The organism is Candidatus Acidiferrales bacterium, from assembly GCA_035934015.1.
In the GTDB taxonomy this organism is placed as follows: domain Bacteria; phylum Acidobacteriota; class Terriglobia; order Acidiferrales; family UBA7541; genus DAHUXN01.
In genome coordinates this window covers 1-115,343 of record DASYYH010000016.1, presented here as the reverse complement: position 1 = coordinate 115,343, position 115,343 = coordinate 1, and the positions used below count along the sequence as shown (strand labels likewise).

The 115,343-nt window shown below is 57.3% G+C and carries 100 protein-coding genes and 2 tRNA genes (1 of these 102 running past the window's edge); 56 read left to right on the top strand and 46 right to left on the bottom strand.

The annotated features are described in order from the left end of the window. Nucleotides 1-29: the beginning of an ABC transporter permease gene (locus VGR81_07775; protein HEV2288834.1), read on the bottom strand. 2,665 nt of this gene lie to the left of the window's left edge; only the first 29 of its 2,694 coding nucleotides appear in the window; it begins with the start codon at nt 27-29; its stop codon lies beyond the left edge, outside the window. 62 nt (nt 30-91) lie between these two features. After that, nucleotides 92-424 carry a PadR family transcriptional regulator gene (locus VGR81_07770; protein ID HEV2288833.1) on the bottom strand — a complete coding sequence of 111 codons (333 nt, stop codon included), beginning with the start codon at nt 422-424 and terminating at the stop codon, nt 92-94. 241 nt (nt 425-665) lie between these two features. Between VGR81_07770 and pyrH the strand changes: the two genes are divergently transcribed. Together pyrH and frr are read left to right on the top strand one after the other, a co-directional pair. Further along, on the top strand, nt 666-1,430 hold the full coding sequence (gene pyrH, locus VGR81_07765; protein ID HEV2288832.1) for a UMP kinase: 765 nt from the start codon (nt 666-668) through the stop codon (nt 1,428-1,430). A 32-nt stretch (nt 1,431-1,462) separates the two neighbouring features. Beyond that, complete coding sequence (frr, locus tag VGR81_07760; protein ID HEV2288831.1) at nt 1,463-2,038, top strand: ribosome recycling factor; 576 nt, start codon at nt 1,463-1,465, stop codon at nt 2,036-2,038. A 19-nt stretch (nt 2,039-2,057) separates the two neighbouring features. Here frr and VGR81_07755 read toward each other — a convergent pair whose 3' ends face one another. Both VGR81_07755 and mutY read right to left on the bottom strand, forming a co-directional pair. Further along, entirely contained in the window at nt 2,058-4,307 is a 2,250-nt protein-coding gene (locus VGR81_07755; GenBank protein HEV2288830.1) for a DUF3488 and transglutaminase-like domain-containing protein, read from the bottom strand. A 64-nt stretch (nt 4,308-4,371) separates the two neighbouring features. After that, nucleotides 4,372-5,460, bottom strand: a complete 1,089-nt coding sequence (mutY, locus tag VGR81_07750; GenBank protein ID HEV2288829.1) for an A/G-specific adenine glycosylase — start codon at nt 5,458-5,460, stop codon at nt 4,372-4,374. 155 nt (nt 5,461-5,615) lie between these two features. Between mutY and VGR81_07745 the strand changes: the two genes are divergently transcribed. Continuing rightward, a complete protein-coding gene (locus tag VGR81_07745) occupies nt 5,616-6,644 on the top strand; it encodes a methyltransferase (GenBank protein HEV2288828.1) in 1,029 nt (342 codons plus the stop codon). Between the two features lie 22 nt (nt 6,645-6,666). After that, nucleotides 6,667-7,461 (top strand): dienelactone hydrolase family protein, encoded by a 795-nt coding sequence (locus VGR81_07740; protein HEV2288827.1) that lies wholly within the window; start codon nt 6,667-6,669, stop codon nt 7,459-7,461. 128 nt (nt 7,462-7,589) lie between these two features. On the opposite strand, the gene VGR81_07735 is transcribed toward VGR81_07740, so the two are convergent. Further along, nucleotides 7,590-8,942 (bottom strand): DUF58 domain-containing protein, encoded by a 1,353-nt coding sequence (locus tag VGR81_07735; GenBank protein HEV2288826.1) that lies wholly within the window; start codon nt 8,940-8,942, stop codon nt 7,590-7,592. Then, on the bottom strand, nt 8,942-9,889 hold the full coding sequence (locus VGR81_07730) for a MoxR family ATPase (protein HEV2288825.1): 948 nt from the start codon (nt 9,887-9,889) through the stop codon (nt 8,942-8,944). The genes VGR81_07735 and VGR81_07730 overlap by 1 nt, the downstream gene beginning before the upstream one ends. A gap of 43 nt (nt 9,890-9,932) precedes the next feature. On the opposite strand from VGR81_07730, the gene VGR81_07725 reads away from it, so the two are divergent. The 3 genes from VGR81_07725 (at nt 9,933) to VGR81_07715 (ending at nt 12,350) form a co-directional block, all read left to right on the top strand. Continuing rightward, a tRNA-Val gene (locus VGR81_07725) sits at nt 9,933-10,009 on the top strand. Between the two features lie 83 nt (nt 10,010-10,092). Next, on the top strand, nt 10,093-10,620 hold the full coding sequence (locus VGR81_07720; protein HEV2288824.1) for a DUF4149 domain-containing protein: 528 nt from the start codon (nt 10,093-10,095) through the stop codon (nt 10,618-10,620). 89 nt (nt 10,621-10,709) lie between these two features. Further along, the gene (locus tag VGR81_07715) at nt 10,710-12,350 is read left to right on the top strand and encodes an ATP-binding cassette domain-containing protein (GenBank protein ID HEV2288823.1); all 1,641 of its coding nucleotides are present in this window, start codon (nt 10,710-10,712) and stop codon (nt 12,348-12,350) included. On the opposite strand, the gene VGR81_07710 is transcribed toward VGR81_07715, so the two are convergent. Continuing rightward, a complete protein-coding gene (locus VGR81_07710; protein ID HEV2288822.1) occupies nt 12,286-13,128 on the bottom strand; it encodes a DNA-3-methyladenine glycosylase in 843 nt (280 codons plus the stop codon). The genes VGR81_07715 and VGR81_07710 overlap by 65 nt on opposite strands. Nucleotides 13,129-13,708: 580 nt before the next feature. Between VGR81_07710 and VGR81_07705 the strand changes: the two genes are divergently transcribed. From VGR81_07705 to ftsZ, 20 genes are all read left to right on the top strand, one after another. Next, entirely contained in the window at nt 13,709-14,239 is a 531-nt protein-coding gene (locus VGR81_07705; protein HEV2288821.1) for a hypothetical protein, read from the top strand. A gap of 389 nt (nt 14,240-14,628) precedes the next feature. Beyond that, nucleotides 14,629-15,705: a redox-regulated ATPase YchF gene (gene ychF, locus VGR81_07700; GenBank protein HEV2288820.1), complete on the top strand. Its 1,077-nt coding sequence runs from the start codon at nt 14,629-14,631 to the stop codon at nt 15,703-15,705. A 55-nt stretch (nt 15,706-15,760) separates the two neighbouring features. After that, nucleotides 15,761-16,504: a ZIP family metal transporter gene (locus tag VGR81_07695; GenBank protein ID HEV2288819.1), complete on the top strand. Its 744-nt coding sequence runs from the start codon at nt 15,761-15,763 to the stop codon at nt 16,502-16,504. Between the two features lie 129 nt (nt 16,505-16,633). Further along, nucleotides 16,634-17,236 (top strand): RNA polymerase sigma factor, encoded by a 603-nt coding sequence (locus VGR81_07690; GenBank protein ID HEV2288818.1) that lies wholly within the window; start codon nt 16,634-16,636, stop codon nt 17,234-17,236. Nucleotides 17,237-17,238: 2 nt separating this feature from the next. Next, on the top strand, nt 17,239-17,754 hold the full coding sequence (locus VGR81_07685; GenBank protein ID HEV2288817.1) for a zf-HC2 domain-containing protein: 516 nt from the start codon (nt 17,239-17,241) through the stop codon (nt 17,752-17,754). 17 nt (nt 17,755-17,771) lie between these two features. Beyond that, a complete protein-coding gene (locus VGR81_07680) occupies nt 17,772-18,446 on the top strand; it encodes a DUF3106 domain-containing protein (protein HEV2288816.1) in 675 nt (224 codons plus the stop codon). 321 nt (nt 18,447-18,767) lie between these two features. Continuing rightward, nucleotides 18,768-19,205, top strand: a complete 438-nt coding sequence (locus VGR81_07675; protein HEV2288815.1) for a hypothetical protein — start codon at nt 18,768-18,770, stop codon at nt 19,203-19,205. Between the two features lie 9 nt (nt 19,206-19,214). Then, nucleotides 19,215-20,120, top strand: a complete 906-nt coding sequence (gene rsmH, locus VGR81_07670) for a 16S rRNA (cytosine(1402)-N(4))-methyltransferase RsmH (GenBank protein HEV2288814.1) — start codon at nt 19,215-19,217, stop codon at nt 20,118-20,120. Continuing rightward, a complete protein-coding gene (locus VGR81_07665; GenBank protein HEV2288813.1) occupies nt 20,117-20,506 on the top strand; it encodes a hypothetical protein in 390 nt (129 codons plus the stop codon). The genes rsmH and VGR81_07665 overlap by 4 nt, the downstream gene beginning before the upstream one ends. Nucleotides 20,507-20,626: 120 nt before the next feature. After that, nucleotides 20,627-22,675 carry a penicillin-binding protein gene (locus tag VGR81_07660; GenBank protein HEV2288812.1) on the top strand — a complete coding sequence of 683 codons (2,049 nt, stop codon included), beginning with the start codon at nt 20,627-20,629 and terminating at the stop codon, nt 22,673-22,675. 34 nt (nt 22,676-22,709) lie between these two features. Continuing rightward, nucleotides 22,710-24,278 carry a UDP-N-acetylmuramoyl-L-alanyl-D-glutamate--2,6-diaminopimelate ligase gene (locus VGR81_07655; protein ID HEV2288811.1) on the top strand — a complete coding sequence of 523 codons (1,569 nt, stop codon included), beginning with the start codon at nt 22,710-22,712 and terminating at the stop codon, nt 24,276-24,278. A 125-nt stretch (nt 24,279-24,403) separates the two neighbouring features. Next, nucleotides 24,404-25,873 (top strand): UDP-N-acetylmuramoyl-tripeptide--D-alanyl-D-alanine ligase, encoded by a 1,470-nt coding sequence (murF, locus tag VGR81_07650; protein HEV2288810.1) that lies wholly within the window; start codon nt 24,404-24,406, stop codon nt 25,871-25,873. Nucleotide 25,874: 1 nt separating this feature from the next. Beyond that, nucleotides 25,875-27,008, top strand: coding sequence for a phospho-N-acetylmuramoyl-pentapeptide-transferase (gene mraY, locus VGR81_07645; protein HEV2288809.1), 1,134 nt, complete (start codon nt 25,875-25,877; stop codon nt 27,006-27,008). A gap of 4 nt (nt 27,009-27,012) precedes the next feature. Then, nucleotides 27,013-28,407, top strand: coding sequence for a UDP-N-acetylmuramoyl-L-alanine--D-glutamate ligase (gene murD / locus VGR81_07640; GenBank protein HEV2288808.1), 1,395 nt, complete (start codon nt 27,013-27,015; stop codon nt 28,405-28,407). A gap of 3 nt (nt 28,408-28,410) precedes the next feature. Further along, nucleotides 28,411-29,520: a putative lipid II flippase FtsW gene (gene ftsW, locus VGR81_07635; protein HEV2288807.1), complete on the top strand. Its 1,110-nt coding sequence runs from the start codon at nt 28,411-28,413 to the stop codon at nt 29,518-29,520. Next, a complete protein-coding gene (gene murG / locus VGR81_07630) occupies nt 29,517-30,635 on the top strand; it encodes an undecaprenyldiphospho-muramoylpentapeptide beta-N-acetylglucosaminyltransferase (protein ID HEV2288806.1) in 1,119 nt (372 codons plus the stop codon). The genes ftsW and murG overlap by 4 nt, the downstream gene beginning before the upstream one ends. Next, a complete protein-coding gene (murC, locus tag VGR81_07625) occupies nt 30,632-32,041 on the top strand; it encodes a UDP-N-acetylmuramate--L-alanine ligase (protein ID HEV2288805.1) in 1,410 nt (469 codons plus the stop codon). The genes murG and murC overlap by 4 nt, the downstream gene beginning before the upstream one ends. A gap of 42 nt (nt 32,042-32,083) precedes the next feature. Further along, nucleotides 32,084-33,139 (top strand): FtsQ-type POTRA domain-containing protein, encoded by a 1,056-nt coding sequence (locus tag VGR81_07620; GenBank protein HEV2288804.1) that lies wholly within the window; start codon nt 32,084-32,086, stop codon nt 33,137-33,139. Between the two features lie 43 nt (nt 33,140-33,182). Next, nucleotides 33,183-34,397, top strand: coding sequence for a cell division protein FtsA (gene ftsA, locus VGR81_07615; GenBank protein HEV2288803.1), 1,215 nt, complete (start codon nt 33,183-33,185; stop codon nt 34,395-34,397). 39 nt (nt 34,398-34,436) lie between these two features. Further along, on the top strand, nt 34,437-35,600 hold the full coding sequence (gene ftsZ, locus VGR81_07610) for a cell division protein FtsZ (GenBank protein ID HEV2288802.1): 1,164 nt from the start codon (nt 34,437-34,439) through the stop codon (nt 35,598-35,600). A 15-nt stretch (nt 35,601-35,615) separates the two neighbouring features. On the opposite strand, the gene VGR81_07605 is transcribed toward ftsZ, so the two are convergent. Continuing rightward, nucleotides 35,616-36,767: a glycosyltransferase family 1 protein gene (locus tag VGR81_07605; protein HEV2288801.1), complete on the bottom strand. Its 1,152-nt coding sequence runs from the start codon at nt 36,765-36,767 to the stop codon at nt 35,616-35,618. A 24-nt stretch (nt 36,768-36,791) separates the two neighbouring features. Next, nucleotides 36,792-38,177, bottom strand: coding sequence for a serine hydroxymethyltransferase (gene glyA, locus VGR81_07600; protein HEV2288800.1), 1,386 nt, complete (start codon nt 38,175-38,177; stop codon nt 36,792-36,794). Nucleotides 38,178-38,966: 789 nt separating this feature from the next. On the opposite strand from glyA, the gene VGR81_07595 reads away from it, so the two are divergent. Together VGR81_07595 and VGR81_07590 are read left to right on the top strand one after the other, a co-directional pair. Continuing rightward, complete coding sequence (locus tag VGR81_07595) at nt 38,967-39,938, top strand: hypothetical protein (GenBank protein HEV2288799.1); 972 nt, start codon at nt 38,967-38,969, stop codon at nt 39,936-39,938. 159 nt (nt 39,939-40,097) lie between these two features. Then, nucleotides 40,098-40,173: transfer RNA gene (locus tag VGR81_07590), tRNA-Lys, on the top strand. An 83-nt stretch (nt 40,174-40,256) separates the two neighbouring features. Here VGR81_07590 and VGR81_07585 read toward each other — a convergent pair. After that, on the bottom strand, nt 40,257-40,778 hold the full coding sequence (locus VGR81_07585; GenBank protein ID HEV2288798.1) for an aminotransferase class V-fold PLP-dependent enzyme: 522 nt from the start codon (nt 40,776-40,778) through the stop codon (nt 40,257-40,259). Between the two features lie 186 nt (nt 40,779-40,964). Further along, nucleotides 40,965-41,423 (bottom strand): hypothetical protein, encoded by a 459-nt coding sequence (locus VGR81_07580; protein ID HEV2288797.1) that lies wholly within the window; start codon nt 41,421-41,423, stop codon nt 40,965-40,967. Between the two features lie 293 nt (nt 41,424-41,716). On the opposite strand from VGR81_07580, the gene VGR81_07575 reads away from it, so the two are divergent. Together VGR81_07575 and VGR81_07570 are read left to right on the top strand one after the other, a co-directional pair. Next, nucleotides 41,717-42,346 (top strand): hypothetical protein, encoded by a 630-nt coding sequence (locus tag VGR81_07575; GenBank protein HEV2288796.1) that lies wholly within the window; start codon nt 41,717-41,719, stop codon nt 42,344-42,346. After that, a complete protein-coding gene (locus tag VGR81_07570; protein ID HEV2288795.1) occupies nt 42,343-42,903 on the top strand; it encodes a hypothetical protein in 561 nt (186 codons plus the stop codon). The genes VGR81_07575 and VGR81_07570 overlap by 4 nt, the downstream gene beginning before the upstream one ends. A gap of 397 nt (nt 42,904-43,300) precedes the next feature. On the opposite strand, the gene VGR81_07565 is transcribed toward VGR81_07570, so the two are convergent. From VGR81_07565 to VGR81_07505, 13 genes are all read right to left on the bottom strand, one after another. After that, on the bottom strand, nt 43,301-44,107 hold the full coding sequence (locus tag VGR81_07565; protein HEV2288794.1) for a helix-turn-helix transcriptional regulator: 807 nt from the start codon (nt 44,105-44,107) through the stop codon (nt 43,301-43,303). Nucleotides 44,108-44,498: 391 nt separating this feature from the next. Beyond that, a complete protein-coding gene (locus VGR81_07560; protein ID HEV2288793.1) occupies nt 44,499-45,008 on the bottom strand; it encodes a hypothetical protein in 510 nt (169 codons plus the stop codon). 9 nt (nt 45,009-45,017) lie between these two features. Then, nucleotides 45,018-45,767, bottom strand: a complete 750-nt coding sequence (locus tag VGR81_07555) for a succinate dehydrogenase/fumarate reductase iron-sulfur subunit (GenBank protein HEV2288792.1) — start codon at nt 45,765-45,767, stop codon at nt 45,018-45,020. A 22-nt stretch (nt 45,768-45,789) separates the two neighbouring features. Continuing rightward, nucleotides 45,790-47,508, bottom strand: coding sequence for an FAD-binding protein (locus VGR81_07550; GenBank protein HEV2288791.1), 1,719 nt, complete (start codon nt 47,506-47,508; stop codon nt 45,790-45,792). Next, nucleotides 47,505-48,200 (bottom strand): hypothetical protein, encoded by a 696-nt coding sequence (locus VGR81_07545; GenBank protein HEV2288790.1) that lies wholly within the window; start codon nt 48,198-48,200, stop codon nt 47,505-47,507. The genes VGR81_07550 and VGR81_07545 overlap by 4 nt, the downstream gene beginning before the upstream one ends. Before the next feature lie 139 nt (nt 48,201-48,339). Continuing rightward, on the bottom strand, nt 48,340-49,710 hold the full coding sequence (locus VGR81_07540) for an APC family permease (GenBank protein ID HEV2288789.1): 1,371 nt from the start codon (nt 49,708-49,710) through the stop codon (nt 48,340-48,342). Then, a complete protein-coding gene (locus tag VGR81_07535) occupies nt 49,710-52,211 on the bottom strand; it encodes a glycoside hydrolase family 2 protein (protein HEV2288788.1) in 2,502 nt (833 codons plus the stop codon). Before VGR81_07535 ends, VGR81_07540 begins: the two co-directional genes overlap by 1 nt. Before the next feature lie 394 nt (nt 52,212-52,605). Then, nucleotides 52,606-53,556 carry a hypothetical protein gene (locus tag VGR81_07530; protein HEV2288787.1) on the bottom strand — a complete coding sequence of 317 codons (951 nt, stop codon included), beginning with the start codon at nt 53,554-53,556 and terminating at the stop codon, nt 52,606-52,608. A gap of 17 nt (nt 53,557-53,573) precedes the next feature. Then, nucleotides 53,574-54,560 (bottom strand): hypothetical protein, encoded by a 987-nt coding sequence (locus VGR81_07525; GenBank protein ID HEV2288786.1) that lies wholly within the window; start codon nt 54,558-54,560, stop codon nt 53,574-53,576. 63 nt (nt 54,561-54,623) lie between these two features. After that, nucleotides 54,624-57,314 carry an ABC transporter permease gene (locus VGR81_07520; GenBank protein HEV2288785.1) on the bottom strand — a complete coding sequence of 897 codons (2,691 nt, stop codon included), beginning with the start codon at nt 57,312-57,314 and terminating at the stop codon, nt 54,624-54,626. Further along, on the bottom strand, nt 57,311-57,661 hold the full coding sequence (locus VGR81_07515) for a PadR family transcriptional regulator (GenBank protein HEV2288784.1): 351 nt from the start codon (nt 57,659-57,661) through the stop codon (nt 57,311-57,313). Before VGR81_07515 ends, VGR81_07520 begins: the two co-directional genes overlap by 4 nt. Before the next feature lie 137 nt (nt 57,662-57,798). Then, nucleotides 57,799-60,315 carry an ABC transporter permease gene (locus tag VGR81_07510; protein HEV2288783.1) on the bottom strand — a complete coding sequence of 839 codons (2,517 nt, stop codon included), beginning with the start codon at nt 60,313-60,315 and terminating at the stop codon, nt 57,799-57,801. Between the two features lie 159 nt (nt 60,316-60,474). Then, nucleotides 60,475-61,080 carry a CGNR zinc finger domain-containing protein gene (locus VGR81_07505; GenBank protein ID HEV2288782.1) on the bottom strand — a complete coding sequence of 202 codons (606 nt, stop codon included), beginning with the start codon at nt 61,078-61,080 and terminating at the stop codon, nt 60,475-60,477. 110 nt (nt 61,081-61,190) lie between these two features. Here VGR81_07505 and VGR81_07500 point away from each other — a divergent pair, with 110 nt between their 5' ends. From VGR81_07500 to VGR81_07490, 3 genes are all read left to right on the top strand, one after another. Continuing rightward, entirely contained in the window at nt 61,191-62,621 is a 1,431-nt protein-coding gene (locus VGR81_07500; GenBank protein ID HEV2288781.1) for an aminotransferase class V-fold PLP-dependent enzyme, read from the top strand. A 343-nt stretch (nt 62,622-62,964) separates the two neighbouring features. Beyond that, nucleotides 62,965-64,401: an amidohydrolase family protein gene (locus VGR81_07495; protein ID HEV2288780.1), complete on the top strand. Its 1,437-nt coding sequence runs from the start codon at nt 62,965-62,967 to the stop codon at nt 64,399-64,401. 39 nt (nt 64,402-64,440) lie between these two features. Further along, the gene (locus VGR81_07490) at nt 64,441-65,319 is read left to right on the top strand and encodes a polyphosphate kinase 2 family protein (GenBank protein ID HEV2288779.1); all 879 of its coding nucleotides are present in this window, start codon (nt 64,441-64,443) and stop codon (nt 65,317-65,319) included. 56 nt (nt 65,320-65,375) lie between these two features. Here the strand turns inward: VGR81_07490 and VGR81_07485 are convergent, their stop codons facing one another. The 5 genes from VGR81_07485 to VGR81_07465 form a co-directional block, all read right to left on the bottom strand. Further along, nucleotides 65,376-65,867: a MaoC family dehydratase gene (locus VGR81_07485; GenBank protein HEV2288778.1), complete on the bottom strand. Its 492-nt coding sequence runs from the start codon at nt 65,865-65,867 to the stop codon at nt 65,376-65,378. Nucleotides 65,868-65,897: 30 nt separating this feature from the next. After that, on the bottom strand, nt 65,898-67,061 hold the full coding sequence (locus tag VGR81_07480) for a CaiB/BaiF CoA-transferase family protein (protein ID HEV2288777.1): 1,164 nt from the start codon (nt 67,059-67,061) through the stop codon (nt 65,898-65,900). Nucleotides 67,062-67,098: 37 nt separating this feature from the next. Next, on the bottom strand, nt 67,099-68,268 hold the full coding sequence (locus tag VGR81_07475; protein ID HEV2288776.1) for an acyl-CoA dehydrogenase family protein: 1,170 nt from the start codon (nt 68,266-68,268) through the stop codon (nt 67,099-67,101). Between the two features lie 88 nt (nt 68,269-68,356). Next, nucleotides 68,357-69,700, bottom strand: a complete 1,344-nt coding sequence (locus tag VGR81_07470; protein HEV2288775.1) for an aldolase/citrate lyase family protein — start codon at nt 69,698-69,700, stop codon at nt 68,357-68,359. Nucleotides 69,701-69,730: 30 nt separating this feature from the next. Beyond that, nucleotides 69,731-70,090, bottom strand: coding sequence for a hypothetical protein (locus VGR81_07465; protein HEV2288774.1), 360 nt, complete (start codon nt 70,088-70,090; stop codon nt 69,731-69,733). A 147-nt stretch (nt 70,091-70,237) separates the two neighbouring features. Between VGR81_07465 and VGR81_07460 the strand changes: the two genes are divergently transcribed. Beyond that, nucleotides 70,238-71,536, top strand: coding sequence for an aminotransferase class V-fold PLP-dependent enzyme (locus VGR81_07460; protein HEV2288773.1), 1,299 nt, complete (start codon nt 70,238-70,240; stop codon nt 71,534-71,536). A gap of 72 nt (nt 71,537-71,608) precedes the next feature. Here VGR81_07460 and VGR81_07455 read toward each other — a convergent pair whose 3' ends face one another. After that, entirely contained in the window at nt 71,609-72,880 is a 1,272-nt protein-coding gene (locus VGR81_07455; GenBank protein ID HEV2288772.1) for a cupin domain-containing protein, read from the bottom strand. Nucleotides 72,881-73,234: 354 nt separating this feature from the next. On the opposite strand from VGR81_07455, the gene VGR81_07450 reads away from it, so the two are divergent. From VGR81_07450 to lysA, 10 genes are all read left to right on the top strand, one after another. After that, nucleotides 73,235-74,584: an MdtA/MuxA family multidrug efflux RND transporter periplasmic adaptor subunit gene (locus VGR81_07450; protein ID HEV2288771.1), complete on the top strand. Its 1,350-nt coding sequence runs from the start codon at nt 73,235-73,237 to the stop codon at nt 74,582-74,584. Then, the gene (locus VGR81_07445; GenBank protein ID HEV2288770.1) at nt 74,581-77,688 is read left to right on the top strand and encodes a multidrug efflux RND transporter permease subunit; all 3,108 of its coding nucleotides are present in this window, start codon (nt 74,581-74,583) and stop codon (nt 77,686-77,688) included. Before VGR81_07450 ends, VGR81_07445 begins: the two co-directional genes overlap by 4 nt. A 3-nt stretch (nt 77,689-77,691) precedes the next feature. Next, complete coding sequence (locus tag VGR81_07440; protein HEV2288769.1) at nt 77,692-80,793, top strand: multidrug efflux RND transporter permease subunit; 3,102 nt, start codon at nt 77,692-77,694, stop codon at nt 80,791-80,793. 252 nt (nt 80,794-81,045) lie between these two features. Further along, nucleotides 81,046-81,411 carry an Hpt domain-containing protein gene (locus VGR81_07435; GenBank protein HEV2288768.1) on the top strand — a complete coding sequence of 122 codons (366 nt, stop codon included), beginning with the start codon at nt 81,046-81,048 and terminating at the stop codon, nt 81,409-81,411. Further along, nucleotides 81,408-82,370 carry a diguanylate cyclase gene (locus tag VGR81_07430; GenBank protein HEV2288767.1) on the top strand — a complete coding sequence of 321 codons (963 nt, stop codon included), beginning with the start codon at nt 81,408-81,410 and terminating at the stop codon, nt 82,368-82,370. The genes VGR81_07435 and VGR81_07430 overlap by 4 nt, the downstream gene beginning before the upstream one ends. Nucleotides 82,371-82,659: 289 nt before the next feature. After that, a complete protein-coding gene (typA, locus tag VGR81_07425) occupies nt 82,660-84,498 on the top strand; it encodes a translational GTPase TypA (GenBank protein ID HEV2288766.1) in 1,839 nt (612 codons plus the stop codon). A gap of 102 nt (nt 84,499-84,600) precedes the next feature. Then, a complete protein-coding gene (hpt, locus tag VGR81_07420; protein HEV2288765.1) occupies nt 84,601-85,167 on the top strand; it encodes a hypoxanthine phosphoribosyltransferase in 567 nt (188 codons plus the stop codon). Then, nucleotides 85,167-85,856 (top strand): deoxyribose-phosphate aldolase, encoded by a 690-nt coding sequence (gene deoC / locus VGR81_07415; GenBank protein ID HEV2288764.1) that lies wholly within the window; start codon nt 85,167-85,169, stop codon nt 85,854-85,856. Before hpt ends, deoC begins: the two co-directional genes overlap by 1 nt. A gap of 169 nt (nt 85,857-86,025) precedes the next feature. Beyond that, nucleotides 86,026-87,777, top strand: a complete 1,752-nt coding sequence (locus VGR81_07410) for a SpoIIE family protein phosphatase (protein HEV2288763.1) — start codon at nt 86,026-86,028, stop codon at nt 87,775-87,777. A gap of 8 nt (nt 87,778-87,785) precedes the next feature. After that, complete coding sequence (gene lysA, locus VGR81_07405; protein HEV2288762.1) at nt 87,786-89,159, top strand: diaminopimelate decarboxylase; 1,374 nt, start codon at nt 87,786-87,788, stop codon at nt 89,157-89,159. Here lysA and VGR81_07400 read toward each other — a convergent pair. From VGR81_07400 to VGR81_07375, 6 genes are all read right to left on the bottom strand, one after another. Beyond that, entirely contained in the window at nt 89,116-90,144 is a 1,029-nt protein-coding gene (locus tag VGR81_07400) for a proline iminopeptidase-family hydrolase (GenBank protein ID HEV2288761.1), read from the bottom strand. The genes lysA and VGR81_07400 overlap by 44 nt on opposite strands. Nucleotides 90,145-90,192: 48 nt before the next feature. Further along, nucleotides 90,193-91,083, bottom strand: coding sequence for an NAD(+)/NADH kinase (locus VGR81_07395; protein HEV2288760.1), 891 nt, complete (start codon nt 91,081-91,083; stop codon nt 90,193-90,195). 149 nt (nt 91,084-91,232) lie between these two features. Next, nucleotides 91,233-91,982 (bottom strand): TlyA family RNA methyltransferase, encoded by a 750-nt coding sequence (locus tag VGR81_07390; protein ID HEV2288759.1) that lies wholly within the window; start codon nt 91,980-91,982, stop codon nt 91,233-91,235. A 31-nt stretch (nt 91,983-92,013) separates the two neighbouring features. After that, nucleotides 92,014-92,769: a hypothetical protein gene (locus VGR81_07385; GenBank protein ID HEV2288758.1), complete on the bottom strand. Its 756-nt coding sequence runs from the start codon at nt 92,767-92,769 to the stop codon at nt 92,014-92,016. 90 nt (nt 92,770-92,859) lie between these two features. Then, nucleotides 92,860-93,741, bottom strand: a complete 882-nt coding sequence (locus VGR81_07380) for a farnesyl diphosphate synthase (GenBank protein HEV2288757.1) — start codon at nt 93,739-93,741, stop codon at nt 92,860-92,862. 42 nt (nt 93,742-93,783) lie between these two features. Next, complete coding sequence (locus VGR81_07375) at nt 93,784-94,065, bottom strand: exodeoxyribonuclease VII small subunit (protein ID HEV2288756.1); 282 nt, start codon at nt 94,063-94,065, stop codon at nt 93,784-93,786. Nucleotides 94,066-94,317: 252 nt separating this feature from the next. Between VGR81_07375 and VGR81_07370 the strand changes: the two genes are divergently transcribed. From VGR81_07370 to VGR81_07360, 3 genes are read left to right on the top strand one after another with little or no spacing between them, the layout of a single operon-like run. Beyond that, a complete protein-coding gene (locus VGR81_07370; GenBank protein HEV2288755.1) occupies nt 94,318-95,787 on the top strand; it encodes a hemolysin family protein in 1,470 nt (489 codons plus the stop codon). Nucleotides 95,788-95,791: 4 nt separating this feature from the next. Further along, entirely contained in the window at nt 95,792-96,712 is a 921-nt protein-coding gene (gene nikB, locus VGR81_07365) for a nickel ABC transporter permease (protein ID HEV2288754.1), read from the top strand. Then, entirely contained in the window at nt 96,709-97,569 is an 861-nt protein-coding gene (locus VGR81_07360) for an ABC transporter permease (protein ID HEV2288753.1), read from the top strand. The genes nikB and VGR81_07360 overlap by 4 nt, the downstream gene beginning before the upstream one ends. Before the next feature lie 7 nt (nt 97,570-97,576). Here the strand turns inward: VGR81_07360 and VGR81_07355 are convergent, their stop codons facing one another. Together VGR81_07355 and VGR81_07350 are read right to left on the bottom strand one after the other, a co-directional pair. After that, complete coding sequence (locus VGR81_07355) at nt 97,577-98,368, bottom strand: SAM-dependent chlorinase/fluorinase (protein ID HEV2288752.1); 792 nt, start codon at nt 98,366-98,368, stop codon at nt 97,577-97,579. A gap of 221 nt (nt 98,369-98,589) precedes the next feature. Continuing rightward, nucleotides 98,590-99,432, bottom strand: coding sequence for a hypothetical protein (locus tag VGR81_07350; GenBank protein ID HEV2288751.1), 843 nt, complete (start codon nt 99,430-99,432; stop codon nt 98,590-98,592). A gap of 124 nt (nt 99,433-99,556) precedes the next feature. Between VGR81_07350 and VGR81_07345 the strand changes: the two genes are divergently transcribed. The 4 genes from VGR81_07345 to mnmA all read left to right on the top strand — a co-directional run bounded on the left by VGR81_07345 (nt 99,557) and on the right by mnmA (nt 102,733). After that, nucleotides 99,557-99,970 (top strand): hypothetical protein, encoded by a 414-nt coding sequence (locus tag VGR81_07345; GenBank protein HEV2288750.1) that lies wholly within the window; start codon nt 99,557-99,559, stop codon nt 99,968-99,970. A 102-nt stretch (nt 99,971-100,072) separates the two neighbouring features. Next, entirely contained in the window at nt 100,073-100,321 is a 249-nt protein-coding gene (locus tag VGR81_07340; GenBank protein ID HEV2288749.1) for a hypothetical protein, read from the top strand. A 53-nt stretch (nt 100,322-100,374) separates the two neighbouring features. Continuing rightward, nucleotides 100,375-101,553 carry a cysteine desulfurase family protein gene (locus tag VGR81_07335; protein ID HEV2288748.1) on the top strand — a complete coding sequence of 393 codons (1,179 nt, stop codon included), beginning with the start codon at nt 100,375-100,377 and terminating at the stop codon, nt 101,551-101,553. 43 nt (nt 101,554-101,596) lie between these two features. Further along, nucleotides 101,597-102,733 (top strand): tRNA 2-thiouridine(34) synthase MnmA, encoded by a 1,137-nt coding sequence (gene mnmA, locus VGR81_07330; protein HEV2288747.1) that lies wholly within the window; start codon nt 101,597-101,599, stop codon nt 102,731-102,733. An 81-nt stretch (nt 102,734-102,814) separates the two neighbouring features. On the opposite strand, the gene VGR81_07325 is transcribed toward mnmA, so the two are convergent. The 3 genes from VGR81_07325 to uvrC all read right to left on the bottom strand — a co-directional run bounded on the left by VGR81_07325 (nt 102,815) and on the right by uvrC (nt 105,679). Further along, a complete protein-coding gene (locus VGR81_07325; protein ID HEV2288746.1) occupies nt 102,815-103,318 on the bottom strand; it encodes a DUF948 domain-containing protein in 504 nt (167 codons plus the stop codon). Between the two features lie 31 nt (nt 103,319-103,349). Further along, nucleotides 103,350-103,643, bottom strand: coding sequence for a YtxH domain-containing protein (locus VGR81_07320; protein HEV2288745.1), 294 nt, complete (start codon nt 103,641-103,643; stop codon nt 103,350-103,352). 149 nt (nt 103,644-103,792) lie between these two features. Continuing rightward, nucleotides 103,793-105,679 carry an excinuclease ABC subunit UvrC gene (gene uvrC, locus VGR81_07315; protein ID HEV2288744.1) on the bottom strand — a complete coding sequence of 629 codons (1,887 nt, stop codon included), beginning with the start codon at nt 105,677-105,679 and terminating at the stop codon, nt 103,793-103,795. Nucleotides 105,680-105,804: 125 nt separating this feature from the next. Between uvrC and VGR81_07310 the strand changes: the two genes are divergently transcribed. Next, nucleotides 105,805-106,233: a tetratricopeptide repeat protein gene (locus tag VGR81_07310; protein ID HEV2288743.1), complete on the top strand. Its 429-nt coding sequence runs from the start codon at nt 105,805-105,807 to the stop codon at nt 106,231-106,233. On the opposite strand, the gene VGR81_07305 is transcribed toward VGR81_07310, so the two are convergent. The 5 genes from VGR81_07305 to uvrA are packed head-to-tail and all read right to left on the bottom strand — an operon-like array spanning nt 106,216 to nt 112,385. Next, nucleotides 106,216-106,911: a hypothetical protein gene (locus tag VGR81_07305; GenBank protein ID HEV2288742.1), complete on the bottom strand. Its 696-nt coding sequence runs from the start codon at nt 106,909-106,911 to the stop codon at nt 106,216-106,218. The genes VGR81_07310 and VGR81_07305 overlap by 18 nt on opposite strands. A gap of 20 nt (nt 106,912-106,931) precedes the next feature. Then, nucleotides 106,932-107,477, bottom strand: coding sequence for a hypothetical protein (locus VGR81_07300; protein ID HEV2288741.1), 546 nt, complete (start codon nt 107,475-107,477; stop codon nt 106,932-106,934). Between the two features lie 3 nt (nt 107,478-107,480). Further along, nucleotides 107,481-107,984: a hypothetical protein gene (locus VGR81_07295; protein ID HEV2288740.1), complete on the bottom strand. Its 504-nt coding sequence runs from the start codon at nt 107,982-107,984 to the stop codon at nt 107,481-107,483. 1 nt (nt 107,985) lies between these two features. After that, nucleotides 107,986-109,305, bottom strand: a complete 1,320-nt coding sequence (locus VGR81_07290) for a tetratricopeptide repeat protein (GenBank protein HEV2288739.1) — start codon at nt 109,303-109,305, stop codon at nt 107,986-107,988. Continuing rightward, on the bottom strand, nt 109,302-112,385 hold the full coding sequence (gene uvrA / locus VGR81_07285) for an excinuclease ABC subunit UvrA (protein HEV2288738.1): 3,084 nt from the start codon (nt 112,383-112,385) through the stop codon (nt 109,302-109,304). Before uvrA ends, VGR81_07290 begins: the two co-directional genes overlap by 4 nt. A gap of 71 nt (nt 112,386-112,456) precedes the next feature. Between uvrA and VGR81_07280 the strand changes: the two genes are divergently transcribed. The 3 genes from VGR81_07280 (at nt 112,457) to VGR81_07270 (ending at nt 114,794) form a co-directional block, all read left to right on the top strand. Further along, nucleotides 112,457-112,678, top strand: a complete 222-nt coding sequence (locus VGR81_07280) for a hypothetical protein (GenBank protein ID HEV2288737.1) — start codon at nt 112,457-112,459, stop codon at nt 112,676-112,678. Nucleotides 112,679-112,689: 11 nt separating this feature from the next. Beyond that, nucleotides 112,690-114,015: a phosphopentomutase gene (locus VGR81_07275; protein ID HEV2288736.1), complete on the top strand. Its 1,326-nt coding sequence runs from the start codon at nt 112,690-112,692 to the stop codon at nt 114,013-114,015. A 431-nt stretch (nt 114,016-114,446) separates the two neighbouring features. Beyond that, nucleotides 114,447-114,794 carry a PadR family transcriptional regulator gene (locus tag VGR81_07270; GenBank protein HEV2288735.1) on the top strand — a complete coding sequence of 116 codons (348 nt, stop codon included), beginning with the start codon at nt 114,447-114,449 and terminating at the stop codon, nt 114,792-114,794. Nucleotides 114,795-115,343: the final 549 nt, after the last annotated feature.

Genomic DNA, 115,343 nt, shown 5'->3' with positions numbered 1-115,343 from the left:
CGCACACGCAATCGCAAATCTTCCAACATAACTCCTCCTGCAAAAGCAAATCGCAGCGCTACAATTCCTGTTTGGGTCAGGAAGGCTGCGTCTACGCCGATTCCAAAACTTGTGCGACGGCCGCCGTCAGCTTCTCCCATTCTGTTTTTTCGGCTTCGAGTTGCTTGCGGCCGCTGAACGTCAATTCGTAATATTTCGCGCGCCGGTTGTTTTCTGACGCGCCCCAGCGAGATTTGATCCAGCCGCGGCGTTCCAGGCGATGCAGGGCCGGATAGAGCGACCCCTGCTGCACTTGCAAGACCTTGCTCGAAATCTGATGAATACGCTCAGAGATCGCCCAGCCGTGCTGCGGCTCCAGAGCGACCGTGCGCAGAATCAAAAGATCCAGCGTCCCTTGCGGAAGATCAATTCGCTTGCCGGTCATAAAGCGTTCCCCTTACGCTTCGACAGGAAGCATATTCTATCTCCTGTAGAAGCGCAAGAGGAAAATGCGCGTCACTCCGGAAAGGGAATCGCCGGGAAAACAAAGGAACAAAAGCAGGAAAAAATTGACGTGAAGTAGCGCTACAGATGTACGCGAGACAAAAATGTCTGCTAGAATGCCGAGCGAACGAAAGGCGCGAGAAGCGTCACAAAAAGCCGCGCGAAAACGAAAGACGCACAAAATGCCGACGACCAAGATGGCTAAGACGGCAGCAAAAAAATCAGCATCCACGCCGATTTACAAGCGCATCGTCTTGAAGCTTTCCGGCGAATCGTTGCAAGGGCCGCTGAGCGCAGGGATTCATCCGGAGACGATTGCCGCTCTCGCGCTGGAGTTAAAGGAAGTCAGCAACCAGGGCGTGCAAGTCGCAATTATGGTCGGCGGCGGAAATATTTTTCGCGGCGGGCGGCAGAAGGCCATGTCTATCGACCGTGCGACGGGCGACTACATGGGCATGCTCGCCACGGTGATCAACGGACTCGCCTTGCAGGACGCGCTCGAAAAGATCGGATGCCACACGCGCCTGATGAGCGCAATCGAGATGCATCAAATCGCCGAGCCTTTCATTCGCCGGCGCGCCGCGCGCCATTTGGAAAAGCACCGCATCGTGATTTTCGCCGCGGGGACGGGCAATCCGTATTTTTCGACGGACACGGCCGCGGCGCTGCGTGCCATGGAAATCAAGGCGGATGTGATTATCAAAGCGACGCGCGTGGACGGCGTTTATGACGCCGATCCCGAAAAAGTCCCGGGAGCAAAGCGGTTCGAGCGCATCACATATTTGGACGTTCTCCAGAAGGGCCTTTCGGTGATGGACTCGACGGCGATTTCGCTGTGTATGGACAACAAGATGCCAATCCTGGTCTTCAATATGAACGTGCCCGGAAATCTGCAGCGCGTCGTCATGGGCGAAAAAGTCGGCTCAATCGTAACTGCCGGAAATTAAAGCAAAGAAAAAAAACGGACGGGGCAAGTTCAATGACAACGATCGCGAACACGAAAGATGCATTGGCGCAGGCAAAAGTGCGCATGGAAAAAGCCGTCGAGGATTTTCGCAAAAACCTGGCCGGCGTGCGCACGGGGCGCGCGAACACCGCGCTGCTCGACAACATCCGCGTCGATTATCACGGAACGCCGATGCCCATCAATCAGCTTGGCACGCTATCGGTTCCGGATCCCGCGATGATCCTGATTTCGCCGTGGGATCCGACGGCCGTCCCGCTTATCGACAAGGCCATTCGCACATCTGATCTCGGACTGAATCCGACATCGGACGGAAAAGTGCTGCGTGTGCCGATTCCTTCGCTCACCGAAGAGCGCCGCAAGGATTTGGTCAAAGTCATTCACAAGGTTCTCGAAGATCATCGTACCGCCGTACGCAACATTCGCCGCGACATCAAGGAACATGTCGAGAAGCTCGAGAAAGAAAAGAAAATCAGCGAGGACGACAAGAAGCGAGCGCTCGACGAGCTGGAAAAACTAACCCACGCGGAGACCAAGAAAGTCGAAGATCTATCCGCCGCAAAAGAAAAAGAAGTTCTCGAGATTAAGTAGAAGCGACGTCCGCCTGCCACTATTTGCGTCGCAGAGATTTTAGGGCTGCGAGTAGGAAACTAACCCGCTTCGCATCTGCCGGATGTTCGCCGAATCGTGCCGACTGATAAATTTCAGTCAGCTCTGCGACCGGGCCCGCGAATTCCGGCGCCGGAATCGAGGCGGCAAACTCCAGTGGAGTAAGCGATGCTGCTTTGCGCCACCCGCGCCGCTCGAGCAGGTGAAGCATCTGGCGATATTCGAAGGCGGCGAGCTCCGCGGGCAATTTGCCTTCGCGCTGTGCGCGCAATTTCCAGCGAATGGCGACGAATCCTCCCATTGCGCGCCCGCGAAAATAAATCAGGAGAATAACGAGGAAAACAAGCGCGCCCGGAAGCGAATAAGGCGAATTCGAGAGGCGCGCCTGCCACAGCTTCAGGAAATCGAGAATGGCGCGCCGTTTCGCGCGGTAATACTGCGAAATGCGATCCGACCACGCGCGCGACGACTGATGAATATTGCGGCCCAGCGTGAGCTGATGCGAAAAATCGTAGTTGATCACCCACTCATTCCAGTTGAACTGAAACCAATCCCAGTACATTCCCAGGCGCGCGAACATCCCATTGCCGTTGCCGCTGCCCGGTGGCGTGGGATCGAACGTAATCCAGCCATATCCGGGAAAATAAACCTCCACCCAGCTGTGCGCGTCGCTCGCGCGAATAATGTAGTCTTGCGCCAGATCGTTGTATTCGCCGGGCAGAAAACCTGTCGCGTAGCGCGCCGGAATTCCCAGCGTCCGCAGCATCACAACCATCGCCGAGGCAAAATATTCGCAGTGGCCTGCGCGTTTGATGAAAAGAAAATAGGCGAGCGGATCGGGCTGATTCATGTCCGAAAGGTCGAGTGTGTAGCCGTAGCGCGTGCGAAGATAGCGCGCAATCTCCGAGGCTTTGTCATAAACGGTTGAATCGTGCGCGGTGATTTGTGTTGCCAGCTCCTTAATGCGTGGATCGAGCTGCGGCAACTGAAGATACGTGTCGCGGATTCCCTGTGGATAATCGTGAGTCGCGGCGCGCAAGAGCGCCGGCGCAACATCGGGAATCTCTGAAACGGCGTCGTAATGCATGTTGAGGGAGTTGTGAAATGGATTGAGGACCGCGCCTGTGCGGCTCACCGTCAGGTATCCGCGCATCCCGGGCCGTGCAGGATTGAAGTCCGGGCCGAATCGTCCCCAGACCGCTGCCGGATGGGCGGCGAGAAAAATCGCGTCCGTGGCCAGAGGCTCCATCAGGACGGTATAGCGCAGCATGTAGGAAGTATTGGGCGGCATGGGCGCGGCGTTCAGGTTATAGCTGCCGGACGCGTCAGGCGTAACGACCACCGAAGTGCGATCGGGCGTGAACCAGCGTTTGCCGTCGAAATTCGTGAGGATCATTCCGCGCCAGTGAACATCCTGCGCCCGTGACGCATCGCCCGCCACGCGAATGCGCATCACCACCGCGCTACTTTCCTTCAGTTTGCCGATTTCCCCCAGCGTGACATTGTCCGTGAATCCGGTCATCAGCGTAGGCTGCAGGTTCAGCGCGCTCATGTAACCGGCTGTGAACCGCGGGATGATGAAGAAAATCAGGCCGCCAAGAACGAAGGCGCTCGCCGCCACGAGGACGCTCGTAACGCCAAGCGCGCGATGCAAACTGCGCGCCGCGTCGCTCGCGCGCTCCAGCGAAGGGTATACGGCTCCCTCGGAACTCCGCTGGATTTCGAGCGCCACGAAGCTCGAAACCGCCAGCAGCAGAAAGAACGCCAGCGCCACGAGGAAAATCGTGTTCACGGTCAGGATGGCTGAAGCAAGCATCGACGCAAAAGCAAGAAGCGCCAGAAAAACTTGATCGCGCAATGTCCGTGCCGAATACAGCCGCAAAAGGGCCGCGAAAATCAGCAGGTGAATCGCAGCCAGCAATCCTGCGTAGAGCATCGGATTGGGTGCATCCGAGGCGATCAGCCGCGAAACCACCCAAAGATCCACGGGGAAAAAAAGAAAGTAACCGAGGACGAGAGCCGTCGCTGCGTGCTGTGGAATCTCCGGCCCGCGGCCTCGCCACAATCGGATGCCTTTATAAGCGAGCACAACCGGTGTGACAATCGAAGCCACGAGATCGAGTTTCCCTGTAGCCACCAGCGCGAGCAGGCCCGTTGTGGCCATCAGGTAAAGCGAAACTTCGAAGTAGCGCTGAATGATAGGCAGCGGTTCAGACGCAAACGGACGAGCGGTTGTGGCGGCGCTGGCCATTTCGCAATTTTAACATTGGCGCTCAGCGGGGAAGCGAAGAGCGCTGGCAGAAGGCGCGAACCCGTTACGTCTCGAGCGCCGCGATGGCCGCGTGCGCGATTTTGCGCGTCGCATTGGAGACCGGCAACTGTGCGAGATTCCGAAGAGGCAGGATTCGGCACGCGGGAGCTTCGGGCAGATCCTGCACGCGCGCGAGGAACGGAAGCAGCGCGATTTTGCGATACGTAACCGTGTGGGCAGCAGCAGGCAATTCGACAAAGGCTTGCTTCCCTAGGCCGAGCGACGCGCGCAAATGGCGCGCCAATTCGCGCATCGCATCATCCGAGCCGTTGACTTCAGCGGCGGGGAATTGCCACAAGCGTGAAAAAAAAACCGAATCGTGCGCGCCGGGAGTTTTCGTCAGCAAAGTGCGCCCGCGGGGATCGACCAGAACGGCAGCGGCAATTCGCACATTTGCCGCGCCACGCTTCTGCCGCACAGCGGGAATCTCGCCGGTAATGCCGAGCGCGTGCGCTTCGCAGTAGCGCGCCATCGGACAAGCCGCGCAATTGGGTGAGCGAGGCGTGCAAACGGTTTCGCCCAGCTCCATCATGGCTTGATTCCAATCGCCGGCTGATTCTGGTGCCAGAAGATTTTGCGCGGCGGTCGCAAGATTTCGCCATGTCGCCGGCTCTCGCAAATCTCCGCGCACAGCCAAAAGACGCGCAAGAACGCGAGCAACGTTGCCATCGAGCGCGGCGAGCGGAGTGTCGAACGCGATGCTGAGAATTGCGGCCGCCGTATACCCGCCGATGCCAGGGAGGGCGAGAGCGTCTTCCGGCGCCGTGGGAAATTTCCCTTTGTGGTCGCTGGCGATTTTCTTCGCGGCGCGATGCAAATTCCGCGCGCGGCTGTAATAGCCGAGTCCCGCCCAGTATTTGAGGACCTCGCTTTCGCGCGCTTGCACCAGCGCGCGAACATCGGGAAATCGCTCCAGAAACCGTTCGTAATAGGGCAGCACGGCCGCGATGCGCGTCTGCTGCAGCATAATTTCTGCCAGCCAGATGCGATACGGATCGCGCCCGCGCCGCCACGGCAAATCGCGCCGATTCGCGCGATACCACGCGAGAAGATTGCGGCGAAGCGAAGCAATCTGGCGCCGATGCAGCTTCATGCTGGCGGTTTCCATTCCGTCGCATTGTCGCACGGAAAGCACAAACGACAACCGTGGTGCGGAACCCTAATTCTTGCAAAAGTGGACCTCTGGCGTTGACGACAGACATTCGCCGCGCCTACTATGAAATCCACCCTTCATAAGGGGGAGGCCTCATGGCGACACATGGATCAGTGACAGAACTGAACCCGGATCACATCATGCAAGTTGGATTGGGATTTTGGGCGTCCAAGGCGCTCTTGAGCGCCGTAGAACTGGGACTGTTCACCGACCTTGCGCAAGAGCATCTGAATCTGGATTCGCTCACGAAGAAGTTAGCCCTGCACCCGCGTGCGGCACGTGATTTTCTCGATGCTCTCGTGGCGCTTGGATTTCTCGAGAGAAAAAACGGCGTCTACAGCAACACGCCTTCTGCGGATTTTTTCTTGGATCGCAGGAAGCCCTCGTATGTCGGCGGAATCTTGGAGATGGCGAGTCTCCGACTGTATCCATTTTGGAGCGGCTTGACTACCGCTCTGCGAACTGGCGAGCAGCAGAACGAAGCGAAAGGCGGAGGGGCCAGTCTGTTTGTCGCGCTTTATGCGGATCCGGAAAGGCTCAAGGGATTTTTGAAGGCCATGACCGGCATCAGTTCAGGCGCCAATCGAGCGATCGCCCGAAAATTTCCTTGGCAGAATTACAAAACGGCCGCGGACATCGGCACGGCGCAAGGCGACCTAATCGTTCAGGTCGCGCTTGCAAACCCGCACATCTCCGGCGTGGGCTTCGATCTCCCCGAAGTGAAGCCGGTATTCGAGGAATATGTAGCTGCGCAAGGGTTGAAGCAGCGCGTCGCCTTTCAAGCCGGGAGTTTCTTTGAGCATGCGTTGCCCAAGGCTGATGTGCTGATGATGGGCCATATCCTGCACGACTGGAATTTGCAGGAAAAGAGAACGCTGATTCGGAAAGCCTGCGATGTGCTTCCGTCGGGCGGCGCACTGATCGTGTATGACTGCATCATTGACGACGACCGCTGCAAAAATGCCTTCGGTTTGCTGATGAGCTTGAACATGCTCGTCGAGACGCCCGGCGGCTTCGACTACACTGGCGCGGACTGTTGCGCTTGGATGAAGGAAGCCGGGTTCCGCGAGACCCGCGTCGAGCATCTCGTCGGGCCGGATTCGATGGTTGTGGGAATTAAGTGACGAAACCATTCGGGGGACGCCAATGAAACGCCTGTCCATGATTCTTGCCGTAGTTTTCTTATTCGCTCCGCTCGCCGTCGCGCAGGACTGGGCGCAAGCCAAGCTCGAAAAATCGCCGCGCCATCGTGAATGGGTCACGGTCAAGCATGGCGACCGCGCCGTCGAGACGTTCGTCGCTTATCCGCAATCCGCCGCAAAAGCTCCCGTCGTGCTCATTATCCACGAAATTTTTGGCATGACCGACTGGGTGCAGGATCTCGCCGATCAAGTCGCCGCCGCAGGCTACATCGCTGTCGCGCCCGATTTGCTTTCTGGCATGGGCCCAAATGGCGGCCGCAGCACATCTTTCACGCAGAGCCAGGCGATTGAAGCGGTCAGCCATCTGAATCCGGATCAAATCACCGCTGACCTCAACGCTGCCGCCGACTACGCGCTGAAGATTCCTTCGTCGAACGGCAAGCTTTTCGTCGCCGGATTTTGCTGGGGCGGCGGCCAAAGTTTTCGTTTCGCGACGAATCGCTCCGACCTCGCCGCGGCGTTCGTTTTTTATGGTCCTCCGCCCGCGCCGGACGCCATGGCTCGCATTACCTCGCCCGTTTACGGCTTTTATGCTGGCAACGATGCGCGCATCGGCGCGACGATTCCTGGTGCGACCTCCGATATGAAGGCAGCCGGAAAAACGTACGAGCCTGTCACCTACGATGGCGCAGGCCACGGCTTCATGCGCGCCGGCGAAGCGCCCGACGCAACACCCGCGAACGCGAAAGCCCGCGACGACGCCTGGACGCGCTGGAAAAAACTCCTTGCCGAGCACTAAATCTCGGCAAAATGCAATCGGTGTGATTTTGAAGAGTCGTCAGGCATTGAATCGCGACGAGGAGGGTTCTTCTTTTCTCAGTCCCACAGCAAAAGAAGAAAATTAATTGAAGTCGCGTTTGGTGTCAGTCACAACGAATCCACAAAAATAAAATACGACGACGACCACAGTGCCGTCGGTATCGACCCTTGCGGCTGGCTGGTGATGACGATCTTGAATCTGTCTGTTTCCGCCGCGAGCGATTCGAGAAAGGCTGCGCCGGAGCCGCTCGTATTCGGCTTGACGTACGCGAGTGTGCGCAGCACTTGATAGATGATCTCGCCCGCCGACGTCATGGACGTGGCCATCTCCGGCGTGCGGAACTGCATGACCGCGCGCGCTTCGTGGAAATGCCACGCGATGCATGCGGCGAGCGAGACGGCGCGCTCGAAGTGTGAATTTTCCACTGGCGATAATTCTCCCCGCTGTTCGCTGTTTTTCGGTGGCGTAGCCGCCGCAGCGCTGACGCAATTATCCAGCGCAAGCACCAGCCGGCGCTCATCTTCACGCGCGAATTCACGCACTTTCAGCGCGCCGGATTTCGCCGATGCTTTCCAATCCACGAAGCGCACACTGTCCGTCGTCGTGTAATCGCGAATCGAATAAAGATCGTTGCCACGCCCGCGGTGCAGGCTCTCGATTTCACCGCTCAGCAGCGGAAGAATTTCGTAAAACTCGTCGGTTGGCTCGACGCGCGGGTAAACCACCAGCTCCATCGGCGAGTCCACGCGCCGCGTCTTCTCCAGAAAACCGAAAGGAAATTTCGTGCGAATGCCGAAAGAGCTTTGCCGGTAGATGCCGCGCTGTGGAAAAAGCAGTTCTACTTTTTGCGATGCAAATTTTTCGTGAGGAATATAGGGAAAATAAACCGGGCGCTTCAAGATGCCGGCCTGTGCGTCATTGCCCGTGCCAACGACGCGCAGCGAAAGCGAAGGCATCATGGCCTTTTCGTTCGCCACGCTCACCGTGGCAAGGATCGGCTGCTCGGCGAAAACGTGCTCTGGCAAATCGATATCCAGTTCCAGGCCGGTCAGCACAATGCGCGAAAGAATTCCCGAAATCAAAATCCCGGCAAGCAGACACGAAAGAATCATGAAAAGCAGATTATTGCCGGTGTTCACAGCAGCAAGGGCAATGACAAACACCGCAGCCAGATAAATGATCCCCTCGCGCGTCAGCCGATAATCGACTTGATAGAGAAGCCAGCGCAGCCCCGTGCGCCGCGCCATCTTTGGCACGATCGCGATGCCCACCCACGCCGCCAGCGCCAGCGCCAGCACAGCCGACAGTCCCGCGAAAACGCTATGCCCGCTTTCGGCCATCGCCGCGGAATAAAGCGCAAGAAAAAGCGCCAGCGTCAGCGTGCTGATCGCGATGCCGAAGTTGCGCCAGCCGGGCTTATCGCGCTCGCGCCACCAGGTCAGGATTCGTGAAGCAGCCATCAGAGTGGAACGCGTGTGGTTTCGAGAATCTCGGAGAGAATCGCTTCCGTCTGTTCGGATTTTTTGCGTGTCGATGTATAGCGCGAGCTGACCACAACGCGATGCGCGAAAACAGGCAGGATAAGCTTCTTGAAGTCATCTGGGAGGCAATAATCGCGGCCTTCCAGAAATGCGCGCGCCTGCGCCGCGCGATGCAGCAGGATGGCGCCGCGCGGGCTGACGCCCAGGCTCAGCTGTTCAGAGCGCCGCGTGCGCTCGACAATTTCCAGAGCGTAGTCCAGCAAGCTGTCGTCCACGCGAACGCGGTTGACAGCTTCCTGCATGGCGCAGACTTCCGCGGCATCCATGACCGCATGTATATCCTCCAGGGAAGCCGCGCCGCCTCCGTTGCGCAAAATCTCCTTTTCGCTCTCGCGATCAGGATAGCCCATCCGAATGCGCATCAGGAAGCGATCGAGCTGCGATTCCGGCAGCGGATATGTGCCATGATGCTCGATCGGATTCTGCGTCGCGATGACGAGAAACGGCTGCGGCAGAGGATGCGTGTGATTGTCCACGGTCACTTGCGCTTCGTTCATCGCTTCCAGCAGCGCCGATTGCGTTTTCGGCGTCGTGCGGTTGATTTCGTCGGCCAAAACGAAATTCGCGAAGAGCGGTCCCGGCTTGAATTCGAATTCTTCGCGCGCCGGATTGAAAACGCTGATCCCGATGACGTCGCTCGGCAGCATATCCGAAGTGAACTGGACGCGTTGGAAAGAGCAGTGAAACGCGCGCGCCAGTGTGTGCGCCAGCGTGGTCTTGCCCGTGCCAGGAACATCTTCGATGAGCAGATGTCCGCGCGCGAGGAGCGCAATGAGCGCCAGTTGGATGACTTCCTCTTTGCCTTTGATGACCCGCGCGATCGTCTGCCGGAGCTGGCTGATTTGTGAGTTTGTGGTCGTGACCATGGATTGCATTTTTCCCGCGCTTCTGTGCGATAATTATCCCGCCGGGCGATTAGCTCAGTTGGTTAGAGCGTTCCCCTCACACGGGAGAGGTCCAAGGTTCAAGTCCTTGATCGCCCACCATTTCGATCCCAAGATTCTTCGCGGCTCGCGTCGCCTTGGGCGTATGATGACGAGCCGAACTGCCATTTTATCGAAAATTGACGATGACCACGATCTGGCGTTTCCTTAAGGTTTTCACACTAGGCACCTGGCTCGGCGGCATGATCTTCTTCGGATTCGTCGCCGGCGTGCTGTTTTCGCAGCTGAAAAGCCCGGATGAAGCCGGAAACATCGTTGGGATCCTTTTGTGGGGCCTGCACATTTTCGGGATTGTTGCAGCGATCGTCTTCCTGATCGTGTCGCTGGTCGCGGCGCGCTCCTGGCGCGGCCTCGTGCAACCCGCTTCGATACTCGTCGAGTTGATGCTGCTTGTAACGCTCGTTTCGCAAGTGTGGATCATGCCCACGATGGATCATCTCCGCACGCAGATGGGCTCGTACATGAACACGCCCGCGACAAATCCTTTGCGTCAGCAGTTCGATCATTTGCATGTACTTTCGGTGCGTCTCGAAACCGGCGTGCTGATATTGGGAATCATCGCGCTGATTTTCGCCGTCGCTCAGAAGGCTCCTCGTCTGCCGTCCGCAGGCGCCAGCGGCGCGATGTCGATGGAGTCTCCAATCATCAAATAAATCCTCAGGGAGATCTGCGAAATCCTGCCATTTCCGGTTTCGCTGCCGGATATGCGCGCTTCGCAAGAACACGGTAGAATTGAATTGCGATGATTTTTGTAAACAGCATTTCGATGCGCTTCGGCGAGCGAATTCTTTTCGACGAAGTCAGTTGCACCTTCAGCGCGGGCCGCCGTTACGCCGTCACAGGCCCGAACGGCGCTGGCAAATCCACGTTCATGAAAATTCTCACGGGCGAAATCGAGCCGACCGCAGGCTCCGTTTCGCGGCCGAAAAAACTCGGCGTCTTGCGTCAGGATCAATTTGCGTTCGACGAATTTCGCGTCATCGATACGGTCATCATGGGCAACGCGGCGCTCTGGAATGCGCTCCAGGAACGCGATGCGCTCTATGCGAAACCGCATGAGGAAATGACCCACGATGACGGCATGCGTCTCGGCGAGCTCGAAGGAATTATCGGCGAAGAGGGCGGCTACACAGCCGAAGCCGATGCTGCAATTCTGCTCGACGGCCTGGACGTAGAAGCATCGCTGCACGAACGCAAAATGGGCGAGCTGCAAGGCGGGCAAAAGGTCCGCGTGTTGCTCGCGCAGGCGCTCTTCGGCAATCCGCGCGCGCTATTGCTCGATGAGCCCACGAACCATTTGGACCTCGATTCCGTTCATTGGCTGCAGGAATATCTCTGCAACTACGATGGCGTGGTCATTGTCATCTCGCACGACCGTCACTTCCTCAATAGCGTCTGCACGCATACCGCCGATATCGACTACGAAACGATCATCATGTACACCGGCGCGTACGACGACATGGTTCTCGCCAAGACGCAAATTCGCGCGCGCATCGAAGCCGAAAACGCGGTGCGCGAAAAGAAAATCGCACAGCTGAACGAATTCATCGCGCGATTCGCCGCCGGAACGCGTTCCTCGCAAGTGATGTCGCGCAAAAAAGAAGTCGAGCGCCTGCAAGTATCCGAACTCGCCAAATCGAATATTGCGCGTCCCTATATTCGCTTCGACATGAACAAACCATCGGGCCGCCATCCGCTGGAATTCAAGGCCATCCGAAAAACCTATGGCGAGCGAAAAGTAATCCAGAATTTCGGTGCGAGCGTTGCGCGCGGCGAGCGCATCGCGCTCGTCGGCCGCAATGGCGCGGGCAAAACGACATTACTGAAATCTTTGCTTCGCAACGCCCCGGGATTCATCGAGGATTCCGATCGTCATTTCGCGATCGACTACGGCAATGTCACGTGGGGCTACGAAGTCGCCGCCGGTTATTTTGCGCAAGACCACAGCGATTCGATCGTCAAGGGCATGACCGTCATCGAATGGCTGCATCAATTCAATCCTGCGGCGACGCAGACGGAATTGCGCGGCCTGCTCGGGCAAATGCTTTTCAGCGGCGACGACGCGCTGAAAATGACGCAAACGCTTTCCGGCGGCGAATCCGCGCGGCTGATTTTCTGCCGCCTGATGCTGCAGAAGCCGAATTTTCTCGTCCTCGACGAGCCGACCAACCACCTCGACCTCGAATCCATCAACGCGCTGAATATCGCGCTGCAGCGCTACGACGGCACCGTGCTGATGGTCACGCACGATTACGACGTGATCGACGAAGTGGCCACGCGCATCTGGCATTGCGAAGGCAACGGCCACATCGAAGATTTCAAGGGGCCCTACGCCGACTACCTCGCTTACGCCGAGCAGAAGATGTCGCAGGTGCGCGGCTAGACGCGCGCTTGCCGGGCTTGCGCGGAGTTTTCGCCGGCGCTTTCTTGATCTCTCGCGCTTTTTTTCCCGCCAGGTCGACCGCTCGCCACATGTACCACGAAGCCACGGTGCGAAAGGGACGCCAGCGTTCGCCGAATTCAGCGAGTTCGCGCGGTTTGGGAATTTCTTTTTTCCCGTAGGTGAGCGCAAATCCTTTTTGCACGCCGTAATCGTGAATGGGCAGCACGTCGGGCCGGCCGAGGCGAAAAATCAAAAACATTTCCACGGTCCACGCGCCGATGCCGCGCACGGAAACCAGTCGCTCGACGAGTTCCTGATCGGACAATTTTTTCGCGTCTTCGAGCGTGGGCACCACGCCTTCGATGGTTTTCTGCGCCAGATCTTTCACCGCGGCGATCTTCGCGCCGGAAAGTCCCGCCTTGCGCAGCGCCAGCTTGCGCACGCGCAGGATTTCCTCCGGCGTGGGGCAGCGGCCATTCGCGCCGGGCGCTCCTGAGCCTAGAGATTTGACGCGCGCGAAAATCGTCGCGGCGGCTTTGCCGGAGATGCTCTGATACGTGATGGCGCGGAGTAGCGCTTCGTAAGGGCTCTGCGCCTCTTCGATACGCAGCTCGAATTCGACGCTCTTCTCGATGACGCGCGCCAGCCGCCGGTCAGCTTTCGAAAGATGCGCGATGGCTTGTCGGTGATCGAATGGCCACGGGTATGCTGTCGGCCGCGCGGCCGCCGGCGTGGCCGTCTCTGGCGTCGTTGCAGGTATCGGTAGTGTCGTCGTCATGCCATTTTCCTGGTCGTCATTGCCATCGTCTTGGTTGGAGGCTTGGAATCATAGCGCAAATTTGCGCTCGCCGCGGCAGCGACGATTGGCGAGTGGCCAGCGGCGAGTGATCAGTTCCGACCAGCGCCGCAACGCAGCGCCTAACCTTGTCATCCCGCGTGTCCTCAGGAACGAAGGGAACTCGGTCGCGCTCTTCACGAACGGCGGTGAGGGACCCGCTGTTGCCTCTTTGTAGTTCGACGCTGCGGGTGGCCCATCCTTCGCCGCTGTTGTGGGATGCCGGTGAGGCCTTCCCGCTGTGGCGTAGAATTATGGGCTGAAAGTCGCCACTAAGGTATTGCATTTTGTTTGAGTTGCCGTATCCGCTCGTCGCTGCACGACTTGCCTCCACCTGTGCTAAATCTGCTCGCCTGTACAGTAGTTTTCAAGCACCCCGTGAACTACCCTTGCGGCAATGGCTTCCATCGCACCGGCGCTGGTAAGAGACCTGTTCTGCGACCACTGCGGGCAGGAATTCGAGCCTAAGCACCGGGTGTGCGCAAGCTGCGGGAAGGCGCCCACGCGCCAGTGGTTCCAGCTGATGAGCTTGGTGACGCTCTTCGCCGCAGTGGCGTGCAATTCCGCGGTGGGGTGGTTCGTGCTGCCGAAGCTCGAGTCCGCGCGCCATGCCCGGAGGATCTTCCACGCGTGGCTGTGGGTGGACCACAAAGCGGCCATCTACGGATGGATTCCGATCATCGGCGGGTTGCTCGCGTGGGATTACTTCATTTGGCGGCGCGCCAAGCTCAGAGGGACTCGCCCGAAAATCAAGCGCTGGATGACACGAAAGCTGCTGATGTTTGTGTTCGCGGCGGCGGCGACTCCGCTCATTCCGTGGTGGGTGCCCGCAGGGCAGGCGCCGGACCAGTTGCTGTCGCTGATCGGCAGATACCCGGGCCTGCCACCAACGCTGGCGTGGGCGGCTGCCGTGGTCGTTCTGATATCGCTCTGCGGAAACCGTCACACGCGCGATTCACTGCTGGGGAATGGGAAAGTACTGAGCCTCGTCAGCCTGGGCGCGCTCGTGGCCGTGCTGTCGGTCACGGTGGTGGGCTGGTCGCTGACCTACTGAACGCGAACGATCGCGCAACGGTCGAGAATTTTTCGCGCGCCTTTTGCGAAGACGGCGAAGGATGGACCACCCGCGCGAGGTTTTCCGCTTGACAATCGGTTAACTCTATGGTACACAGCGTATAGCAGTCTGGATGGTCTAGGCTGCGAGAAATTTGTTAGAAAGGGTGCAAGGCCACGGCGACGTGGCCTTTTCGCTTTTTATGCGCTTTCAGAAATCTAATCGAGTTTCTATGGGAAATTAGAACACGATGCAACTCAAACAAAACAAAGCATCGGAGGCATTTCTAATCGAGTTTTTTCGCCATTATTTTTCGACTTCTGTCCGTTTTCAGACGCTCGCTTCGAAGCGCCAGGCAACGGCGGCGACTATGCTATTCTCGTTCGCCTATGCAGACAGGGATCATTGGGCTGCCGGAGACGGGAAAGACGAGTTTGTTCCGCATTTTGACCGGCGCGCACGTGGAGACGAAGGCGCAGCCGGGCCAGACGCACGTGGGAATCGCGCGCGTCCCGGACCCGCGGCTGATTCGGCTCGCGGAGCTTTTCAAGCCGAAGAAAATCACGTATGCGACGGTGGAATACGTCGACATCGGCGGATTGCAAAAGGATCGCGCGAAAGATTCGGCGTCGCTGGTGCCGTTGCGCGAGGCCGATGCGCTGATGAACGTCGTGCGGCTGTTCGAAAATGCCTCGATGCCGCATCCGGCGGGCTCGCTCGACGCGGTGCGCGATATCGAAAGCGTCGAAATCGAGCTGATGCTGAACGATCTCGAGCAGGCCAGCAAGCGGCTCGAGCGCGTCGAAAAGGATTTGAAGAAAAAACGCGACCCCCAGGCGGAAGCGGAAAAAAGCGTGCTGGAGCGCTGCGTGAAAGCACTCGAAGCGGAAACGCCGCTGCGCGAATTGGACTTCAAGCCCGACGAGCAGAAGTTGATGAACGGATTTATGTTCGTATCGCGCAAACCGATGCTGTTTGCGTTGAACCTCGGAGACGAAGAAGCTGGCGACATGCAGGCAGCAGTCGCGCGGCATAATCTTTCGAAGCTCGCGGGGAAGGCGCGGACGGCGGTGGTTCCGTTCTGCGGCAAAGTGGAATCTGAACTGGTGGATTTGAATGAAGCTGAACAAAAAGAACTGATGAGCGCCTACGGATTGGCCGAGCCGGGGCGCGACAGGATTTTGCGCGCGACGTATGAGTTGCTGGGCTTGATTTCGTTTCTCACCGCTGGCGAGCCAGAATGCCGCGCGTGGACGATTCCGCGCGGGACAAGCGCGGCGAAAGCCGCCGGCGCGATTCATAGCGACATCGAACAGCATTTTATCAAGGCGGAAGTTGTGCGCTGGGAGCATTTGGTCGCTGCGGGAAGCTGGGCAGCGGCGAAAGAAAAAGCGCAGGTGCGGCTCGAAGGAAAAGATTACGTGGTGGAGGACGGCGACGTTATCCTTTTCCGCCATTCCGGCTGACGCGCCGCTTGCCGCAACGGCAGGCGGGATTGCGCTGGCGCTCGGCCTCGGAATTTTGGCCGGACTCGCGGACCTTGCCGGCGGATTTTTCATCATTCACCGCGAATGGTCGCGCGAGTACTTGAAATATTTCATCGCGCTCGGCGCTGGATTCATGCTGGCGGTCGCGCTGCTCGATATGATTCCCGAATCGCTGCGGCTGGCGTCGGTGCAGCCTTTTTCGATTGCGCCGCGAGCGGTGGGCGTTTCGACGGAGTGGGGCGAAGTTCTGCTGCTGGTTCTCGCGGGATATCTGCTCGTGCATTTTTTCGAGCACACGCTCGCGCCGCATTTTCATTTCGGCGAAGAAACGCACGTCGAAAAAATGGCCGCTTCACACGTTGGGTACACGGCCGTGCTGGGGCTGGCGATTCACACGTTTTTCGACGGCGTGGCGATTTCTTCGGGATTGCTTGTTTCGCGGTCGCTGGGCATTCTGATTTTTTTCGCGATTTTTCTGCACAAGCTGCCGGAGGGATTCACGGTCGCGTCGGTGATGATGGCGAGCGGGCAAGGGAAGCGCGCGGCGTTTCTTTCGTCGGCGGTTTTGGGCGCGGCGACGATCGTGGGAGTTGGGCTGATGTTGCTGTGGCGGTCGCATGAGGGAATCGCGCTGCCGCTTTCCGCGGGCGTGGCGCTTTATGTGGCCGCGTCGGATTTGATGCCGGAGGTGAATCACGAACCGGGGCCGCGATGGGCGCTACTGGTATTCCTAGGAGTGGCGGTGATGCTGGGGCTTGAGTTCCTCTTCCGCGCGTGAAGCCATTGCCGTAAGTTGCTTGTTTTAAATCTTTTACGGTGCGTTTGGCGAGGCATGGCTGCCTCTCTGAGCACGGGCGCCGTCCTGCAACTTTATGGCATAGCTGGTGTTAGATAGAATGTGGAGGCTATGGCCAGGTCCGACGTCCAACTGATGCTGGACGTTAAAGCCGGGGACGAAATGTCCTTCGAGCTGTTGTTGCACAAGTATCGGACGCCGCTGGTCAATTTCCTCTGCCGCATGGTGAAAGATCAGGCCGCGGCGGAAGACCTTGCGCAAGAAGTTTTCCTCCGCGTCTATCGCGCGCGCAAGGAATATTCACCGAGCGCGAAATTCACCACATGGCTTTTCCGTATTGCGACGAATCTGGCATTGAACGCGATTCGCGACGGGCGGTACCGGCAGATGACGATCTCGATTGACGCTGCGGCCGACGAAGATGATGCGCCGATGGAAGTGGCGGCGAAGGAGATACGCGCCGACGACAAGCTCATCGAGCGCGAGCGCAACCAAATGATCCGTGGCGCGATTCTTTCACTGCCGGAAAAGCAACGAGTGGCTGTTGTGCTGCATAAGTATCACGATATGGATTACGCAGAGATTGGAAAAGTTTTGGGATGCTCGGAAAGCGCTTTGAAGTCGCTGCTTTTCCGGGCTTACGAAACCTTGCGAATACAATTGGCATTGCTTGTGGCAAGGCCGGCGACCCAGCCAGCCGGGGAGGGAAAGTAGATATGAGTTGCGAAAAAATTTCGAATGCATTGGTTGCTTATCTGGATGACCGCGCCAGCGCGCAGGAGCGCACCGCCGTAGAGGCGCATTTGAAGATGTGCACCGCGTGCCGCGAGCGTACGGAGGAATTCCGGCGGCTGTGGAATGTGATGGCGGAAGTGCCTGCGGTCGAGCCATCGCTGGGATTTGATGCGCGGTTGAGAGAAAAAATCGCTGCGGAGCCGCGGCCGAGACTATGGGCATGGCTATCGCCATCGCCGAGGTTTGCCGCAGCGATGGTTTTGCTCGTGGCATTGTCCATTTGGATTTCCAGGCGGCCGATGCCAGTCACAAATCCTTCGAATGCCGCGAATAGCGAAGAACAATTCCGGATGATCAAGGATCTGGGCGTGCTGGAAAATTACGACGTCATCAGCAATTTCGATGCGCTTTCGGATCTGCCGACTCTTCAGCAGACGAGCGAGCCCGAGCAGCCGAAGCAAGATAACGATCCAGGTTCGAGCAACGGAGCAAGCTGAAATTGAAGCGGGCATAGATGCGTAGATTGTTCCAATTCGGGGCAGCTTTTGCGATGTTCTGCATCGCCGCGTCGCTGGCTCTGGCTTTGCCCGCGCAAAGGCGATTTGCCGCGCCTCGCGCTCAGAATCCGCGGCCGCGCGTGATGGCACAGCGCCGCGCGATGCATCAGCAACAACAAAAGGCGCAGAAACAGCAGAAGCAGATTCAGAAGCAGGAAAACAAACCCGGCGTCCGTGGCGCGCTCGGATTGCCCACGAAATGGGATGAGAGGCTGCGGCAAATGTCGCCGGAAGAGCAAGAGCGTTTCATGCGTAATAATGCGAAATTCCAGAGCCTGCCACCGCAGCAGCAGGAGCGAATCCGGCACCGGATGCAGGCCTGGAATCAGTTGACGCCGCAACAGCAGGATGCGATGCGCAACCGGGCGCAAATCTTCAACCGCCTCTCACCCGAAGAGCGCCAGGAAGTGGTGAGTGATTTGGCGCCGCGCTGGAAAAATCTGCCGCCCGGCCGCAAGGAGCTTCTGAGCGGACGGCTTCGCGTGCTGCGCGGGATGACGCCGCAACAACGCGAGCAGGCCTTGCAGGACCCGCAATTCATGCGCGGGCTGGATGCCAACGAGCAGGATCTGCTGCGAAAAGTCAGCAATCTGCGGCTGGGACCCGGGCCCGGACCGGGGGCAGGGCAATAGTCATTCCATTTGTGCGCCAGCCTATCCCCTCTGGCTCATTTCATTAATCGTTAGAACACATTTCTGCGTTTGCAAGGAAGAGCGCGTCTAGGACTTGGGACCGCTCTTCGGACTGCACACTATATGTAGTGCTTTTGCCGAGCGCCATCCGTCGAAATTTTTGGCGCCGCGGCGAAACTATTTTTGTTTTACCGCGCGATTCCGCTTGACAAGGAAAGGCGCGTGACTACAATGTGCGCACTGAGTGGGAGAAAGTGGTAGGAAGTGGTTGGAGCGGAATGGGGACGGAGCTCACAGCGGTCGCGCTCAACAAGGTCTGGAATGCTGCGGGGAAGCCATCTAGCGACAGTCGACGAGAAGGGACGGGTGAAGGTGCCCGCCGATTTTCTCGGCGAACTGCGCCGCTACGGCAAGCAGTTCTACGTGACCAGCGAGAACGGCGACTACGCGCGCATCTATCCCATGAAAGTGTGGAACGAGATCGAAAAGAAGCTGGCGAAACTTTCGTCGCACAATCCGACCAAGCAAAAATTTCTGGCGCGAACAAACTACTATGGACAAGTGGTCGAGCTTGACGGGCAGGATCGCGTATTGATCCCGCCAGTGCTCCGGGAATCGGCGCAGATGAAGGGCGAAGTCAGCGTGAGCGGACAATTAACGTATCTGGAAGTTTGGAACCATGCCCGTTACCAGGAGCAGATGAAGAACAACCCGATCACGGCCGAAGACGCCAAGGTGCTGGACGAGCTGGGCATCTAGGTTTTGAGTGTGCTGCACACGCCGGTGATGACCGAGGCCATCGTGAGGTGGCTGCGGATCAAGCCGGAGGGGACTTACGTCGATGCGACGCTTGGGACGGGCGGACACGCATTGGCGATTGTAAGAGGGCTGACGTCGGGGCGGCTAGTGGGCTTGGATCGCGACCCGCAGGCCATCGAAATTGCGCGGGAACGGCTCCGGGAATTTGGGCAGCGGGTGATTCTGGTGCAAACGGATTTTTCGAAGATCGGCGAAGTCGCGCGGGACTTGCGGCTGCCTGCGCTCGATGGCGTTGTCGCCGATCTGGGCGTTTCAAGTCTGGAGCTGGATACTCCGGAGCGCGGCTTTTCTTTCCGCTGGGGCGGGCCGCTGGATATGCGCATGAATCCGGAGCATCCGCTGGTAGCCGACGAAATTGTGAACCATTGGCCGGAAGAGGATCTGGCCAACGTGCTCTATCGCTTCGGGGAAGAGCACGACTCACGCAAGATCGCCAGGGCCATTTTGAGAGCGCGGCCGATCCGCGACACGGAACACCTGGCAACGGTTGTGGCAGGGGCCCGAAAAGCAAGGGGAAGGCAGAGACTGCATCCCGCGACAAAAACGTTTCTGGCGCTGCGGATAGCGGTGAATCGAGAGTTGGAGGAACTCGGGCAGTTTCTTTCTAGGACCCCTGCCACATTAGCTCCCGGAGCGAGATGGGCGATATTGAGTTACCACTCGCTCGAAGACCGCATGGTCAAGCGCGGCTTTCAAGAGCTCGCGCGGGCCGGCGGTTATGCGATTCTGACGAAGAAGGTCATCCAGCCGGACGAAGCCGAAATCAGAAAAAATCCCAGGGCGCGGAGCGCGAAGCTGCGAGTAATCGAAAAGCAAGAGGCCCCGCTGGATGAAGACGAGAGGCGAGCATCATGACGGAATTCTATACTTCCAAGCGCATCGACAATTCACGCCTGTCGCGGCAGGCGGCGCCGCGCCGCTGGCGGGAATACGCAAAGCGAATGACGTGGGGCGCGGTGCTGGCGTCGTGCGCTCTGCTCTATACCTGGCAGCACTTCCAGGACATTCAGTTGCGCTATCAACTCGAAGATTTGCAGGCGCGCCACGCACAGGCCGTGGAGCTGAATCAGCAGCTTCATCTGCAGGCCGCGTTGCTGACGTCGCCGATGCGCATCGATACGATTGCCCGGCAGCAACTGGGCATGACCGTTTCCGTCCCGGCGCAGTACGTTCCGGCCGACGCCACGCGCGACGGCTATTTCGCGCAAGCGCGCGTGCCTTCGCAGTCCGCGCAACCGTGAGCTGCGGCGGCAGCGCCTTGCGCTGTTATTCGAGGCTTCGAGCAACCCGCGCGGAATTGGCTAGGGTAGCGGATAGCCGCGTTGCGGGATGAACAGCTCTCAAGAATCAGGCCGGAGCCCATGGCACAAAGCAGTTCCCGTCTCCGCTTACTCATAGTTTTCGGCATCGGTGTGGTCTGGATGGCGGCGATTCTCGCCCGCGTCAGCTACCTTCAATTATTCCGTTATCGCGAATATCTCGAGCGCGCCAATCGCCAGCAGGAGCGCATCATCGAGATCAGTCCGATGCGCGGCGCGCTCTACGACCGCAACGGCCGCGAGCTGGCCATGAGCATTCCGGTGGATTCGTGCTTCGCGGATCCGGCGGAAATCTCCGATCCAGACATGGTTGCACACCTGCTCTCGCACATTCTGGGGACGCCGGCGTCGGAGATTCAGGAAAAGCTGGCGGAATCCCGCTCGTTCGTCTGGATTGCGCGGAAAATTCCGCCGGAGCAAACGGCGCGAATCGAAGCGCTGAATCTTCGCGGGATATATTTTCAGAAAGAAAACAAGCGCTTTTATCCCGAGCGAACGCTGGCGGCATCTTTGCTGGGCTATGTGGACGTGGACGAGCACGGCCTTGGCGGAATCGAGTATTCGCTCGACAAGGAAATTCGCGGAAGACCGAGCCGCATGCTCGTCTTGGCCGATGCGCGCCAGCGATGGTTCGACAATAGCGAAGCGCCGCCGGACAAGGGCGATAACGTCATCCTGACGTTTGACCAAACGATTCAATTTATCGCCGAAAAAGCGCTGGCCGAAGGGATCGCGCGAACGCATGCCAAGGGCGGGTCTGTGGTCATTCAGGATCCGAACACCGGGCAAATTTTGGCGGCGGCGAGCTGGCCGACGTTTGATCCCAACGATGCCGGTTCCTATCCCGCGGCGGACCGCGTCGATCGCGTGGTTTCCGATGCGTATGAGCCTGGCTCGATTTTCAAAACGATTTTATTTTCGGCCGCGATTCAAGAGGGCGTCGTGCAGCCGACGGAATTGGTGGATTGCCAGATGGGCTCGATCGTGATCGCGGGAACGACGATTCACGATCACAAGCCGTATGGCTTGCTGAGCGTCGAACAGGTGCTGATGAATTCGAGCGACGTCGGCTCGATTAAAATCGCCATGCGGCTCGGCGCGCCGAAGTATTATCAATACATTCGGAGCTTTGGCTTTGGTCAGCTCACCGGAATCAATCTCCCCGGAGAAAACCACGGCTTGCTCCGTCCGCTGAACGAGTGGACCACGACATCGGTCGGCTACATCGCCATCGGCCAGGAAATCAGCGTTACGCCGATTCAGATGGTGTCTGCGGAATCGGCCATCGCCAATGGCGGCATTCTTCGCCGGCCGCAGATCGTGCAGCGAGTCTATCGCGGCGACCAGACCATCATGGAAGGCGACCCCGATCCCCGGCGCATAATCAGCGAAAGAACCGCAGCGACTTTGCGCGCGATGATGGAGCAGGTGATTCTAGGGGGGACGGGCAAGGGTTTTGCGCAGCCGCTGGGCTATACGGCCGCGGGAAAAACGGGAACCGCGCAGAAAATCGATCCGGCGACAGGGCGGTATTCGCGGACGGAGTACAACGCCTCTTTCATCGGCTATGCGCCGGTGAATAATCCGGTGGCAACGATTCTTGTGAACCTCGATTCGCCATCTGGCGGACACGAAGGCGGACCGACAGCGGGGCCGATCTTCAAGGAAATCGCCGAACAGGTGCTCGCGTACTTGAACGTGCCGCACGACATGGCGGAGCCGCCGGCGCTGGAAAAAGCGTCATTGCGCGAGGCGGAGCGCGGCTCCTCGATGAACCTCGACTTTACGCCGAAAAAACCGCGCGAGGCAGCGCAAGAGCCCGTTGAGGAAGCCGTCAGCGTGCCGGAATCTTCGACCGTCGCGATTGCCGAAGGGCAGACGATCACGATTCCACGCCTGACGGGCAAAGATGTCCGCAGCGTCATCGAGATGTGTTCCAAGATCGGGCTCATGCCAGTTCTGGTTGGCGATGGGATTGCAGTGGATCAAAGTCCGGACGCGGGGACGAAAGTCTTGCCGGGCGCGAAGGTGACCGTGCATTTCGGACGCAACGGTGACGCAACAGCGAATTCTCCCGGACGCGGCAACTGAGAAGTTTATTGCCGCTCCGAGCCAGACACGAGGAATGGAGCGAATTTTGGGGCCAAGAACGGATGGGGCAATCATCGAACTTGCGACTGGGGCTGAATCGGGGATGAAGCTAGCGGAATTGCTTTCTGGTGCGGAAATCGCGCGGGCAGATGACGCGCCGGGTGTCGAAATTCGTTCGCTGGCGTACGACAGCCGGAAGGTGACGCCTGGAGCGCTTTTTTTTGCCCTGCGCGGCGAAAAAGAGGACGGCAACAAATACATTCCCGATGCGCTCAAGTGCCGCGCCGTGGCCATTGCCAGCGAAAGCGTTCGCGTCGCAGGCGTCGCGAAAAATATTCCCTGGGTGCAAATTTTGCCCGGCGCGCAGCGCCGCGTGCTGGCGACAGCCGGTGCGAATTTCTACGGCCATCCGGCAAAGGAGCTGCAACTTGTGGGCGTGACGGGCACGAATGGCAAGACCACGACCACGTATCTGATTGATTCGATCCTGCGCGCCTCCGGGAAAAAGACCGGCCTCATCGGCACGATTGGTTACCGCACGCCGCGCGGCAGCCGCGAAGCGATCAATACGACGCCGGAATCGCTCGACGTGCAGCAAACGTTTGCCGAGGTGCGCGACGCCGGCGGTTCAGCCATTGTGATGGAGACGAGTTCGCATGCTCTGGCAATGGACCGATTGTGGGGATGCCACTTTGCGGCGGGCGTCTTCACGAATCTGACGCGCGATCATTTGGATTATCACAAGAGCTTCGAAGAATATTTCGCGGCCAAGCGCCGCCTTTTTGCGGGAACGGGCGCGGGACGCGCTGATGTCGCCGTTCTCAACACGGATGATCCTTACGGCCATCCGCTTGAGGGGTTGGCCGGGCGAACATTCACCTATGGGTTGAAAAACGGCGCGCAAATCACGACAAAGAAATACGCGCTCGCATTTTCCGGCCTGGAATTCACGGCGCAGACGCCCGTGGGCAAAATCGAAGTGCAATCCAAGCTTGTCGGCAAAATCAACGTCTACAACATTCTCGCCGCAATCGGCGCAGGTATTGCGCTCGACGTGATGAGTCCGGCGATTGAGCGCGGCATTCACGAACTAGAAAGTGTTCCTGGCCGTTTCGAGCGTATCGCCGAAGGGCAGCCGTTCCTCGTCATTGTCGATTACGCACACACGGACGACGCACTGCGCAATTTGATTTTGACCGCGCGTGAGCTCGCCGCCGGAGGACGCATCATCACCGTTTTCGGCGCAGGAGGCGACCGCGATCGCACCAAGCGTCCGCTGATGGGGGAAGCCTCGGGAACGCTGAGCGATGTGACCGTGCTGACGAGCGACAATCCTCGGAGCGAAGATCCGCTGCGTATCGTCAACGATGTCGCCGTCGGGTTGCAGAAAGCCGGCGGAAAATATCGCATCGAGCCGGACCGCGAACGCGCCATCGAATTGGCGCTCGACGAAGCGCGCGCCGGAGATATCGTCTTGCTCGCGGGCAAAGGGCACGAGACATATCAAGTGCTGAAGGATGGCCCGATCGATTTTGACGATCGCGAAGTGGCGCGTCGGAAATTGCGCGAGCGCGGGTACAGCCAGGCAAAGGGCAAAGGCTAGTGTTACCAGCACACGCAATCAGCGTGATTTGGCGCGCGGTTTGCTTGGGTACACGATGAGTTTGGAAGTAGCGGTTCAATTTCAGAGTGGCTTGGAAGAGTGACGCCCAGCCCTGTGGAGAAACGATGCGGTGGACGTTGGCAGAAGTGGCGGACGCTCTTGGTGTCGCAGCGCCCTCCGGCGCCGATTCCGTGGCCCGGCTGGCCGGCGTGTCGATTGATTCCCGCACTGTCAAGCCTGGAGAATTGTTTGTCGCCATACGCGGACCGCGTCACGACGGACACAGTTTCGTGGCTGCGGCGCTGGCCCAGGGAGCTATTGCCGGCGTTGTGGCGCGCAACCGGCTGGGCGAATTCTCCGAAGAAATTCGCGCCAGGCTCCTCACTGTCGATGACACACTGCGCGCATTGCAGGAATTGGCCCGGCGATACTGCGACGCCTGGCGCGCGGCGAAACCGGGGCGGCGCATGGCTGCGATTACCGGCTCCGCGGGCAAGACGACAACCAAAGAAATTCTTGCGGCACTTCTGGCCGCGCGGTGGCGCGTTTTGAAATCGGAAGGGAATCTCAACAACGAATACGGCTTGCCGCTCACGCTTTTCCGATTGGGGGATGAGCACGATGCCGCTGTCGTTGAGCTCGGCATGTCGCATCGTGGCGAGTTGGCGCGGCTGGCAGAAATCGCCCAGCCGGAAGTTGGCGTGGTGACGAACGTCGCGCCCGTGCATCTGGAATTTTTTTCTTCCGTGGACGAAATCGCGCTCGCGAAGCGCGAGCTCATCGAAGGTCTCGGCGGCGCGGAGCCTGTGGCTGTGCTCAATGCCGACGACCCGCGCGTTTCACGATTCGCCGAAGGATTTCGCGGACGCGTGCTGCGCTATGGCTTTTCGGAATCGGCAGAGTTTCGCGCGGAAAATATCGAAGACCTCGGCGTCGAAGGCTCGGCATTCGATTACGAAAGCCCGGAGGAATTGGGGCGGCTGCGGTTGCCTCTCGCCGGCCGGCATAATGTTTTGAATGCGCTTGCGGCGTTGGCTGCGGCGAGCGAATGGGGAGTCAGCATCGCGGACGCGAAAGAAGTGCTGCCAGCGCTGCGGCCTGCTTCGATGCGCGGCGAATTTTTGAAATTTGCCTCCGGCTTCCTGGTGATCAACGACTGCTATAACTCGAATCCCGTCGCGTTGGAGCGCATGATTGACGTGCTGAGCACCACGCCGGGCTATCGCCGAAAAATTCTAGTCGCCGGCGAAATGCGCGAACTGGGCCCGGCTTCGCCCGATTTGCACCGCGCTGCCGGCGAGCATGCTGCGCAACGGGAAAGCCTCGACTGGATTTTCGGCGTCGCAGGCGATGCCGAGCAGATTGTTCGTGGCGCCACCGCCGCCGGACATCCTGCAGCCCAGGCAAAATTCTTCGCATCCGCGGAAGAAGCTGCGAAATTCCTTTTGAGCTTTGTCGCGCCAGGCGATCTGCTGCTCATCAAAGGTTCGCGCGGCGTGCATATGGAAGTGGTCGCCGTGGCTCTGCGCGAAAAATTCCCGCTGGCGGAATCTGCGCGCGAAGAAACATCAGCCACAAACGCGAGGCGCGACTGAGATGCTTTACTACATCTTCGTCACCGTGCTTCGCCCGCACTTCAGCCCGCTGAACGTGTTCCGTTACATTACCGTGCGCACGGCGCTCGCGAGCTTGACGGCGCTGTTCTTGACTCTCGTTTTCGGCCCGTGGACCATCCGCCATCTGCGCCAGCTACAGATCGGTCAGTACATTCGCGCAGAGGGACCCGAGCGGCATCAGTCGAAGGCCGGCACGCCGACGATGGGCGGAGTTCTGATTGTCGCCGCGATTATTATTCCCACGCTGCTTTGGGCTGACCTGCACAGCCCCTATGCACTGCTCGCGATGGGCGCCACGCTGGCCTTTGCCACGATTGGTTTCATTGACGATTACAACAAGGTCGTTCGCAAGCGCAATCTTGGGCTGACCGGAAAAACGAAATTTTTCTATCAGGTGCTGACGTGCATCGGGGTCGGAGCCGTTCTGCTTTCATTGCAGCAGCGCGGCGCGTATTCCACTGAGCTCAGCGTGCCGTTTTTGAAGGAACTGCATCCGGACCTTGTTGTGCGCTCTTTGCTCGTCCATTCCTATATCTGGCCGCTGGCTTTCGTGCCATTCGTCATTTTTCTCATTTTCGTGATCGTAGGTTCGTCGAACGCGGTGAATTTGACGGACGGCCTTGACGGGCTGGCGATCGGCTGCGTGGTTGTCGCGGCAAGTGCGCTGACGATTCTGACGTACCTGAGCAGCCACGCACGCTTCGCGGAATATCTCGAGATTCAGAAAATCCCGCAGGTAGGCGAACTGACGATTTTCTGCGGTTCGGTGGTCGGCGCGTCGCTTGGCTTCCTGTGGTACAACGCGCATCCGGCGGAGATGTTCATGGGCGACGTAGGTTCGCTGGCGCTCGGCGGCGTGATTGGCGTCACGGCTGTAATCATCAAGCAGGAAATTTTGCTGCTCTTCATCGGCGGAATTTTTGTGCTCGAGGCGGTTTCGGTGATTCTTCAAGTGGCTTCGTTCCGGCTGCGCGGCAAGCGCATCTTCCGCATGGCGCCTCTGCACCATCATTTCGAGCTGATGGGCTGGAGCGAATCGAAAATCATCGTGCGATTCTGGATCGCGGCGCTGGTATTTGCGCTGTTTTCGCTGACGACGCTGAAGCTGAGGTGATGGAATGCGGCAGGGCGTAACTCTCGATGGCAAGCGCGTGCTCGTGGTTGGCGTTGCACGCACCGGACTCGTCGCGTCGCTTTTCTGCGCCGCCTACGGAGCGCACGTCACCGCGACGGACGAAAAGCCGGAAGCGGAATTGAAGGAAGTCGCGGAAAAACTGCGCGCTGCGGGCGTCGCGCTGGAATTGGGCGGCCATCGCCCAGAGACTTTCTTGAATCAGGACCTGATTATCGTCAGCCCAGGCGTGCCGGCGAAATCGCCGCCGCTTGAGCTTGCGCGAAATCGCGGCATTCCTGTGTGGAGTGAGATCGAACTGGCGTGGCGGCTGCTGCGCGGGAAGCTCGTGGCTATCACCGGCTCGAACGGCAAGACGACCACGACGGCGCTTGTCGCGCACATCCTGCAGTCGGCGAAAATTCCTGTACTCGTGGGCGGAAACATCGGCACGCCTTTGCTGGCAAAGGTCGAAGCCTCAAGCGATTCGACCGTAACCGTCGCCGAGGTCAGCAGTTTTCAGCTCGAATTGATCGAAGCCTTCCGCCCGGATATCGGCGTGCTGCTGAATCTGACGCCGGATCACATCGATCGTCACGGTTCGTTTGAAGAATACGCGCGCGCGAAACAGCGCATTTTCGAAAACATGATCGACCGCGACATAGCCGTCTTGAATGCGGATGATCTCGAAGTCGCGCGGCGCGGGCCGGCTCATGGGCATGTTTACTGGTTCAGCCGCCAGAAGCGCCTCGCGGCAGGCGCATTTCTGCGCGGCGAGGAAATTATTTTCCGCCGCGAAGGCTCCGAAGACGTGATCGCGCGCCGCGGCGACATTCCGCTTCGCGGCGAACACAATCTCGAAAACGTCCTGGCCGCGGTTTCCGCCTCGATTCTTGCCGGCGCGCCCGTTGACAGTATCGCGCCGGCCGTCAGGGCTTTTCCTGGCGTCGAACACCGCCTGGAATTCGTGCAGGAGATTCGCGGCGTCGCGTTTTACAACGATTCGAAAGCCACAAATGTTGACGCAGCGCTCAAAGCGATCGAGGCGTTTCCCGGCCCGCTCTTTGTGATTTTAGGCGGAAAGGATAAAGGCGCGCCGTATGCTCCTCTGCGCGAGCCGTTGAAGCAGAAAGCAAAACTAGCGCTGATCGTCGGCGCGGCGGCGGACAAAATCGCAGCAGAGCTCGAAGGCGCCGTGCCAATCGAGCGCGCCGGAACCATCGAACGTGCGGTCACGCTGGCGCTCGAAGCTGCCGGGCCGGGCGACACCGTGCTGCTCGCGCCGGCGTGCGCCAGCTTCGATCAATTTGAGAATTTCGAGCAGCGCGGCAAGGCGTTCAAGGAAATCGTCGCGCGCATGGCTGTGGAAACGAGCAGCGCGAGTTCGGTGAAGAAAGGATAACGCATGCCGCGAAGCTTACAGCCAGACAAGAAACTCTTCGGCATCACGCTCGCGCTGTGCTTCCTCGGCGTCGTGATGGTCTTCAGCGCTTCAGCCGTGACCGCGAAGCAGCTCTATGGCAATGGCTACGTGTTTCTCATTCGCCAGCTTCTTTGGCTGGTTGTCGGCCTGTTTGGAATGATCCGCCTGATGCATTTCGACTATCGCAAGTTGCGCCAGCCGCGCGTGATTTATCCGAGTCTTGCCGCGGTATTGCTGATGCTGATCGGCGTCCTGTTTCTCGACCGCACGCACGCGACGCATCGCTGGATGCACGCCGGGCCGGTCAGTTTGCAGCCATCGGAGTTCGCCAAGCTCGTCGTGATTCTCTACCTCGCGTGGTTTTTGGAACTGCGTATGCAGCCAGGAAGTTTCGGCATCAACAATCTGAAGCACACGCTGCTGCCCGCTCTCGGCCCTATCCTTTTCATGCTCGTCCTCATCCTGCGCGAGCCGGACATGGGTACGTCCTGCATGATTTTTTTGATCGCGCTGGTGATGCTCTGCGAAGCGGGCGTTTCGATGAAATACGTGGGCGGAGTGGCGCTGGCGTCAATTCCCGCCGTAGTTTTTCTCATCGTCCATGCGCAATACCGCTATGAGCGCGTCTTGGCATTTTTTTCGCCGGGCTCGGACCCGCAGGGCCGCGGCTTCCAGTTGATGCAGTCGCTGATCGCCGTCGGATCAGGAGGATTGACGGGCGTCGGACTGATGGAGAGCAAACAGAAGCTGTTCTACTTGCCCGAAGCGCACACCGATTTTATTTACGCCGTTTTGTGCGAAGAGCTCGGCTACATTGGCGCGGTCGCCGTGCTCGTGCTTTTTGGTTTCTACGCCTGGCGCGGGTTTCGCGCGGCGTATCGCGCGCCGGATGCGTTCGGCCGCCTGCTCGCGCTGGGGATTACAACGCTCGTTGTCGGCCAGGCGCTTGTGAATCTGAGTGTCGTGCTCGGGCTGATGCCGACGAAAGGGATTCCGCTGCCGTTCATCAGCTACGGCGGTTCGAGTTTGCTCGTGATGCTGCTGGCAACCGGCGTGCTCTTGAATATCAGCCAGCACGCTGAAGCGCCGTGAGCCAGAGCGACGCGCCGTCCATGAAGCTGCTGATTGCGGGAGGTGGGACGGGCGGGCACGTTTTTCCGGCGATCGCCGTCGCGCTGGAGTGGCTTCGGCGAGGCGAAGAGAAAATGGCAGCGGGCGGCGCGAAGAGAGCTGTCGCGATTGTTGGCACGCAAAATGGTCTCGAAGCGCGGCTCGTTCCGGAAGCGGGTCTCCCGCTCGAAACGATTCGCGTCGCCGGTTTGAAAGGTATCGGAGGAATGAAGTTCGTGCGCAACGTTACCATGCTCGGCGCAGGCCTTTGGGATTCCGCCGCGATTCTGCGGCGTCACCGCTTTGCCGCCGCGTTTGGCGTAGGCGGCTACGCCTCCGGTCCGATGATGCTCCTCGCTGCGCTTCGCGGCGTTCCCACCGTACTTTTCGAGCCGAATCTCGAGCCGGGCTTTACCAATCGCGTTCTCGCGCGCTTTTCAAAACGCATCGCCACGGGATTTGAGGAAACCGCGCGGCGATTCGGCGCGAAAGCCAACGTCACCGGCAATCCCGTGCGCGCGGAGTTCTTCAAGGCTCGGCCCCGCGAGCACCGCGCTCCGTTCACGCTGCTGATCACCGGCGGCAGCCGCGGCGCGCAGCCCATCAATCGCGCCGTCCTTGCTGCCCTGGACACGCTGGCTGCGAAAAAAAGTCAGCTTTTCATCGTGCATCAGACTGGCGAACGTGACTATAATGCCGTGCGGGAAGCGTATGCTCAGCGCGAGTTCACTGCGGAGGTCAGCCCCTTCATCGGGAACATGGCGGAAAGGTTTGCCCAAGCGGACGTGATCGTTTGCCGGTCCGGCGCCATCACCGTCGCGGAAGTTGCCGCCGCCGGACGCGCCGCCATCTTCATCCCCTTCGGCGCCGCCACGGATAGTCACCAGCTCTTCAATGCGCAGGCCATGGAACAGGCCGGGGCCGCGCGCGTGATTCCGCAGGATGAACTGACGCCCCAGCGCCTGAGCAGCGAAATTTTTTCTCTCCTCGACCAGCCCCGGAGAATCCAGGAAATGGAGCAGTGCGCCCGAGCGCTGGCCCGTCCACGTGCCGTTGCGCACATTGTGGACATCATCGAGGAGGTTGCGCGTCCATGAAAATCCCATTCGGAAATTTCCAGCGCATTCATCTGGTCGGCATCGGCGGCAGCGGCATGAGCGGCATCGCCGAGGTTTTGCTGGCTCTCGGTTACGCAGTTTCCGGCTCTGACGTGAAATCCTCGACCATCACCGAGCGTCTCCGCAGCTTGGGCGCGAAAATTTTCGAAGATCACGAAGCTTCGCAGGTCCATGGTGCGCAAGTCGTCGTTATTTCTTCCGCAATCCGCGCCGATAATCCCGAAATTCTCGAAGCGCGCAAATTGAAAATTCCCGTAATCCCGCGCGCGGAAATGCTCGCCGAGCTGATGCGCTTGAAATACGGCATCGCCGTTGCCGGCGCGCACGGAAAGACGACCACGACTTCACTGGTGGCTTCCGTGCTTGCCGCCGCGGGCTTCGATCCCACGTTTGTCGTCGGCGGCCGCGTGAACGCCGCGGGCGCGAATGCACGCGTAGGCCAGGGCGATTACATGGTCGTCGAAGCGGATGAAAGCGACCGTTCGTTTCTCCTGCTTGCGCCAGTCGTCGCCGTTGTCACGACAATCGACCGCGAGCATCTCGATCAATATGCTTCGCTCGAGGAGATTCAAGCCGCGTTTCTCGAATTCGTGAATGGCGTCCCGTTTTATGGCGCCGCGATTTTGTGTCTCGACGAGCCTAACGTGCAGGCCATTCTTCCCAGCGTCCGCCGCCCCATCGTTACCTATGGCGTTTCCAAACAGGCGGATCTCGTCATCAGCGACATCGAACTCGCCGGGCTCGAAAGCCATTTTCGCCTGACTTATCATGGCGAAGACCTCGGCATGTTCCTCCTGCCTTCGCCGCCGGGAATTCATAACGTTCGCAATGCCGCTGCCGCTGCCGCTGTGGCTTTGTATCTGAACATTCCCGCGGATCTGATTCGCAGCGGCCTCGGCAAGTTCAGCGGCGTCGGCCGGCGCTTCGAAATCAAGGGAACGTTCGCCGGCGTCACGCTGATTGACGACTATGGCCATCATCCCGCCGAGATTCGCGCCACGCTCGAAGCGGCGCGCGGCTGCGGCTATAAGCGCCTCCTGGTTCTTTTTCAGCCGCACCGCTATACGCGCACAAAGCATCTCTGGGACGATTTCTGCCGCGCGTTCAATCTTGCAGACGTTCTTTTCGTTTCCGAAATTTATGCCGCTGGCGAGCCGCCCATGGAAGGCGTCACGGGTCAGAAACTCGCCGAAGCGATCTCTGCGGCAGGCCACAAGAATGCTGTTTTCACGGGCACGTTGCAAAAAGGCATCGAAGCGCTCTTGCGCGAAGCACGGCCCGGCGACGCTGTGCTTGCCATCGGCGCGGGCAGCGTCAATCGCGCTCTGGATGAACTTTCATTGCTTTTGGGCACGGAAGAGCCGCGCGCGCGCGTTCATCCATGACGCTCGCACGCAGCGTTTTTTATGTGAGGAGATAGAAAGCATTTGGAACGGCTGAAAAAAAACGACGCCGATGCGTATCCGCAGGAAGCGCTGGCCGACGAAGAACCGCGCTATCTGCGCCGCCAGAAACCTGTCGAGATCAAGCGGCGGAAATTCGGCAAAAAGGCTTGGAAGACGTATTTCCGCGTCGCGTTTGTGGTGGTTGCCGTCGCCGCGGCCGCTGGCGCGCTCTTCGCCGCCGGAGATTTTCTGCTGACTTCGCCGGAGATGGCACTGGCCAGCCCGGGGCAGGTCGAGCTCACGGGGAATCATTTTGTGCAGCGAGCAAGCGTTCTAGAGATTTTCTCCGTGGATCGCGGCCGCAGCGTGCTGCGCATTCCGCTGGCCGAACGCCGCGCGGAACTCGAAGCTCTGCCGTGGGTCGAGCGCGCCACGGTTCGCCGCGCCCTGCCGAATCGCATCGAAGTGGACATCACCGAGCGCGCGCCCGTGGCATTCTTGCGCGAGGGGACGAATCTCTCGCTCATCGACGCGCACGGCGTCATTCTCGATCGTCCGCTCGAAGCCGATTTTCATTTTCCTGTCGTCACAGGCATTGATGCCCAAATGCCGCGCGAAGATCGCGCGCGCCGCATGCGCATGATGGAGGATTTCCTGAATCAAGTGCAGCAAGTCCGCCCCGATGCCGGCGATTCGATCAGCGAAATCGACCTCTCGGACGCGGATGATCTCCAGGCGACGGTTGCAGGTCTGCCAGGAATGACCGGAGCGGCGAATTCTTCCGCGGCAACGGACGCCGTCCCGGTTCGCTTCGGCAATTCCGATTTTCGCGACAAATTTCAGGTGCTTTTGAACAATATGGCGCAATGGGAAGCGGCTGCAGGCCGTGTCGCCTCGGTGGATTTGCGGTTTGAAAAAGAAGTCGTCGTGAACCCTGTGAATCCAGCGCCGCCTGCGAATCCCGTGGCGAGGCCCGTGCCAGTCAAGCATGTTGCCGCGCCCGTTCATCACGTGCAGCCGCGGCGAAAGGCAAAAGCAGTCAAGGCGAAACACGGTGCGAAGAATTCTTCGCATGTGAAATCGCGCGAAGCGCACTGATTTTTTTCGGCATCGAGAAGTGCGAATTTAGGAGAGCGGCGGTTTGGGTAAGAAAGATCGTTATCTCGTCGGATTGGACATCGGCAGCGCCAAGACTTGCGCGCTGGTGGGAGAAATTGAAGACGAAGGCGGCGTGAAGTTTGCGGCGCTGGGCGCGGCGGAATCGAAAGGCTGGCGCAAGGGCCAGATTGTGAACTTGGATTTGGCGGTCAGTTCCATCCGGCGCGCGGTAGAGGAAGCGGAAAATATCGTGGGCGTTCCTGTCGAATCGGCGCTGATCGGAATCGCGGGCAGCCATGTGCGTGGCGTAAATAGCCGCGGTGGAATTGCCCTGGGCCAACGGCCGCGCGATATTCATCGCGACGATGTGCGGCGCGCGGTCGAGGCGGCGAAAAACGTCAGCTTGCCGGAAGATCGCGAAGTGCTGCATGTGTTGCCGCAGGAATTTTTCGTCGACGCGCAGGACAATATTCGCGATCCCATCGGCATGGTGGGGCAAAAGCTCGAAGCCAATGTGCACATCGTTACGTCGTCGGCAGCGGCGACGCAGAACGTCGTCACCGCGGTCAACAAAGCCGGCGTGATTGTCAGCGACACTGTGCTTGAGCCGCTTGCTTCGGCGGAATCGTGCCTGACGCAGGACGAACGCGAGCTGGGTTGCTGCCTGTTTGATATCGGTGCAGGGACAACGGAGCTGATCGTTTACTCCGGCGGTGTCGTGCGCCACAGCGCCGCTGTGCCCATCGGCGGCGATCATTTCACGAACGACCTCGCTGTCGGATTGCGCACGCCGATTCCGGAGGCAGAAAGCATCAAGCGCGAGCACGCCTGGGCGTGGCACGAGTTGATGTTGCAGGACACGCCGATTGAAATTGCCAGCGTGGGCGACCGTCCGCCGCGCACCGTGTTTGCCCGCAATTTGTGCGAAATCTGCGAACCGCGCGCGAACGAATTGCTGGCCATGGTGCGCGACGATTTGCGCCGCGCGGGATTTCATTCTCAGATTCCTGCCGGTTTGGTTCTCACGGGTGGCGGCGCGCGCTTGCGCGGTTTGGCGGAGTTCGCCGAAAAACTGTTCAAGCTTCCGGTACGCATAGCGTCGCCGCGCGGCTTGGCCGACATCACCGAAGGAGTTTCTCAGCCCGAGTATTCGGCGGCCGTCGGACTGGTGCTCTATGGCGCGCGCGCGCGAAAACTGGCCGCGCAGCGTTCCAGCGGTTGGACAGAAAAATTGAAAAGCATTTTTGCGGGGAATTAGGAAGGAAAATTTAGGGCGGGGGAAGATAGGGGAGGCTGTATGACGCCAAAGGATGCAGGGCTTCGCGTATCGTTTGCTGAGGAACCACAACAGGGCGCCAAAATCAAAGTCATCGGCGTCGGAGGCGGCGGCTGCAACGCCGTGAACCGCATGATTCGCGCCAAGGTGGAAGGCGTCGAATTCATCGCGGCCAACACGGATTTGCAGGCGCTCAAGCTTTCGCAGGCGCCGCTGAAACTTCAGCTCGGCTCGAAACTCACCAAAGGGCTCGGCGCAGGTGCGAATCCGGAAATGGGGCGCAAAGCCGCGCTCGAAGACACGGACAAAATTCTCGAAGCGCTCGATGGTGCGGACATGGTGTTTGTCACTTCGGGCCTCGGCGGAGGCACGGGCAGCGGAGCCGCGCCGGTTGTCGCGAATCTCGCGAGTGAACTCGGCGCGCTGACGGTCGCCGTCGTCACCAAGCCCTTCGCCTTCGAGGGCAAACGCCGCATGCAGCAGGCCGAGCAATCTCTCGGCGAACTCATCGGCAGCGTGGACACGGTCATCGTGATTCCCAACGAACGCTTGATGGAATGCGTTGAGCACGGCACAAGCTTTTTCGAAGCCTTCCGCATCGCCGACGATATTTTGCGGCAAGCGGTGCAGGGAATCAGTGACATCATCACGATTCCCGGCATCATCAACCGCGATTTCGCCGACGTGAAAACGATCATGTCCGGCCAGGGATATGCGGTGATGGGCACGGCCGTGGCGAATGGCTCGAATCGCGCGATCGATGCGGCGAATCGCGCCATCAACAGCCCGTTGCTCGAAGATAATTGCATTCAAGGCGCGCAGGGAATTCTGATCAACGTCACCGGCTCTTCGTCACTGAGCTTGCACGAAGTTCACGAAGCATCGTCCGTCATACAGAAGGCCGCGCATGAGAATGCGAACATCATTTTCGGCGCGGTGATGGATGAAGCGATGAAAGAATCGGTGAAGATCACGGTGATTGCCGCCGGTTTCCGCGAAGTAGCCAACAAGAGGACGCATACGCGGCCTTCGTATTTGCCGAAAACCTGGAAATCGGAGCGCGCTCCGGAACACACGGACGTCGTCGCACAGGTTGCGCGCAACGTCACCGACGTGATTCAGGAAGTCGCCGCGGACGATCTGGACGTTCCGACGTTTTTGCGCCGTCAGGCGGCCAAAGCGTAGCGCATTCCGGCTCATTTAGCTCCGGGGCGTCTCTGAGACGCCCCGAGTTTTTCCTTCCTTCGAAGTTTCCTCATAAATTTCGAGCAATTGCCGCGCGGTTCGTTCCCAGGAATAGCGGCGAACCTGGTCGTAGCCTCGCTCGATCAAATCCCGGCGCAAGGAATCGTCGGTGAGCACCCGTTGAATTCCCCGGGCGATTTCGAAAACATTTTCCGGATTCACGAGCAGCGCAGCATCGCCGAGAATTTCCGGCAGCGAGGAGACGTTCGATGCAACAACTGGCGCGCCGTGAGCCATAGCTTCAAGCGGCGGGAGGCCAAATCCTTCGTAAAGCGATGGGAAAAGGAATGCCTTGGCGCGGGAATAAAAAACGCGGAGAACGTGCAGGGGGACGAATCCGAGGAAACGAAAATTTTCGCGCAAACGCGAGCGAATCACTGCGCGGCGCAAATCCGCGTGCCGCCCCAGTTCGTCGCCGATGAGAACCAGTTTCAAATCGGCGAACTCCCGCTGGCCGCTCAATTCCGCCTTGGCCACGGCAAACGCTTCGATCAATCGTGCCAGATTTTTCTGCGGTCCCACGCGGCCGGCATAGAGCACATAGGGATAATTCACGGCGAGACGCTCTTGGATGCGGTCGCCGTCCTCGGGCAGCGGCGCAGAAGTGAATTCCTCATCCACTGCGTCATAGAGAACGGAAATTTTTGAATCGGCAATTTCGAAAACACGAGAAATTTCGCGCGCCGTGGATTGCGAAACCGTGATGACGCGGCCGGCTTTGCGCAGCGCGCGCCGCGCAAACCACGGCCGCGCCGCTTGCGCCACCTGCGGGCCGGGGTGCGGGGGATAAATCAGATCCACGAGGTCGTGAACCGTGATGACCATGCGCGCCGGCACGAAAGCGGGCGCGTAGAACCAGGGCATGTGCAGCAAATCGACACTGTGGCGGCGCAGAACGAAAGGCAGGTGCAGATGCGTTTGAAACGAACCAGGATCGGCGAAATATTCGAGAAGCTGGAAATTTCCGGGCAGAGCGCCGAACTGCTCGAAATGCTCGCGGTGGCCGATCAAAAGGTAAGAATTTTTCGAATCGAGCCGCGCCAGCTGGCGGACGATATTGCGGACATACGTGCCTATGCCGTAGTCGCCGACCCGGCGGATGTCCATCGCGATTTTCATGGTGGGCCCGGATCAGGCGCCGCGCGTCGAATGAACGTGCTGCGCTGCGTCGGCTTCGGCAAGGCGGCGCGCATAGAGCGGGAAGCGCGCGGCAAATTTTGCAATTTCGGCGCGCACGCGGCGTTCGGTTTCCGATGGTTGTGCGGGAGCTTTTCCCGCGCCTGGCGCTGCGGCTGCGGGCGCGGCCTGAACTTGCGACAAAACTTCCGCAATCCAGCGAGCGATTTGCTCCATTTCCTTTTCGCGCATGCCGCGCGTGGTGACGGCAGGAGTGCCGACGCGAATGCCGCCGGCCTTCAGCGGCGGAAAAGTGTCGAAAGGAATCGCGTTCTTGTTCACGGTCATGCCGGCGCGTTCGAGAGCGAGTTCGGCGTCGCGGCCAGTCATGCCGCGCGACTGAAGATCGACGAGGAAAAGATGATTGTCGGTGCCGCCGGTGACGATGCGGAATCCGGTTGAAGCAATTCCTGCGGCGAGCGCCTTGGCATTGGCGACGACTTGCTTTTGATAATCGCGGAATTCCGGCTCGGCGGCTTCCTTCAAGCAGACCGCTTTCGCGGCGATGATGTGTTCGAGCGGGCCGCCCTGCAAACCGGGGAACGTGAGCTTGTCGAGTCCCTTGGCGAATTTTTCGCGGCACATCACGAGGCCGCCGCGCGGGCCGCGCAAAGTCTTGTGCGTGGTCGTGGAAACGAAATCGGAATGCGGTACGGGGCTGGGATGAATTCCCGCGGCGACGAGGCCGGCGATATGGGCCATATCGACGAAAAGCAGAGCGTTGACGGCGCGGGCGATTTCGCCGAGGCGAGCGAAATCGATGATGCGCGCATAGGCGCTGGCGCCGGCGACGATCATTTTCGGCTGATGTTCGCGAGCGAGGCGCTCGACTTCGTCGTAATCAATGCGCTCGGTTTCTTTCGTGACGCCGTAGGGAACGAACTTGTATGTGCGGCCGGAAAAATTAAGCGGATGGCCGTGAGTCAGATGGCCGCCGTGCGCGAGATTCATTCCGAGAACCGTGTCGCCCGGCTGGAGCGCGGACATGTAAACCGAAATGTTGGCTTGCGTGCCGGAGTGCGCCTGAACGTTGGCGTGCTCGGCGCCGAAAAGCTGCTTGGCGCGCTCGATAGCGAGGCGCTCGACACGATCGACATTTTCGCAGCCGCCGTAATAGCGCTTGCCCGGGTAGCCTTCGGCGTATTTGTTGCTGAAGACGGAGCCCATCGCTTCCATCACGGCTTCGGAGATGAAATTTTCCGAAGCGATTAGCTCGAGGCCGGTGGCCTGGCGGCGGACTTCGTCGCGGAGAGCATTGGCGACTTCCGGATCCACTTCGGCGAGCGGCCGGGACATGCGGTCGAGTTCGGTGAGGCTTTGCTTGGCGGCGTCGGGTGTCATGTTCGGATTCTCAAGCGCGCGGCCATTGTAGCCGAGGGAGAGGGGCAATTCAATTCGCGGCGGATGGCGAGAGGCGCGGAGAATACGGAGGCTGGAGGCTTGAAGCTAGAGGCTGGAGCGCTTGCGCCCGCCGCGGCGGGCAGGCGCAAAGCGGCCCAAAGAGGAAAAAGGCGCTGCATTGCAGACGCAAATTTGTCCCGATTAGACGGGTATGCGGGTCTTTGTTTTCTATGAGTTACGGCGGTTTCTAATAATTTCGTGTCCCGATTAGAAATTGGCCCGGAAGGTGGGGTGGGATTTGGGAGCTGCATTCGCGGGCCCGTTTGTTGCGGTACCGACTGCACGATGCTGACCTCTTTCCATTATCTCATATGTGTAAAGGATGGGGCAGGAGCCTAGAACTTTCTGCGATTCGATTCGGGCCGGCCACCTTGCATTGCTGGGACAGAGGTGGGCGGGGTTTTTCTCGGTTTCTTGAGTAGCCTGTCTGCGCGGGTGTCAATCGATTTACCGAGCATTGCTTTCGCTTCGACAAGCTCCTTGCGCATTGCTTTCCGATCGTCGCCAATATCTCCTGCTGGCAGGTGTCGTTTCATAAGAGTTTTCCCTGACCAAATTCTACCATGGCCAAGGGTTTCAATAGAGAGACTCCAAAAACATCAAGGTTAAAGCGAGATTGGGGTCCCGCCAGATAGACCAAAGACTTGACAATCGGAGCGGGGACGGCCATCTTTATTGGCTTTCCCTTTCACGGGCTTTTCGACTGTAGGGAGGGCTGAAGAGGCGCGAGTGAAGGTTCGAGTTTGCTTCCACGACAAATGCTTCGACGGCGCGGCGTCGGCGGCGATTTTTTCGCGGTTCTATCGCGAGCGCATCCATGCGGACGCGCAATTCTGCTATACGGGGATGACGCACAAGGCTTCGCAGCCGTTTGAGACGGATATTTTCGACGGCGACGAAAACGCCATCGTGGATTTCAAGTACTCGAGCTCGCCGAAGCTGACGTGGTGGTTCGATCATCACCAGAGCGCGTTTCTGAGCCCGGAGGACGCGAAGCATTTCCGCGAAGAGCATTCGCCCAGGAAGTTCTACGATCCGACGTACAAATCGTGCACGAAATTTCTGGCGACGGTTGCGAGCGAAAAATTCGGATTTGACGCGAAGCCTCTGGCGGAATTGATTCGATGGGGAGACATCATCGATGGAGCGCAATTCGAGTCGCCGGAAGCGGCGGTGGGGCTGCGCGAGCCGGCGATGCAGCTCGCGCTGGTGATTGAAGCGGCGCCGGAGGAAAATTTGGTGCCGAAACTGATTCCGGAGCTGACGAAGCGTTCGCTTGCGGAGATGGTGGCTCTGCCGATGGTGGCGAAGTATCTGGGGCCGCTGCTGGAGCGGCATCGGAAGTCGATCGGGATTATGAAGGAGCGAGCCGAGGCGAGAGACGGCGTGATTTATTTCGACGTGAGCGATCTGGATCTGGAGGGCTACAACAAATTCATTCCGTATTTTTTGTATCCGCAGATGCTGTACACGGTGGGAGTGAGCGCGTCGGCGACGAGGACGAAAGTGTCGGTGGGGACGAATCCGTGGAAAGAGGCTTCGGCGGAAGTGAATTTGGCGTCGCTGTGCGAAAAATACGGCGGCGGAGGACACGCGCGCGTCGCGGCGATTTCGCTCGGGCCGGGCGATTTGGCGCGGGCGCGACAAGTGGCGGGAGAGATTGCGGAGACACTGCGGAAAAAGACAGTGGCAAGTGGGTAGTGACGAGTGGCTGGCAAAGGCGAAGCTCGCCTTCGGATGAGGATTGGAAATTGTTGTCGCTCTGCACGTTATTGTGCCGCAGCAGCCAGCGGCGAATCCGTGATAGAATTTTGAATCTGAAGTTGCATTGCGCGCGGCGTTCTGCCGCGCGTTTTCTGTGGGCCGCTAGCTCAATTGGCAGAGCAGCTGACTCTTAATCAGCGGGTTCCAGGTTCGAGTCCTGGGCGGCTCACCACTTTCCGACGAAAAATTTAGTGCTGCTAAGGCTGCGTGCGAGCGCCGCATGAGCCGCGGAAAACGCGGCGCGGCGGGATTGCGCTAAGAGAGAGCTTCGAGCAATTTGTCGATGCCCAAATCGCGCGGCTTGACGATGCGAAGATCCAAGCCGTTGCGCTCTTGCAATTCTCGCAAGTGCAACAGCGCGCCTTCGAAATGCAAAGCGTCGGTGACCACGTTGCCGCCCGTGCGTGGAATTCCCAAACCGTTTACGACTAAATTTTCCCCTGCGCTCGTATTGGGAACGAAACAGATCTCGGAAGGCTTGGCGTTGATGAGAGCGGCGAACTCGGCTTTTATGTCTACATCTTCGGTGTGCTTTGAAACTACGTCGATCTTCGAGCGAAGTTCAGAGTAGTCGCGCAATGCCCTCGCCGAAGCGAGCGGCATCGGATGGGCGAAAGCGCTGCTGAGATGCGTGAGGCCTTCGGGAATTGCAAAATCTTTCTTGCAGCGAAGAGAAGGCGACCTCGACGGCAAGTCTTCAAAAGCTGCGCTGCGGATCGCGGTGAGCGCGGCAAGTCGACTGATGCCTGCCAGAAATTCGCGTCGTTCCGTATCCATCAATCATTCTCCTCGATTGCGCCAACTGCGCTCCGAATTCGCGCCGTATTCTGCCGGGTTCCATGAATTGGGATGCAGAAAAGGCGCAAAAAGAATTCGGAATTGCAAAACACCGATCGTCGCATCTTATCAAGAAGTAGAGGTTACTGCTCGGTATAATAAGCACTCTATCGAAGTTGCTGTCTTCTATAAGATATCTCCATAGCCTGCACGCAGTGTCAACAAATCTCTCAGTCCAGGAGGGTATATGAATTTCAGGAAGACGTGTCTGTTGATGCTGTCAGCTTGTGTCATTTGCGTATTCGGGCCCAGTTTGCAACGGTCTGTCGTTTTATCTCCCGCAAAAATCCTGAAAGCCGATGGCGGATCGCCAATGCCACCACCGTCTAAGAGCGCAGCTTCGCTGTTGAAGTCGCAGAACCCCGTTCTGATGGCGGATGGTGGATTGCCGATGCCGCCACCGCCAAAGAACGCAGCTTCATTCCTGACTTCGCGAGGTTTGGTTCTGATGGCGGATGGTGGATTGCCGATGCCACCACCGCCAAAGAACGCAGCTTCATTCCTGACTTCGCGAGGTCCGGTTCTGATGGCTGATGGCGGATTGCCGATGCCGCCACCGCCCTCATTGCAGTCTGTGCCAGTCAATTCTTGAGATCAAGTTTTGATGGGGCCGGGTTCGGGAAGTTGGGGAAGGCAATGCCTTTTACAATGTTTTAGGCAAGAAACTAATCATTGAAACGGGGGAGTGTCGATCGTCTCCCCCGTTCCTTCTTGTGCTACCATTCCGCGTACACACAAACAGGCAAATTATGATAGGCCAACTGATTTGGTGGGGCTGCATTTCACTGGAGCTGGTGCTCCTTCTTCGTTCCGTCCCACGCTTAGTTAGCAGGTTCCCCATATTCTATTGCTATATCGCTTGTGTCCTCCTAAGGGATTTGACGGCAATCCCTATTTACAAGAATTTGCCTGGAACCTATGCGGCGTTTTACTGGTCCACAGCTTTTCTGACGGCAATTGTTGGTTATGGCGTGATTCTGGAGATTTACGGGCGGACACTGGAGAAGTTTTCCGGCGTGGCACGTTTCATGCGGATTGTTCTAGTAGGAGTGTTGCTGGCGGTCATTGGGAGGGCTCTGCTGCAGCTTTTTGGCAATTCTCCGAGTCTGCTGGCGTCGTCTGCCGCTCTGCTGGAACAAGACTTGCGAATATTGCAAGCCGTATTCCTGGCGGCGCTCCTGGGCATATTTACTTTTTATCGTATTCCCATTGGTAAGAATCTTCGTGGTATAATAGCTGGCTATACACTATACATAGGAGTTAGAATCATCGAGCTTACGATTTATACGCGGTTTCGGAAGGCCGAAGGGATTTTTATAAGCAAACTTGAGCCGGTCAGTTATTTGATTTGTCTGGGGATTTGGACAACGGCTCTTTGGTCACGAAGTGCAGAGCCAAACGTAGAGATGGCATCCAACATCGAGCGCGACTACGAGCAACTTGCGGGGTTGACCAAGAGTAAGCTTATACGCGCGCGCGCATATCTGACGAGGACAGTTCGGTCATGACCCAGATTCTATTTTCGATTGCCATCGGTTTGCTGCTTTTGGCGCTTTTGTTTGTATGGGTTTTTCGAGAGCGCGCATCTGAATCTGGTACCGCGCTGGAACAGACGGATGGCACGAGGCCCTCGGGCCAAGAATTGCCACCGCCAGACTTGATCGAAAGAATTCTCGATCCTGGCGATCTTGAGTTCGTCAGTAAAGAATCGGCGGCGGAAACCGTGAAGTTGCTGGAGCGCGAGCGGCGGGCGCTGGCTGTCGCCTGGCTGCACCAGACGCGGCGGCAAGTGGGGCAAGTGATGAGCCGTCACGTTGTCGCTGTGCGGCACAGTCGCAACCTCCGTCCAGGGCTTGAAATCCGACTTGCCCTCCATTACGCCAGTTTCGTGATGGGTTATAAGCTCACACTTGTTCTGTTTTATGTACGAGGGCCATTCCAGGTGCGGCCGGCCGTGAATTATGTGACGGGCATTGTGGCGCGATTCTACGGAGTATCAGACAGGTTGCTCGACGCGCAGCTTGCGGCGGAAAGAGGCGCGCCTTTGGACGGCGCGGTGAGCTAAAGCCGAGATTGATTCGCGGTGAAATAGATGACCCTTGAAGCTGCCATATCGGATTTGAAAAGGCGCACCCTGCCGCGGCTGCCGGGCGATGTCGCGCGGCTGATTTACCTGGCGGCAACGAGGGACTATAACACCGGCAGATATTACCACGAGGGACTGGCGCGAGTTTTTACGGAAGAAATCGCCGGCCGGGCCCTTCAGGAGTGTCACAACGAGGTTTTCCAGGATTTGACGCGGGCGTCAATCCAGGAGTTGCTGCGCGAAGTTGAGTTGTATGTAAGTTCCGGTTGCGCGGCAACGGATCAGTTCGTTGAATTTTGGGAAAAGATCGAACCCTACAGGGTTGCCATTCCGCTGGCTTCGGATTCTGTTTCCGCGCAGTTGTTCAATTCAAATGTCAAGATCGTCTTGGCAATCTTGCGGCACCGTGCGACGTATCCTCAAAGTAATTCACCAGCCGCATCGCTACACCCGTAACTCTTCCCACGATTTCCGCGTCCTCCGGCCAGGCATACTGCTGAGTTGTACACGGTGAAAGAGGATGCGGCACAAGAGTGAGCCTTCCTTCACTCAGCTCGCACCAAGAGCATGCGTAGGTTTCGCGGAGTTCAACGAAATAAATCGGCCGGTCGAGCTCCGTTCTCCAGGGACCCGGCTGGATTTCGCTTTGCTCGCCATCAATCTGAACGAATGAACCGGGACGGAGCAAGGGATAGAGCATGAAATCCTTCAGGCCGATATAGCCATACAGGTTGTGGCGGAGGTCGAGACTCTGAATGATTGGCACGGGCACCTCGCCCCAGACTTCGACCATGCGAGACAAGAGGCTGCTTCGCTCAATATTGAAGCCGCGGTCGAAGCGCACCGGGAAGGTGACCGGCTGAGATTCGTCGGCGACCTCGAGCTTGGCAAGGTGGGTTCTTTCCAGAGGCATGGAGAACTGATAGCGAAGAATTTTTGTCAGATCGACGCCGAAAAGAGAAAGGAGTTCGTGGAAAGTGGTGCGATAAATGATGCTGAGGCTGAAAAGTTTATGGATGCTGGGGACCGAGTCCGTGTTCTCGATTTGCGTGAGCCAGCCATTGGAGATTTGAAAGTCTTCGTTTCCTTCATCTTGTGCGATCCTGCGGCTCAAATCTTCCACGTCACGCGTGGAAATTCCAAGACCATTGCGAAGATTCTTCAGCCGCTCGCCAGCACGCATGGGCACACCCGCTCGAGAGAAGTCGAATTTCACTGCAAGAGTCAAATCCCTGCTTACAAAACAAAGCGAGCCGCGATCAGTTCGATACGGCCCGACGCATCCTAGCCAGAACATCAGCCATTTTGAAAGAAGCCCAAACGACCCCGTTTCCAGCGAGCAAGTCTACTACGACAGACGCGGCCGTGTGGCAAAAATTAAGTTTTCCGGCTTTTATCAAGTGCGCAAAGACATCGCAACGAGGTGAAGGGTCCGCTGGATATTTCTTGAACGAGGATGAACCGGCGATGGATGCAGGAGAGCAGCAAACTTTCTTTCCATCGGGCGAGTCATCTGGCTGGCGTCGTCCCTACCAGTTCGTATTGCCAAATGCGCTTACGCCGCAGAGTTCCGGTCAATCTGGCCGGCTGTCGCCAGCGTCGATGATCTCCGACGTGGAATGAGTTTCTGCGCCGGCATGGCTCTGCAACAATCGCGCGCAGCGATTCCAGCGGAGAATCGAATCATCGTTCCCTTTGGGACGAATCTTCTCGGCTTCCTCGAAGCATCGCATGGCCTCTTCCAAGAGCACGCGCACGGTATGCGGCAGGCGGCCCGCGCGAAGCTGGACTTTAGCGCGACGCTCATGCAGCAGGCCGAGATAGTAATAGCGCTCATAAGGATCCGTCAGCCGCTCAAAGATGTTTTGAACTTCGGAGTAGCGGTCCGTCGAGGCGCCGGTGAACTGGTCGGTAATCGATAATCCCAGAGTTCGCAGCGCAAGCTGATGGTGCGGTTCGATAACGAGGATGTCGTGGCAGATGGACTCCGCTTCTTCGGGCTCATTCAGGTAACGATATAGCTCGGACTTGGCTATGGCTTCGGGGATTCCAGCCTTGGATATAGCTTTGAGGGTGGGGCTCATACCACCTCCTTATGTCCTTGTGCTTTCCCCAGGTTTCCTAATTTTACGCACGATCCAGAATAGCGGATCGTAGTATTGGTCCACGATTCGTTCTTTTAAGGGAATGATGGCGTTGTCCGTGATGTGAATGCTTTCGGGACAGACTTCCGTGCAGCATTTTGTAATGTTGCAGAGCCCAAGGCCGAGCTGTTCCTTGAGCAATTTTGTGCGCGAAAGTCCATCGAGCGGATGCATCTCCAGCCCCGCTACGCGAACAAAGAATCTTGGCCCGCCGTATTCCGCGTGCTTGCCGTGGTCACGCAGGACGTGGCAAACGTTCTGGCACAAGAAACATTCGATGCACTTGCGGAATTCCTGCGGGCGATCCACATCTTCCTGAAGCATTTTCCATTGCACTCCGGGCCGGGGGGTAAACGCTGGAATTTTCCTATTCACCTCATAATTCCAGGAAACGTCGGTCACCAAGTCTTTGATCACGGGAAATGCCCGGAGCGGGGAAATCGTGACAGGGCTGTCGAGCGGAAGGGAATCCATGCGCGTCTTGCACGTGAGCCTCGGCCGGCCGTTCACTTCTGCGGAGCATGACCCGCAACGCCCTGCTTTGCAATTCCATCGCACGGCGAGGTCGGGCGCGAGGTGGCCCTGAATATAGTGGAGCGCGTCGAGGACGACCATCCCTGGCGCCAGCGGGACTTTATATTCGACCGGCTTTCCGCTTTCCCGATCGCCACGATATACGGCCAGCACAGCTTCTGCCACGGTCGCCTCCGCTATTGCGCTGCTATTTGTCTTCCGCCAAAATTTGCTTCAATTCTTCTGGCATTTCCGGGACGGGTCTCTGGCGCAACGCCATTCCTGCGCCATCCCAGACAATGATGTTGTTTTTTTTCGCCCATGCCGCATCGTATTCGGGGAAATCGATTCGACTGTGCGCGCCGCGGCTCTCTTTGCGCTCAAGGGCACAGCGAGTTACCGCTTCCGCAATCGTCAGCATGGATTTCAAGTCGCGCGCGAGATGCCATCCCGGATTGAAAAGCCTTGAGCCTTCCACGGAAACATTCGCTGCGTGCTCTTTGAAGCGCTGAATCTCCGCGAGTGCTCGCTTCAAATCCTCTTCATTTCGGAAAATTCCGACCAGGCTTTGCAGTGTATCTTGCAGCTCGCGATGAATTTCATAAGGGCTTGGCCCGCCGGTGTGCGAAAAGGGTGCGAGCATCTCCTGCTCTGCATCTTCTACCTGCTTGGGATCGATCACCGGCGCAGGGGTTTTCTTTGCGTGCGCTGCCGCCGCCAATCCGGCACGACGACCAAACACGAGCAAATCTGAAAGTGAATTTCCGCCGAGACGGTTGGCTCCGTGAAGCCCGGCGGCCGCCTCGCCGGCTGCAAACAAGCCGGGAATCGTGGATTCCGCGGTATCCGCATCCACGCGGATGCCGCCCATGCTGTAGTGGCATGTCGGGCCGACTTCCATCGGCTGCTTCGTGATGTCAACGTCGGCCAGTTCTTTGAACTGGTGATACATTCCCGGCAATTTTCGCTTCACGTACTCGGCCGGCTTATGCGAAATGTCGAGATACGCTCCGCCGTGTTCGGTTCCGCGCCCTTCGCGCACCTCTGTGTAAATTGAACGCGCCACGACATCTCGCGTGGATAGCTCCAATTTTTTCGGGTCGTACTTCTCCATGAAGCGCTCGCCGAGTTTGTTGCGCAAGATGCCGCCTTCGCCGCGCACCGCTTCCGTCACCAAAATGCCTTGAACCCCTGGAGGCCAAACCATTCCTGTCGGGTGGAACTGCACGAACTCCAGGTCCATGAGTTCAGCGCCCGCCTCATACGCGAGCGCCATCCCGTCGCCCGTGTATTCCCACGAATTCGATGTAATCTTCCACGCCTTGCCGACCCCTCCAGTGGCGATCACGACGGACTTCGCTTTGAAGACAACGAATCTTCCCTGCTCGCGCCAGTAGCCAAACGCGCCGGCGATCCGTCCTCCGTCTAATAGCAGGCGCGTGACCGTACACTCCATATAGACGTCGATTCCCAAATGCACGCCACGATCCTGCAGAGTGCGGATGATTTCGAGCCCCGTGCGGTCGCCCACATGGCACAGACGCTTGAACGTGTGACCGCCGAATGCCCGCTGCATGATGTCGCCGGACTCCGTGCGGTCGAATAAAGCGCCCCACTGCTCCAGTTCCCGTACGGCATTGGGAGCTTCTTGCGCATGGAGTTGCGCCATGCGCCAATTGTTCAGCAGCTTGCCGCCGCGCATCGTGTCGCGGAAGTGCGTCTTCCAATTATCCGCAGCATCCACATTGCCCATGGCCGCGGCGATTCCGCCTTCGGCCATCACCGTGTGGGCTTTTCCGAGGAGCGATTTGCAAACCACGCCGACTGAAGCACCCTGATTCAGCGCTTCCACCGCCGCGCGCAGCCCCGCGCCGCCAGCTCCGATGATCAATACATCATGTTCGTGGGTTTCGAATTTTCCCGTCAAAAGAGCCTCAGGTCCCGGATGTTTCCTGCAGCGACAAGCATCACGTACAAATCGGTAAACGCAACCCAAAACAGGCTTGTCCACGCGATGAACATGTGGCGCTCATTGAGGGCAGTAATTTTGCGCCAAATGCCCAGCCGCGTCCCCCCAAATTTCGCACAAGAGAAACAATCGAGGTTCCCGCCGATGAGGTGCCTGCAGGAATGGCAGGAGAGCGTGTAGGTCGTCAGCAGCGTTGCGTTAATGAGGAGAATCAGCGAGCCGACTCCCATTCCGAACTGTCCATTCCAAAGGAACCCTTTTACGGCGTCATGCCAGAGAGATGGCAAATACAGAAATGAAATGTAAAAAAAATAGCGATGGATATTTTGCAGAATCAGGGGAAATTTCGTTTCGCCGCTATAGTTATGCCGAAGTTCGCCCACACCGCACGCAGGCGGGTCGAGGAAGAATCCGCGGTAGTAAGCCTTGCGGTAGTAGTAGCACGTCGCGCGAAACCCCAAGGGCCCTCCTAGAATGAGCACTGCGGGCGATAGCGGCCACCAGTGATGTTCCGGATCGATGAGAGGGGAATAAAAAGGCGAGAGGTACGGACCCCACATGTAGAACTTGCCCTGGAAGGCGCGAAGTGTGGCATAAATCGCAAAAAGCCCCAGGCCAATAAATACAGCTAGAGGCTGAACCCACCACATATCTCGCCTCTCGGTCGGTTCGAGGCGATTCAGGGTCCCTATGCTTTGCAGCTCGGCCAAGCGTCACCGCCTTTTTGCGGCGTCATCTTATGTCTTCGCTGTATTTTAAGTCAACAAACGGAAAGTGGCTATTTGGACATCAGGCATCATCGGTCGGAAAATCGAAGCGCACCAACCCGCGCCGGAATCCTCTCGTTTTTGCCACTCCGTATGCGATGCCAGCGGCCATCCAAATTCCTCCGGCTATTTTTGCCGGCCGTCCGAGGTGCAGCCAAATGAAGAGGCAAATCAAAAATCCTAGAACTGGCGGAAACAGATTGGTCCAAAGCTTTTTTTCTTCGCGAACGTAATAACGCATGAATGCAGCCGCATTTACTCCCATAAAAGCGATCAATGCCCCGAAGTTCAGCATCTCCGCGCCCAATTCGTAGCTCATCAAGAACGCCCCGACGAGCGCGATGGCTCCAACGAGCAGTACATTATTTCGGGGAACGCGATTTTTGGACTCGATCGCGCCAAAGAATTTTCGCGGCAACGCATCACTGCGCCCCATTCCATAGAGCAGCCGCGCTGCGCCAAGATGCGAGCCCATCCCAGAGCCGATATTGGCCACCAGGAGCGTCAGATTCACCAGACCGAAGAGAAAAATGCCGCCGACGCGCCCCGAAACATGAACGAATGCAGTGTCCACATCGGGAAACGGCTGCGATGCCGGCCACACAAGCTGCGCCAGATAAACTTCCACAGATGCCAGCGCCCCCGTGATCACACAGACGAGCACCGTTGCGAGCAGAACGTTCCGCCGCGGGTTCTTTACTTCTTCGGAGAGCGTGGAGATTCCGTCAAAGCCGATGTACGTCAGCACCGCGATCGATGTCCCGCGAAAAAGTGCTGAAGATGAAAATGTGTTTGGGTCATAAAACGGGTGTGTGAAAAACCCAGAGCCTTGATGAGGCAGTCGAAAGATGTAATGAATCGCTTTAAATACGAAAATCATGATCACGATCCCCATTCCTGCGGCGAGAAATGCATTGATCCGCGCGGAGGTTTCCACGCCTCGCAGATTCAGCCAGGTGAAAAGGGCCGCGAAGAAAATCGCCCAGGCGAAATAGGGTACGTGTGCATCAAAATTTTGAGCTGCCTTGCTGCACCAGATGGTGCAGATCAGCGGGTTCAGAATGTAATCCATCACCATGCCCCATCCCGTGATGTATCCCAATGCGGGATGAATCTCGCGGCCGACGTAGGTGAATGCCGAGCCTGCGCTGGGATAGGCGCGCGCCATGCGCCCGTAACTGATCGCCGTAAAAAGCATGGCCACCATGGCGATCAGGATGGCTGTGACGACGTGTCCGCGGGCCGCATCGCTCACCACGCCAAACGACGGCATAGGGGCCACGGGTTGGATGATGATGATTCCGTAAAGGATTAAATCCCAAAGTCCGAGCGTTCGCCGCAGGCCAATTTCAGGCGCACTCGGGAAGGGCGGTTGCGGAGATTCGCCGGGCATCAGCGCGTGGCTTTCGCAGGCTCTGTGCTTTTGCTCGGAGCAGAGGACAGGAAGACTTTAACTGTATCTACATTCCATCCGCTTGCGCGCACTTGCATGCCGCTCTTCAACGTCACCCACGAAGGATAGCGCGCCCTAATCGTTCGTGATTCTCCGGGCATCAATTCCAAATAGTTATCGTCCCAGAAGACCGGCAGGACTTCACGGCCGTCTTTGTCGCTCACCTTGAGGCGAACCTGAAAGGCAAGGTGCGTGCTTGGATTGGTCAGCTGCACCTGCACCGCCGGACCGGAATCAATCGTCTCGCTTTTTGCGCCTACATCGAGTTTGATCTGCGGCAATTGCTCCAGTTCGGTCAGATCCGCGTACGAATAAAGTTCCGTTCGCTCATAGCTGGTCCAAAACCAGTTGAACTCCGCCGGCTTGCTCGAAAGCCAGTAGAAATTGGAGCTCAACAGTTTTTCCGCCGAATCGCGCAGCGTCAACTTTACAAAATAGACCGCTGGCTGAGCGGCCTGCGGGAATTCCGGAATCATGAATATTTTCGTGCTGCTGTCGGAAGCCGCATTGATCGCCGTGCCGCGCGAGAAAATTGGCTTCAAGTTCCAATCGAAGACTTGCGCAGTCACTTTCAGCCCCGGCAACGGCCGGTATAGACTGTTCACGACCACGACGCTGCGATCGTCGTAGGAATATTGAATGTGAACCAGCTCATTCGCTTTTTTTGCGCCGAAATAGCCCCCCGACGGCTGCAAATAATAATCGTAGAGATGCCAGTACAGCGAGGGCCACGCGTTGTTCAACATCCATTGAATTACGCCGGTAGACTCGTACTTGTTGCGTGCGTATGCTTCGAACATCGCGCGTTCGCCTTCGTACGTCATTGCCTGGGCCCTTTTCTCATAATCGTCCAGATTTTTTGGAGCGCCGTACATCTGCTTCATCGCGTCGTCAAATGCCGCCAGATTTTGAAACCGTCCCGAGGCCGCATGAAAACTCCAATATTGATTCGGTGGCCAAATTTCGCTTGCCGGCATCATTTTTCGCAAGCTCTCCTCGACCACGGGAGCCGGCCCAGGGCTGGTCTCTGTATTGAATCCGTAGGCCCCGCCGTTGCTCTTGTCTTCCAGCCAATAGGAGGGAGGGACGTAGTCATATGGGCCGGTCATCTTTGTTCCTGAAACACCGGAGACGACGGTCCGCTTTTCTGATGCGGCAGAAAGCTGCGGATTCGGCCAGCGCTCCGCTTGGAGGACATTTTCGTAAGCACGCTCCACGTCCTCTGGTGGCGCCTCGTCGCTCCCGTTGAGCCACACGAGCAAACTCGCATGTCCTCGCAGACGCATAATCTGGTCGCGCAATTGCGCCGTCGCAATCTCGAGGTCGTGCGGCTTCCATCGGCTCCACTCTTCCCAAATGCTGCAGCAACACCAGCCAGCCATCACGAGGACGCCGCGCTCATCCGCCAAGTCAAAAAAATCTTCCGGCTCGAGCTTTCCCTCCAGACGAATGGTGTTCAGTCCCATTTCACGCACGTAGTCAAATTGCGCTTCCAATCGTTCCTGCGATTCGCGCAACAGCATATCCGGCGCCCAGCCTCCGCCGCGAATCAGGATCTTGCGGCCGTTGATGCGGAAGAGGCGATAGTTTTCTTTGTTTAGCTCGGATGTTATCTCGCGAATTCCAAAGCGGCTCTGCTGTTCATCGGATGCGATTCCGCCGACCACCGCGCGCATCGTCAGCGTGTGCAGCGCTTGCGGCCCGAGCCCATGCGGCCACCAAACCTTCGGATTGGAGATACGCAGCTGCGGAAATTGGTCCGGTGTAAACGTGACCGTACGGTTTTCGCCAGGCCGGAGAGCAACAGCTTGTGCAACATGGATGCCGTCGAATGCCGCTTCTACCTTTGTGCTCACAGTTCTATCGGAGGCATTTGCGACCTCGGCGATTACGCTCAAGTTTGCTTGCTTAAGCGAGGCGTCAGTGAAATGCGTGACAACTTCGGGATATCGAACCGTCACAGCGCCGCTCGTTGTCAAGTACGCCGCGTCCCACAGCCCCATGTCCTTATCCGGCGGCGCAGGGTTCCAATCGACCCAGTTCATCGCCAGGTCGTTCTCGGTCGGGGCAAACGTTTCTACGGCGACTGCGTTTTCTTCGCCTGCGCCTACGAATTTTGTAACATCGAAATCGTAAGTCCGGTACGAGCCAACGACATCGCTGGCATCGGCAACCTTCGACCCATTGATCCAAACATTAGCGCGGTAGTTGATTCCGTCAAAATGCAGCCAGATTCGCTGTTTTCCCAGTTCCTTCGGCAGGCTGAATTCCTTCCGATACCACCAGGAACAGGCGAAAGGACTATCTTTCGGCATCGCCTGTTTCGCAAAAATTGTTCCGATGGGATAGGTTGTGCCGGGAATTTTTCGCAGGTTCATTCCGAAGTAAGGATCGGGATAGGTCTTGTCAGCCACCAGCGCGGCAAGGACGGTTGAAGGCACGGCTGTTTCATGCCAGCCCTTCGGGCGGAATGCCAGGGTCGAAATTTCTTGCCCCGTCGCCTGCAATTTACATGAGGACTGCAATTGCCACGCGTCGCGAAGCGGTATTCGCTGACCTGAATGGCCCGTATCCTGTGCCATCGCACAGAAAGACGCAAAAAGCAGTCCGATTAGAATGATCGGAATCCGCAGGGAAGGATGCACTCTAGCTATCATGCAGTCTGACCGTAATCTATTCCGATTCGAATATCAATCGGCTCGTTCCGATGGTTAAGGCGCCGGCTCATCACTTCTTGCTCGCCGAAGCGGCTATCCGGCTTTGAGGGAAGACGGCTCCGTTGAAGATAATCGTATCGATATGGTCCACAAGCGAAAAATCAGGGCGGATTCAGGTTCAAAACAAGAATATATCCGAAACGGCCGGGCTTGTTGCCGCAAACGCGGCTTGGTGCATACGCAACCACGGCTTCAACGAAAGGCGCCAGATGCCTGATTGCCCGGTGTAGTAGATAGTATGCCCTTCAGGAGCGATGTGCGCGCCCCATGGCAAATCCTTGTTAATAGCATCGCCGAGATCAATGGGCGCACCCCAATGGTCGCCTTCCCTGAAGGCGATGCACAGCCGTCCCAAGCCGCCCTTTACCTTGCCGTAATCGAAAACGATGAACGACTGATCCGGCGCCACTGCGGGATCGTGAGTGGAAACTGCCGGGTCGCCCAGCCCGGTGCGTACGGGCGGCAGGTATTTCCCATCCTGATATCGCGATTTCCAAGTGTGCATCACTTTTGCTTTTTGGTCCCAGAGAAGGAAATACAGGGTCCCATCAGCGGCGATGCTTGGGAAATCGACAAAAGGATCGTCATTGACGACTGGGCCTAGCCACGCAGGCGCTGCCCACTTGCCGCTCTTATACTCCACCTTCCAGATGTTGCTGCCGGGTTGCGTCCTGCCACCGAAGTAATTCTGCACCAGTGGTTTGCTGCCCGGTTTCACTGGACGATCGGAATCGAACAAAAGGTAGGAGCCGTCGGGAGAGATCACCGGATTTTGATCGAACCAGCGTCCAGAGAAAGAGGCAGCATGAGGCTGCGACCAATGTCCGTTAATTTTATGAGAGACCATGACGGTCTTGTGTTGTCCTACGCTGCGGTCAAAAAAAACTGTGTTGCCATCAGGCATAAACGCGAGTGTATCGTCTGTATACGAATGGATGATGCCCCCGAGCAAGACGCGTTTTGGCACCGCAGTGACGCTTTTCGTATCTTTCGCCGATCCAGCCAGCGCAAAACAGCCAGCAAAAAACAGCAGGAAGAGCGAGTACAAGAATGCAAAGCTCTGCTTCATACGTCGATACCTCCTTGCTATCGTCCTATGCCATGCGCTTTGAGCAGCTGCGTCAGATCGACACTCCAGATGAATCTGCCGTTCGGAACGTCCGCACCGGAAGGACCGCGCGAATTCGAGTAATAAAGCGTTTTGCCGCCCGGCGAAAGCCGCGCTTCGATGCCGTGCACGTTGTCGGAGAGCGCGGAGCGAAGATCGATCGGTTCCCCCCAGCCGCTTGCCGTGCGGAACACAATGAACAAATCCGTGGTTTTCGGAGGAGCCGGGGCACGCCCTGAAGAAAAAATCAAATACGAGTCATCGGCAGCGACGGCGGGATCGTATTCTCCGTGCGCTGCATCGCTGAAGGAAGCGAGAACGGGAGTCTCATATTTCCCGTGCCTCATTTGCGATCGATAGATGTGAAATCCACCGTCATTCTCGGCCCGCATAAAATACAGGCTGCCATCAGCGGCAACAGCAGGACTAAAAACCGAGCTATTGGAATTAATCGCCGCGGGAAGCGGTTCAGGTTTTTGCCATCCTTTTTTGGTCAACCTAATTTTCCAGAGATTGCCGCCGCTCCCCGGAAAAACCTTTCCGTTATAGTGTCCATCGAGCACGCTTCCATTCGGCGTCGTCGGACGATTCGACGCGAAGATCAGATATTTCCCGCTTGGGGCAAACGCCGGTTCAAGATCGCGATATTGGCCAGAAAACGTGGCGGTTTTTGGAGTGGACCATTGGCCGCCGGTTCGCTGCGAAAACACGATCGAGACGTTTGGTCCGCCAGAAGACTGAAAGAAGTAAACCGCATTGCCATCCGGAGTAAACGCAGGGGCGGCGCTGTTCTGCACCGGCGTGGGAATTACGCCCGGAACAAAAATTGATGGATCCGAAATGCCGGAACCCTCTGCGAAGATTGCCCAGCTGCCGAGGACGAGAATCGCTGCCGCCAAAATGCACTTGGCTGCGTATCTTGATTTTTCCCCGTGCGACTTTGAACGAATGTTCTCCCAGCTCATGAATTCTCCTTTTGCAAAGATGACTCACAATCCATCTCAAGTAAGGCGCGGCTTTTTGCAGCGTCACTCGTAGCGCAACGCGACCATTGGATCGACGCGCATCGCCCGCCGCGCGGGGATGTAGCAGGCAAGCAGCGCGACGAGCGCCAACAAGAGCGCGACCGCAGCAAACGTAAGCGGATCGCCTGAATCCACACCATACAAGAAGCTGCGCATCAAACGCGTCGCCGCGAATGCGGCGGCGAGACCGATTGCGATCCCAAAAGCAGCGAGCCGCGCGCCCTGCCCAAGAACCATTTGAAAGACGCTGCCTCGCTGCGCTCCCAGCGCCATGCGAATGCCGATCTCCTGTGTGCGTTGCGTCACGTTGTAGGAAATCACGCCGTACATTCCCACTGCCGCAAGCACCAGCGCGAGGCCCCCGAAGGCTCCCAGCAGCAGCATGGCGAAGCGCGGCACAGTCATCGAATCCTCCACAATGCTGTTCAATGTCCTGAGGTTGGCGATCGGCAGATCGGGGTCTACGGAATGAACCGCAGCAGGCAAACTAGCGGTAAGAGATGCCGGATCTTGCACCGTTCGCACCACAACATTCATTTCCAGCAGCGAGGGCCAGATTTTCTGCGTGTAGGGCACGTACATTTCTGGAGGAGGAGACTCGCGCAGAGATAGGCGTTTCACATCTGCCGCGATTCCAACGATTGTCTCTTCAGGAAATGATAGCGAACGCGGCGCGATCCGTTTGCCGATGGGGTCTTGCCCGGGCCAATACTTTCTGGCTAGCGCTTCGCTGATGACCGAAACGGGCATGGAATTCGCGGTATCCGACTCGAGAAATCCCCGGCCGCGAAGAATCGGCGTCCCCGCCGCTGCAAAATAGCCGGGAGATACCATCGTGTAATTAGCCATGGGAGTTTCCGGTCCATTCGCTCGCGGCCGGTCGGAGAAGCGGATCGCCGTCGACTCAGTTACGCCGTCCATAGGAACAGTTTCCGTCACGCCCGCAGCCTCAACGCCCGGCAACCCCTGAAGATGATGGAGCACTTGCCGGTACACCGAGACAATGTGAGCCTGGTCGGGATACTTCGACGCTGGCAGCGTAAGCTGGAACGTAAGAGCGTGCTCTGTCTGAAATCCGGGATCCACTTTGAGCAGACGGTAGAACGTTCGCGTGAGCAATCCCGTGGCAATCACCAGAACCAGCGCCAGCGCGATTTGCGACACGAGAAGGGAATTGCGCGCGTTCTGCGATGCGCGGCTGGAGCCGGATCGGCGGCCGCCATCCTTGAGCGATTCGACCAAATTTTGGCGCGCCGCGCCGAGGGCTGGAGCCAGGCCAAAAAGGATGCCTGTCAGCAGCGTAACGCCGAGCGCAAAAAGGAAAACACGAATGTCGAGGCTCGCTTCATTGAGCCGCGGGATGCTGGATGGCCCAAAAATCTTCACGAAATAAATCGCCAATTTGGCAAGCAGGATTCCCAGCACGCCTCCCATGCCGGCCAGGACAACGCTTTCCGTCAACAATTGGCGAATCAACCGGGACGCTCGGGCTCCCAGCGCAGCTCGCACGGTCATTTCTCGTTTGCGATTCAAGGAACGCGTCAGCAACAAGCTCGCCACATTCGAGCAAGCGATCAATACGACCACCCCGACAGCAGCGAGAATCAGCAGCAGCGGCTGCCGCGTGTCCCCGGCCACTTGACGTGCCAGCGGCGTTACATTCGACCGAAACCAACCCTGTCCATTTTTCCGATCGCGTTCCAACCGCTTGCCCATCACGTCCATATCCGCCTGTGCCTGTGAGATCGTGACGCCGGGTTTCAATCGCCCGATGACGGCCAGCTCATCCGATTCATTCAGGATCTTTGGGCCCCGATTGAGCGCCAGCGGCACCCACAACTGCACTTGGGGAGCGAACGTGAAACTATCTGGCATTTCATTCGCGCGCGGAAAGGCAAAACCGGGCGGCATCACGCCGATCACCGTATATGCCGCGCCATTCAATTCAATCGCGCGCCCCAAAATGCTTTGATCGCCGCCGAATCTTTCTCGCCACAGGGCGTCGCTCAGAATCACTACGTGTTCGTTGCCCGGGCGATCTTCTTCGTCTGTGAATGTCCGCCCCAGTGCTGGCGAGACGCCAAGGGATGGGAAGAATCCCGCCGAAGCGCGCAGCCCATTGAGTTGCACCGGATCGCCAGAGCCTGTTAAATCAAAGGTGCCGCTGAGGAATGCGCCGAGATCCTCAAAGGTTTTTGTTTCTTGTGCGAAAAACAGAAAATCGACGCGGCCCCACGGATATATGTCGAAGCCGAGATTCAATCCTTTCCGCGGCAGGCGCCACGGAAAAACGATTTGCTCCGCATGCGGGAAGGGAAGTGGTTTGAGAAGGACGGCGTTGACCAGGCTGAAAACCGCGGTGCTCGCTCCAATGCCCAGAGCCAGCGTGAGGACGGCGACGGCCGTAAAGCCCGGCGACTTGCGCAGTGTGCGCAGGCCATAGCGAATATCCTGCAGCAGCGTATCGAAAAAATGTACGCTGGCGGCTTCGCGGCATTCTTCCTTGAATTTCTGATAGCCGCCGAATTCCATTCGCGCGCGCCGCGCCGCTTCGGCGTGGGAAAGTCCCGAGCGTTCGAGGTCCTCTGTGCGATTTTCAAGATGCGAGCGGAGTTCTTCATCCATTTCATCGTCGATGTGCGAGTTGTGCATCACATTCGCCGCAAATGTGCGCAGCACGCCAAGGAGGTTCATACTTCCTCCGGCTGCGCGCCAAGAGCGGACGCAATCGCGGCGACAAGGCGATTCCATCCGTCGGCTTCTTCCCGCAGGCGCTTGCGTCCCGCCGCGGTCAGCTCATAAAACTTGGCCCGCCGGTTGTTTTCCGATGTACCCCAGTTCGCCCTGAGCAATCCCTGATGCACCAGGCGAAACAGAGCCGGATAGAGCGCTCCTTGTTCGATCAGCAGCGCACGCCGCGAAATCTGTTCGATGCGCAAAAGAACGCCATAGCCATGCAACGGTCCGAGCGAGACGGCTTTTAAAATAAGGAGATCGAGCGTCCCGGGAAGAATCTGCGCCTGGCTTTGCGGAGTGGTCATCTGTCCTCCTAAGACAATTAGGAGGCTACGCGAGTCTCTCCTAAGTTGTCAAGGAGAGAGTTAAACTTTTTCGCGGGGCCGCCGCAGGCAATCCCGGCCGGTTTAGCCGGGCTTAGTGCGCCAAATCGCGGCGCCAGTTATTCGTACCGCAGCGCCACCATTGGGTCCACGCGCACCGCTCGCCGCGCGGGGACGTAGCACGCCGCGCCGGACACAGCCGCCAGCAACACGACGACGCCGATGAACGTCAGAGGATCGGCCGTGTTCACGCCGTAAAGCATGCTGGCCATCCAATGCGTGCCCGCCAGCGCCGCGACGATTCCAATCGCGCCGCCGATCAGCGTCAGCCACGCACCCTGCCCCAACACGAGCCGCAAAATATCGCTGCGCTGCCCGCCGAGCGCCATGCGAATTCCAATCTCGCGCGTCCGCCGCGCCACCACATACGCCAGCACGCCGTAAAGCCCCAGAGCCGCCAGCAGCGCGGCCAGCAATGCCATCGAAATCGAAAGAATCGCCACCAGCCGGTCGTTAAACATTTCGTCGCTGATCTGCGCCGTTAGCGTCCTCATGTTGTTGATCGGCAAATTCGCATCCAGCCGCCCGATGGTTGAGCGCAGCGTCGCCGCCATTTGCCCTGGATCGCGCTCTGTGCGCACATAAAACGTCAGCGCGCCGAGCTGCGGTTCCTGCGTATACGGCTGGTACATGAACGGCACTATATTGGCGCGCGGCCCGTCCCATTTGCTGTCCGCCACTACGCCGACAATCTCCATGTCCGGATGAACGCTGCTGCCCCCGCCGCGGGCGATGTGCATTCCCACGGGATTGCGCCCGGCAAAGAAGCGCTTCGCCAGCGTCTGATTGATGATGATTACCTTGTGGCTCGCCGTCGTGTCTGCGTCCGTGAATTCGCGGCCCGCAACCAGCGGAATCCCCATTGTCGAGAAATAATTGGGACTGATATAAGCCCAGAACACATTCGTGTTTTCATCAGGGCCCACCGTGTAGCCTTCGGGCGTGATGTTCGAGCTGTTGTCGTCGTTCGCGAAGATCTGTTGCTCGGAGATGGTCACCGAGCGCACGCCGGGCAGCGCCGCAATTGCCTGCCGTGCCTGCTGTCCAAGGGCCAGCGTTTGCGGCGGTTTATCGCCATTCAAATCCGGCTCTACGGAAAATTGCAGGATGTTATCTGTTCTCACGCCAAGATTGGCGTGCTCCAGGTTCGTCAGCGTCCGCGCCAGCAATCCCGCGCCGGCGAGAAGCACCGCCGTGAGCGCCACTTGCGCGACAATTAGAACTTTCCGCAGGCGAATATTCGTGCGGCCTTCGGAGACGCTCGATCCTTGATCCTTCAGCGTGGTCTGCAGATTCACGCGCGTGGCGCGCAGCGCCGGCGCCAGGCCAAATAGCACGCTGGTCACAATGGTGATTCCCGCGGCGAACCACAGCACGCGCGGATCCAGTTGCGCAGTCAGCCCCGTCATCCCCGCGTCTGATGGAATCGCGCTCACCATTGTATTCAGGCACCACGACGCAAACGCCAGTCCCGCCACTCCGCCCGCCACGCCAATCAGCAGACTCTCCGTGAGCAATTGCTGCAGCAGCCTGGCGCGTCCCGCGCCCAGCGCAAGGCGTATCGCAATTTCCCGCTGCCGCGCTTCTCCGCGCGCCACGAGCAAACTTGCCAGATTTGCGCACGCAATCAGCAGCACCAGCGCAACCATGCCAAGCAGAACCAACAGCGGCTCTTCGGCTCCCGGCTGCACGACCTGTCGGCCGCCCGCGCCGTCTGTCAGCTGCAGCGGCTTCTCCAGAAACTGTTTCGTTCGCGGGCTTTTGTCCGATAGCTTCAGCAGCTTCGCGTCCTCTTCGAGCAGCGGCGCATAAACCGGCTCGAGCGACGCCTGCGCTTGTGCGCGCGAGACCCCGGGCTTCAGCCGGCCGAGAACCGCGACGAAATGATCCGTGCGCTTGCCGAGATCCAGTCCGCTCGTCGGCGCCATCTGGTTCAGCATGGTGATGGGAATGAAAATGTCCGGCAGCGAGCCGAACTGTACGCCGTCGAAGCCCTTGCGCGCCACGCCAACCACGGTTAGCGCCGTTCCATTCACCGTGAGCGGCTTGTCCAGAATTGATGGATCCGCGCCGAACTTTCGCGTCCAGTAGCCGTAACTCAGGACGGCCACGGGATTCGCGCCTGGTTCCGTTTCGTCGTTTGCATCAAAGACGCGCCCCAGTGCCGGTGCCACATCGAGCGTCTGAAAGAAGTTGCCGCTCACCAGTTCGCCGTTTGCGCTCTGCGTCGAGCCGTGACCGGAAACATTCACGTCCACTCCAAAGCATGTGAGCAGGCCGGAAAAAACAGAACTGCGGTCACGCAAATCTTTGTACATCGGGTAGGAGAACGACTGCGCGCCATCGGTCATGTCGCTAGAAGTGCGTCCGGGATTCGGCCCCGGCGACCGCAGCACGACCAGTTGCTGCGGATTGGGCACAGGCAGCATCCGCAACAGCACCTGATCCGTGAACGAGAAAATCGCTGTGTTCGCGCCGATGCCCAGCGCCAGCGTCAGCACCGCAATCGCGGTGAAAGCCGGCGATTTTCCCAGCATTCGCAGTCCGTAGCGTATGTCCTGCCAGAGCGTTTGCATGTCTCCACCCCCAGAACCAACAAGCATACACGCAGATAGCCTTCCCAATTAGACACCGAATAAGCCTTTTGAGATCAGGGTTTATGGTCTGCCTGGCCACAATTGTTCGGCTGGATTGTCCGCTTGCGGGAGGCCCTGTCGCGAAATCGGACAATCACGTTACCCCGTGTTCCGTCGCCGGGCATGGAACCGCCGAACCTTTGCGCGATTGCCGCAAACACGCATATCGCACCATCGCCGGGAATGATTCTTGCTTCGGTCCACAAACAACCATCGGCATTTTTCATCGCTGCACTCGCGAATGCGATTCCGGTCCTGCGACGTCAGCAAATTGGCCGCTGCATCAATGATCGGCCAGAGCAGCTCATTGCTGGTCTCGTCGGATTTGCCATGCTGGCGCGTGAATTGCCTCTTGCCCCAAACGATAGCTTCCGGGACGCATGTTCCTGCCAGAAAACGGTTGAATGTCTCTAGGCACTCTCGCTTGGGGGATTGGCGGACGGCAATCGATCGAAACAGAAAGTACATCGCCTCGCGAAGCTCGATCACACGTTCGAGAATGCGCCCCCTTTCTCCCGCGTCCGTCTTCTGCAGCAGCTTGCGCGCCCGGCGTTCCGCAATCATCCCCGTTTGCACCGCGAATTTCAGGAACGCTTCATAATTCGCCAAAAGATCAGTGAGGCGATCGGGAGCGTAACGATTGTCCAGAGTGTTTACGAAATCGAGAGCCACGTCGCCCGCAACGAGTTGAAATCGCTCTTTCATAAAGCCCCGCCATATTGTAACTGGTGATCCAGCATTTGACAGGTTTCCAGTCAAATCGTACTATGTAACCTGTAAACTTTCATTATACAGGTTAAAGAAAAGGAGATGGAATGGATTCGGTGCCGCTGTGCTCTCTCGACTTTCGTTCGGAAAATCAGTATGGGGAACTCTTGAAGGATGCGGCCTCGCGCGCGAGCCGCTATCTCGAAACAATTCGTGAACGCCATGTAGGTGTGCCTGCCGGCGCGCTCCATAACCTTGCTGCGCTGGGCGGGCCTCTGTCGTCGCACGGAGAAGATCCCCGCTTCCTCCTGAAACTCCTCGACGAAGTCGGCTCCCCGGCCACGGTTGCCAGTGCGGGATCTCGTTTTTTCGGCGGAGTCATCGGAGGCGCGTTGCCTGTGACCGTTGCCGCACATTGGCTTGCCGATGTTTGGGATCAGAATGCCTGTCTCTTCGATCTTTCGCCTGTCTCTGCATATTTGGAGGACGTTGTTCTCGCATGGGTGCTGGAGCTCTTCGGCCTCCCTCCGCGTTCCGGCGGCGCCTTCGTCACTGGCACGCAGATGGCGGATGTGACCGCTCTCGCTGCCGCGCGCTATGCCGCGCTGCTCAAGTCTGGTTGGGACGTCCAAAGCGAAGGCATGTTTGGCGCGCCGCCCGTCACTGTCGTTGTTGGCGAAGAAGTCCACGCGACAATGTGGAAAGCGCTGGCGCTGCTCGGCTTTGGCCGCAGCCGCGTGCTTGTTGTCCCGGCGGACTCTCAAGGCCGCATGTGTCCCTCGGGAATACCCCGGCTGAAACGACCTATGATTATCTGCGTTCAGGCCGGCAACGTGAACACCGGCGCTTGCGATCCGATTGACGAAATCTGCGACATCGCCGGCGCAATGGACGCCTGGGTTCACGTCGATGGCGCTTTCGGCCTCTGGGCCGCCGCCAGTCCCGCGCGCAAGCAACTGGTTGATGGAGTCGCCCGAGCGGACTCTTGGGCCACCGATGCGCACAAGTGGCTCAATGTGCCCCAGGATAGCGGCATCGCCATCGTGCGTCAGCGGGAGGCATTGCGCCATGCCATGTCGATCACTGCGTCTTATTATCCCGATCCTGCCGGCAAGCGCGAACCCATGCAGTGGGGGCCGGAATCCTCGCGCCGCGCCCGCGCGATAGAAATCTGGGCCGCTTTGCGCTCCCTTGGCACAGAGGGCGTCGCGGATTTGATTGAGCGTACTTGCCAGCATGCGGCGAAATTTGCCGAAGGCTTTCGCGCAGCCGGATACGAAGTGCTGAACGATGTCGTGCTGAACCAAGTCCTTGTTTCTTTCGGCGACGGCGAATCCACCGCGCGCATCATCGCTGCCATTCAGGAAGAGGGAACGTGCTGGTGCGGCGGCACGCTTTGGAAAGGGCGCAGAGCTATGCGGATAAGCGTCTCTTCGTGGGCAACCACGGACGCCGACGTGACGTGCAGCTTGCAGGCCATGCTCGCCATTGCGTCAGGCGAATCCAAGAGCAAATCGCAATCGGCCCCTTTGTCCTGAGATACGGCGTGTCGGCATCGCATTTGTTTTTGTAAGGCTCAATCGAAGTGATCGGGCGCTGTGTGTCGCTGTTTCACGCGCCGGAGCACCCTCATTCCTCTCGAAGATCGCCAGTTCTTACAACCACTACACCTTGCATTTCTTTCATAAATTCCCCATGATTTTTCTTGCGCACGCCGCGTGCATCTTTGCAGCGCGCGCGGCCCTGCCGGTAATTGGCAAGCCATGAAGGGAAGTGAAAGTTGAGCGAAAAGTTGAACCAGAAGGCGCCAAGCAGTGCAGGAGGCCAAATCGATACTGTAATTATTAGAAATCTTCGTAACTCACACAAAAGAAAGGGTCGATGCCAATTCTAATCGATAAGAATTGCACACTTTTCATCCTCTGGTCGCACGGCATTCGCCGTCGGCCAACCACTGTGCCGCCGAAGTGGTATTATCCTGCCGCCATGAACATAAAAAGCTGCTTTTCCGCCATCGCGATTCTCATTCTCTCGTTTCTCATAACAACCATAACCGCATCGGCGCAAAGCGAAGCGTCGCACACCGGCTTTGAACACGCATACGCACCGCCAGACCACCCCATCGTCCTGCATGCCGCGCGGCTGCTGGACATCGACTCGGGCAAAATCATCAGTCCCGGCGAAATCCTCGTGCGGGGCGACAAAATCGCCGAAGTGGGAAGCTCGGTCACACACCCGGCGGATGCGCAGACGATTGACCTGGGGAACACCACGCTCATGCCCGGTTTGATTGACGCACATGTCCATCTGTTTCTCCATCCCGGCAACGAGGGCATGCAGACCGTGGACGAATCTGCTTCCGAGCGCACCATCACCGCGGCGCTCAACGCGCGTGCGGATTTGATGGCTGGCTTCACTGCCGAACGCGACATGGGAACGGAAGGTGCAGGTTCGGCGGACACAGCAGTACGCAACGCGATCAATCGCGGTGAAATTCCGGGGCCTCGCCTGCGCCTGAGCGGAATGGCCATTTCCATTCTCGGCGGCCACGAAGACGCGGTCGGCTTCAATCCCGCGCAGCGCGTCCTGGGGAATGCGGATTACGCCAACACGATTGACGAAATTGTCGAGACGATTCGCGAGCAGCACAAGGAAGGCTCAGATTTCGTGAAAATGTACGAAACCGGACGCGACGTATTGCACGACGGAAAATTCATTTCGCAATATCAATACACCGAAGCGCAGCTTGCTGCTGGCGTGGAAGAAGCCGCGCGGCTGGGCACGAAAGTCGGCGTGCATTGCAATGGCGAGCCCGGCGCGCTTTACGCCGTGCAGGCCGGTGTCGAATCCATCGACCACGCCACGTATCTAAGCGACGAAACCATGCGCATCATGCGCGAAAAAGATATTCCCGCAGTCCCCACCTTTCAGGTTTTCGAGTATTTTGCGGACCATGCTCCTTCGCCTGCCGCGGCGGCGAACGAACACACCATGCTCGATTTCAAAGAGCGGCAGTTCAAACGGCAGATCGCCGCGGGCATACCCTTCGCAGTTGGTTCCGACGTCGGACCTTTCATGCATGGCACCCAGGCCCGCGAATTAGTGTTGATGGCCCAGTATGGAATGAAGCCGCTCGCCGTTCTTCAGGCGGACATGCTCGAAGGTGCGAAGGTTCTGATGTGGCAAGGCCAGATCGGCGATTTGAAGACGGGCTATTTTGCGGATGTCGTCGCTGTCCCTGGCAATCCGCTGGAAGACATCAGCGTCGTCCAAAAGGTTTCATTTGTAATGAAAGGCGGCGTCGTATACAAACGCTGAACTAATGGCGATGAAAAATTGCGAGGAGATTTTTAGGCGATGAAGCCGGGAGAATTTGCGAAGCCGTTCAAAATTACCGACGGCGGCAAATTTCGGCTCAAGGGTTTCTCTCCTGAAGAAACTCTCGGTTTCGATGCAAAGGAGAAAGCGCAGGAAACTCTCGATCGCGGTATCTCCCGTCTGAATGATTTGCAGGACAAGCTCATCGCTCAGGACCGCTGGGCGCTGCTTTTGATTTTTCAAGGGATGGATGCTGCCGGAAAAGACAGCACCATCAAGCATGTCATGTCGGGCGTGAACCCGGAAGGCTGTCATGTCCATCACTTCGGGGTCCCGTCGGAAGAGGAACTCAATCACGATTTCCTCTGGCGCGCCACGCAACGTTTGCCCGCGCGCGGCAACATCGGGATCTTCAGCCGCTCGTACTATGAAGAAGTGCTCGTGGTTCGCGTGCATCCGCATTTCCTCAAACAGGAAAAACTCGATCCGACTCTGGTCACGCCAAAAGTCTGGGAGGAGCGCTTCGAAGACATTGTCGCCTTCGAACGCTATCTCCGCCGCAACGGGATCGTCGTTCGCAAGTTTTTCCTGAATGTTTCGAAGAAAGAACAAAAACAACGCTTCCTCGCTCGCCTCGACGAGCCGGAGAAGCACTGGAAGTTTTCCGTAAATGACGTCAAAGACCGCGAATGCTGGGGCGACTTCATGCGTGTCTACGAAGAGATCATTCAGAAAACCAGCACAGCTTTTGCTCCGTGGTATGTCGTGCCTGCGGACCACAAATGGTTCACGCGACTCGTCGTCGCAGAAGCCATCGTCGATGCTCTCGAAGAATTGAATCTGAGTTATCCGAAGTTGGATGCGAATAAACGCGAAGAGTTCAAAAATGCGCGTGCCCTGCTGGAGCACGAAAAATGAACCGCGCATCAAGTGCGGGAAGTTGTGGTGTTTCGACGCGCGCGCAAAATGGCTGGTCAGTCTTTGATTGACGGCTGCGGCGGCTTGGGCGCTTTTCCGCGTTTGTAGACCAGGATCGTTCGTTTGAACTGCATCACGACCGTGCCGTCCTGCTTGAATCCCGTCGTTTTCACTTCCACGATTCCCATGTGCTGGCGCGATTTCGATTCGCGTTTGCTGAGCACTTCCGTTTGCGCATAAATTGTGTCGCCTTCGAAGACTGGCGCTGGCATGCGAACTTCATCCCACCCAAGATTGATCGCGTTTTGCGAAACGTCGCTCACGGAAAGCCCCGTGACCAGCGCCAATGTGAACGTCGAATTCATAAGCGGCTTGCCGAATTCCGTTTGCGCGGAATAGTGTGCGTCGATGTGAATCGGGTTGGTGTTCGCCGTAAGCAGCGAGAACCAGATGTTGTCCGCCTGCGTGACCGTCCGGCCGACGGAATGCCGCAGTGCCATCCCTACTTCGAAATCCTCATAACATGGTCCGCCTTGCTCTCGATCCATCATTAAAGTTCTCCCTGCGTAAACGCTGCTTCAGTGTTCGCTTTCGATTTCCGCGAGAATTTCCTGGGTGTGTTCGCCGAGTGCGGGCACGGCCCCCATGCGCGCCTGTACGTGCGCCAAATTGTGCGGCGGCACAAGCGCCGGAATCGTTCCAACAGGAGAATCCGCCGTGGTCCAACGACTGCGAGCGGCAAGCTGAGCATGCCGCATCACCGCCGGCATGTCGTTCACCGCCGCATTCGCGATTCCCGCACGGTCGAGCCTCGCAATCACTTCGTCCTTCGTCTGCTCGCGAAAAATATTTTCGATCAGCGTTTCGAGCTCGGCGCGATTGCGCAACCGGTCTCGGTTCGTCGCGAAACGAGCGTCGTCGGCAAGAGCCGGTTGATCGAGGACTTCTCCACACAAGCGGCGCCACTCGCGATCGTTCTGAATTGCGAGGTTCACGACGCCATCGGCACAAACGTATCCGCCGTAAGGAACAATCATGTTATGGCGCATTCCTTCGCGCAATGGAACTTGCCCGGCGCCGTACCACGCGTAGAGAGCTGGCGTCGTCCACTCCGTCAGGCATTCGAGCATCGAGATGTCGATTCGTTCTCCGCGCCCGCTGGGCCCACGGCCCAGCAGCGCGGCCAGAATGGAAGAGTAAGCGTAGAAACCGGAAGCGATGTCGGCGATGGAGATGCCGACTTTTGCGGGCGCATCTGCGCTGCCGGTCAAGCTGATAACGCCGGACTCCGCTTGCACGAGTAGATCGTAAGCTTTCTTGTCGCGATAAGGACCATCGGGCCCGTAGCCGGAGATGCCACACCAGATCAGCCGCGGACAACGTCTGGCGAGATCGTCATGACCGAAACCAAATCGCTCGACGGCCCCGGGAATCAAATTGTGAAGGAAAACATCGGCGCGCTCGGTCAGTTTTGAAAGAATCGCAAGATCGCAACCCTGTTTCAAGTCGAGCACGATGCTGCGCTTGCCGCGATTCAGCCAGGCAAAATACGCGGAGAGCCCATTGAGCGCGCCATCATAGTCGCGCGCGAAATCGCCGCGGTCCGGGCGCTCGACCTTGATGACGTCCGCTCCCAGATCCGCCAGCTGCCGCGAGCAGAAGGGCGCAGACACGGCTTGCTCGAGCGCCACAACCCGAAGACCGCTTAATGGAAGAGAATTGTGCGGCTCAGAAACGCTCATTTTCGGACGCGATTTCCCTTCATGATTCAAATCCAATTCAAAACGAGCGCGGCATTTCCAGCACGTGCTCCGCAAGATAAGAAAGAATCATATTCGTGGAGATCGGCGCCACTTGATAGAGACGTGTCTCGCGGAATTTTCGCTCGACGTCGTACTCTGCGGCGAAGCCGAAGCCGCCGTGGGTTTGCAGGCACACGTTCGCTGCTTCCCATGACGCGTCCGCTGCGAGAAGTTTTGCAAGGTTCGCTGAGGCACCGCAGGGAAGGCCTCTGTCGAATTCGCCGGCGGCCTCGTAGCGCATCAAATCTGCCGCCAGCAGGTTGGCGTAGGCCCGTGCGATAGGAAACTGCACGCCCTGATTTTGCGCGATGGGCCGGTTGAAAACAATCCGTTCGCTGGCGTACTTGCGGGCCTTCTCGATAAACCAATAACCGTCACCGATACATTCGGCGGCAATGAGAATGCGCTCCGCGTTCATTCCGTCGAGAATGTATCGCAGCCCTTTTCCTTCTTCGCCGATCAAATTTGAGGCGGGGATTTCGAAGTTGTCGAAAAACACTTCATCCGTCTCGTGATTGACCATGTTGCGGATCGGCCGTACGCGCATCTGTCCGCCGTTTTTCGCGCGAAGATCCACGAGGAAAACGGACAAGCCGTCCGTGCGCCGCTGCACTTGGTTCATCGGCGCCGTTCGCGCCAGAAGCAGCATCAGGTCCGTGTGCTGCATGCGCGAAATCCACACTTTTTGGCCGTTGACGATGTAGCGATCGCCTTTCCACTCTGCGAATGTTTTTGTGCTTGCTGTGTCCGTGCCGGTCGTTGGTTCTGTGACGGCGAAGGATTGCAGGCGCAATTCCCCTGAGGCGATTTTCGGCAAATAAGCGCGCTTTTGCTCTTGCGACCCGTGGCGAAGCAGCGTGCCCATGATGTACATCTGTGCGTGACAAGCGCCGGAATTGGCGCCGGAGCGGTTGATCTCTTCGAGAATCACGGAAGCTTGCGTCACGCCAAGGCCTGAGCCACCGTATTCTTCGGGAATCAATGCGGCCAGCCAGCCTGCTTCCGTGAGCGCCTTGACGAATTCTTCGGGATAGGCCGACTTTTCTTCCAGCCTTTGCCAGTATTCGCTCGTAAATTGCGCGCACAGTTCACGAACCGGGCGGCGAAGCTCAGCGTACTCGTGGAAACGTGGATTGATTTCGTTCATAGACCGCGCATTACGCGCCGAGAAACAGCAAACGACTTTACACCCAGGAAAGTTATTTCGTCGACAGGGAACCCGCAAAGCCCGCGGATTATTTGTCGCGGCCCGCGAGAATCTTCAAAAAAGACCCTGAGCGCAGCTCCGCGGAAGTCAGGCCGGTTGAGCGCTCCGCCTCCGACTCCAAAATCGCACCGCAGTTCACCGCACGCACGAAATAGTTCAACAGACCCTGACCCGTTGCCGCGTCGTCGAAGACAGCGCCGACGCGCGTGGCCTGCATTGCCTTGGCGATGAAATTCTTCAGCCGCTCCGCAGCCGCGTCGAGTTCTTCGAGGAAAAAAGCATAAACGCCGGCATAACGTGCGGGGAGCTGGGCCGGATGCAAATCCCAGCTCTGATAGAAGCCCGCCGCAAGAGAGCGGCGGATATTCGCATAGTGCAGGCGCCACGCATCGCGGACAGCTTTTTGATTTTCGTCGGCTTGTTGAGCGGTAAGCGGCGAGCCGTCATTCGTTGCGCGATGTGGCGCAATCGGTATGAGCATCGTTGGCCCGTCGGCCAGGCGCACACCCGTGTCGGTGAGCGCTACTTGCATCGCGCTGCGAGCAAAGTCGCAAGCTGGATGCTGCAGGTTCTGGTATGCGGCGATGACGCCCAGGCTAGCCGTGTAGTCATATGGGCCGAAATGCACGGCGACGCACCGGCCCCGCGCGGCGGAGACAAGTTGCAGCAGATTGTTTTCGCCATTCTCGTTCGAAATGGCTCGCGCCGTTTCGATCATCAACTCAACATGAACGCTTCCGACGGGAAGCCCAAGCTTGACTTCGAGCATTTCCAGCGCGTCCACGAGCGTCGCGGCTTCTTCCGTCATCGAGATTTTCGGCAGCGTCACAGAGAAATTGGATGGCAGCGCACCGCCGGTTTTTTCGACAAGCGCAGTGAGAAAAATGTCCAGCGTGCGCAAGGCTCGCTCGCGACACTCTTCACTCAATGGCTTGATGCGGATGCCGACGAACGGCGGCAAGCTGGATTGGTTTTGTGCTACAGCGAGGTGCTCAGCGGCTGAGCGCGCGTGCGCGTCTTCTTCGCTGTCAGAGCGATGGCCATATCCGTCTTCAAAGTCTATGCCGTAATCTTCCACAGGCTCGCGCTGCAGCTTTTCCCGCACGCGGGCATAAATGATCTCGGAACGAGGAAGGCCAAGAGCCTGCCCGAACGTCACATAGTCAGGAGCGAACTCATCGAGCGCTTGAATCGCTTTTTCTCTCATGCGCTGGACGATGTCCGCCCGGAAAAGATGCGCGCCGCCATAAAGGACGTGCACGGGCTGACGGCGGCTCGTTTCGCCAGGGTAGCGTTTCGCGAGCGCAGCTTGAGCTTGCGCGAGGCGTTGTGTCACATCTTTCAGCGATTCGGCTGTGAGCGATCGTTTCATCTGGAATCCTTCATTCTTTACGGCCCAGATTTATTGCGCATCCCTGTGAACCGTCTCCAGTGTGAAAGCGGGCAGGCAGATGGCAATGTACTCTGCGCCGCCCGGCGTCGAGTATTGCACCCATTCGCCGCGATGGGCGATGACCGCCTGTCCGACGCTCACATCGATCGTTCCGCCGCGATGGGAGACGCGCAAGATGCCCTTGAGAACGACGGTGTATTCGTCGAACTCTGGCGTTTGCCCCGGCTCGACCCATCCCGCCGGGCTTCGCATGTGCGCCACACTGAGCGCCGACGTCTGTGAGTTCACTCTGCCGATAAATTCTTCGATGATTTTCGGTTTGTTGCCTGCTGCTTCAATACGCGTTGGGTGTGAAAGTAATGTCGGCATGAACGGTTTTTCTCTCTTCGTACTGTTTTCTGGCCAGATAGTTTAATGCAGGCGCCGCCGGAAGCGAATCTCTTGTTATTCGCGCCTCGTACGCATATCATCCCCGCATTCGCTCATCGCAATCTCACGAGGGAGGGAGGAACAAAGATGGATCGCCGAAGCTTCCTGCAAAGCGCGCTTGCAATCACGGGCGCCGCGAGCTTGCCCGCTCTGAGCCGCGCCGTCCTGGCGGAACAATTCAATTTTGACGCGCCGCCCATGCCGCGCGGCGAAGTATTCGATCAAAGCGAAGATGAATATTGGCAGCAGATTCGCCAGCAGTTCATCATCCCCGAAGGCGAAGTCTATTTGAACAATGGGACGGTCGGTTCTTGCCCGCTGCCGGTGTTGAAGGCTGTCATCGACTCGGATCATGCCGCCAACGCCATGCGGCAGACCGACCCCGAGGATTATCCTATCTGGGGCTACGGCCCGTGGAACGAATACCGCGATCCGCTGGCGCAGTTCATCGGCGTGACGCGCGATGAGCTGGCATTTGTGCGTAACGCGACCGAAGCGAACAATTTCATGGCCAATGGACTGGACATGAATCCCGGCGACGAAGTACTCATGAGCGATCAGGAGCATCCGAGCGGCCAGGAGCCGTGGAAACTGCGCGCCAAGCGCTACGGCATTGTCGTCAAGCAATACCAGATTCCTCAGCCGCTCACAAACACCGACGATCTTCTCAATCGTATCAACGACGCCATTACGCCGCGCACACGCGTGCTCTTCACGAGCCACATCACCACGACGACAGGCGTCATTCAGCCCGTGAAGCAAATTTGCGCGCTGGCGAAAAGAAAAGGCCTGGTGTCGATGGTGGATGGCGCACAGGTTACGGGCATGATGCAGCTCAATATCAAAGACATTGGCTGCGATATGTACGGTTCAAGTCCGCACAAATGGCTGATGGCGCCGAAGGGCACAGGTTTTCTTTACGTGCGTGACGAGATGATTGACCGGATGTGGAGCACAGTGACTACTGCGGGCTGGGACGACCCCAAGATTCGCGCTGAGCGTTTCCAACGCCTCGGCTCTTCCAACGTCGCCTCTCTTGCGGGCCTGCGCGCCTCCATCGAATTTGCCAACCAGATCGGCATGGCGCGCATCGAGAAGCGCAATCGCGACTTGAACAATTATATTTGGTCGCAGATGCAGCAGCGCGGCGCAGAAAACGTCACCGGCTTCGACGCGCAATACCGCTGCGCCATCGTTTCCGTAAACACGCCACCGGTTCAGATTGGCGACATTGAAAAAGCCCTTTGGGAGCAGAGCAAAATTCGCATTCGCGGCGGCGCGCCCTACAAGATCCGGCTTTCGACGCCGTACTATTTGCAAAAGGCGGATATCGACAGATTTCTTGAAAAGTTCGACGAGTTCAAGAAAAACTACAAAGCGGCGTGACCTCTCGCGCCGGGAAGTCTTGCAAACGCACCTAAGCCTGGGTCGTCCGAGGCACGGCTTTTTTTCGTTCTCCTAGAGCGGCATGATTGCGACTTCGTCTTTTGGAATCGCGTTGAGCGTGGCCTTGTCAAAACCGAGGTGCTGCATCACCAACTGTGACGGCGTGTGCGACAGCCAGTTCGATAAAGAAATATCTTCGTAGTGGTCGCTGCGAAACATTTCCAGAAACGACAAATCCGTTGTGCCTGTGTTCTCGATGTAGTGAGGAAGCGTCTTCTCAATATACCCCACGTCGCCTCTCTGAAAATCCATAGTGCGAGCGCGACCGCCAGCGGCGAAGACAGTCATTCGCGCATTGCCCCTGATGTAGTACTGCCACTCGTCGGCATTCGGATGCCAATGCAATTCTCGAATGCCGCCGGGGTGAACGGTCACAAGCGCGGCGGCGATTGTCGTCGAGGCAGGGAAATTCTTCGAGTCCACAACGCGCACTTCGCCTCCGCGCGTTCGCTTGCTGGCTTCCATTTGCGTGAGGCGGAAATCGAATGGTCTGGAACGACCCATGCGGCCGGTCGCCGCGCGCTGATCAGCCTCAAGCGGACCAGGAAGCTTTCCTTGAAAGATGTAACGCTCGTAACCGGGAATTGAGGAGAGCGCCTCGCGAGGGATTCCGAAACTTTTCGCCAGAGGACCGGGCGGAGTGTGTGCAAGTAAATCGGTGAGCGATGTCGTGTTGTATTCGGAGAATGCGCCATCATCAAAGACCAAAAGAAATTCGCAGCCATCCGGCGCAAGGCCCTGAATGGAATGCGGAATACCGGAAGGAAAATTCCAGATGTCGCCTTCGTGAACATCGTCAACAAACGACTGGCCGCCGGTGTCGATTGCCGTGATGCGCGCGCTGCCGTAAAGCATGAAGGCCCATTCTGCGGCTTTATGCCAGTGAAGTTCGCGAATGCCTCCAGATCCCAGACGCATGTTGACGCCAGCGATGGATTTTGAGATGGGAAAATCTTCAACGGTCACTTGGCGCGCCCATCCACCTTCTTGCGTGCGTTTATGAGAAAAAGCAAAGGGGTACTTGAACGCAGGAACGTCGCCGTGATCCGTGGGCGGAGGCATCACGGAGTCGGGATTTTGCTGGCTCAGCGCGGCATTTGCCGGGCCGATAGGATTCGTTGCGCTTTGGCCGTGTTCCCCATTGATGACGTCTTCCTTTGAGTCCTGGGAAGCCGCTTTTGCCGCAAGAGAATCAAATGCGAGGCCCGCGGCGGTTGCGGGCAGCGCGCCAAGAAGGGTGCGGCGTGATAATCTGTGTTCCGAATCCGTTCGGTCCTTACCCATTGTTTGATCCTTTCCCAGCTTTTTTCGGACTTGAATCAGGGCGGCTTTCTGCCAGTCCGTTTTGGAGTTTAGATTATTTTTTCGCTTTCCGTGCACAGATATTCGCGGATATGGCCGCGGGACGGCCGAACTGGTAAGATTCGCGCAGAAGAAATCTTCCGATCCGGTTGCCGGACGAAAGTGTACGTATTGCCCAGGGAAACCAGGCGATGTAAGAAGGCGTCTAATTCCCGAACGTAATCTTGAGGCCTGTGATTTATGGGCCGCTACCTCGGTTGTAGCCCACAACTGATGCGCGGTATCCCACAGGGAGCCAGGAGTGGCCGTGCGGCCATATCCTCCAGGAGCTGAGCAATGGGTTCGCGCCAGACAATCGAGCCGCAAACGGGCGACAGCCGCGAAATTCCTCTTTCGCAGGAACTCGCCCTTTCCCCGCGGAAGAAACATCATTGGTGGGCCTGGGTGTTGATTATCGCCATTCTCGGTCTTGCGGCGTGGTATTTCCGCGGGGTGGCGCAGCAACAATCGGCAAAAACAAGCACAGCAGCTCGTGCGCGGATGGGCAACCAGGCTGTTCCGGTTGTCGTGGCAACGGCGCGCACAGGCGATTTGCCGGTCTACTTTACCGGGCTGGGGACTGTCACTGCGTTCTATACAGTGACCGTGCACACGCGAGTCGACGGTCAGATCATGACCGTGTATTTCAGGGAAGGTCAGTTTGTAAACAAGGGCGAAGCGCTCGTTGAAATTGACCCACGGCCATACCAGGTTCAACTCGAACAAGCCGAGGGGCAACTTGCCAAGGATGAAGCTGCGCTCAAGGACGCGACCCTTGATTACAATCGCTACACCACACTCGCCGGGGAAGGTGTGATTCCGAAGCAACAGCTCGATACACAAACCTCTGTGATGAACCAGGCGCAAGGAGCGATTAAGTCGGACCAAGCGTCCATTGACAGCGCCAAGCTACAGTTGGTCTATTGCCACGTCACCGCGCCAATCAGCGGGCGCATCGGGCTGCGACTCGTGGATCCTGGAAACGTGGTCCACGCAACGGATACGACCGGCCTGATCGTTATCACCCAACTGCAGCCGATCGCGGTGATCTTTACGCTCCCGCAGGATGAGTTGCCGGAGGTCTATAAAGAGCTGCGATCTCGCGATCATTTGCCGGTGGACGCCTACGATCGCGATGACACGACGAAGATCGAGAGTGGTTTTTTGCAGACGATGGACAACCAGATTGATACGACGACGGGGACATATAAGCTCAAAGCTGTTTTTAACAACGAAAATAATGTTCTGTTTCCGAATCAGTTCGTCAACATTCATTTGCTGGTTAACACGGAGCATAACGTTACAGTCATTCCTGCGGCGGCAGTGCAACGCGGGCCGAATGGGACATACGTGTACGTGGTCAACGAAAACAATGTTGTCAATGTCCGCGCCGTAAAAGTGGGTCTGACAACGGACAACGATGTCGCCATCGACAGCGGGGTTCAACCCGGCGAACGCGTGGTGACCGATGGGCTGGATAAACTCTCTGACGGCAGCAAGATTGTTGCGCGCAATGCGACCGGAGGTCCCGCGGGGACGCCGAACGGACGCCCATCCCAGTCTCAGGCGGGAAAAGCTCCGGCGGCTCCCAATTCGCAACCGCAGGCCGCGCGTCCTCACGGCCGTCACGGAGGGCAACAAAAATGAGCCCGTCTCGGCCGTTCATTCTGCGGCCGGTCGCGACCAGTCTGCTCATGGTCGGGCTGATGCTCGCTGGCTTGGTCGCATATAAGCAGTTGCCCGTTTCCGCTCTTCCAGAAGTGGATTATCCAACAATTCAGGTAGAAACCTTTTACCCGGGCGCGAGTCCGGATGTGATGGCGTCATCTGTGACCGCGCCCCTCGAACGCCAGTTCGGACAGATCCCCGGGCTAAACCAGATGACCTCGACGAGTTCGTTTGGAAGCTCGATCGTCACGCTGCAATTTGTTCTCGATTTGAATATTGATGTGGCGGAGCAAGAAGTACAGGCGGCCATCAATGCGGCGATGCAGTTGCTCCCCAAAGCTCTGCCGAACCCCCCGATCTACAGCAAGATTAACCCGGCAGACACGCCTATCCTGACGCTGGCATTGCAGTCGAAAACATTGCCGCTTTCTAAAGTAGAGGATCTCGCGGACACGAATCTGGCACAGAAGATTTCGCAGTTGTCGGGCGTTGGGTTCGTCAGCATCAGCGGCGGCCAGCGCCCCGCCGTGCGAATTCAAGCGAATCCGACGGAACTCGCCGCATACGGGCTGAGCCTGGAAGATCTGCGCACCGCGCTGGGACAGGCCAATGTAGATGAGGCCAAAGGCAACTTCGAAGGGCCACGCCAGCAGTACACGATTGCCGACAATGACCAGCTTCTCTCCAGCAATGACTACAAGCCGCTAATCATTGCCTATCGAAATGGCGCACCTGTTCGCTTGAGCGACGTTGCCACGGTTGTCGATGGTGCAGAGAACGTGCAGGAAGCGGCGTGGGCCAACGAAAACCCGGCTGTGATCTTGAATATTCAGAGGCAACCGGGGGCGAATATCATCGGTGTAACAGATCGAATCAAAGCGCTTCTGCCACTTTTGCAAGCGTCCCTTCCGTCATCGATCCAGGTTACGCCACTGACGGACCGCACGATTACGATCCGTGCATCGGTCACGGACGTCCAATTTGAGCTCGCAATCACAGTTGTTCTCGTTGTGCTGGTGATTTTTTTGTTTTTGCGCAGCGTGTCCGCAACGGTTATTCCCAGCATTGCGGTTCCGTTGTCGATTGTGGGCACGTTCGGGGTGATGTACCTGCTCGGCTATAGTCTGAACAATCTCACGTTAATGGCTTTAACGATCTCGACTGGCTTCGTGGTCGATGATGCCATCGTGATGATTGAGAATATAAGCCGCTATATCGAGGCGGGCGACCCACCTTTGCAGGCAGCATTGAAGGGCGCCGAGCAAATCGGCTTCACGATTCTATCGCTGACGGTTTCGTTGATCGCTGTTCTGATCCCGTTGCTCTTCATGGGCGACGTCGTCGGGCGGCTCTTCCGCGAGTTTGCTGTGACCCTCGCTGTGACTATTCTCGTCTCTGCATTTGTTTCGCTGACGCTGACGCCGATGATGTGCGCCCAATTGCTGAAACATAAACCGGAAAGTCAGCAGAGTTGGTTTTACCGCACGTCGGAGCGCTGGTTCAACACGGCGATCGAATACTATGGCGGCACGCTGAAAGTTGTCTTGCGATATCGCACCACGACGCTAATTGTTACGTTCGGCACGCTGGTGGCGACGATTTTGCTTTACATATACGTTCCCAAAGGTTTTTTCCCCGTGCAGGATACAGGCGTCATTATGGGAATCTCCCAAGCGCCTCAGGATGTCTCCTTTCAGGCGATGGCGCAACGGCAGCAAGCCCTTGATCACATCATTTTGCAGGACCCCGCGGTGGAGAGTCTTTCTTCTTTCATTGGTGTTGATGGAACGAACATCACGCTCAACAGCGGGCGCGTTCAGATTAATCTGAAGCCGATCGCGGACCGCAACTACGTTTCGGCTTCCGACGTGATTACGCGCCTGGAGCCGCAACTGAATCCAGTGGATGGAATTACGCTATACATGCAGCCCGTACAGGATTTAACCGTTGAAGACCGCGTGAGCCGGACGGAATTTCAATACAGCATGGAAGATGTTGATGCCAATGAACTGGCGCAGTGGACTTCGCGCATGATTGCAAAGATGAAGACGCTGCCGCAGGTGACCGATGTGGCGAGCGATCAGCAAAACGAAGGTTTGCAGGCGACTCTCGTCATTGACCGCGATACGGCTTCACGCCTTGGTCTTCTGCCACAAACTATTGACGATACACTTTACGACGCGTTTGGACAACGCCAGGTCTCGACGATCTTCACGCAACTGAATCAGTATCATGTCGTCGAAGAAGTGCTGCCCAATTTCCAGCAAGACCCGGATGCGCTTAAAAATATTTTCGTGAATTCCGTGACGGGCCAAGAAGTTCCGTTGAGCGCGTTTACGCGCGTCGTGCAGTCGACCGTGCCTCTGACGATCAACCATCAGGGCCAGTTTCCGGTTGTGACCCTGTCTTTTAACCTTGCTCCCGGGGTTTCACTGGGCGATGCCGTGAATGCCATCAATGCGGCCAAAAAAGAGCTCAATATGCCGGCTAGTATTCAGACGAACTTTGAAGGAACCGCCGCTTCCTTTTTGGCCTCGCTCTCGAACGAGCCGCTGCTGATTCTCGCCGCAGTCATCGTGGTTTACATCGTGCTGGGCGTGCTCTATGAGAGCTACATCCACCCGATCACGATCCTTTCCACACTGCCTTCCGCCGGCGTGGGCGCTATCCTTGCGCTGCTGATTTGCCACGAGGAATTCAGCGTCATTGCTTTGATTGGATTGATTCTGCTGATCGGCATTGTGAAGAAAAACGCCATCATGATGATCGACTTTGCGCTGGAAGCGGAACGCAAGGAGGAGAAGCCGGCGCTCGACGCGATTTATGAAGCATGTCTGCTCCGCTTTCGCCCGATCATGATGACGACCATGGCTGCCCTACTCGGCGGTTTGCCTCTCGCTCTGGGTACGGGGATGGGTTCAGAATTGCGGCGTCCTCTGGGGATCACGATCGTCGGCGGACTCTTGCTGAGCCAGCTACTCACGCTCTATACCACGCCCGTCGTCTATGTAGCCTTCGACTGGATCGCTACGCGGCTGCGCTCGCGTGTGCACGTGCCGGCCGAGGAACCGGCGGGCGACTAGGCCGTGAATATCTCTGCCAATTTCTCGGAACCGTTCATCCGGCGGCCGGTGGGCACGTCTCTGTTGACCGCAGCGATCTTGCTGGCCGGTGCTCTGGCATTCAATTTCCTTCCGGAAGCGCCGCTGCCACAGGTGGATTTTCCAACTATCTCCGTGAATGCGGGACTGCCGGGTGCGAGCCCAGAAACGATGGCGTCTGCGGTGGCCACGCCGTTGGAGCGTCAGTTTGGCCGGATTGCCGGCGTGACGCAAATGACTTCTTCCAGTTCGCTTGGCTCGACGAACGTGACGCTGCAATTCGAATTAAACCGCAATATTGACGCGGCGGCGCGCGACGTTCAGGCTGCCATCAATGCGGCGAGCGGCCAGCTCCCCGCTGGCCTGCCAGGAAATCCGACGTATCACAAGGTAAATCCGGCCGATGCGCCAATTATGCTGCTGGGCCTGACTTCCACCAATATTTCGCGCGGCGACGAATATGACGCAGCGGATTCCATCCTGGCTCAGAAGGTCTCGCAAATTCCGGGAGTCGGCCAGACATTTGTCTGGGGCGGGGCGCAGCCGGCCGTGCGCGTCGACGTGAATCCAACGCAGATTAGCAGTTATGGAATCAGTCTGGAACAGGTTCGCACGGCGCTCGCCAATGCGAATGCTCATAGCCCGACGGGTTCGGTGCAAAACGGGTTGCAAACCTGGCAGTTTTCGACAACCGATCAGCTCTTTTTGGCGAAGGAGTATCGTCCGCTCATTGTCGCCTGGGTCAATGGGGGTCCCGTACGATTGTCGGACATCGGCACGATCACCGACTCTGTGTCCAATACGCGGAACGACGGAATCTCGAACGGTGCGCCCGCAATCATGATCGCGGTCTTCCGTCAGCCCGGAGCGAATATTATCGATACCGTCGACCGCGTCCGAGCGGAGTTACCTGTGCTGCAGGCATCCATTTCGCCTTCCATCCACTTGGGCGTAATGCAAGATCGCTCGCCGACGATCCGCGCTTCGATTCACGACGTGGAAATCACGCTGGTGATTTCGATTCTGCTCGTCGTCTTAGTCGTATTTGTGTTTTTGCGCAATGCCTGGGCAACCACGATTCCCAGCATTGCCGTGCCGCTTTCACTCGTTGGCACATTTGGCATCATGTATCTGTGTGGCTACAGCATCGACAACTTGTCGCTGATGGCGCTCTGCGTCTCGACGGGTTTTGTGGTGGACGATGCGATCGTCGTCATCGAAAACATTACGCGGCACCTGGAAATGGGTTTGCGCCCATTCGAGGCAGCGCTGCGGGGCGCACGAGAGATCGGCTTTACTGTCTTTTCCATGAGCACCTCCCTTATCGCCGTTTTCATCCCCATTTTGCTCATGGGCGGGATCGTTGGGCGCCTCTTCAGAGAATTCGCTGTGACACTCAGCACCGCAATTGCTGTTTCGTTGATGGTCTCACTTACCACCACACCGATGATGTGCGCAAGGTTCCTACGGCGGGAGCGAGGAGAGCATGGCCGCGCATATCGCGCCGCGGAGCGCGCCTTTAATGGCCTCTATCATTCGTACGACTTCTGCCTGAAATGGGTGTTGCGCAATCAGCCTGCGGTCCTTGCGGTCACTCTGATGACTGTGGCTCTCAGCATTTATCTCTTTGTGATTGTGCCGAAGGGGTTTTTCCCATCCCAGGATACCGGACGCTTAAGCGGAAACATTCAGGCCGATCAAGCTACTTCTTTCGCCGCTATGGACGCCAAGATGATCGCTTTTGAAAAGATCGTGCAGGCGGACCCGGCCATCGATACTGTAACTGCATTCACCGGCGGCGGAAGTGAAAATACAGCTCGAATGTTTGCGCAACTCAAGCCCATTGGCGTTCGAAAAGTGACAGCGGATCAAGTGATCGCCCGTCTGCGCAGGAAATTGGCGGTAATTCCTGGCGCGACTTTGTACCTGCAGTCGGTGCAGGACGTTAACGTCGGCGGACGCATGAGCAATGCGCAATATCAATACACGCTGCAATCCGAAAATGTCTCGGATTTGAACTACTGGGCTCCAGTATTGATGAAGGAAATGGCCAAAATTCCCGAGTTGCGCGATGTCAACAGCGATCAGCAGGTCCACGGCCTCGAAGCCTCGCTTGTGATCGACCGGGATAGCGCATCGCGCCTGGGCGTGTCCATGAGCGCAATCGACAGCACTTTGAACGATGCATTTGGCCAGCGCCAAGTCTCAAATATTTATAAGGGACTGAACCAATATCATGTGGTGCTGGATGTCTCTCCGCAATATCAACAGAATTCGGATGCACTGAAGGCAATTTATGTGGCTTCGAATTCGGGCAAACTGGTGCCGCTGAGCGCTGTTTCTCACTACGAGCCATCGAGCACTTCCTTGTCGGTGAACCATCAAGGACAATTTCCGTCGATTACACTGTCATTCGGCTTGGGCTTGGGAGCGTCGCTCGGGCAGGCGGTCAATGACATCGAAGCCGCCGAGCGGAGAATTGGCATGCCGGAGATCGTTCAAGGCAACTTTCAAGGAACAGCTCAGGCGTTTCAGGCCTCTCTTTCGTCGGAGCCGATTCTGATTCTCGCCGCACTCGGAGCTGTCTATATTGTTCTAGGCGTCTTGTATGAGAGCTACATACACCCGGTGACTATTCTTTCGACATTGCCCTCCGCAGGCGTTGGTGCACTGCTCGCAATATTTCTTTTCAAGACGGATCTCAATGTGATTTCAATTATCGGGATCATTCTGCTGATTGGGATCGTAAAGAAGAATGCGATTTTGATGATCGACTTTGCCATTCAGCAGGAGCGCATCGAAGGCAAACCGGCCGTGGATGCAATTTATGAGGCATGCTTATTGCGTTTTCGCCCGATCATGATGACGACGATGGCAGCCATGCTAGGAGCTCTGCCACTGGCGATTGGCGGAGGTGCCGGTGCGGAGCTACGACAACCCCTCGGCATCACCATCGTAGGCGGGCTCATCGTCAGTCAGATGCTCACTCTTTTCACAACACCGGTCGTTTACTTGTACCTCGATCGCTTCCAGACCTGGCTTCAGCGCCTTGGCCGCACACACACTCTTCCGAAGACAGCCCACTAAGATAGATTCTGCCAGCACAGTGTTTGTGCGCGCTCGATCCCTCGATTTTCTGTCGGTGTGCCACAATGAACCACCGGTTTGATAATCGCAGAACGCTATTTTTCAGCTAAAGCATTTTTATGGTTTGCCGATGTGGTTGATTAGTGGTGCCTTCTTCGTATGAGGTACCGATAGGGTTTCTCCGCAGGCATAGCTCGAGAGATTGCGAGGTCGATTGTGAGTTCAAACACTGCGCAGCATTCGAATCCAATATTGACACCGGAACACGACGATCGCCGCTTAAATCGCAAGGAATTGCTTGAACACATGCTTGGCGATACAGCCTTGCTGACTGAGATGGTCCGTGCGTTTCTGATGGAGTCGGAGACGCATCTTACAGAACTCGAACAAGCTGTAGCTTCAGGCGACGCGAGAAAAGTCTATGTCGCGGCGCACACATTTAAGGGCGCGGTGAGTAACTTTGCAGCTCCTCTTGCGGTTGAGTCGGCGGCGCGTCTTGAGCAGATGGGGCATAGCGGGAATATGTCCGGCGCGACGGTTGAATTCGCGGTTCTGCGCCGTGAGGTCGAATTATTGAAACCGCTCTTGCTTACGGCTTGTGAGGCGTTAAGCCAATGAGAATCTTGCTTGCGGAGGATGATCGCAACTCGAGAATGATGCTGCTTGAACTGCTTGATAAGTGGGGCTGTGATGTGCAAATCGCCGAAAATGGAGCGGAAGCATGGAATGTTCTGCAGTCGAGCGGAAGCCCGCGGCTTGTTTTGCTTGATTGGATGATGCCGGACTTGAGCGGGCTGGACATCTGCAGGAAATTGCGCGCGCGGCGTGAAGAAAGGTACGTATATGCAATTCTTCTGACTGGACGGACGGCGCAGACAGACATCGCTGAAGGACTCCGATCGGGCGCCGACGATTATTTGACGAAGCCGTGTGACCCCGCGGAGCTTCGCGCACGGCTGGGAATCGGCGAACGGATTTTGAAAATGCAAGACGACCTGATCCAGGCGCGCGAAATCGTACGCTTCAAGTCCACCCACGATTTGCTCACAGGGGCCTGGAGCCGTGACGTTCTGTTGGACAGGCTGGAACGCGAACTGGACCGCGCACAGGGCGAGTTTCACCCACTCGGAGTCATGCTTATCGCGTTTGACAATTTCAGGCAGGTCAATAATGCGAAGGGAATCTACGCCGGAGACGAGGCTTTGCAGGGCGCGGTTCGACGCATACTGACATCCGTCCGGGGATTCGATACCGTAGGCCGTCTTGCCAGCGAGGAGTTCATGATTCTCCTGCCCGGCTGCGATACGGTCGCGACGCGTGACAAGGCCGAAGAGATTCGCAAGACCGTCTGTTCCGCACCCGTTCCCACGAGCGCCGGCCCGGTCAACTTGACTCTCAGCGTTGGCGCTCTCTCCACATGGCGAAACGAATTGCCGACGGCAGCCGCGGTATTGCGCAGTGCCAACGCAGCGGCTCAGTGTGCCAAGAAAAACGGCAGAAACCGTGTAGAACTGTGTTCCCTTTCCGTCGCGAGCCGGGCCGTTACAGATGATATAGAAATGTCGAGGGTAGAATGATTTCGTCCCGACTGCGAGCAAATCGCGTTCTCGGCAAATTTATCCATTTCCTGCCTATCCGTGCTAAATTAGATACAGTGGTTGGAGCGCAAGAATCGCAATTCGTGCAAGTCTAGCGCTCTGTGGCTCGATTTGCTTCCTTTCTGCTGCACTTCAGGGTTGCCGAGCTGGGATTCAGGCATTCGACGAAACAATGAGAGAGAAATGTCGCTGTATTTGCGCGTCATCAAGGGCAATTGGTGACGCGGGCGACAATGAAGTAAGGAGAAAGGTGTAGCATAGGATCGAAATGTCCCATCAACCGATTCGAAATATTGCCATCATCGCGCATGTTGACCACGGCAAAACGACGCTCGTGGACGCCATGTTGCGGCAGAGCGGAATTTTTCGCGCGAATCAAGTCGTGGCCGAGCGCGTGATGGACTCGAATGATCTCGAGCGCGAGCGCGGTATTACGATTTTGGCGAAAAACACCGCTCTTTTTTATGGCGAAACGAAGATCAATATCGTGGACACGCCGGGGCATAGCGATTTCGGGGGCGAAGTCGAGCGCGCATTGCGCATGGTCGATGGCGTGCTCTTGCTCGTCGACGCGAGCGAAGGGCCGCTCCCACAGACGCGTTACGTGCTGCAAAAGGCGTTGCAGGCGAAACTTCCGCCGATCGTAGTGCTGAATAAGATTGATCGCACCGATGCACGCGCAAAAGAAGTGCTGGACGAAATCTACGACCTCTTCATCGACTTGGATGCCACCGAAGAACAACTCGATTTTCCCGTGTTATACACGAACGCAAAGACTGGCGTAGCGCACCGCGAACTGAACGACAGTTCGATGAACCTTCAACCGCTCTTTGAAACGATTGTCTCCGCCATCCCTGCTCCGAGCGGAGATTCCTCCGCTCCTCTGCAGATTCAGGTGACGAACCTGGACTATAGCGATTTTCTTGGGCGTATTGCCATCGGCCGTGTTTTCAATGGGACGCTGCGACGCGGAGCAGAAGTGGGCATCGCAAAACTTTCCGGAGAAGTCGTCCCCACGGTGATCACGAAACTTTTCACGTTCCGAGGGCTGGAGCGCGATGAGGCGGACGAAGTTCTAGCTGGCGATATTGTGGCCATCGCGGGAGTCGAGGGAATTCAAATCGGCGAAACGCTCACGAACCTGGAAACCTCCGCGCCGTGCGAGCCGCTGATGATTGACGAGCCAACGTTAGCGATGATTTTTACGATCAACACGTCACCGCTCGCCGGCCGGGAAGGGCAGTTCGTCACGTCGCGCGATATTCGCGACCGCTTGCAAAAGGAATTACTGACAAACGTTTCGATTCGCGTCGAAGATTCCGGCTCCACGGACTCATTCCGCGTGCTCGGCCGCGGCGAGCTGCAACTGGCGATTCTCATTGAAACGATGCGCCGCGAAGGCTATGAGTTGATGGTCGGCAAGCCGGAGATTGTGGTGCGCGCGGAGAACGGACGGCGTCTCGAACCCGTCGAGCTCCTGGTCGTCGATTGCCCCGAGAATTTCGTGGGCGTCGTGATGGAAACACTGGGCAGCCGGCGCGCGGAGCTGGGAAAGATGGTAAACCACGGATCCGGGCGCGTCCGCATGGAGTTCAAAATTCCTTCGCGCGGATTGATCGGTCTGCGCGGACAGCTCCTTACAGACACGCGTGGCACGTGCTTGCTTCATTCGCTTTTCGAAGGCTGGACGGAATATGCGGGCGAGCTTGCGTCGCGCAATACGGGAGCGCTCGTTGCCGACCGGCCTGGGAAGACGACGGCCTTCGCGCTGTGGAACCTACAGGAACGCGGCGAGCTGTTCGTCGGTCCGGGGGCTGAAGTTTACGAAGGCATGATTATCGGCGAAAATTCACGCGAGGCCGACATGGACGTCAATGTTACGAAAGAAAAAAAGCAGACCAACATGCGCGCTTCGACTGCCGATGAAGCCATTCGCCTGGTGCCCCATCGAGCTCTGACGCTTGAGATGGCCATTGAATTTATCGCCGATGATGAATTTGTTGAAGTCACGCCACAATCGATCCGCCTCCGAAAGAAAGTTCTCGACGCCAAGCGCCGGCCTCGCCGCTGGCAGCAGATCCGCGCCAGCATCGACGCTCCGGCGTGATTTTCGGTGAAGGGCGGTTGCTCTGTGTCCGGCTTGTCATCTGCGCAGCCCTGCGGTAGATTAGCCGCCTTTCGACAGGAGTTGCGAAGCCTCCCCACGGCCATGCGAAAATCTCATGTCAAGATTGGGAGCAAAGGCCATCTGAAAATTTTGGTGCGTCAGTCGGTGATCCGAAGGCGCGTTCGCGAGGTCGCGCGCGAGATATCGCGCGATTTTTCGGGAGAGCGCTTGCACTTGATCGGTATATTGAAGGGCGCGTGCGTTTTTCTAGCGGACTTGATCCGCGAAATCGATCTCGAGACTTCGATCGACTTCATGGCCGTGGCAAGCTATGGCAAAGGGAAGGAATCGTCCGGCCAGGTGCGTTTGAACAAGGATCTCGACAGCAGCGTTCAAGGGCTCAACGTGGTTCTCGTCGAAGATATACTTGATACGGGTCTCACGCTCAGCTATCTCTGCCGCATTCTGATGGAGAGAAAACCGAAAACGCTCAAGATTGCCACGTTGCTCGACAAGCCATCTCGCCGCATCGAGAATATAAGGGCTGACTATGTCGGCTTCACAATTCCTAATGAATTTGTCGTTGGCTATGGGCTCGATTACGGCGAGCGCTATCGCAATCTGAAGGATGTTTGCATCCTGACTATGCTTCCGGATAAAGGTGATTAGTGGCGCGAGCCTCCAGCAAAACTCGGGGGATAGCGAAACTCATTGACCACACGCTTTTGAAGCCGGAAGCGACAGATGCACAGATTCGCACGCTCTGCGAAGAAGCTGTCAAATTTGAGTTTGCATCCGTTTGTATAAATCCATGGTATGTGGCGCTGGCTGCGAAGTTGGTTCGTGGCTCCGAAGTAAAAGTATGTACGGTCGCCGGCTTTCCTTTGGGTGCGACGTTTACAGCGGCGAAAGCGCTAGAAGCTGGGAATGCAATCAGCTTGGGTGCCCGGGAAATCGACATGGTCATCAACATCGGAGCACTCAAATCCGGGAGTTTGGAAGCGATGGAATCAGATATTCGAAGCGTCGTTGAGACGTGTCACCGCGGGGACGCGATTTGCAAAGTTATCCTGGAAAATGGATTGCTTTCGAATGAGGAAAAGAAATCTGCTTGCCGCGCCGCGAAAAATGCAGGCGCCGATTTTGTGAAAACCTCCACTGGTTTCGGCCCGAGCGGTGCAACGGTGGAAGACGTCGCCCTGATGCGCGCTGTCGTTGGTCCCAGGATGGGTGTCAAAGCCGCCGGCGGCATACGCACGCTTGAGGATCTGAAGAAGATGCTCGCCGCGGGAGCAACGCGGATCGGAACAAGTTCCGGGGTAAAAATCATAGAACAGGTTCGCGCCGCTGAAAAGTGAGATCCATTTCTCTGACGTCCTTGCGTAGTTTTAGCGAAGCGGTCGGGGCGATTTCATTCACATTCCGTCCTTTTCGGTATCAGATAATTCGAAGCGGGCTGTTATAATGTTTCCCTCGCAAGCAAACACACGAGTCTTTGTGTGCAAAAGTGGCATCCAATGAAAGGTTATGGATCCAACGAAACTAAACGAAGGTACAGAACTTCCTGCCGAAGTCCTCGCGACGATGGCGGAAATCGGCCAGGAAATCAATGCGTCGCTCGATCTGGATCAAGTATTGGCGCACGCCGCTGCCCAGATCAAGCGCCTCATCGATTATGAAATTTTCGCGGTTTTGCTTCTCGACGAGAATACACATCTGCTGAATTTCCGCTTCGCCATCGGACATCGACAGGAAGTCGTCGAAAACTGGAAGATTCCCGTTGGCCAGGGCATCATCGGCACAGCCGTATCGCTCGCGCGTCCCGTGCGTGTCAGCGACGTGCGCAAGGACCCGCGGTACTTGAATGCGCTCGATGCTGTCCGCTCCGAGCTTGCCGTGCCGCTTCTGCTTCAAGGCCGCGTTGTCGGCGTGCTGGACATCGAAAGCCGCCAGGTCGATTACTTTACGCCGGATCAGCAGAGTATTCTGGTGATGCTTGCCACGCGAATTGCAAGCGCGATTGAGAACGCACGTTTGTTCGAGCGCACGCGGCGCCAGACGGAGACTCTCCTCCTGCTCAACGAGGTTGCCCGCGAAACGAATTCTCTGCTCGACGTAGAAGGTGTGCTTCGCCGCGCTGCGGAAATGGTCAAGCGCGTCATCGACTATCAGATTTTTTCGATTCTTTTGTACGACGAAACGGAGCGTGTCTTCCGCCATCGCCTCAACGTGAAATTTGGCCAGCATATTCAGGAGCGTTCCGTTGTCGCACCGCAGGAAGGGATTGTGGGTGCCGCGGCGACACTGCGCCGTCCAATCGTCGTTCCTGATGTTTCGTTCGATCCACGGTATATTTCACTGAACCCTGAGACGCGTTCGGAACTTGCGATTCCGCTGCTGTACAAGAATCGCGTCATCGGCGTGCTCGATTTGGAAAGCCCGCAGCTAAATTATTTTACTCCAGATCACGTGCAGGCACTTTCGATCCTTGCTTCGCATCTCGCTGTTTCAATCGAGAATGCCAGACTCTATGAGCAGGTCGCGCGCGATGAAGCGCGTATGGAAAGAGACTTGAACGCAGCGCGCCGTCTCCAATCAGCTCTCTTACCTCCGGTTCCGGGCCAGGAATATGGGCTGGATATCGCGGCGCGCGTCGTGTCTTCGCGCGAGTTGTGCGGCGACCTTTACGATTTTCTTCCTCATAGCTCCGGCCAACTCGATATTGTCCTAGGCGATGTCAGCGGAAAGGGCAGCGCGGCTGCTCTTTATGGCTCTGCGGCTATCGGAATCATGCGCAGTCACGCGGCGCAACGACTCGCACCCGCGCTTGCACTGAAGAAACTCAATCAGATTATTTGCGAGCGCCGCATCGAAGGCCGCTTTATGACGATGTGCTTTCTCTGCTGGGATCCTCAGAATCGCATTTTGCGCATGGCCAATGCCGGCCAGGAACAACCTCTGATTTTCCAGAATGGCCGCTGTGAGAAGGTTCCCGTTACGGGTTTCCCCGTCGGCATGTTCGATGACGCTTCTTATGATGAGCTTAGCCTCGTGCTTTCCAGTGGCGACACGCTCGTGCTCTATTCGGATGGCGTGACCGACACGCAAAATTTGCAGGGGCAGTTCTATGGATGGCGGAGGCTGGCAGAGGTTGTGGCTTCCGATCCGAAGCTGACTGCCGCGGAAATCGCGGATCGAATCCTGACGGATGTCGATCATTTCTCAGGAGGGACTCATCCTTCCGACGATCGCACCCTTGTCGTCCTGAAAGTGGTATAAGAATCCCCTTGAAATCGAAGGACAGTCGCTCGGAGTTTCTCGACCCGGCGATCTATACGCCGTGTTTCGAATATCGCCACGGGTCTCTCCATTGTGAAGGAGTCGCGCTCGCGAAGATTGCGGATCGCGCAGACACTCCGGCATATGTTTACAGTAATGCCGCATTTTCCGCAGCGTATCGCGATTTTCGTCGGGCTATTCAGAGCGAATTGGGCAGAGTACCGTCCACGGTGTGCTACGCAGTGAAGGCGAACTCGAACTTAGCCGTGCTTCGTGCCCTTGCCCATCTGGGCAGCAGTTTCGATATTGTTTCCCGCGGCGAATTGTTTCGCCTGCAGCGCGCCGGAGTTCCAGGCCGGCGCATCGTGTTTTCTGGAGTCGGCAAAAAGCGCGAAGAAATTCGCGAGGCACTGCGGGCGGAGATTCTGCTCTTCAATGTCGAATCAGAGGAAGAACTAGAGGTTCTCGCGAGCGAGGCATCGCGATTGCGCGTTGCCGCTCCGTCGGCGATTCGCGTGAATCCAGATGTTGGCGCGGGCGGCCATCCTCATATTGCTACTGGGGATCATCGGCATAAATTCGGTGTCGATTGGCCGGAGGCTCGCAGACTTTATTTGCGCCACAGGCAATCTCTGTGGATTGATTGGAAGGGAATCAGTGGCCACATTGGCTCGCAGATCACGAGCATGGAGCCATTCCGGATCTTTGCTGGACGCCTCGCAGATTATTTCCGTGACTTGTCGCGGCAGGGAATTGTGTTGCGCTATTTGGACATCGGCGGCGGCCTGGGGATTCGATATGCAACCGAAAATCCTCTTTCACTGCGCGAATATGCCTCCAGCTTTGCCCCAGCAATACGAAAGCTTGGATGCCATGTGCTGCTCGAACCTGGGAGGGCGCTGATTGGTTCAGCGGGAGTCCTGTTGACACGAGTGCTTTACACGAAGCGGACGCACGGCAAAACCTTTGTCATAGTTGATGCCGCAATGAACGACCTGATTCGGCCCGCGCTCTATAATGCGACGCATCCGATCACGACTGTGAATCGCCCGAGAGCCAACGCCGAATTTTCGCCGGTTGACATCATGGGCCCGGTATGTGAGACCGGCGATTTCTTCCTTCGCAACTGGTCCATGCCGGAAGTTCACTCCGGAGATCTTCTTGTGATCTGGGTTGCGGGCGCCTACGGCGCAGCGGAATCGTCGAATTACAATTCCCGTCCTCGCGCGGCGGAAATTCTCGTCGAAGGAGGGCGTTTCCGCCTCGTTCGTCGCCGTGAATCGCGCGCTGACTTGATTCGTGGAGAGCATTACCCCCAATCGCGAGAGGCTGCTAAGACTACCGCTCGCCGGGATGCAAAAAGCTATTCACGGCGCCGTTGAACAAGTCCGGCTGGTCGACAAAGGTCATATGGCCGCTCTTTGGAAGAATCAGGAGTCGCGAGCCTGGAATTTTTTCGTGCATTTCCTTTGAAAGTGATGGATCGCACTCATCGTGATCGCCGGCGATGATCAAGGTCGGCACTTTGATTGTCGGTAGCGCATCAACGTATTCCACGGATTTCAGGTTCCCGTCGATGACGAATTCGCCGTCCGAACCCCACATTTCGCGATAGAGGTCCCAGGACATCACGCCGTTCGCTACCGGATCGTAATTGGGGTCCGGATGATTCTGGTATAGATATGGAAAATAGCCTTCGCCCCACGCAGCGATCATATATTCGTCCGTATAGCGATTTTGCTGATACGTAAGCCCGTGGCCATAAAGGCCGGCCTTTTCCATGTTGTCGATCTTTTCGCGCAGTTCCGGTGACATGTTTTCTTTGATGTGGGCCAGGACTTCATTCATCTGTTTTGTACTGGGAAAAGTGCTGCAGAGAATCAAGTGCGTTAGGTTTTTCTGGTACTTCAAAGCGTATGCTTGGGCGAGAACGCCGCCGGCGGAATGTCCCAGCAGGGTAATTTTGCCCAGGTCCAGCGCCTCGCGCACATCTTCGACGTCTTCCACCATATTGTCCACTGTGTAGCCAGCAGGATCGCCAAGCTTTTGTGAACGGCCGGAGCCGCGTTCGTCAATAAACACGAGTTCGTTATGTCGCGCGAGTGGAAGCAAATAAGGCAGAAAATAATCATGTGACGCGCCAGGCCCGCCGTGCAGAATCATCAAAGGCGTGCCGCGGCCAATCATTTCGTAGTAAATCATCACGCCGTGCGCATCCACGTAGCCTTCGTGAATCGGATATACCGACGCACTGTTCGTCCGGCCACGCACTGGCCGGTGAACAACGCTCCTTCTTGTTTGCGCAGAGCCGGGCGCTGCCATCAGAAACACAGCCAGGACGACGCAAGACAGGATTTTGCTCTTCATCTTTCCTCCCATTCTCTTGCTGCCGCTTCACAAGAGGAGCATGATCGGTTATCGCTGTCCCCAGCGGAGTTTATTCCGCAGCACCTTGTAATAGGTTTGTTCCTGTGGCCGGACCAACAGAACACGGTGCGGCGACTTCGAAATTGCGACGTGGTCCCCACGCTTGAGTTCGTACCCAATTTGTCCATCGAGCGTGAGGTACGCTTGTTCTTCGAGCGCGCTGAAGTCCAGTTCGAGGCGTACGCTGTCCGGCAATACGAGAGGCCGGTTCGTCAGCATGTGAGGACAGATCGGCGTCAGTACGAATGCCTGCAACACTGGATACAAGATGGGGCCGCCAGCCGCGAGAGAGTATGCCGTGGAGCCTGTAGGTGTGGAAACAATCAGGCCATCGGCGCGATAACGGCCGAGGAACTGGCTGTTCACTGACAAATCGAAATCCAAAATGCGCGATAGCGCTGTCTTCGTTACCACCGCATCGTTCAGGGCCTGCTGTTCTTGAGTTACCTTGCCATTTCGAATCAGCTCCGCCCTCAGCATCATGCGAGGGCTCAGACGATGGCGGCCGGCAAGAACATCTTCGAGAAGAGGGAACGCTTCGTCGAGCGTCACGCTGGTCATGAATCCCATGCCACCGAGATTGATGGCCAGAATCGGTGCCTCGCACTCCGCGAATTGCCGCGCTGCGCCAAGAAGCGTGCCGTCACCACCGAGAACGATCAGCAAGTCGATATTCGGAGCCATCTCCTCGGGCGTGGATTCTTTTGCCGCAGGTTTGAAACAGGAAGCGGAAACAGCGTCGAAATAGATTTTTACATTGCGCTGCCGCAACCATTCCACCATTCGCGGCAAAACAGTGCAAATTTCATCCTTCCGTGGCTTGCAAAAAATGCCGGCGGTTTTGACGGATCCGCGGCGGGCGCCGCCCTGCGACGCCATCGCGAGGTCATCCGCATCACCTCCGAATCTCACAACAGCACGAGGCCGCGCGGCATTTTGCTTTGTCTTCCGAATGACGGACGCTCCCTCGATTCATGCAGAATCGGCATCGAGAGATAAAACGACTCTCGAATTTCGAGGATTCTATTCTAATCGGGACGCTTCGCGTGGAGGAAATATTCCTGGTTGCCCTCCGCGCCAGTAACGCGGCTCGGGAATACTCCGAGGACTTTCAGGCCAGCGCGCTCGGCTGCGCCGCTGACGCTGACGATTGCTTGTTTGTGCAAGGCTGCGTCACGCACAATTCCACCCTTGCCTACGAGCTTCTTCTCCAGCTCGAATTGAGGCTTAACAAGAATCAAAAAAACAGCGCCTGGTCCTGCGAACGATACGACCGCATCCATGAGTTTGGCGACGGAAATGAACGATACGTCCACGACCACGAATTCCACGGCCTCGCCCAAGTCATCCGGCTTCAAAAAGCGTGCGTTTTTCTCGATGGCCGTCACCCGCGGGTCCTGACGAAGTTTCCAATCGAGCTGCTTCGTGTTTACATCCACCGCGTATACGCGCTTCGCCCCTCGCTGCATAAGGCAGTCGGTAAACCCTCCGTTGGACGAGCCGATGTCGGCGCATGTCAAACCTTCAACGCTCATGCCAGAATCTCCGAGTGCCCCTTCTAGTTTAAATCCTCCGCGGCTGGCGTATTTGGAGCCGCGCCCGAAAATTTCGATTCTCGCGTCCTCCGCGACTGTCTCACTGGCCTTCTTCACGGGCCGATCGTCGACTCGCACCTCTCCAGCAATGATCATAGCCTGAGCGCGTTGGCGCGAATCGGCAAGCCCGCGCTGCACTAGCAGCAGGTCTATGCGTTTCTTCGCGTTTTTCGAATTGGACAAAGGCTTCCTCTCGAAAGAAGCGCGGAAGGGCTCATCCTCCGGCCAACGGAGGCAAAATCGCCGCAGAGCCGAATAGAAAAATTGCGCCGACGGCGAGGCTGTACGTCGCTGTAAGAACCGTTGCAAGCCTCATCAATTTGTCACGAGTCGCGCTTGCATTGAAGATTCCGATTGCCGTCATAGTCATCAGAGTATTCATCAGCACCAATCCAGCCAGAAACATCCCCAGTCCAAGTAACCCTCGTTGGATCCCACCGAGGTTTGCCGCAAGCAGGAAAATCAGTAGCTGGCTGGGTGTTTCAGCGCCGAGTCCGTGAATCATGCCGATTAAAAATACGGTTTTTCTCGAGCAGTTCCAGTTAACAGCCTCACGCTTCCTCGCCGCATCGCCACGGAAAATGCGGCGAAGCCTCCAGCTCAGCCATCGGAACGCATAAATAAAAATCATGATTCGCGACTTCGGCGCGGCTTTTCCTGTGCTGAGGAACATCGTTCCCAAAACGTAGATGCCAAGAATCACGAGCGTCAGCCCCACGGCGCGCTCAGCCCAACGGTCGATCGCCGAAGGCAGGGAAGCCTGATAGAAAATGACGATGCCGCCAAGTGCGGCGACCATCGCCGCGTGTCCGAGAACATAAAGCAATCCCATGCGCATCGCTCGTCTGCGATTGGTCTCTACATTCGTGATATCCGAGATCGCTGCGATGTGGTCGTAGTCGAACCCATGCCGGAAGCCAAGTACGGCGGCGGTCAGTAGCGCAAGCTCAAGCGTCCTCGGAGCGGGCATGCCCAGCAAGATAGCAAAACATCTGCAAAGCATCAAAACGGAATCTGACGGAGACAAATCCACAACATGAAAAGAAGCTGAATTAAACCGTTACGCTCGGCGCGCGATCAGAAACTCCGCGATTTCGCGCAGCCGCCGCCCGCGTTCGCCATAGCACGCAAGCTCGCGCTCGGCTTTTGCAGCAAGCTCTTGAGCAAACGCGCGAGATTTTTCGATTCCAAATACGGAGGGATACGTGGCTTTTTTCTGTGCCTGATCTTTACCTGCAGTCTTTCCCAAGGCACTAGAAGATTCTTCAACGTCAAGAATGTCGTCTACAACTTGAAATTCCCATCCGAGCGCTTCGCCAAATCTTCGCAACCTCTCAACGTCCTCGTCGCGTGCGCCGCCTGCAAGGGCTCCGGCGACCGTGGATGCGCGAATCAGCGCCGCTGTTTTGGATCGGTGAATATATTCGAGTCCAGCCGCGTCGACTGGTTTTCCTTCGGCTTCCACATCGGCCACCTGACCTCCGACCATCCCGTTGACCGTCCCTGCCGCGGCGCTGATTTCAGCAATAATTCGCACTCGCCGCTGAGCATCCACATTTGCTTTCGATAGTGTCTCGAACGCCAGGGTCAGAAGGCCGTCTCCTGCCAGAATCGCCATTGCTTCGCCGAATTTTTTATGGCACGTCGGTTTGCCGCGCCGCAGATCATCATTGTCGAGTGGCGGGAGGTCATCGTGAATTAGTGAATACGTGTGAATGAACTCCAAGGCGCATCCGCACGTAACTGCCGCATCGAGGTTCTCGGAAAACAAGCGCGCCGCTTCATAACACAAGATCGGCCGAATCCGCTTTCCGCCAGCGAAAACGCTGTAGCGCATCGCCTGATGAATCGTCGCAGGCACCGTCGCTTCCGGTGGCAAGAGACTTTCGAGCGCTTTTTCGATGATGGCTTGGTCTTCGGTGAAAAAAACGGGTTGCGTCATGGATTCAGAGAAGGATGCGAGAGTTTAACTGTATGCGCAATTTTACCGCGTCGCCTGAGAATCCTGGTCGTCACTCTCGAATGGCTCCGCCTGCATTTTGCCATCCGTTTTCTTCAGCAGGATTTCTACGCGGCCTTCCGCCTCTTCGAGCTGCTTCTGGCAGTCGCGCGATAGCTTCACGCCTTCTTCAAAAAGTTTCATGGCTTCGTCGAGCGATAACTCCGGGCTCTCCAGTCGCTTCACAACTTCCTCGAGACGCATAAGCGACTTCTCAAATTCACCCTTCTTTGGAGGTTCAACCGTTTTATTTGGCGCAGGGCTCATAGTTTATAACGCTCAATTGACGTGTTCAGATTCTTCGCGATGCGATTGACGCGTCTCGTTCGGCTCTCGCGCGAAATGGCATTCTATCTCACGCAGGCAAACCCCAACAATGATTTCTGTGCGAAAGACACCCTTTTGCATTTTCCGGAAACTCGCTCGTGAATACCTGCCACCGGCCGGGCATCTTGTTACAATCATTTGAGGTATGGCGGTTCTCCCTCATATTGCTTGTGGCAGACAAGGCGCAGCGCGATGATTGCCGTCCGCTTATTTGGCATCCTAGCCCTGATCGCCATCAATGCGTTTTTTGCTGCGGTTGAGTTCTCTCTTGTCGCGGTTCGCCATTCGCGAATTCGCCAGTTGATTGAGCAGGGAGACGCACGCGCGCGTGTCGTCGAGTCCTTAATCGCGGATATGGCCACGGTCATTTCCGGCGTGCAAGTCGGCATCACGCTTACGAGCCTCGCACTGGGCTACCTCGGTGAACTCACGCTTGCCGCTTTTCTCGGTCCCTTTGTCCGTGGTGTTCCCGGGCGTTACGCATTGCCGATCGAGCACCTCGTCGCGCTTTTGTTCGCATTTGTTCTGCTGACCATCCTGCAGGTCGTTCTGGGAGAGCTTATACCCAAGAGCTTGAGTCTGGCGCACGCCGAACGCGTGGCTCTGCTTGTCGCGCGGCCTTTCCGCTGGTTTCTGCGAACATTTCGCTGGGCCATTGTGTTGCTTAACGGGATCGCAGGGACGTTTGTCCGCGCCCTCGGAGTGAAAATGCCGCAAGCGCATGCCGCGGTGCGTTCCGCAGAGGAATTGCGCATTCTTGTGGAACAAGCGGGCGAACGCGGTGTTCTCGAGCCAGTCGAGGAGCGATTCATTCAGCGCGCGATGAGTCTCGGCAACGTGCAAGTCCGGGAAATCATGGTGCCGCGCCCAGACATTCATGCGCTGCCCGTCAGCGCCACGCTAGAAGATGCGATGAAGATGTTCGCTATCACGCAGCGCTCACGCATTCCTGTTTATGAAGGGACGCTGGATCACGTCATAGGATTTGTGCACGTAAAGGATCTTTTCTGGGTCCTGCTCGATCGCGCTCGCCGCCCGGAAGAGGATCACCCACCCTCGGAATTTCATCTCAGGCACTTTGTGCGCGGCGTGCTCATCGTTCCCGAGACAAAGCTGGCCATCGAGCTGCTTCTCGAGTTCCGCTCCCATCGCACTGGCCTTGCCATGGCGGTTGATGAGTTCGGCACGATTCTGGGCCTTGTCACGCTCGAGGATATTCTTGAGCAAATGGTTGGCGAAATTCACGACGAATTCGATGTCGTCGAGCACCCACTCACTCTCGCCGATGGTTCCATGATTTTCGACGCATCCCTGAAGGTTCGCGATCTCTACGATCAGTTCCATATCGAATTGCCTGACGACCCTTCCTACGAAACGCTGGCTGGCTTTGTTCTGACGCGCCTCGGGTTCCTTCCGCGCGGCGGGGAAAGCTTCGAAGATCACGGCTACCGTTTCACGGTCATGGAAGTGGAAGGGCGCCGCATCGCCCGCGTAAAGATCAAACACTTGGATGATTCGGATGGCGCGACGATTTCGGAAAGGAACGAACGGCAAAATGCTTTCGGCGAGAAGACAAGTCGCGCGGCATCGCAGCCAGCCAAAGGAGCCAAGGAAGACTTGTCCTCCGGTCGTGAGCGGCGTGAAAAGCCGGTGAGCAGATAACCAAATGACCCGCTACATATCTCTCAGGCTTGCTTATTCGCTTCCAGCTCTGTGGTTGATTCTCACCATGGTCTTTCTTCTCGCGCACATTGTTCCTGGCGATCCCGTAGAGCAGATGCTCGGCGAAGGCGCGACGGCTTCGGATCTCATTCAGCTACGGCATGGGCTCGGTCTCGATCAGCCTTTGCCTGTGCAGTACGGGCATTATCTCTCCGGGGTGATCCGCGGCCGTCTGGGAGAATCGTTTCGGTTTCAGCAGCCTGTTCTTCACGTCGTGCTCGAACACTATCCGGCGACGCTGGAGCTCGCTTTGGCGGCGCTCCTCGTCTGTTGCGTCATAGGGATTCCTGCCGGCATCGTCGCTGCGCAGCACCGTGCCACTTCCACAGATCACGCCGTCGGTTTTTTCACGTTGCTGGGCCTTTCGATTCCGAATTTTGCGCTCGGCCCGTTGCTGATTCTGACTTTTTCTGTATTGATTGGCTGGCTGCCCGTCAGCGGACGGGGTGGTTTCCTTCATCTGATTCTCCCGGCAGTGACGCTCGGTGCCGCGCTTGCCGCGATTCTCACGCGAATGGTGCGTACTTCGGTTCTCGAACAGCTTGGCAGCGATTACATTCGCACCGCTCGAGCCAAGGGTCTTGCGGAGCGTGTAGTCCTTCTCCGGCATGCGTTCCGTAATGCGCTGATTCCGATCCTAACGATTCTTGGCTTGCAATTCGGCACGCTGCTCGCCGGCACTATCGTCACTGAGACGATTTTCTCCTGGCCGGGCATTGGCCGCCTCGCCGTGCAGGCCATTGAAGCGCGAGATTATCCGCTCCTGCAGGGCTGCATCCTGGTCATCGCCGTGTCCTACGTGCTTGTGAATCTGCTCACCGATTTCGTCTACGCATTTGCTGACCCGCGGGTGCGCCTGCAATGAGAGCATTGCGCGAATTTCTTCGTCACAGCTTGCCTGGTTCCGTCGGATTTGCCCTTTGTGTTGTCCTGATTGTTTTTGCGCTCGGCGCGCCGTGGCTCGCGCCCTACAATCCCAATGCCCAAAATCTTCCCGCGCGTCTCGAGTCGCCGAGCGCCGCGCATTGGATGGGCACGGACGAATTGGGCCGTGATGTGCTTTCCCGCGTCATTTACGGAGCGCGCGTTTCCATGTCCGTCAGCGTCTCGGTTGTGTTTGGCGCGGGAATGATTGGACTGGTTCTTGGTTCGCTGGCCGGCTACTTCGGCGGGTGGTTCGACAGTTTCGTGAACATCATCCTAATCAATGCGTTTCTTTCGTTTCCGGGAATCTTGCTGGCCATCGCCTTCGCCGCATTCTTGGGTCCCGGCCTCGGGAACGTCATCATCGCGCTGACAATCACCGGCTGGGCTGGCTACGCACGCCTCGCACGAGCGCAAGTTTTGCAGGCGAAGGAAATGGACTACGTTGCAGCCGCGCGATCCCTCGGCGCATCGCATTTGCGGATTCTCTGCCGTCACTTACTGCCGAATATTATTCAGCCCGTTCTGGTGCAGGGAACGATCGCGCTCGCCGGCGCGATTCTCGCCGAATCCACACTGAGCTTTCTCGGCCTCGGCGTTCTTGCGCCGATGTCGAGCTGGGGCGCGATGCTCAACGACGCGCGTGCGCATTTGTTCGACGCGCCGCACATGGTGGTTTTCCCGGCGCTTGCCGTGATGAGCGCCGTGCTGGCCTTTAATCTATTGGGAGATGCCCTGCGCGACTGGATGGACCCGCGTACGCGAGCGTTTCTGGCTGTTACCGATTTGGCCCGATAAGATGCGGCTAAGGAAATTCGACGGTGACTTCTGCGCCGCGATTCACGCCCAGCAATTTCGCTGCATTTCCGCGATTCACCGCGATTTCGAAAAACCCGCTCGATCCAAGGATGAGCATCGGTTCATTTGACGCGCCATTTCCAAATGTCTGTGCGAACTTGGAAATTTCTGCGTTTCCGACTCGCGTCTTGAATTTTGTTCCGGCAAGAACTTGGGGCAGATCTTCGGCGGAAAGATTCGTCAGCAAATTGCCAAAATTATCGGCGCGCAGCACGACGCCCTTCACGCCGTTGCCGGCTGGTTTCGGCTTCGGCAGTGCGAAGCGCACAAAATCCGTCACTTCTTCCCCGAACGACTGTGTCTGCCAGTTTTTCGAAAGCCATGCCGCCACGGGCGCGAAGACGTCGCGTCCATGAAACGTAGTGCTCATTGGTTGCAGGAAGTAGTGTTCCGCGCTGACGTGCCGCACGGTCACCGATTCCTCCTGCGCATAGACCATCGACAGCACGCCATTGTCCGGCGCCACAAAATATTGTGTTCCCGCGCTGACCAGCAGCGGCCGGCGATCTGTTCCAACGCCAGGGTCGACCACAACCACATGCACTGTTTTGGGCGGAAAGTACTTGTACGCCTGTCCGATCGCTAGCGCTCCGTCGAGCAAATCATAGGGCAGGACACTGTGCGTGATGTCCACGATCTCTACGTCGGGATTGATGTTCAAAATGACGCCTTTCATCGTCCCGACAAGATGGTCGACGGACCCAAAATCCGTTGTCAGCGTGATGGCGGTGCGCGTCAAGCGGTTCTCCCGGCCGCGGTTGAATCTCTAAGTGCGGCCCACTCTCAAAAAGTGACTCATGCTGCCTATGAGTCTGGCAGAGACAAAGGCGCGTGGCAATGTGCCTCCACAAAGTGGTTTCCTGCGCAGAAATCACTCGCGCATGTCGCAAAGAAGTCAGATTTTCTTCTGCGTTGTTTATTGCGGCTGGTGATTTATTTGCACGGTTTGTTTCTAAACCCTCACATCATGCCAGGAAGGTCAGCCAGTCGCGCTCGGTTCATCGCGCTCTTCTTGTCTTCCTTCGAATTCCCCCACGTCCAGTAGAGGCCGAGATAGGCATATGCCTCCGGTTGTCCCGCGACTTCATGGCCATAACAAAACAGAAGTTGAAATCCCGGATTTTTGAAATAGTAGTAGCCGCCGAAATCCACGAGAGTAGTGGCTCGAAGTTGCGGGGTCGCCGAACCCTCAGCGCCATGCGAGAAGACTTCCGTACCTAGCGTCCACTTTTTGCCGATATCGCGCTGCACGAGCCAGCCGCCATAAGTGAAATTTTTGTAGCCTGTTTGTGGCACGATTTCATATCCCACACCACCATAGGTTGTCCACGGCCCGAAGCTTTTTTGCATCCAGACTGGCAGCTTCCACCAAATCTTTCCCACACCAAGGCCCAAATTGTAATTTCCGGTTGGCACTTCGATCATTGTGAATGTGCCGATCATCGGCCGGTATTTCGTTTCATTGAGGTATCGGTATTTCACGCCGATTTCGATATCGCCCATTCCAAACGCCGTCGGCCCCGCGCCGGAGGGAAAATAATTGGTATTGTTCGAAGGCGTGATCGACGCTGCGGGGATAACGACGTGGAATTGCGTGTTCGGCAGAATCCCCCAATTGAACTCGACGGCTGGCCCTGCTGTATCCATCTCCACGCCCGTGCCGTCGATGGAGCCAAATGTGTAAAATTCGTAATGGCGAAAATCGACCGGCTCCGGGTCGTCGGTTTGGAACGGCGGCCCAGCGAAAAGCGGCTTGGCGCACGCCAACAGGATCAGCACAATCAACGCAGCGCGGCATTTCATTGCTCGTCCTCTTCCGGCGCCTATTCCGTGGCTTTGACGGCCACAGCCTTCACTTGTGAAATGCGAATTCGATATCGCAAATCCCCTGCTACGAAATAGTCATAAAATACCCGCGATGAGTCAAATGTTTGCAGCTTCGCCGCGGCACGAGTGGCGGTCTCTTCGGTTCAGCGATTCGCCGATTGGCGTCGCAAGCCTTGTGCCCATTGTCTTTGCTGCTATCGTCTGGCCGCTCTGCGTACTTATCAGTGAGCGCGAACAATCCTTCCAATTGGCCATGGAGGGCATCACTGCGTTTTGCTATATTGCATTCACCGTCGGCGTTCTCGCCAGCCTGTATTCGCTCCTTTCCGAAAAGTCCAAAATATTTGGTTGGGCAGGAGTGGCCGTGGCCGCCTACGCATTGTTTCTGCAACCCAAGGAATGGTATTTGGGTACTTTGATCGAGTTTTATCTTCCGCTTCTCGTTTTCCTGCCATTTTTCTTCATGGCCGCGCACCTTTCCGAAAAACACCACCATGCCGCTCCGCGCGTATAAACCATTCTTGCTGTGACTTCTGCCTGCAAATGTGCGTAAGGGTTATGATAAATTTGCGCATTCCACACAGCACGTTAGAATGCCCGGAACAAAGGAAACGCCGTGAGCGCACTGACAATCTTTGGTCTTTTCGCCGTTACTGCGATGCTCGTCTTCTACGCCCTCGAGCATCGCAGCCCGTGGTTCATTCTCGCCTTCGCCGCGGCCTGCTTGCTTGCCTCGACTTACGGCTTCCTGCAAGGAGCATGGCCTTTCGGCATAGTCGAAGCCGTTTGGTCCGCCGTCGCTTTACGTCGCTGGCAAATGTTCCGCCGCGCCGGAGCACACGCTGCGGGATTTCGCTCTTCTTGACCCGTTTCCGTCGAAACGATATTCTGACTCCGCAATTACAAGAGGGCTTATTCGTGCGCCGCGTCTACCTCGATTACAACGCCACTACTCCAGTCGATCCCGAAGTTATCAAAGCAATGCTTCCTTTTTTTACAGAGACGTATGGCAACGCCAGCTCGATCCATGCCGCGGGCCAAAGCGCGCGCGGCGGCGTCGAAATGGCGCGCCAATCGGTGGCAGCGCTGATCGGCGCGAAGCCTTCTGAGATTGTTTTTACCAGCGGCGGCACGGAAGCGGATAATCTCGCGATTCTCGGCGTTGTCGCCGCGATGCACCGCGAGAAAAAGCACGTCATCTGCTCGCCCATCGAACATAGCGCCGTTCGCAATTCGGTTCAGGCTCTCGAAAAGCAAGGATTCGAAGTTACCTGGCTGCCCATCTCTAAGGATGGCATTGTCGATCCAGAAGATGTTCGCCGCGCCCTTCGCCCCGAGACGGTCCTCATCACTGTCATGTACGCCAACAACGAAATCGGCACGATTCAACCCGTCGCCGAGATCGGCAAGATCGCGCTCGAAGCGGACGTCTATTTCCACACCGATGCAGTGCAGGCCGTCGGCAAGATTCCTGTCGATGTGAACGAAATCAAGTGCGATTTTCTTGCGCTCGCCGCGCACAAAATCTACGGCCCGAAAGGCGTTGGCGCGCTTTATGTTCGTGAGAATTCGCCTCTTGAACCGCTGCTCTTCGGTGGAACGCACGAACGCGATCGCCGCCCGGGCACCGAAAATGTTCCCGGCATCGTTGGGCTCGGCAAGGCTGCGGAAATCGCCCGCGCGCATCTCGCGTCTGATTCCGCGCGAATCACGGCTCTTCGCAATCGTTTCGAAGACGGAATCATCGCGCGCGTTTCCGAATCTCGCGTCAATGGCAATCGCTCTCGCCGTGTTCCCAATACTTCGAACATTTCGTTTCTTTGTGCCGCGGGCGAGTCTCTCGTCATTTCATTCGACTTGCAGGGTGTGCAATGTTCCGCCGGCTCCGCATGTTCCTCCGGCGCGATCTCGCCTTCGCCGGTTCTCTTCGCCATCGGCCTTCCGTCCGATGAGGCTAAATCCACAGTTCGCTTCAGCCTTGGCCGTTTTACGACCGGCGATGATGTTGACTACGCTATCGAAGCCGCATCTACCGTCGTCAACCGTCTCCGGGACCTTGCTGCCGCTCGTCGCAAAACGGTCATTCCCGCCGATTAGTGGTGCGTTTCGCAGCGCGTCATCTTCCTCCTTCTGATATTCTATGGAACTGAAATCAATGGCCGCTTCAGCACAACCCGCGCTTACTGCCGTCGCGATGAGTGGTGGTGTGGATAGCTCCACAGTCGCTGCGCTTCTCCACGAGTCTGCGGAGCCGATTGTCGGTCTCACGATGCAGCTGTGGAATCAGCGCCGCCTTCCCGAGCTTGCCTCGAGCGGTGGCCCGGCGCCGCATCGTTGCTGTTCGCTCGACGACGTGTACGACGCCCGCCGCGTCGCGGAGCATCTTGGCTTTCCTTTTTACGTCGTCAATTTCGAGCAGGCCTTCGAGGAGAGCGTCATTCGTCCCTTCGTCAACGATTATCTCGGAGGGCGCACGCCCATTCCATGCACGCTTTGCAATAATCATGTGAAGTTCGAGCAGCTTCTTGTCACCGCACGCCAAATCGGCGCCGAGCGTCTCGCCACCGGCCATTATGCTCGCGTTCGCTGGAATGGCGATTCGGGCCGCTACGAGCTGTTGCGTGCCGCGGATGACTCCAAGGACCAATCGTATTTTCTCTTTGGCCTCACGCAGGAGCAACTCTCCCGCTCGCGCTTTCCGCTCGGTGAGCTGACAAAGGCCGAGGTCCGTGAAATCGCTCGCCGCACGCAGCTTCCCGTCGCTGCAAAGCCGGAAAGCCAGGAAATTTGCTTCGTCCCCACGGGAAACTATATCCGCTTTATCGGGAGCTATTTGCGCGAACAGGGCAGGGAATTCAGTGCCGAAACGGGCGACATCGTGACGACGGATGGCACTGTCATCGGCCGGCATGAAGGACTACATCGCTACACGGTGGGCCAGCGCCGCGGCCTTGGCTTCGCGGTCGGCCATCCGGTCTATGTTGTCGCGCTCGACCGTGCCAATAATCGGCTCATCGTGGGCAGCGACGATGACTTGTTTACGTCGGTATGCGAAGTGCGCGACGTCAACTGGATTTCAACCGCTCGTCCGAATGGTCCAGTCGAAGCCAGTGTGAAAGTCCGCCATCGCCACGATCCCGCACTTGCCGTAGTCGAAGCGATTGACGCAGAGACAGCCCGCGTGACATTCCGTGAACCACAGCGCGCCATCACTCCGGGACAAGCAGCCGTTTTCTATATCGAGGATCTCGTTCTTGCAGGCGGCTGGATTCGCTGAAACTCTCCGTTTTGTCCTCGCGCGCACCATCACATCTCGAATCGCGCGGGATCATTCTCAGTTTTCGTGGGATTTGGATTCCTAGATAAACAGTTCTTCGTCTTGTTTTTCCGGTTCGATGCGCGCCGCTCGCTGTCCGCGGATGAAGTCGATTCCGGTCTTGATGCCTTTTAGGACTGCGGAAGCCTGCTGTAGCGGGCCGAGCACGGATCTCCGGAGTTTCAGGCCAGCGTCTTCGATCGCTTCCAGCGTTCCGGTGATAATCACGTCGGCGCGAATAATCTGCGCGCGCATGCGTTCCAATGCCTCGGTAACCACGCGGTCGACCTTCTGCGCCTGCCCTCTCGCCAGCCGCGTCATCTCCGCCGCGTCGCCGACGATGCTCGTAATCTTGTCCTCGGAATTTTCCAGCACTCGATTGATGCGTCCCAGGATGGGATCAACTTTCCGATGAAGATCATCCACCACGCGTCGCAGCTCTGTGCTCGTCTCCTTGAAAGCGCGATACATGCCCGCAAGGATCAGCGTCTGCATCACGATCGCTATCGTGGCAATGCCGAAGAACGCGATGATCCACCCGTTCATCTCGGTCCATCCCTCTCGACGCGCACTTGCGTTAGGATGACTTGGCCCTCTCCCGCTGATACGTTTCCTTGCCCGCCTCTACCGCTGCTGCCAGAGAGCTCTTCTCCCGGCTCATGATTTCCTTGCTGCGTTCAATGAGATCTTCCGCGCGTTCGCGCAGTTCTCGCGCTTTTCGTTGCGCATACTCGCGGCCCTCGTCTGCCTTTTTCGAGAGAAACTCGCGCGTCTCTTCTCCGGACTTTGGCGCGAACAAAATTCCCAGGAGCGTTCCCACGCCGAGTCCCACGATAAAATAACTGATCTTTGAGCCGACGTTGTCAGCCATGATGCACCTCCGAACATTTGACGGTAGCATAGCCTTTCAGCAGCAGCAAGCAGCGCCAGCCCAGTGGCCCACCATATTTCTTCAGCTCCATACGCTCCCGCATGGTGTACGTGCCCGGTGGCTCTCGTACGCGCAGGTCATTGCCTAAATTATTGTGTGATTGAAGATTGTCCGTGCAAGAACTCATGCAGCTTTTCGGCTTTCGCGCGCGGCAAAACCGTAGTCAGCTCCTCCACGCTCATCTGTTTCAGCCGTGCGACGCTCCCAAATTTTTTCAAGAGCTTCTGCGCTGTTTGCTCGCCAATGCCCGGCACATCTGTCAGGGAGGTCCGCAGCCGGTGCTTCGATCGTCTGAGCCGGTGAAAAGTGACGGCAAAGCGGTGCGTTTCATCTCGGATCTGCTGAACCAAATGCAAAATCGGCGAATGATGATCCAGCCGGATGGGATCATCTTCATGTCCATAGACGTATAGGATTTCTTCCTTTTTCGCAATGCTCGCGAGCGGCTGGTCCGTAATGTTCAGCTTTTCGAGCGCTTCAGCCCCTGCGTGCAGTTGCCCGATTCCCCCGTCGATCAAAATTAAACTTGGCAATGGCTTGTTCTCTTCAAGCAGTCTCTTGTAGCGCCGCCCCACGGCTTCGCGCATGCTCGCAAAATCGTCGCGCAGTAATTGCGCTTCCACTGTGTTTTCGTCTCCGTTTTTTTTGTTTCCATCCGCATCCTTCGCCAGCGCTTTCGCACCTGTGCCTCGAATAATGAATTTCCGGTAATCCGCTTTCTTCATCTTCCCTTTTTCCCACACAACCATCGACGCAACCGTATCCGATCCCTGAATATGGGAGATATCGAAGCTTTCGATTCGTTTCGGCGTCGCCGGTAGCGCCAGCGCTGCTTCGAGCGCTTCCGCAATCGCTTGCGAGTTCGGCTTCATCACACGGAATCGCTGCGTGAATGAATGCTTGGCATTTGTTTCCACCAGATCGAGAAAAGCGCGCTTCACTCCGCGCTGTGGTGTCACGATTTCTACCCGATGCCCGATGCTTTCCGAAAGCACCTCTTCGAGCAGCTGGGAATCCTCGAATTCGACCGGCACGTGAATAATGCGTGGCACGTAATTCGCGTCGAGATAGATTTGTTTCAGCAGCGATGTGACAAACTCCTGCGGCTCAAACTCCGTCAAGTCCTCCCAATAAAATTCTCTTCGGTCCACCACGCGCCCGCCGCGCACGTGAAATAGGTTCGCGGCCACTTGTGGCGGCTCGGCATACCAAGCCAGCACGTCGATGTCGTCACCGGCGGCTGCCGCGATCTTCTGCCGTTCCTCCATGTCTTCAACAGTGCGAATCAAATTTCTGTAGCCCGCCGCTGCTTCAAATCGCTCGTCAGTCGCCGCGCGCTGCATTCGCTCTTCGAGACTTTTGATCAAATCGCGCCGCCGCCCTTCCAAAAACAATCGCGAATCCCGAGCCGCTTCTGCATATCGCTCTTCGAGCGTTTGCCCTGCCGCACGCGGCCCCAGGCTCCGGCTCAGATAAAACTCCAGCCACGCCCGCGTGTGCGGCCGGTTCAGCTCCATTCTTGCTGAAGGAATTCCAAAATATCGATTGATGAAATGCACGATCCGGTGCGCAAGTCCGGCCGGAAAATATGGCCCGAAATAGAGCGAGCCGTTCTTCTCCAGCCGCCGCGTCACGAACACGCGCGGGAATTCTTCCGCGGCCGTAAAGCAGATGTACGGATAGGTTTTGTCGTCGCGCAGCAGAATATTGAATTTCGGTTTGTGCCTCTTAATGAGATGGTTCTCGAGCGCCAGCGCCTCGCGTTCGTTGTCGACAACGATGTATTCCGCTTCGGCAATCTCCCGCACCAGTGATCCGGTCTTTGCGTCCAATTGCCGCGAATCGAGCAGGTACGACTTCACACGCTGCCGCAACGATTTCGCTTTACCTACATAAATGATTTTTTCCGCCGCGTCTTTGAACAGATACACTCCAGGCTCGAGTGGGAATTCGGAAACTTTTTCGCGGAGATCCATGGGAAAGAGTTATGCTGTTTGTGCGGCCTCGCCGATTCGCGAAGCCGCGGAAAACAGTCTGATTTTATCAGACGTCATCGAATTGCTTTCGAGCATCCGAGGTCATTTTGCAAGGCATGTTGGAAATGTCGGCCCGCCGAATCTTCCTGGGTTTGACGCTCGCTGCATTTGGTCTTTGCGGCGCCGCGTCCGCGCAATCGCAGTCTCCTGTTGCGCCGTCCGAGCAGCCGGTCGCCAATTACAACCCAGCGCTCGCGAAACACGATGTCGAGGTCGGGAGGTTCTATTTGGACAAGGGCGACCTTGATGGCGCCATCGCGCGCTTCAAAGATGCCATGCACCATAAGCCCAATTTTGCCGAACCACGTCTGCTCCTTGGCCAGGTCTACGAAAAAAAGAATGATCCTGCCTCGGCCATCGACTACTACCAGCAATATCTGAAAATTCTTCCGAACGCGCGCGATTCCAAGAAAGTCCGTGCACGCGTCGCCAAACTCCAGGATCAAATCTCGAAAGACAAAGCCGCCGCAAACCGTTCAGGCAAATCGCTCTAGAAATTTCATCGCTCTTGCGTAATCGGCAAATTGCTTTTCTTCCTCCCGGAATTTCTTCGAGTGCGATTCCAGCCGGCATCGGGCGAGCTTCATGGGATGCTTTTGGTGCAGCATCTCGTGGTAGAGCACGTACGCGATCACGTATTCCGGCACGCTCGCGCTATCCAGCGCGCAGTTGATCGCAATTTGCGTAAGCGCGGGATCGAACGTTCCGAGCTGGCTTTTCCACTGCCGGGCGCTCCAGCCGATTCTGGGCCGTGGCAAGCTCGCCTGAAAATATCTCCGATTGAGCTCGTCGAAAAGCGGTTCCAGGTCATGATGCCGTCCGCGCGGTAGCGAAATTCTCAGCCGCGCACGCTTTCGCCGCAGCGCCAGCAGACGCCGCCGCGTTTCGTGTCCGTGTGCATAATTTTTGTATGTGTCTGTAATCTGCCGCGGCGCTCGCCGCCGGTAAAGACGCGCCAACAAAATTGCCGCCGCCGCTTCCAGAACCTCAAGCGGCGCACCGCGCAATAAATCGGAAAGCCGCACATACGCCGTTTCTTCCCGCAGCCGGATCGAATGAGTCAGGCTCGAATACGGATAGAACTCCACGACGAAATGCGGAGGCCGCCCGGTGCAGGCCAGCCGCGTAAACATCCGTTGAAACACCATCGCGCCGCCAGGAACATGCTTCATTCGTGCAACAGCGCTTCTCGTCAAGGTTTTCTCCGAATCGGCACCGATCCGTATTCTTTTGCAGCTTTGTTTGCCTCATCCAAGGCGTCTTGTGTGCTGCCGATCGCGTCGTCCAGGTTATCCTTATACGAGTCCAGCTTTGGCCCGCCGGCGGCTTCGATCTTCTTTAGCATTTCGAGATTTTGTTTGCTTTCTTTTTGAAACGCGCTGATCACGTTCCGGAGATTCGCGCCGGCCTTCCGCGCGTTTCGCAGGCGTTCCGTTCCTTCGTCGAGGCAGCTCGAATATCCATCCAAAAGGCCGTTCAGGAGCTCTTCCCTGTGCATCTGCGGAGACTTGAGTTGCAATTCATATTCGAATTTCTTCAGCCGGTCGTGCGCAAAATTCAAAAACAACTTTGCTCGTTCCCCCGGGTCCTGCTCGTCTCGTACTTGATTCGCCTCATTCGGACTCAAAAAATCCGGCTGCTCCTGCGCGCGCAAAATTCGGGCCCACGTCATGCTGATGATGGCAAGCGCGATCAGGCTCAAGCACAGCCGCGCGATTCCTCTCACGTTCTTTGCCACTGCTCACCTCGATTGCTGCTTTTCCTCGTTCGCCTCGCGCGGCCGCCGCGGAAATAGTTCGGCCAGCAGCTTCTGGTTCAGTGCGTCCAGGTGTTTTGCGAGGTCCAGGAACGGCTGCCTTTGGTCAAATGGAGCGCGATTCGCAATTTGCCGCACCGTTCTCAGGTTTTCACGGACCGAAATTTGCAGTTGGCGAAATCCGTTGGAATGGGACTCCGGATTGACGCCGGTTTTGTCGAGCATCCGGTCTGTTTCGCTTGCCTTTTGCTCATAATCTTTCATAAAATCGAGCGCTTCGACAAAATTTTCGATATCCGCGCTCTGCTGCGCCGCCTTGTTCTCCGCCCGGCCCAGCTTCACAACGATCTTGGCCTTTCGCACAGGATCGGTCTCGCTCGCATACTCCGCCTGATGCCTCGCAATTTCTTTTTGCACGCGCGCGGATTGCGCGGCTGCCACGAAAGTAAATCCAAGGACAAACACAGCAATCACCGCGCGCGCGCCCATTTCATTTCCTCTTGTTTTTCAGCGCGTCTTCCAGAAATCGAACGCGCGCTGCTGCTTCGAAATATTCGTCGCTGCCTTGTTCTTTATTCAGAGCGAGAAATTTCTTGTACGCGTCGAGCGCCAATTCGAGTTGCCCCAGATGGTCGTAGCATGTCGCCCGCACAAACCATGCGCCTGCGTTCGGCGTTTCTCGTCGCGCCAGGATGTCGAGAGCTGTCAAAGTGGCGGTGTAGTTCTTGTTCAGGTATTCCGCGGTCATCAAATCATGCAGCACATCGTTCGCGTTCGTATCCAGTTGGAACGCCGTCTCCAGCTCTTTTGTCGCAGCGCCATAATCATGCATTTCCAGCAGCGCATGGCCCATCTCGGCATGGATATCTACATTCTGAGGATCCATGGCTTCGGCTTTCTGAAGCACAGCGACCGTTTGCGCGAATTTCTTTTCCCGATAATAAATCAATGCGCGCAGTTTGAGCGACTCTGGCGTTTCTGGCCTGGCTTTTGCCGCCGTGTCAAGCTCCGCGACCGCCTCATCATTCTCGCCCATGTCGGCGAGTATGGAAGCGCGCACCATTCGCGCTCGTTCGTCATTCGGCTGCGCTTTCAGATAGTCCGCCAGCGCCGCCGCCGCGTCAGCCGGTTTTTTCTCTTGAATCAGGCAGTTCGCCAGCCCCAGTTGCGCGTCCGGATCGGACGCTTTCAATTTTAATGCCTCGCGGAAGTTCGTTTCTCCCATCGGCGCATTTCCGGATGCAAGTTCAGCTCTTCCCAGCGCTGTGTATGCGGCCTCGTCATTCGGGTCGAGTTTCACGGCAATCCCGAGTTCCTTCACCGCCTCAGGAAATTCCTTCGCATTCTCCTCTGCCATGCCGAGCAAAAAGTGCCCGCGTTCGAATCCGTAATCTTGTTCCGTCACTTTCTGCAGGGGGTCGATGGCTGCTTTCGGGTCGCTTTCGATCAGACTGATTCCCAGATTCAAATACGCCTGTGTCATCTTTGGATCGAGCTCGATGGCCTTGCGATATTCCGTGTCCGCCATTTCATTCTGATGCTGCGCGGTATAAACGTACCCAAGATCGAAATGCGCCTCCGCATCGTTAGGTTTTTGCTCGAGATACTTTTCGTAATCCTCAGTCGCTGTAGCGTAGTCGTTCTTGTCGGCGGCCGCTTTCGCATCCACCAGCAACTGATGCAGCGCAACATCCTCCGGAGACACATAATGTACTTTCGTCCGCGTTCCTGTGGAGGATTGCCCGCTTGCCGTGGCCGCGGCAAACGTCGCCGCCAGATAAATCGCCGCAGTCCTTCTAGTGCGCTTCATGGCACGTGATTTTGCGAAACCGGCGTCTGGCGTCCATTGTGCCCGTTGCGACCATTGCGCATGCCCTCTTCGAGCGCCTTCGCTAGGAATTTCCCCGTATAGGACTGCGCGTTGCGCGCCACCTGCTCCGGAGTTCCGCAGGCCACCAGGCGCCCTCCGCGCTCGCCGCCCTCCGGCCCCAGGTCTATGACCCAATCCGCCGATTTAATAACATCCAGGTTGTGTTCGATAATCAGCACCGAAGCTCCACCTTCGAGCAACTTTCGGAATGCCGCCAGCAATTTCGAAATATCATCGAAATGCAGTCCCGTTGTCGGTTCGTCGAAAATGTACAGGACACCGGTATTCTCTTGTCGCGTGAGATGCGCCGCCAGTTTCAAACGTTGTGCCTCGCCGCCGGAAAGCGTCGACGCCGACTGGCCCAATCGCAGATATCCAAGCCCGACTTCTTCCAGCACCTTGAGTTTCGACGTGACTTTCGGTGCCCCGGCGAAAAACGCCATGGCTTCGTGCACAGTCATTTGCAGCACATCGTGAACGTTCTTGCCGTGATAATGCACCTCGAGGACGCCGCTCTTGTATCGCGTGCCTCTACATTCCTCGCAGATCAATTCCACATCGGCCAAAAATCGCATTTCCACGGTCACCGTGCCGTCTCCCTGGCACGCTTCGCATCGCCCGCCCGGAATGTTGAATGAGAAATGTCCTGCCGCGTAGCCGCGTTTCTTGGCATCCGGCGTCGAGGCAAAAAGCTCGCGAATCGCATCGAACGCCTTCAGATACGTCGCCGGATTCGACCGTGGCGTTCGCCCAATCGGCGACTGATCCACCATTTCCACGGCGGTCAGCGCTCCGTCTCCCTGAATGTCGTCGCAGGCATCGCGCCAGTTTCCGCCATTGCGTTTCGCTTGCAGCGTTTTGTAGATTACATCATGGACAAGCGTCGATTTCCCCGATCCGGATACTCCTGTGATCGTCACAATCATGTTCAGCGGCACCATTAAATCGACTTCCTTCAGATTGTGGCTCCGCGCTTTCAGAATTTTCAGGAATCGTCCTTGCGTCTTCCGCCGCGTTGCAGGAACGGGAATATGCAGCTCACCGCTCAAGTAGCGCCCCGTCAGCGAATGGGTGTCCGTTTCCAGTTGCTTCTGCGTTCCCGCGAAAAGAATTTTCCCGCCGTGTTCGCCTGCGCCCGGTCCCAAATCCATCACGTAATCCGCCGCACGAATGGTATCGGCATCGTGTTCGACGACAAGCAGCGTGTTCCCAAGCTCTCGCAAACTTTTCAGAATGGAAATCAGCCGGTGCGTGTCCCGCGGATGCAAACCGATGGACGGTTCATCCAGCACGTACAACGCACCTACCAGATGCGATCCCAGCGACGTCGCCAGTTGAATCCGCTGTGACTCGCCGCCCGAGAGCGTCGAAGTCAGCCGGTCGAGCGTCAAATAATCCAGCCCAACTTCATCCAGAAATCGCAATCTCTGCTGCACTTCTTCGAGCACTTTTCCCGCGATGACCGCCTCACCTGTGCTCAATTTCAGCGACGAAAAGAATTTCCGCGCCTCCGCGACAGTCATTTCGCACGCTTCGGTGATGGATTTTCCCGCCACCCGCACCGCACGCGCTTCCGGCCGCAGCCGCGTTCCCTGGCAATCCGGGCATGTCGCGTATCCTCGATACCGGCTCAGGAAGACGCGCACGTGCAGCTTGTACTTCTTGCGCTCAAGCCAGGCGAAGAATCCCGTGACGCCGCTCCAGTCCTCTTTCCGGTCGCCCTCGATGATCCATTTCTTCTGTTGTTCCGTAAGCTGGCGGAACGGCGTCGTCAGCGAAATGCCTTTCTTCGTTGCATAGGCTTTCAAATTCTGCACGATTTGCCGGAAGCGCGGCCTCGTCCACGGTTCGACAGCGCCCTCCGCGAGCGATTTTCCTTTGTCCGGAATCACGCGGTCGATGTCGAAATCAATCGTGTTGCCGAATCCCTGGCATCGCGGGCACGCGCCATAGGGATTGTTGAACGAAAACAGTCGCGGCTCCGGCTCCTGATAAGCAATTCCGCATTTCTTGCACTCAAAACGTTCGCTGAAAACCATCCGTTCCGGTGCCGCTCCCGGCTGCTCCGGCGCGAATTCCAAAATCGCTTCGCCTCGCCCTTCGCGATAACAAATCTCGATGGAATCTTTCAGCCGCGAGCGAATCTCTGGCCCCAGCGCGAGTCGGTCCGCGAGCACATGGACGGGTTTCGCGAAATCCACATCCAGCAGCGTTTCCGGGGAAGAGAATTCGTAAACGCGCCCCTCCTGATAGAGCCTGCTGAACCCGCGCTTCTGCAAATCTCCAAGCGTCCGTTTTACGGCTTCGGCTACGGGCAGCGCTTTCTTGGCCACTTTCGCTGAAAAGCCAGTCCGCGCCGCTTTCCCCGCGCCCGCCGTCTTTGCTGTTTCCGTCGCTTCCGTTTGCAGCACGAGCGTGTACAGCACGTAAAATCTTCGTCCGGTCGGCAATGCCAGCACGCGCTCCGCGATCTCGTCGATCGAATCCTTCTTCACTTCTTCGCCGCACCGAACGCAGAACGTGTGGCCCACGCGTGCATAGAGCAGCCGCAGGTAATCGTAAATTTCAGTCGAAGTCGCCACGGTCGAACGCGGATTTCTTGTGGAGTTTTTCTGTCGAATCGCGATCGCCGGCGCAATGCCCGTCACTTCGTCCACATCGGGCTTCTCGATGCGCTCCAGAAACTGCCGCGCGTATGCCGAAAGCGACTCGATATAGCGCCGCTGACCCTCCGCATAAATCGTATCGAACGCTAGGCTGGACTTTCCCGAGCCGGAGACGCCGCTCACTACCGTGATGGCGTTGTGTGGTATCTCGAAATCAATGTTCTTCAGGTTGTGTACGCGCGCTCCGCGCACGCGAATCGCATCCTGCGCGCCCGCAGCCAACTCCATCGTTGCTACGGTATTCTCCGTCGTCGCCGAAGCCTTCGTCTGCGCGCGCCTCGGCAAACGCCCCTCTTTTGCGTTTTTCGCGGGGCGCGAACCAGGACCAGCTTGCTCTGTCGTTTTCGTCGCCATAGGCCTAAACCAAAAATTATACGTCTTCGCGCAAGACCTCGGCAAATGACGGCGCTATAATCCTCCGCGCGATGAAAAAGAGCGCCTTGCGCGGCTTGATCGAAATTGGCTTCATTCTGTTCCTGTTTTATTCGAATCTGCTGATGGGAGAATTCGAACGCTCCGGCATGGGGCAAAGGCGAGGCCTGATTTGGGCCTTTTCGGATATCTTCACTGTTGCCAATTTTGAAATCGCCGCGATCGCTCCGGTGATCGGCTATATTCTCGTTGAGTTTTTGCGGACCAAATTCTAGCCAGGATTCTGGTGGATACTCCTTTCCTACGCGTCATCTGGATCGTCCTCGATAGCGTCGGCATCGGCGCACTGCCTGATGCCGCCGACTACGGCGACGTGGGCCGCGACACGCTCGGCCACATCGCGCGCTCCCGTCCGCTGCGCCTGCCAAATCTCATCCGCCTCGGCCTTGCCAATGTCAAACCTCTCGCGCATCTCACTCCGCCCGCGCGTCCCGCCGGCGCCTTCGGGAAGGGAATCACGGTTTCGCCCGGCAAGGACACAACCACCGGCCACTGGGAAATGGCCGGCATCTGGCTCGATCAGGCGTTTCCCGTGTACAAAAACGGCTTCCCGCGCGACTTGATGGAAAAATTCGAACGCGCCATTGGCCGCAAAACCATCGGCAACAAGCCCGCTTCCGGCACGGAAATCATCAAGGAACTCGGCGAAGAGCATCAGCGCACGGGCTTTCCCATTGTTTACACTTCCGGCGACAGCGTTTTTCAAATCGCCGCACACGAAGACACCATTCCCATCGCCGAGCTTTACAAAATGTGCGAAATCGCGCGCAAACTTCTCGATGGCCCGCATCGCGTCGGCCGCGTCATCGCGCGTCCATTCACTGGCGCGCCGGGAAATTATCGCCGCACCGAGCGCCGCCACGATTACGCCGTCGAGCCGCCGCGCTCCATGCTTCTCGACGTTCTCGCCGACGCGAAAATCCCCGTCTTCGGCGTCGGCAAGATTCACGACATCTACAACGGCCGCGGCGTCGCCGATTACGTCACCACAAGAAACAACGCCGACGGCATGGCCAAACTAACCGCCGCGCTCGCCCAGCAGCCGCGCGGCCTCATCTTTGCCAATCTCGTTGATTTCGACATGCTCTATGGCCATCGCAAGGACGTCGAAGGCTTCGCGCGTTCCCTCGAGGAATTCGACGCGCTCCTCGGCCCATTTCTCGCCGCGCTGAGCGATTCCGATTTACTTATGATCACCGCCGATCACGGTTGCGATCCTGATCCCGTGAATCCCACGACGGATCATTCCCGCGAATACGTCCCTATCCTCTGCTATTCGCCGCGAATGGATTCCGCAAACGCCGGGAATTCCTCCGTCAACTGGACGGTCGAGAAAGTTGGCTCGTCACTCGCTTGCCCTGAGCGGAGCCGAAGGGCCACTCGTCACTCGCTTGCCCTGAGCTTGCCCGCCGCGGCGGGCGACGTCGAAGGGTCACTGCCTTTGAATCTCGGCGTTCGCTCGACGCTCGCCGACATGGGCCAAACCGTCGCCGAAAACTTCTCCGCCGCACCCCTCCTCCACGGCTCCAGCTTCCTTTCGTTGTTGTCCTAGAAGTTTTGCGCGGCTTGCAGACGCTTTGTCTTCACTAGCCACTGTCTTTCCACCGTAGACGACTTTTCGCTCATAACAAAAGCTTTGACGCATTTTTATCATTATGATACAATTTTTTACTGTAACCTGGATTCGTGCGCCCCACCGCCGTTCTCCCTAAGGTTTTAGAAAATTTCCGAGCTGCCGACTTTTTTATCTCGTCGGGTTTGCCGTCATTCCTTGCGCGCTGTTCACTGTCCACTGACCACTGTCTCCTGTCCGCGTCGGCGGACCAGTTTGAATTTTCTGGATCGTGACACAAGGAGTCAAAATTCAGATTGGCCCCTTGCCCTGCTCACTGTCCACTGGCCACTGACCACTTTCTTCTTGACACCTAGATTCTCTAGGCGTATATGTCGAATCTCTAGGCGTCAACAAGGAGCGCTCACAAAATGGCTCGCACAGTGATGGAAGACCGTTCCGAATTTCTCAAGGGCACGCTCGACATGCTCATTCTGAAAGTCGTCGCCCTCGGCCCCATTCACGGCTACGCCATTTCGCAGCGCATCCAGCAGATCTCCCGCGATTTTTTTCAGGTACAGCAGGGTTCGCTTTATCCCGCACTGCATCGCTTGGAAAATCGCGGCCTGCTCGGCGCCGAATGGCGCGCCACGGAAACGGGCCGCGAAGCAAAATTTTACGCGCTGACGAAGAAGGGTCGCAAACAGCTCGAAGCGGAAATGGCCAGTTGGGAACGCATCTCCGATGCCGTCGCGCTCATTCTGCGCACCGCCGAGTAGCATCGCGATGCCGCGCGCAGACTCACGCATTTTGCGAGTCTGCGAGTCTGCGGGTCTTAGAGATTTGGTTTTGTCATTCCGAGAAGGATGCGACTAGCATCCGACGAGGAATCTGCCGTTGAGCGTTTTTGTAGGGCCCGATTGCAGTCATCGGGCCGTCGGCGTGCAACGCACGCCGCGCTTTAAGTTTTGCGTTGTCATCCCGAGCTCGCCCGCCGGACGGGTGAGGATGCGGCGAGTTTTTGTAGGGGCCGATCGACTTCATCGGCCCGTGGTTTTAAGTTGTCATCCTGAGCGAAGCGAAGGATCTCGCCTTGGCTTTTGCTCTGAACGCTTCTTGAATCAGAGGTGCATATGAACCGCCTCGTCCGCATCTTTCGCAAATCAAGGCTTGATGCTCAGCTCGACTCCGAGCTTCGCTTCCATGTCGAGCAGCAAACCGCTGCGAATATCGCCGCCGGTATGGCGCCCGGCGAAGCCCGCCGCCGCGCTCTTGCGCAATTCGGCGGCCTCGAATCGCGCAAAGAAGAAACCCGCGACGCCCGCGGC

Coding starts and splice junctions, on each gene's coding strand:
- VGR81_07770 (HEV2288833.1), bottom strand. CDS start 424: ATGACCGGCAAGCGAATTGATCTTCCGCAAGGGACGCTGGATCTTTTG.
- pyrH (HEV2288832.1), top strand. CDS start 666: ATGCCGACGACCAAGATGGCTAAGACGGCAGCAAAAAAATCAGCATCC.
- frr (HEV2288831.1), top strand. CDS start 1,463: ATGACAACGATCGCGAACACGAAAGATGCATTGGCGCAGGCAAAAGTG.
- VGR81_07755 (HEV2288830.1), bottom strand. CDS start 4,307: ATGGCCAGCGCCGCCACAACCGCTCGTCCGTTTGCGTCTGAACCGCTG.
- mutY (HEV2288829.1), bottom strand. CDS start 5,460: ATGAAGCTGCATCGGCGCCAGATTGCTTCGCTTCGCCGCAATCTTCTC.
- VGR81_07745 (HEV2288828.1), top strand. CDS start 5,616: ATGGCGACACATGGATCAGTGACAGAACTGAACCCGGATCACATCATG.
- VGR81_07740 (HEV2288827.1), top strand. CDS start 6,667: ATGAAACGCCTGTCCATGATTCTTGCCGTAGTTTTCTTATTCGCTCCG.
- VGR81_07735 (HEV2288826.1), bottom strand. CDS start 8,942: ATGGCTGCTTCACGAATCCTGACCTGGTGGCGCGAGCGCGATAAGCCC.
- VGR81_07730 (HEV2288825.1), bottom strand. CDS start 9,889: ATGGTCACGACCACAAACTCACAAATCAGCCAGCTCCGGCAGACGATC.
- VGR81_07720 (HEV2288824.1), top strand. CDS start 10,093: ATGACCACGATCTGGCGTTTCCTTAAGGTTTTCACACTAGGCACCTGG.
- VGR81_07715 (HEV2288823.1), top strand. CDS start 10,710: ATGATTTTTGTAAACAGCATTTCGATGCGCTTCGGCGAGCGAATTCTT.
- VGR81_07710 (HEV2288822.1), bottom strand. CDS start 13,128: ATGACGACGACACTACCGATACCTGCAACGACGCCAGAGACGGCCACG.
- VGR81_07705 (HEV2288821.1), top strand. CDS start 13,709: ATGAGCTTGGTGACGCTCTTCGCCGCAGTGGCGTGCAATTCCGCGGTG.
- ychF (HEV2288820.1), top strand. CDS start 14,629: ATGCAGACAGGGATCATTGGGCTGCCGGAGACGGGAAAGACGAGTTTG.
- VGR81_07690 (HEV2288818.1), top strand. CDS start 16,634: ATGGCCAGGTCCGACGTCCAACTGATGCTGGACGTTAAAGCCGGGGAC.
- VGR81_07685 (HEV2288817.1), top strand. CDS start 17,239: ATGAGTTGCGAAAAAATTTCGAATGCATTGGTTGCTTATCTGGATGAC.
- VGR81_07680 (HEV2288816.1), top strand. CDS start 17,772: ATGCGTAGATTGTTCCAATTCGGGGCAGCTTTTGCGATGTTCTGCATC.
- VGR81_07675 (HEV2288815.1), top strand. CDS start 18,768: ATGCTGCGGGGAAGCCATCTAGCGACAGTCGACGAGAAGGGACGGGTG.
- VGR81_07665 (HEV2288813.1), top strand. CDS start 20,117: ATGACGGAATTCTATACTTCCAAGCGCATCGACAATTCACGCCTGTCG.
- VGR81_07660 (HEV2288812.1), top strand. CDS start 20,627: ATGGCACAAAGCAGTTCCCGTCTCCGCTTACTCATAGTTTTCGGCATC.
- VGR81_07655 (HEV2288811.1), top strand. CDS start 22,710: ATGGAGCGAATTTTGGGGCCAAGAACGGATGGGGCAATCATCGAACTT.
- murF (HEV2288810.1), top strand. CDS start 24,404: ATGCGGTGGACGTTGGCAGAAGTGGCGGACGCTCTTGGTGTCGCAGCG.
- mraY (HEV2288809.1), top strand. CDS start 25,875: ATGCTTTACTACATCTTCGTCACCGTGCTTCGCCCGCACTTCAGCCCG.
- murD (HEV2288808.1), top strand. CDS start 27,013: ATGCGGCAGGGCGTAACTCTCGATGGCAAGCGCGTGCTCGTGGTTGGC.
- ftsW (HEV2288807.1), top strand. CDS start 28,411: ATGCCGCGAAGCTTACAGCCAGACAAGAAACTCTTCGGCATCACGCTC.
- murC (HEV2288805.1), top strand. CDS start 30,632: ATGAAAATCCCATTCGGAAATTTCCAGCGCATTCATCTGGTCGGCATC.
- ftsZ (HEV2288802.1), top strand. CDS start 34,437: ATGACGCCAAAGGATGCAGGGCTTCGCGTATCGTTTGCTGAGGAACCA.
- VGR81_07605 (HEV2288801.1), bottom strand. CDS start 36,767: ATGGACATCCGCCGGGTCGGCGACTACGGCATAGGCACGTATGTCCGC.
- glyA (HEV2288800.1), bottom strand. CDS start 38,177: ATGACACCCGACGCCGCCAAGCAAAGCCTCACCGAACTCGACCGCATG.
- VGR81_07585 (HEV2288798.1), bottom strand. CDS start 40,778: ATGGATACGGAACGACGCGAATTTCTGGCAGGCATCAGTCGACTTGCC.
- VGR81_07570 (HEV2288795.1), top strand. CDS start 42,343: ATGACCCAGATTCTATTTTCGATTGCCATCGGTTTGCTGCTTTTGGCG.
- VGR81_07565 (HEV2288794.1), bottom strand. CDS start 44,107: ATGCGTGCTGGCGAGCGGCTGAAGAATCTTCGCAATGGTCTTGGAATT.
- VGR81_07560 (HEV2288793.1), bottom strand. CDS start 45,008: ATGAGCCCCACCCTCAAAGCTATATCCAAGGCTGGAATCCCCGAAGCC.
- VGR81_07545 (HEV2288790.1), bottom strand. CDS start 48,200: ATGTGGTGGGTTCAGCCTCTAGCTGTATTTATTGGCCTGGGGCTTTTT.
- VGR81_07540 (HEV2288789.1), bottom strand. CDS start 49,710: ATGCCCGGCGAATCTCCGCAACCGCCCTTCCCGAGTGCGCCTGAAATT.
- VGR81_07530 (HEV2288787.1), bottom strand. CDS start 53,556: ATGAAGCAGAGCTTTGCATTCTTGTACTCGCTCTTCCTGCTGTTTTTT.
- VGR81_07525 (HEV2288786.1), bottom strand. CDS start 54,560: ATGAGCTGGGAGAACATTCGTTCAAAGTCGCACGGGGAAAAATCAAGA.
- VGR81_07520 (HEV2288785.1), bottom strand. CDS start 57,314: ATGAACCTCCTTGGCGTGCTGCGCACATTTGCGGCGAATGTGATGCAC.
- VGR81_07515 (HEV2288784.1), bottom strand. CDS start 57,661: ATGACCACTCCGCAAAGCCAGGCGCAGATTCTTCCCGGGACGCTCGAT.
- VGR81_07510 (HEV2288783.1), bottom strand. CDS start 60,315: ATGCAAACGCTCTGGCAGGACATACGCTACGGACTGCGAATGCTGGGA.
- VGR81_07505 (HEV2288782.1), bottom strand. CDS start 61,080: ATGAAAGAGCGATTTCAACTCGTTGCGGGCGACGTGGCTCTCGATTTC.
- VGR81_07500 (HEV2288781.1), top strand. CDS start 61,191: ATGGATTCGGTGCCGCTGTGCTCTCTCGACTTTCGTTCGGAAAATCAG.
- VGR81_07495 (HEV2288780.1), top strand. CDS start 62,965: ATGCCAATTCTAATCGATAAGAATTGCACACTTTTCATCCTCTGGTCG.
- VGR81_07490 (HEV2288779.1), top strand. CDS start 64,441: ATGAAGCCGGGAGAATTTGCGAAGCCGTTCAAAATTACCGACGGCGGC.
- VGR81_07485 (HEV2288778.1), bottom strand. CDS start 65,867: ATGGATCGAGAGCAAGGCGGACCATGTTATGAGGATTTCGAAGTAGGG.
- VGR81_07480 (HEV2288777.1), bottom strand. CDS start 67,061: ATGAGCGTTTCTGAGCCGCACAATTCTCTTCCATTAAGCGGTCTTCGG.
- VGR81_07475 (HEV2288776.1), bottom strand. CDS start 68,268: ATGAACGAAATCAATCCACGTTTCCACGAGTACGCTGAGCTTCGCCGC.
- VGR81_07470 (HEV2288775.1), bottom strand. CDS start 69,700: ATGAAACGATCGCTCACAGCCGAATCGCTGAAAGATGTGACACAACGC.
- VGR81_07465 (HEV2288774.1), bottom strand. CDS start 70,090: ATGCCGACATTACTTTCACACCCAACGCGTATTGAAGCAGCAGGCAAC.
- VGR81_07460 (HEV2288773.1), top strand. CDS start 70,238: ATGGATCGCCGAAGCTTCCTGCAAAGCGCGCTTGCAATCACGGGCGCC.
- VGR81_07455 (HEV2288772.1), bottom strand. CDS start 72,880: ATGGGTAAGGACCGAACGGATTCGGAACACAGATTATCACGCCGCACC.
- VGR81_07450 (HEV2288771.1), top strand. CDS start 73,235: ATGGGTTCGCGCCAGACAATCGAGCCGCAAACGGGCGACAGCCGCGAA.
- VGR81_07445 (HEV2288770.1), top strand. CDS start 74,581: ATGAGCCCGTCTCGGCCGTTCATTCTGCGGCCGGTCGCGACCAGTCTG.
- VGR81_07430 (HEV2288767.1), top strand. CDS start 81,408: ATGAGAATCTTGCTTGCGGAGGATGATCGCAACTCGAGAATGATGCTG.
- typA (HEV2288766.1), top strand. CDS start 82,660: ATGTCCCATCAACCGATTCGAAATATTGCCATCATCGCGCATGTTGAC.
- hpt (HEV2288765.1), top strand. CDS start 84,601: ATGCGAAAATCTCATGTCAAGATTGGGAGCAAAGGCCATCTGAAAATT.
- VGR81_07410 (HEV2288763.1), top strand. CDS start 86,026: ATGGATCCAACGAAACTAAACGAAGGTACAGAACTTCCTGCCGAAGTC.
- VGR81_07400 (HEV2288761.1), bottom strand. CDS start 90,144: ATGAAGAGCAAAATCCTGTCTTGCGTCGTCCTGGCTGTGTTTCTGATG.
- VGR81_07395 (HEV2288760.1), bottom strand. CDS start 91,083: ATGGCGTCGCAGGGCGGCGCCCGCCGCGGATCCGTCAAAACCGCCGGC.
- VGR81_07385 (HEV2288758.1), bottom strand. CDS start 92,769: ATGCCCGCTCCGAGGACGCTTGAGCTTGCGCTACTGACCGCCGCCGTA.
- VGR81_07380 (HEV2288757.1), bottom strand. CDS start 93,741: ATGACGCAACCCGTTTTTTTCACCGAAGACCAAGCCATCATCGAAAAA.
- VGR81_07375 (HEV2288756.1), bottom strand. CDS start 94,065: ATGAGCCCTGCGCCAAATAAAACGGTTGAACCTCCAAAGAAGGGTGAA.
- VGR81_07370 (HEV2288755.1), top strand. CDS start 94,318: ATGATTGCCGTCCGCTTATTTGGCATCCTAGCCCTGATCGCCATCAAT.
- nikB (HEV2288754.1), top strand. CDS start 95,792: ATGACCCGCTACATATCTCTCAGGCTTGCTTATTCGCTTCCAGCTCTG.
- VGR81_07360 (HEV2288753.1), top strand. CDS start 96,709: ATGAGAGCATTGCGCGAATTTCTTCGTCACAGCTTGCCTGGTTCCGTC.
- VGR81_07350 (HEV2288751.1), bottom strand. CDS start 99,432: ATGAAATGCCGCGCTGCGTTGATTGTGCTGATCCTGTTGGCGTGCGCC.
- VGR81_07345 (HEV2288750.1), top strand. CDS start 99,557: ATGTTTGCAGCTTCGCCGCGGCACGAGTGGCGGTCTCTTCGGTTCAGC.
- mnmA (HEV2288747.1), top strand. CDS start 101,597: ATGGAACTGAAATCAATGGCCGCTTCAGCACAACCCGCGCTTACTGCC.
- VGR81_07325 (HEV2288746.1), bottom strand. CDS start 103,318: ATGAACGGGTGGATCATCGCGTTCTTCGGCATTGCCACGATAGCGATC.
- VGR81_07320 (HEV2288745.1), bottom strand. CDS start 103,643: ATGGCTGACAACGTCGGCTCAAAGATCAGTTATTTTATCGTGGGACTC.
- uvrC (HEV2288744.1), bottom strand. CDS start 105,679: ATGGATCTCCGCGAAAAAGTTTCCGAATTCCCACTCGAGCCTGGAGTG.
- VGR81_07310 (HEV2288743.1), top strand. CDS start 105,805: ATGTCGGCCCGCCGAATCTTCCTGGGTTTGACGCTCGCTGCATTTGGT.
- VGR81_07305 (HEV2288742.1), bottom strand. CDS start 106,911: ATGAAGCATGTTCCTGGCGGCGCGATGGTGTTTCAACGGATGTTTACG.
- VGR81_07295 (HEV2288740.1), bottom strand. CDS start 107,984: ATGGGCGCGCGCGCGGTGATTGCTGTGTTTGTCCTTGGATTTACTTTC.
- VGR81_07290 (HEV2288739.1), bottom strand. CDS start 109,305: ATGAAGCGCACTAGAAGGACTGCGGCGATTTATCTGGCGGCGACGTTT.
- uvrA (HEV2288738.1), bottom strand. CDS start 112,385: ATGGCGACGAAAACGACAGAGCAAGCTGGTCCTGGTTCGCGCCCCGCG.
- VGR81_07280 (HEV2288737.1), top strand. CDS start 112,457: ATGAAAAAGAGCGCCTTGCGCGGCTTGATCGAAATTGGCTTCATTCTG.
- VGR81_07270 (HEV2288735.1), top strand. CDS start 114,447: ATGGCTCGCACAGTGATGGAAGACCGTTCCGAATTTCTCAAGGGCACG.